The sequence below is a fragment of the Ignavibacteriales bacterium genome (assembly GCA_026390575.1).
Lineage (GTDB): Bacteria > Bacteroidota > Ignavibacteria > UBA10030 > UBA10030 > Fen-1298.
On the sequence record JAPLFR010000010.1, the window covers coordinates 1 to 88,431 of the forward strand.

Annotated in this window: 56 protein-coding genes, 6 tRNA genes and 2 pseudogenes; 53 read left to right on the forward strand and 11 right to left on the reverse strand. The window is 42.4% G+C overall.

Going from position 1 to position 88,431, the window contains the following annotated elements:
* The first annotated feature begins 151 nt into the window (after nucleotides 1-151).
* Genes NTX44_10175 through NTX44_10190 form a run of 4 tightly spaced genes read left to right on the forward strand, consistent with a single transcriptional unit; the run spans nucleotide 152 to nucleotide 10,623 of the window.
* Nucleotides 152-646, forward strand: a complete 495-nt coding sequence (locus tag NTX44_10175; GenBank protein ID MCX6121973.1) for a hypothetical protein — start codon at nucleotides 152-154, stop codon at nucleotides 644-646.
* A 15-nt stretch (nucleotides 647-661) separates the two neighbouring features.
* Nucleotides 662-1,546: a hypothetical protein gene (locus NTX44_10180; protein ID MCX6121974.1), complete on the forward strand. Its 885-nt coding sequence runs from the start codon at nucleotides 662-664 to the stop codon at nucleotides 1,544-1,546.
* Between the two features lie 14 nt (nucleotides 1,547-1,560).
* Nucleotides 1,561-2,847 (forward strand): hypothetical protein, encoded by a 1,287-nt coding sequence (locus tag NTX44_10185; GenBank protein ID MCX6121975.1) that lies wholly within the window; start codon nucleotides 1,561-1,563, stop codon nucleotides 2,845-2,847.
* Nucleotides 2,848-2,886: 39 nt separating this feature from the next.
* Entirely contained in the window at nucleotides 2,887-10,623 is a 7,737-nt protein-coding gene (locus tag NTX44_10190; protein MCX6121976.1) for an Ig-like domain-containing protein, read from the forward strand.
* Between the two features lie 99 nt (nucleotides 10,624-10,722).
* On the opposite strand, the gene hemL is transcribed toward NTX44_10190, so the two are convergent.
* The 8 genes from hemL to NTX44_10230 form a co-directional block, all read right to left on the reverse strand.
* Nucleotides 10,723-12,033, reverse strand: coding sequence for a glutamate-1-semialdehyde 2,1-aminomutase (hemL, locus tag NTX44_10195; GenBank protein ID MCX6121977.1), 1,311 nt, complete (start codon nucleotides 12,031-12,033; stop codon nucleotides 10,723-10,725).
* Between the two features lie 19 nt (nucleotides 12,034-12,052).
* Nucleotides 12,053-13,075: a porphobilinogen synthase gene (hemB, locus tag NTX44_10200; GenBank protein ID MCX6121978.1), complete on the reverse strand. Its 1,023-nt coding sequence runs from the start codon at nucleotides 13,073-13,075 to the stop codon at nucleotides 12,053-12,055.
* A gap of 390 nt (nucleotides 13,076-13,465) precedes the next feature.
* Nucleotides 13,466-14,260, reverse strand: coding sequence for an alpha/beta fold hydrolase (locus NTX44_10205; protein ID MCX6121979.1), 795 nt, complete (start codon nucleotides 14,258-14,260; stop codon nucleotides 13,466-13,468).
* On the reverse strand, nucleotides 14,257-15,450 hold the full coding sequence (locus tag NTX44_10210; protein ID MCX6121980.1) for a glycosyltransferase: 1,194 nt from the start codon (nucleotides 15,448-15,450) through the stop codon (nucleotides 14,257-14,259). The genes NTX44_10205 and NTX44_10210 overlap by 4 nt, the downstream gene beginning before the upstream one ends.
* A 135-nt stretch (nucleotides 15,451-15,585) precedes the next feature.
* On the reverse strand, nucleotides 15,586-16,878 hold the full coding sequence (locus NTX44_10215) for a citrate synthase (GenBank protein MCX6121981.1): 1,293 nt from the start codon (nucleotides 16,876-16,878) through the stop codon (nucleotides 15,586-15,588).
* 600 nt (nucleotides 16,879-17,478) lie between these two features.
* Complete coding sequence (locus tag NTX44_10220; protein ID MCX6121982.1) at nucleotides 17,479-18,183, reverse strand: MjaI family restriction endonuclease; 705 nt, start codon at nucleotides 18,181-18,183, stop codon at nucleotides 17,479-17,481.
* On the reverse strand, nucleotides 18,176-19,474 hold the full coding sequence (locus NTX44_10225; GenBank protein MCX6121983.1) for a DNA methyltransferase: 1,299 nt from the start codon (nucleotides 19,472-19,474) through the stop codon (nucleotides 18,176-18,178). The genes NTX44_10220 and NTX44_10225 overlap by 8 nt, the downstream gene beginning before the upstream one ends.
* A 543-nt stretch (nucleotides 19,475-20,017) precedes the next feature.
* A tRNA-Arg gene (locus NTX44_10230) sits at nucleotides 20,018-20,091 on the reverse strand.
* Between the two features lie 374 nt (nucleotides 20,092-20,465).
* Here NTX44_10230 and NTX44_10235 point away from each other — a divergent pair.
* Together NTX44_10235 and NTX44_10240 are read left to right on the forward strand one after the other, a co-directional pair.
* Nucleotides 20,466-21,434: an ABC transporter ATP-binding protein gene (locus NTX44_10235; protein MCX6121984.1), complete on the forward strand. Its 969-nt coding sequence runs from the start codon at nucleotides 20,466-20,468 to the stop codon at nucleotides 21,432-21,434.
* The gene (locus NTX44_10240) at nucleotides 21,431-22,195 is read left to right on the forward strand and encodes an ABC transporter permease (GenBank protein MCX6121985.1); all 765 of its coding nucleotides are present in this window, start codon (nucleotides 21,431-21,433) and stop codon (nucleotides 22,193-22,195) included. Before NTX44_10235 ends, NTX44_10240 begins: the two co-directional genes overlap by 4 nt.
* Nucleotides 22,196-22,508: 313 nt before the next feature.
* Here NTX44_10240 and NTX44_10245 read toward each other — a convergent pair.
* Nucleotides 22,509-22,583 (reverse strand) — tRNA-Asp (locus NTX44_10245).
* Between the two features lie 645 nt (nucleotides 22,584-23,228).
* Here NTX44_10245 and NTX44_10250 point away from each other — a divergent pair.
* The 14 genes from NTX44_10250 (at nucleotide 23,229) to NTX44_10315 (ending at nucleotide 37,967) form a co-directional block, all read left to right on the forward strand.
* Nucleotides 23,229-23,516: an HU family DNA-binding protein gene (locus NTX44_10250; GenBank protein ID MCX6121986.1), complete on the forward strand. Its 288-nt coding sequence runs from the start codon at nucleotides 23,229-23,231 to the stop codon at nucleotides 23,514-23,516.
* A gap of 174 nt (nucleotides 23,517-23,690) precedes the next feature.
* Complete coding sequence (locus tag NTX44_10255; GenBank protein MCX6121987.1) at nucleotides 23,691-25,922, forward strand: hypothetical protein; 2,232 nt, start codon at nucleotides 23,691-23,693, stop codon at nucleotides 25,920-25,922.
* A 29-nt stretch (nucleotides 25,923-25,951) separates the two neighbouring features.
* Nucleotides 25,952-27,289 (forward strand): alpha-amylase family glycosyl hydrolase, encoded by a 1,338-nt coding sequence (locus tag NTX44_10260; GenBank protein MCX6121988.1) that lies wholly within the window; start codon nucleotides 25,952-25,954, stop codon nucleotides 27,287-27,289.
* An 8-nt stretch (nucleotides 27,290-27,297) separates the two neighbouring features.
* A complete protein-coding gene (locus NTX44_10265) occupies nucleotides 27,298-27,711 on the forward strand; it encodes a secondary thiamine-phosphate synthase enzyme YjbQ (GenBank protein MCX6121989.1) in 414 nt (137 codons plus the stop codon).
* A complete protein-coding gene (locus NTX44_10270; protein MCX6121990.1) occupies nucleotides 27,653-28,666 on the forward strand; it encodes a lysophospholipid acyltransferase family protein in 1,014 nt (337 codons plus the stop codon). The genes NTX44_10265 and NTX44_10270 overlap by 59 nt, the downstream gene beginning before the upstream one ends.
* A complete protein-coding gene (gene waaF / locus NTX44_10275) occupies nucleotides 28,666-29,706 on the forward strand; it encodes a lipopolysaccharide heptosyltransferase II (GenBank protein ID MCX6121991.1) in 1,041 nt (346 codons plus the stop codon). The genes NTX44_10270 and waaF overlap by 1 nt, the downstream gene beginning before the upstream one ends.
* 374 nt (nucleotides 29,707-30,080) lie before the next feature.
* A complete protein-coding gene (locus NTX44_10280) occupies nucleotides 30,081-30,932 on the forward strand; it encodes a retron St85 family effector protein (protein ID MCX6121992.1) in 852 nt (283 codons plus the stop codon).
* Between the two features lie 7 nt (nucleotides 30,933-30,939).
* Nucleotides 30,940-31,884 carry a retron St85 family RNA-directed DNA polymerase gene (locus NTX44_10285; GenBank protein MCX6121993.1) on the forward strand — a complete coding sequence of 315 codons (945 nt, stop codon included), beginning with the start codon at nucleotides 30,940-30,942 and terminating at the stop codon, nucleotides 31,882-31,884.
* A gap of 198 nt (nucleotides 31,885-32,082) precedes the next feature.
* A tRNA-Arg gene (locus NTX44_10290) sits at nucleotides 32,083-32,156 on the forward strand.
* A 38-nt stretch (nucleotides 32,157-32,194) separates the two neighbouring features.
* Entirely contained in the window at nucleotides 32,195-32,884 is a 690-nt protein-coding gene (locus NTX44_10295; GenBank protein ID MCX6121994.1) for a tetratricopeptide repeat protein, read from the forward strand.
* A gap of 325 nt (nucleotides 32,885-33,209) precedes the next feature.
* Nucleotides 33,210-35,306 (forward strand): SpoIIE family protein phosphatase, encoded by a 2,097-nt coding sequence (locus tag NTX44_10300; GenBank protein MCX6121995.1) that lies wholly within the window; start codon nucleotides 33,210-33,212, stop codon nucleotides 35,304-35,306.
* A 60-nt stretch (nucleotides 35,307-35,366) separates the two neighbouring features.
* Nucleotides 35,367-35,723, forward strand: coding sequence for an STAS domain-containing protein (locus tag NTX44_10305; protein MCX6121996.1), 357 nt, complete (start codon nucleotides 35,367-35,369; stop codon nucleotides 35,721-35,723).
* A gap of 40 nt (nucleotides 35,724-35,763) precedes the next feature.
* Nucleotides 35,764-36,216 (forward strand): ATP-binding protein, encoded by a 453-nt coding sequence (locus NTX44_10310; GenBank protein MCX6121997.1) that lies wholly within the window; start codon nucleotides 35,764-35,766, stop codon nucleotides 36,214-36,216.
* A 23-nt stretch (nucleotides 36,217-36,239) separates the two neighbouring features.
* Complete coding sequence (locus NTX44_10315) at nucleotides 36,240-37,967, forward strand: SpoIIE family protein phosphatase (GenBank protein MCX6121998.1); 1,728 nt, start codon at nucleotides 36,240-36,242, stop codon at nucleotides 37,965-37,967.
* A 61-nt stretch (nucleotides 37,968-38,028) separates the two neighbouring features.
* On the opposite strand, the gene NTX44_10320 is transcribed toward NTX44_10315, so the two are convergent.
* Nucleotides 38,029-38,406 (reverse strand): hypothetical protein, encoded by a 378-nt coding sequence (locus NTX44_10320; GenBank protein ID MCX6121999.1) that lies wholly within the window; start codon nucleotides 38,404-38,406, stop codon nucleotides 38,029-38,031.
* Nucleotides 38,407-38,677: 271 nt separating this feature from the next.
* On the opposite strand from NTX44_10320, the pseudogene NTX44_10325 reads away from it, so the two are divergent.
* From NTX44_10325 to NTX44_10345, 5 genes and pseudogenes are all read left to right on the forward strand, one after another.
* A pseudogene (locus tag NTX44_10325) lies at nucleotides 38,678-39,106 on the forward strand (class I tRNA ligase family protein).
* Nucleotides 39,101-41,260, forward strand: a complete 2,160-nt coding sequence (gene leuS / locus NTX44_10330; GenBank protein MCX6122000.1) for a leucine--tRNA ligase — start codon at nucleotides 39,101-39,103, stop codon at nucleotides 41,258-41,260. The pseudogene NTX44_10325 and the gene leuS overlap by 6 nt, the downstream one beginning before the upstream one ends.
* Nucleotides 41,261-41,295: 35 nt before the next feature.
* Nucleotides 41,296-42,027, forward strand: a pseudogene (locus NTX44_10335) (glycosyltransferase family 2 protein).
* A 14-nt stretch (nucleotides 42,028-42,041) separates the two neighbouring features.
* Nucleotides 42,042-42,329: a DUF1844 domain-containing protein gene (locus NTX44_10340; GenBank protein MCX6122001.1), complete on the forward strand. Its 288-nt coding sequence runs from the start codon at nucleotides 42,042-42,044 to the stop codon at nucleotides 42,327-42,329.
* A gap of 8 nt (nucleotides 42,330-42,337) precedes the next feature.
* Nucleotides 42,338-43,219 carry an NAD(+)/NADH kinase gene (locus tag NTX44_10345; protein MCX6122002.1) on the forward strand — a complete coding sequence of 294 codons (882 nt, stop codon included), beginning with the start codon at nucleotides 42,338-42,340 and terminating at the stop codon, nucleotides 43,217-43,219.
* Between the two features lie 11 nt (nucleotides 43,220-43,230).
* On the opposite strand, the gene NTX44_10350 is transcribed toward NTX44_10345, so the two are convergent.
* Nucleotides 43,231-43,677, reverse strand: coding sequence for a hypothetical protein (locus NTX44_10350; GenBank protein ID MCX6122003.1), 447 nt, complete (start codon nucleotides 43,675-43,677; stop codon nucleotides 43,231-43,233).
* Between the two features lie 107 nt (nucleotides 43,678-43,784).
* Between NTX44_10350 and NTX44_10355 the strand changes: the two genes are divergently transcribed.
* The 28 genes from NTX44_10355 to NTX44_10490 form a co-directional block, all read left to right on the forward strand.
* Nucleotides 43,785-43,858, forward strand: a tRNA-Ala gene (locus tag NTX44_10355).
* A gap of 248 nt (nucleotides 43,859-44,106) precedes the next feature.
* Nucleotides 44,107-46,593 carry a M6 family metalloprotease domain-containing protein gene (locus NTX44_10360; protein ID MCX6122004.1) on the forward strand — a complete coding sequence of 829 codons (2,487 nt, stop codon included), beginning with the start codon at nucleotides 44,107-44,109 and terminating at the stop codon, nucleotides 46,591-46,593.
* 42 nt (nucleotides 46,594-46,635) lie between these two features.
* Complete coding sequence (locus NTX44_10365) at nucleotides 46,636-47,073, forward strand: hypothetical protein (GenBank protein MCX6122005.1); 438 nt, start codon at nucleotides 46,636-46,638, stop codon at nucleotides 47,071-47,073.
* A 26-nt stretch (nucleotides 47,074-47,099) separates the two neighbouring features.
* Entirely contained in the window at nucleotides 47,100-47,441 is a 342-nt protein-coding gene (locus NTX44_10370; protein MCX6122006.1) for a DUF971 domain-containing protein, read from the forward strand.
* Nucleotides 47,442-47,572: 131 nt separating this feature from the next.
* The gene (locus tag NTX44_10375) at nucleotides 47,573-47,989 is read left to right on the forward strand and encodes a hypothetical protein (GenBank protein MCX6122007.1); all 417 of its coding nucleotides are present in this window, start codon (nucleotides 47,573-47,575) and stop codon (nucleotides 47,987-47,989) included.
* A gap of 628 nt (nucleotides 47,990-48,617) precedes the next feature.
* Nucleotides 48,618-48,692, forward strand: a tRNA-Val gene (locus NTX44_10380).
* A 194-nt stretch (nucleotides 48,693-48,886) separates the two neighbouring features.
* Entirely contained in the window at nucleotides 48,887-49,444 is a 558-nt protein-coding gene (gene pyrR, locus NTX44_10385) for a bifunctional pyr operon transcriptional regulator/uracil phosphoribosyltransferase PyrR (GenBank protein MCX6122008.1), read from the forward strand.
* A complete protein-coding gene (locus tag NTX44_10390) occupies nucleotides 49,441-50,361 on the forward strand; it encodes an aspartate carbamoyltransferase catalytic subunit (protein MCX6122009.1) in 921 nt (306 codons plus the stop codon). Before pyrR ends, NTX44_10390 begins: the two co-directional genes overlap by 4 nt.
* A gap of 11 nt (nucleotides 50,362-50,372) precedes the next feature.
* Nucleotides 50,373-51,659, forward strand: coding sequence for a dihydroorotase (locus NTX44_10395; protein ID MCX6122010.1), 1,287 nt, complete (start codon nucleotides 50,373-50,375; stop codon nucleotides 51,657-51,659).
* Nucleotides 51,660-51,807: 148 nt separating this feature from the next.
* Nucleotides 51,808-52,608, forward strand: coding sequence for a hypothetical protein (locus NTX44_10400; GenBank protein MCX6122011.1), 801 nt, complete (start codon nucleotides 51,808-51,810; stop codon nucleotides 52,606-52,608).
* Nucleotides 52,609-52,768: 160 nt separating this feature from the next.
* Nucleotides 52,769-53,185, forward strand: a complete 417-nt coding sequence (locus NTX44_10405) for a DUF4783 domain-containing protein (GenBank protein MCX6122012.1) — start codon at nucleotides 52,769-52,771, stop codon at nucleotides 53,183-53,185.
* 13 nt (nucleotides 53,186-53,198) lie between these two features.
* A complete protein-coding gene (locus NTX44_10410) occupies nucleotides 53,199-57,095 on the forward strand; it encodes an ATP-binding protein (GenBank protein ID MCX6122013.1) in 3,897 nt (1,298 codons plus the stop codon).
* Entirely contained in the window at nucleotides 57,073-57,840 is a 768-nt protein-coding gene (gene pgeF, locus NTX44_10415) for a peptidoglycan editing factor PgeF (protein ID MCX6122014.1), read from the forward strand. Before NTX44_10410 ends, pgeF begins: the two co-directional genes overlap by 23 nt.
* 13 nt (nucleotides 57,841-57,853) lie before the next feature.
* Nucleotides 57,854-59,692 (forward strand): glutamine--fructose-6-phosphate transaminase (isomerizing), encoded by a 1,839-nt coding sequence (gene glmS, locus NTX44_10420; protein MCX6122015.1) that lies wholly within the window; start codon nucleotides 57,854-57,856, stop codon nucleotides 59,690-59,692.
* Nucleotides 59,693-59,759: 67 nt separating this feature from the next.
* Nucleotides 59,760-60,605 carry an SDR family oxidoreductase gene (locus NTX44_10425; protein MCX6122016.1) on the forward strand — a complete coding sequence of 282 codons (846 nt, stop codon included), beginning with the start codon at nucleotides 59,760-59,762 and terminating at the stop codon, nucleotides 60,603-60,605.
* A gap of 33 nt (nucleotides 60,606-60,638) precedes the next feature.
* The gene (locus NTX44_10430) at nucleotides 60,639-61,781 is read left to right on the forward strand and encodes an acyl-CoA dehydrogenase family protein (protein MCX6122017.1); all 1,143 of its coding nucleotides are present in this window, start codon (nucleotides 60,639-60,641) and stop codon (nucleotides 61,779-61,781) included.
* Between the two features lie 179 nt (nucleotides 61,782-61,960).
* Nucleotides 61,961-62,033: transfer RNA gene (locus tag NTX44_10435), tRNA-Phe, on the forward strand.
* Nucleotides 62,034-62,837: 804 nt separating this feature from the next.
* Nucleotides 62,838-63,497, forward strand: a complete 660-nt coding sequence (locus tag NTX44_10440; GenBank protein MCX6122018.1) for a hypothetical protein — start codon at nucleotides 62,838-62,840, stop codon at nucleotides 63,495-63,497.
* On the forward strand, nucleotides 63,481-64,263 hold the full coding sequence (locus NTX44_10445) for a hypothetical protein (GenBank protein ID MCX6122019.1): 783 nt from the start codon (nucleotides 63,481-63,483) through the stop codon (nucleotides 64,261-64,263). Before NTX44_10440 ends, NTX44_10445 begins: the two co-directional genes overlap by 17 nt.
* Before the next feature lie 23 nt (nucleotides 64,264-64,286).
* On the forward strand, nucleotides 64,287-64,706 hold the full coding sequence (locus tag NTX44_10450) for a hypothetical protein (protein ID MCX6122020.1): 420 nt from the start codon (nucleotides 64,287-64,289) through the stop codon (nucleotides 64,704-64,706).
* A 162-nt stretch (nucleotides 64,707-64,868) separates the two neighbouring features.
* Nucleotides 64,869-66,164: a SpoIIE family protein phosphatase gene (locus NTX44_10455; GenBank protein MCX6122021.1), complete on the forward strand. Its 1,296-nt coding sequence runs from the start codon at nucleotides 64,869-64,871 to the stop codon at nucleotides 66,162-66,164.
* A 433-nt stretch (nucleotides 66,165-66,597) separates the two neighbouring features.
* Entirely contained in the window at nucleotides 66,598-67,296 is a 699-nt protein-coding gene (locus tag NTX44_10460; protein MCX6122022.1) for a hypothetical protein, read from the forward strand.
* A 120-nt stretch (nucleotides 67,297-67,416) separates the two neighbouring features.
* The gene (locus NTX44_10465; protein ID MCX6122023.1) at nucleotides 67,417-79,713 is read left to right on the forward strand and encodes an FG-GAP-like repeat-containing protein; all 12,297 of its coding nucleotides are present in this window, start codon (nucleotides 67,417-67,419) and stop codon (nucleotides 79,711-79,713) included.
* A 417-nt stretch (nucleotides 79,714-80,130) separates the two neighbouring features.
* Nucleotides 80,131-82,194: a hypothetical protein gene (locus tag NTX44_10470; GenBank protein MCX6122024.1), complete on the forward strand. Its 2,064-nt coding sequence runs from the start codon at nucleotides 80,131-80,133 to the stop codon at nucleotides 82,192-82,194.
* A 292-nt stretch (nucleotides 82,195-82,486) separates the two neighbouring features.
* A complete protein-coding gene (locus NTX44_10475; GenBank protein MCX6122025.1) occupies nucleotides 82,487-83,389 on the forward strand; it encodes a glycosyl hydrolase in 903 nt (300 codons plus the stop codon).
* A gap of 307 nt (nucleotides 83,390-83,696) precedes the next feature.
* Nucleotides 83,697-84,905 carry a glycosyl hydrolase gene (locus NTX44_10480; protein MCX6122026.1) on the forward strand — a complete coding sequence of 403 codons (1,209 nt, stop codon included), beginning with the start codon at nucleotides 83,697-83,699 and terminating at the stop codon, nucleotides 84,903-84,905.
* 773 nt (nucleotides 84,906-85,678) lie between these two features.
* Entirely contained in the window at nucleotides 85,679-86,611 is a 933-nt protein-coding gene (locus NTX44_10485) for a T9SS type A sorting domain-containing protein (protein ID MCX6122027.1), read from the forward strand.
* A 491-nt stretch (nucleotides 86,612-87,102) separates the two neighbouring features.
* On the forward strand, nucleotides 87,103-88,431 hold a 1,329-nt coding region (locus NTX44_10490), incomplete at its 3' end, for a fibronectin type III domain-containing protein (GenBank protein MCX6122028.1).

Genomic DNA, 88,431 nt, shown 5'->3' on the forward strand with positions numbered 1-88,431 from the left:
GCGATACAAGTGGATCAATCCCACTGTGAAGACTAAAGATTCAGTACAAATATTTAAAACTAATTCACTATCTTCATAACCTAAACTATGACATTTTCACTGTCACTAAATACCCTGACATTCTTACTGCCGTAAAACACACGGAATATTGATGGGGATGCTCGTCACTTTCACAATCCCATTTTTTATTCTTTCGTTTTCTGATCGTCAAGCTGAAATCCGCCGTCTCAAAGGGGAACTTGCCCAAAAACAGCAAAAACTCAACGAATTAGATGTTTTTCGGCAGCGTAGGGCAGCGCTATCTTCTGATATCAGCCGTTATAGCAATGCAACGAGTATATATGATTCTGTTGCACCTGGTAGTGATCGTTGGAGCCGCATCCTGCATTATCTTGCAAATAGCGTCGAAGATCTTAATTCGTTATGGATATACAGCTTAAAACCAGCTGGAAATAACATCGTCATCTCGGGACGATCAATTTACCGCACACGCATCCCCCGCATCGCGAGTATTTTCGAAAAAGCAACATTAAAAGAAGTACGCACCATCACAGTACGGAAAAAGATTTTATACGAGTTTGATATTGTGATCGAGCGGGTGGATAAGTTTGATATTCCCGAACCCACCTATACTGGCACCAAATAAGGGGACGAGAGAACCGTGACCTATAAGGTTAGAAATACACTTTGGCTTGCTGCAGTATGGTTTGGCATCACTGTTGTTGGCCTGATTGTGTGGGCGATTTGGCAGCCGAGCCAGATAAAAAAAATCAATAAAGAAACTCAAGCTATCAATAAACAATTAGAAGATCTCCCGGGATTAACGGATGATGTTCAGCGTCTAACTGCCCAATATCAAGATATCAAACGAAGATATGATTCCCGTAGCAAAGAAATCCCTCAATTTGATATCTCATCACAAACGTATGGCTATATGAGCCAAGGCATTGATGAAGCTGGATTTTTAAAATTTGATATGAAATTTGTTGGGACGAACGAGAAAACAAGCTGGGGATACAACTCCTATCAATTGGAGCAAGGAGAAGCGCAATTCGAAAATCTTTTTAAGTTTGTGTATTTTTTGGAAAATGGACGACGTTTATATAAAATTGCTTCGATGCGACTTGAGCAAAAGGAGGCAATTGATCCGGAGACAAAAGATGTTACAAAGTGGATTTCTTTTGATATGGAAATTCATGCGTTTTTTGTCCGTAATGTTCCAGAACTTGGTACGTCGTTAGCCGCCCAATCATTGACTATGATTCCATCTCCCTATGATCCATTCCACAATATGATTACACAAATGCTGGCTTCAGAAGCGCCGCCGGGGGAAATCAACGCAGATCAAGTATTGGTAAAAGCTGTCTTACCAGGAAAAGCATTTGTTCTCTTGAATGGCTCTTTGATTGTCCTGCACCTTGGTGATAAAGTATGGCGTGGATATGTAACACGTGTGAATCCAGCGGAAAGCGCTGTGGAGTTCACATTGGATGAAGGTGGAGTTGTCCGAAAACTGACACAGAAAATATTGTTCGATAAACGATAGAGAACGAGGGAACTATGAGGATACGCTCTTTACTTTTTATTTTCTTGCTTGTTACCAGCGTTGCAGAATGGACGCAGGCACAATCAGAACAAGCGGTGCGCCGCGCCGCACAAGGAAAGACTGGTGTCAATCCGGATGAGTTGGTCTCGTTTAAGGCCGATATTCCATACACGAAGGCAATCCAGTCGCTCGGAGAAATGAGCAAGAAAATAGATGGAAAATTGTTAATAGACCGATCTCCCTTGCAAGGGAAAGATAAAACCATAGGCATCAATATCGAATCGATGTATTGGAAAGATGCACTGGAACTGATTCTGCGGAGCAATCAGTTGTGGTATAATGATTATCCAGAGTATATTGAAATTATTTCGATTGAGGAAATAAGCAAGCAAGCAGGTGAACAAACACAGAAGGATAATCAGTCTAAAAGTGTATCTCAAACGCTTACACCAGCTGCCCCTCCAGCGAAGGTGATTGTTGATTCCAGTGAATATTATTCAAAAGTTCGTGAAGTCTCCATTTCGAGCATTTTCTTTGATGTGAATAAAACAAAATTAGCTGAAAGCGGAGTCAGTTTCTCAATTTTTCGCGGCAGAGACCTCAACCTTCAAATGAATATTGTCGGTGCAAGTAAAGTTACAAAGCAGGCATTTTCAGCATCCGTGGATCCATCGAATCCAAACTTGGCTATTTCCGTTAACGCAGCCATCAGTATGTTCGAGAGCGAACAACTTGCTGATGTTATTGCACGGCCTCAACTCACCGTGCGGTCAGGCACAACCGAGTACATCCAAATTGGACAGAATTTTTCCGTACTGGAAAAGGATTTTTCCGGGAATACTATACAAAAGTTTTATCCCGTAGGGACAATTCTTACTGTACGACCGAAAATTTATAAAGTTGGAGATTTAGAATTTATTGATCTGCTGTATAAAGTTGAAAAGAGTACCTTCACATCCAGTACAGTCACAACAGTTATTAATAAAAATGAGGCGGCCGGCTCTTTAACGCTTCTCAACGGTGAAGAAGGATATATTGGAGGTATGTATTCCAATGATGAAACTCTCGTTCGTGAAGGAGTACCGTTGCTGAAAGATTTGCCATGGTGGGTTTTTGGATTACGCTATATCTTTGGATATGACTCCAAATCAGTGGTGAAACGGGAATTGATTATTCTTATTAAGGCAGAAATCCTCCCGTCATTAGAAGAACGAGCAGCCAAACAACCTGCAGTGAAGAATTTACTTCAGGAATCACAGCAGGAAATGGAACAAGATCTTAAGCGCAGAACGGGAAAATAACTTTTTTTGAAACAGGGATTTTTCCCTGAGGAGCTGTATATGAATTTGCGTAGCTATTTGTTTTTATGTGGATTGACTTTTTTATTGCTCAATGCAGGATGTCAGCAAAATCCAGTAGAATCCACAACGGCAACTAAGGCGTCATCGATAAGTGGTCTTGTCCTCGATGCGGGGAGTAAACCGCTTGCCCTTGCTCGTGTCATTGACCTGGGAACGCTTGCCAAGGAAGATACTACGAAAAGTGACGGTTCCTATAAACTCCAATTACAGCTTGCGTCAAATTATAATACGTCTGTGTTCGCAATTTTGTCAGGATATGTTTCTGATACTCAAAAAGTAAGTTTAAGCCCGGGGGAAGACAAGACACCGATAAATATTCACATGACGGTGCAGGATTCCAGTAAAATAGTTTCCGGGATTTCAGGCCCAGCCGCCAGTATCATTCTTGTGAAGCAGACCGCAAACACAATTGCGCTTTGGGGAACGGGTCCAAATGTTACAAGCACTCTCACTTTTAAGGTTGTAGATTCAACAGGTACACCGGTTGTTGGAATCAATCGGAGCATGGTGAAATTTGTTTTAAGCGGTGGTCCCGGTGCTGGGGAATTTATTCGACCGGCAGCTGCACTCACAGATGCGGTTGGTGAGGTTTCTACCACTGTCACCAGTGGAACGAAACCAGGTGTTTTGCAGGTGATCGCTACGACACGAGGGGATAGCGTTAAAACAAGTCCGGTTTTTCTTGTAACGGGCCGTGGATTACCTGACAGCGCTGGTGTTTCGATCGCTGCGACTAAATTGAATATTGCCGGTCGTGTATTCTCTAACCTCACGACTTCAATCTCATTATTTGTGGGTGATAGATTTGGAAACCCTGTTGCTGATGGAACATCCATTACATTTGTTTCAAATGGAGGCATTATTATGCCTTCAGCAACAACGAAAGATGGAGTAGCAACCGTCGATTTAAAAAGTGGGGGCGCAGATGCACCTCCGGGCGGACTCGTTACAGTCTCTGCATCAACGACCGGTGATAAATCGTACAGGTTATCGGACAGTCTTATCACTCGTAAAATGCAAATCTTATTCTCGGGACCGACTCAGCCGCCAACACTTGATACAAATGCAATAAATCTTACTATTCCAAACGGAGGAATCAAGTATTTTAGTTTTACAGTTGCAGATGATTATGGAAATCCTCTCGTTGAAGGATCAACAGTCACAGTAACTGTCAAAGCGACCGATACGTTGCAAACCGATTTGGAACTTTTCAACAATACAAAGACTTTTAAAGATGGTCAATCTCGGGGCGCAACGCGCATCAGTGTAGGTGTTCATGATAAAGGAAGCGTTAAACTTGCAGGAATTCTTACCTTCGGTATTGAAATTAAAAGCCCGAATGGTGATTATTCGAATAGCAGCTGGTTTCAAGGTTATGTTGCAGGTGAAGGTGCTCCAACCGGTACTTTCAATGTGCCAACGAAAATTGAACTTGTCGATTCAATCAGTACTTTATATTTAGCAGAAACGAATATATCAGCTGAAATAAGTAAAACCTTGACCTTTGTTGTCAAAGACGCGTTAAATAATCCGATCAATGCGGCAAGTAAAACCCTTGTTACATTCTCGTTTTTAAATCAACCAGGTGGAACCACACTTTCTAAAACACAAGATTCTACAAATTCTTCTGGTAGGGTCGCGGTAAAAATTAATTCGGGAAATACATGGGGAACCGCAACAGTTGTCGCTATGACAATTGGCGAAACCGGTCTTATCTCGGCAACCTCATTGCCCATTAAAGTAGCACGAGGATTACCCGATTCAACTCGCATCTTTCTTGATATCGACAAGAAGAATATGTTCAACAAAATAGGCGCCGCACTTGGTACGTTGAGTATTAATTTAATAGATAAAGATGGCTTCCCTGCTGCTCCACAGGATGATCTCAGAGCAAGTACAACAGGTGGTTATGTCAATCCACCTTCAACAACAGAAAATGGAAAATCTTCACTGACATTAAACGGCGGATTACCTGAACCGAACGATCCGTCACCAGGTTTGGGGAATATTTTACTCTATGTACCTGTCCATGGCGGAGTGACTGTCACGAAGAGCCAGCCATTTATGTTCTCTTATGCACCTCAAATCGCTTACACGAAAACAACTATTATAGATTCGGCTGCAAATACTCTGCGAGCTTCTATTGCTGATGGCGGATCTGTCGATGTAGATTACGCAGTATGGGATAAAAATAGGAATCCCATCTCTGGTGGTAACTCTATTAAAGTTACTGTGACCGGGCCTGCAGTGCAAGAACTTGAATTAAGCGGTGATATTGATTTGACAACCACAGATACACAAGCTCCGTTAGATGCAATACATCGTTTCTCTATCAAGAATAAAAGCGGCGGAGGTAAGGGTAGCTTTGTTGTTACAATTACTGTAACGGGTGCATCTGGAACTTCAACAAGAATACTCAATGGTTATGCATTGCCGCCTGTTGCGGCAGAAAAGATCGCACTTGCCAGTGAACCACTGCGCATCTTGAATGTTCGAGGAAGCGGCAGTAATGAAACATCAACATTAACATATCAAGTCACCAACTTAACGAATAATCCCATTGATGCAAATAATGCAGTTTATGTAGATCTAAGCGTTCTTGATGTATTAGGTGGTGTTACGATATCTCCAACACGCATCCTCACAGATGGCTCGGGAAAAGCTGTCGTCACATTGACATCAGGCAACCGTTATGGAACTGTGCGAGTGGTTGCATCCTTCAATGATGGATCAACGACTATTTCTTCTCCACAGGAAGTCTTTAATGTAACCGGTCCGGCAGCTAACAATTTCGCGTTACAAATATCGAAGAATAACTTGCCGGGTGTAGGTACATCGAATCCTGCTGTTGGAATTGTGACCGCCACAGTTGCCGATTCGGTAGGCGGTTCTTTGCCGGTTGGAACGAGAGTCAATTTTAGAACGCTCAATGGAGGTGCTGTAACGAGTACAGCATTAACGGATGCTAATGGAGTAGCGACAGCTAATATTAAAGGTGGTAATATTCCCAATGATCCTGTAAGGGGAATGGGATTTGGTACTATACAGGCGTGGATGATGGGTAATAATGGAGACACTCTGAAGAAATCCATTCCATTCTTACTGTCCGGTCCTCCGGCAACGATTTATTTCACAGATGCCGCTGGATTGCCAATTACTCCGCTAAGCACTCCAATCGCGGATGGCGGATCTGAGTATGTGTACTTTAAGATCCGCGATATTAACTGGCGCCCTGTCTCGAATGACTATGCGATCTCAGTAGCGGTTGAAGGAGATAGCGGTTCCATTGATGTAAAAAATATTAGCACGATTCGTGATATAGCGAATATGAGCGATACTGCTCAAATATGTTCTTTTCAATTGATAGATAAAATTAAAGGTGGCGGGACAAGTGGTCCAATTAAAGTAACGATTACAGTATCGAATAAAGATATTGCTTCGACCAGTATAACTATTCCGGGAACGTTAGCTCCAGCGGCAGGTGCAATCTCCACGCGAGCAGCCGAGATAAACTTCGTCACAAGTTCAACAGCACCGGTGTATGTGCAGAATACAGGATTACCAAGTGCAACTACATTGACATTTGCATTGATTGATTCCAATAATCATCCCGTGACACTCTTGAAGGCGGATAATGTACTCTTTAGCATCCTGAACGGAACAGGACAGGAATGGTTGTCAAGTACTGATACGTTAAGCGATGCAAATGGACAGGTAACAACGACATTCCATACGGGTACAAAGTCCGGAACATTTATCGTAATGGCACAATTGAAGAATACACCAACGATAAAAGCGAGTACAAATGTAACTATTGTTGGAGGATTCCCGGATCCCAATAAATTTACGCTGCAATGGGCAGTAACTCCACCGGATACTTTATTGAATTTGGCAGGATTGGTATTGAACAGTGTTTTGGTCAATGTAAATATTTTAACGCTTGATAAGTATAGCAACCCGGCAAAGCCGTCAGTCATTCAGTTTGACGAAACTTCTGGTGGTTCTGTTGGAGCTGTGACGACAGATGCCAGTGGAAGGGCTAGTGCGTCTCTGTCAGGTGGAAAGCCATATCCCAATGAACCGAGTATTGGTTCTGAATATGGCCTTGTTGGTCCAAATCGTGGATTTGGATTTGGATTTGTAAAAGCGCGAACAATAACTGAGAATGGGACTTTCCTGCGCGATAGTCTGCCATTCCTCTTCACAGGTTCACCGGTCATTACAACGAATGTCGATTCGGTCATTGTCAATGATGGTGGATCAGCAGATATTACTGTTAGAATTGCTGATGTGAATGGCAAAATGTTATCAGCTTTTCCCAAAATCACAATTACGTGGAAAACAGAAGGTGTCGCAGCCGGTAGTTTTTCGACTGAAACTGATTTACCTTCAAGTTTCACGCCGACAGATAATGCCGTGTTTCCAACGACATATCATTTAAAGATTACGGATAATACTCCTAATGGCGGTATTAGCGGTCATTTTACAATTAAAATTGACGTTGATGGACCGAATGGATATAAAGCAAAAACAATTTTTGGAACTCTCTTGCCCGGTGTTTCCGGATACGCATCGAGCATTCAACTTTTAGCGGGTTCACCGAGTGCATCGACTATTTCTGTGAAGGGCACAGGAGTTACAGAGACATCGACGATGAGTTTCGTTGTAAAAGACTCATTAGGGAATCCAGTCAATCCTACACATTCTGCAACGGTTTCATTTAGTATTGTTGGTGGTCCTGGCGGTGGTGAATTTGTTTCGCCGCTATCAGCCGTCACAGATGCAAATGGGAAAGTCACAACCACGGTAAATGCTGGCACAAAAGCTGGTGTTATGCAAGTAGTTGCAACAACAACAATTAATAGTACAACTATCACATCAGCTCCAGTTCCATTAACGATAGCCAGTGGATTGGCGGATCCGGCACACTTTACGCTATGGACAGATAAATTAAATTGGACAGGAATAGGCGTTCAGATTGGAACTGTGTTTGTGCAAATGGGTGATAAATATGGCAATCCAGTTCAACCCAACACGGCTTTGTATTTCACAATTAATGGAGGTATCATTGCTTCCTCTGGCTTTACAGATGCCCTGGGTCATGCTTCAGCGAGTGTTTTTGGAGGAAATCCAAATCCTGGTATCGATACGATTACAGTATCTACTTTAGGTCAGGGTGGGGTAACAATTACACAAAAGGTTACCACAGTATACTCTGGTGTCCCAATCGTGAGGGTGGATAATACAAACCTTGGAACGATCAGTGTTGGGAGTTCTCTGTTAGTAAACTATGCAGTTGCGGATGCAAACAGAAATCCGCTTGCAAGTGGCAATACAATAGGTGTCACTGTAAGTGGTACAGCCGGTGCACTGGCGCAATTAAGTGGTGACATCTCGGTCACAACAACGGATACGAAAGATACGAACACAACGAAGTATCAGTTTACGATTGCCAACAATGTACCGCAAGGCGGGTCAGGTGGAAGCTTCACGGTGACGATTACTGTCAATGGTCCCAATGGAACAACAACCAAGATATTGACAGGAACACTGGCATCACCATTAGGGACAATCACAGCTCCGACACAAATAGTTCTTTCCACTGTGAGTAGCTCTATCATTGCAGCGAGTGGAACGGGTGGTCTCAATACATCTAATTTGACCTTCCAGGCATTGGATGCTGGAGGACGTGCTATCGGTTTAGCACAAAGTGATACAGTATTCTTCTCACTCTCGGATACAGCGGGCGGTGCGCATCTTATCCCAACCTGGGCGATGAGCGATGCAAATGGACAAGCATCAACGAAATTCTATGCAGGCACAAAATATGGCGTTCCTACGGTTTCTGCGAGATTGAAAACAATATCCTCTCAGCCGGTACCTGTAAGAATTTCCGGGCCATCATGGACGAACTTCAATGTTACAATTTCTGCCAATAACCTTCCGGGTTTATCACAGATTGGAACTATCGTGGGCAAATTAAATGCCCAAATTGGTGACACGCTTGGTAATCCAGTGCTTGCTGGTACAATTATCAAGTTTACGACAAGCGGTGGTATGGTGGATGCCTCGGCAACTACAGATGTCAATGGATCTGCGAATATCAATATATCCGGCGGTGCCACTCCGAATGAACCATCGCTTGGTGGAATTGGATGGGGGTATGTAACGGCTCAGACACAAGGAAATAGCGGAACGACATTACAGAAAAGAATTCCATTCTTATTTTCCGGTGCCCCGATCATAACGACCGTGAACGTACCATCAAATGATACTCTTATACTCCTCGATGCAGGTTATACTGATATCGATTATAAGATTGCAGATGGTAATGGGAATCCCCTTGCGGCAGGTAATGCTGTGCAGGTGACTGTTTCTGGAGCCGATGCAAGTGAGATTGGTTTAAGTAATTATGTTGATTTCTCGACGAATGGTACAACAGATATCAATCAAACGACCTACCGTGTAAGAATTGCTGATAATCTTCCATCGTCTGGAACGGGTGGTTATTTTGATATATCAATTAAGGTCAGTGGTCCCAATGGAATTAGCATAAGACAATTCCACGGATATCTCCGCGCTCCCGGGGCAATCACTCCACCATCTCCGTCTGCGAAGATGCCCGCACAAATTGCATTTGTGAGTGTCTCTTCAACGGATATTTATGTTTCCGGAACAGGTTCTACAGAGACTTCTGCTATTACGTATGAAGTGCGCGATTCTCTGGGAACGTTGATCGATACACATCCAAGAGCATTTGCACAATTTACTATACAGTTTTTCCCGAATACATATACGAACACAGGCACACAACCTCGATTAATTCCGAACGCTGACAGCACAGACGATAATGCACGCTTACATGTTTCTATAGCCAGCGGCACGCAGGCAGGGATAATTCAAGTGTATGCGAAGATAGATCTTGGTGGAGGAAAAATAGTTACATCTCAACCTGTGAAGATATCAGTTCATGCAGGATTTGCAGATCAGCGTCATTTCACATTAGCACCCAAATCTTTCAACTTCGGTGGACTTGAGACTGCATTTTGGCCTGATCAAATGACTGTTCAAGTTGTTGATAAATACAGCAATCCAGTTCTTCCTGGTACGGCCGTCTATTTCAATACAATGCATGGCGCGATCGGAACAGGTAAGAGCGGATTAAACAGTATTGGTACTACGGATATTGATGGATTTGTTAATCAAACCTTATGGTCAAGTAATCCATTTCCTGAATTCGCAGATACCATAAATCTCGGTCCCGGTTTTTCATGGGTTTATGCCCGCACGTTAGGAGAATCTGCAACTTGGGTTGTGGATTCAGCGCTGGTAATATGGACAGGTCAACCTATCATTTCAAATCTGACAGGTCCAGCGACATATACTATAGGTAATGGTGGTTCTGCAGGTCCTTGGACATTTACAATTGCCGATAAATACGGGCATCCAATGTCCTCAGGAACAAAAATAACCGTTGCTGGCGCCGGTCTGTCGATCGATGGTGATGCCAACTTGACAATGCCTGATATAGGACCAAGTCAAACAACATTTATTGTCCCTACAGGAGCTGGAATCACTTCATTTACCATCGTTGTTTCTGATGCTGATGCAGGTACAGTTGCTGTACCTCCTATCAAATCGCTGCTTACCATTACCATCGTTCATCCTGTCTATGGTACATTTACGAGAGTAATAGCTTCTGGGACGGTGCAATGATATAAGCATTTAAAAGAGAACAAAATGAAAAGCTCCGATTGGGGAATTCTCAATCGGAGCTTCTTTGTTTACAAGTGCAGGATTGTTCTACTGTTTTTTCTACCGCTGCAATGCTTTGTAGCTTGCCTTGATAGTTTTCTCTATGAGCCGTTCAGAATGAGCCGTGGAGATAAACACTGTTTCAAACTGTGATGGTGGTAAATAAATTCCATGCTCTAGCATCGCGTTAAAATACGACGAGAATTTTGCTGTATCAGATGTTTTTGCAGAGTCATAGTCAGTCACGGGCCTCGAAGTAAAAAAGAGTGTAAACATCGATCCTACTCGATTAAAAGTATAGCCAAGTCCTAACTTTTGTAAATTCTCTCGTACTCCTTCTTCGAGTTGTGCAGATCGCTGTTCAAGCTGTTTGTAGATCATCTTATTAGTATGAAGAATGCGCAGCATGGTAAATCCAGCCGCCATTGCCAGTGGATTTCCAGAAAGCGTTCCGGCTTGGTACATTGGTCCGGCAGGAGCCACCATCTGCATAATTTCTTTTTTCCCGCCGTATGCACCAACAGGAAGTCCGCCCCCAATAATCTTGCCAAGCGTAGTTAAATCCGGTTGAATATCATAGAGTGCTTGTGCTCCGCCAATTGCAACTCGAAACCCTGTCATCACTTCGTCAAAAATAAGCAGGGCATTGAACTCGTTGCACAGCGAACGCAATCCCTGCAGGAATCCTTCAGCAGGCGGCACGCAGCCCATATTGCCCGCCACCGGCTCTACAATAATTGCTGCAATTTGATCTTTATTTTCTTCAAACGCCGTTCGCACTGATGCGAGATCGTTGTACCGAGCTGTCAGTGTATTCACTGCAATCATTGCTGGAACACCGGGACTATCGGGAACGCCAAGTGTCATTGCACCTGAACCAGCTTTGATTAAAAAAGAATCGCCATGTCCATGGTAGCATCCTTCGAACTTAATAATTTTATCCTTTCCGGTGAAGGCACGGGCCAATCGGATGACGCTCATCGTCGCTTCAGTGCCGGAATTTACCATCCGTACTCTCTCAAGGGAAGGAACGATTTTGGTGATGAGCTCTGCCATCTTAACCTCAAGACTTGTCGGCGCACCGAAGCTGGTACCGCGTTTTACAGCTTCCCGTATGGCTTTGAGTATTGCAGGATTTGCATGGCCGAGAAGCATTGGTCCCCACGAACCTACGTAATCGATATATTTGTTTCGATCTTCATCCCAAATATACGCTGCGCTTGCACGCTTTATAAAGAGCGGAGTTCGTCCGACTGATTTAAAAGCACGTACTGGAGAATTCACACCGCCGGGGATACAGTTTTGAGCTTTAGCAAATAATTTGTTGGATTTTGTTGTTTTAAATCGCCGTCTCAGAATTCGTCGTTGCATAGAAAATTCTCTTTCGTTATTACTTTTTTTCGCTTAACACTTTTGCTGCATCTTTTGCAAAGTAGGTGAGAATCATATCCGCGCCGGCTCGCTTGATGCTCGTCAGAACTTCCATCATGACTCGCGGTTCGTCAATCCATCCGTTCCGGCCTGCCGCTTTAATCATCGAATATTCGCCGCTCACGTTATATGCAGCTGTGGGCATTTGAAATCGGTCTTTCACACGACGAATAACATCAAGATATGATAATGCCGGCTTCACCATCACAATATCCGCGCCTTCACGAATATCCTGCTCAACTTCGCGTAATGCTTCATCACTGTTGGCGGGATCCATTTGATGCGACCGGCGGTCGCCAAATTTTGGTGTACTTTCTGCCGCTTCACGGAATGGTCCATAAAACCCGGATGCGTACTTTGCCGCGTATGACATGATTGGAATATTATGGAAATCATTACCATCAAGTATTTGACGGATAACTTTCACCCTCCCATCGAACATATCCGATGGAGCAATGATATCCGCACCGGCTTGGGCATGCGTCAATGCTTCCTTGGCCAGCAATTCGATGGAAGCATCATTTAAAATTTCGTTACCGCACACGATACCACAATGACCGTGCGATGTGTATTCGCAAAGGCACACATCTGTGATGACCACTAAATCTGGAACTTCCTTTTTTAGTGCACGGACAGCAGTTTGAACGATGCCATGTTCGTCATACGCGCTGCTTCCAACGACATCCTTCTGGTCGGGAATACCAAAGAGAATAACGGCAGGAATACCAAGCGCTTTCACTTCTGTGCACTCGCGTACAAGTTCATCCACGGAGAGCTGAAATACTCCCGGCATAGATCCAATTTCTTTCCGGAATTTTACCCCGGGAACAACGAAGAGTGGATAGATGAAATCGTTGACAGAAAGTTCAATCTCACGTATCATGGAACGGAGTGCTTCTGTCATTCGTGTGCGTCGGAACCGGCGAAATGGTTCGGCGGGTGTGCTCTTGGAGTAACCGATAGAAATGTTTTTTTCATTCATAAGGACACCATCCATTAGCTAATTATTCTCTTGTTGTAACTACTCAGCAAAGAAAATATTCGACCACCCCGTCCCGCCACCGTCAAACGGTAGCGGGACACCCCTCCTTATTAAGGAAGGGAAATTTTCTACCCTTTTAAAGGGGAGATGTCCCGATGAATGTCATTCATCGGGACAGAGGAGTTGTATAAAAACACAATAGCTGAATAATTACCTCTTGTTATATTCTCAATATAGGTGAAGGAAGAGAGAAGGTCAATGATGCCCGACCGTTGGTAGTGACTCAATTTTGTGCGGTCAGGACTTACGTCCTGACCGATAATATTGAATGTCAGGAAGAAATTCCTGACATCACAGTCAATTGAATTAAACTGAGTCACTGCCCGACCGTTAGCGCTTCTTCAAGAAGGTCATAATTCGTTCATTGAACTCCTGAGTGTTCTCCAAATTGCTCATATGAGCGGCATAAGGCAGTATGTGCAGTTCTGATCCGTCAATCATAGTATGCATCGTTTGTGCATCGGAGGGCGGCGTTAACTTATCATGCTCTCCGACAATAATGCATGTTGGAATGTGAATAGAAGAAAGAGCCGGTGTTGTGTCGGTGCGGGAACCAAGCGCAAGTAAAGTTCCACAAATACCGCGCGGAGAGTTCGAGCAAATTATTTGTTTGATGAATGCAATAACGTTTGGATTCCTCTCGAAGGTCTTGTCCCAGAAAATGTTTTTCACAAAGTCCTCTGCAAATGCTGGAACGCCTGCCGCCTTAACTGCCTGCATAGTCACCGTGCGGTTTATTTTTGCGGCGTTTGTGTCAGGTTCGCTTTTAGTATCGCACAGAATTAAGCCGCAGACTCTCTCCGGATATTTTTCGAAGGTGCGCAGTGCAATGTACCCCCCCATGGAAAGTCCGCAGAGTATAGCTTTAGTGATGAAAAGATGGTCGAGTAATGCGACTAAATCTTCGACGAAGAGTTCTATTGTAAATTGACCATCGCCGACATCGCTCTCACCGTGACCGCGCACGTCATATGCAATAGTATGGATATTGTTTGGCATGACATTCATTTGCGGTTCCCACATTTCGTGGCTGAATGGAAAACCATGAATGAACACAACCGGTAAACCTTGCGGCATACCGCGTTCTTCGTAGTTGATTGCAATATCGTTGAGGATGACTTTCATCTTGGTAGATTCTTCTCACGTTGTAGGTGTGTGTAGATATCTGTAAGGATTGTTGTTGCCGCGTTCGGTTTGGCTAAATGATGAGCCGCAGTGCGTGCATGTGCGAGCATCGATGGTAATTCGAGAATTCGTCTGAGTTTATAGGATAGGTTGGAAATATTAATCGCCTTCCAGCCGGCACCATGTTCAATGATCATATCACTGTTACGACTCTCCTGGCCGGGAATCGGATCAACAATGAGCATAGGCAACGATTTTGCCATCGCTTCGGATGAAGTAAGTCCGCCTGCCTTTGAGATGAGTATATCAGAGGCATCCATTAATTCGTGGATGTTGGTGATGAAACCGAAAATGCTCGGGTTGATGTGCTCCGGGAAATGCATTGTTTGCAATTCGCCGCGTACTTTGTCGTTCTTTCCACACACAACCAAGAGATTAAATTTTGTTCCTGGAAAAGCCGACAGTGTCTTGACAGTTTGTTCAACAATATCCTTTACACGTCCAATGCCGTAACCGCCCGAAAGCACCATCACGGTGAAACGTTTTGGATCGATACCAAGCTTTTTACGGGCGATGGAAGGTTTCTCTTGTAATTGGAATTCAGGCATCACGGGAATTCCTGCAATCTTGATCTTTTCATGTGGCACTTGTTTTGATTGAAGCTGCCATGCCGATTCCTCATGAAACACGAAGTATCGTTCGACAATGGAATCGACCCAAAGTTGATGGATATCGAAATCCGTTGTTACGGCAAAAACCGGAGCGGTGATACCATTCTTTCGTAATGTGCTTGAAACGGAAATGTAGGGGAGGAAGTGTGTACAGATAATAGCATCGGGATTGAGCTCACGGAGAGCTTGAAGATAACGTTTGTAGTTAAATTGATCGAATGACTTGATAAATCCTTTCTTTTCATAAGGTTTTCTCTCGGATTGCTGGTAGAGATATCCCCATAATTCCGGTGCTCGATTTACCATTTGAAGATATGATTCGGAATAAAGTCGTTTGAATAGCTTTGAAGTGAAATCGAGCACATCATAATGTTCGGTGCGGATAGGGAGTCCAGTCAACGGAGCTGTGCAACGCAGTGCCTCTGCTGCACGCATGTGTCCGGCCCCGCCGGAACAAGAGAGAATGAGAAAGAAGAGTTCTCGACTCAATTGTTTTGGCTGTTGGTGATGGATCTTCATAGAATTGCTAATTGGAGATGTTTCACTTCAAACGTTTTACTATTCGATTAGACAAACTCTATCAAGAAGAAACGAAAACTCCTCCTCTTATGCAACTGAAAAGGAGGAGTTTCTATCGGAGGTAAATCCGGGGAATTATTTTCTTTGATTTATCGGAATATAATTGCGTTCATCGCTGCCAAGGTACACCTGACGCGGGCGTGCGATTTTTTGCTCCGGATCGTTAATCATTTCCAGCCACTGTACAATCCAACCTGCAGCGCGCGGAATAGCAAAAAGGACGGTAAAGAAATCCGGGGAAAAACCCATTGCTTGATAAATGATACCTGAATAGAAATCGACATTCGGATATAATTTGCGTTTCACGAAATATTCATCCTGCAAAGCGATTCGTTCAAGCTCAAGGGCAATATCTAAAAGAGGATTTCGGCCGGTGACTTCAAAGACTTGATCGGCCGTCTGCTTGATAATTTTTGCGCGCGGGTCATAGTTCTTATACACCCGATGTCCGAATCCCATCAATCGCTTTTCGCCTTTCCCTTCTTTTACTTCTTTGATAAAAGCAGGAATGTGATCCTTGGAGCCAATTTCTTTCAACATGATAAGCACTTGTTCGTTGGCACCGCCATGGAGAGTGCCATTAAGCGCGCTCAGTGCTCCGGACATAGAGACGTACGGATCAGCCTGTGAACTTCCAATGGCGCGCATTGCACTCGTGCTGCAATTCTGTTCGTGGTCAGCATGGAGGATGAAGAGAATATCTAATGCGCGTTCAAGCACAGGGTTGGGTGTATATTTTTGACCGTTCGATTTATACAACATGTTTAAAAAATTGCCTGTATAACTTAATCCATTTTCTGGCTCAACAGGAGCAAGTCCTTTTCCATGACGGAAACACCATGCACCGAGTGTTGGCATCTTCCCGATGAGACGATAGATGTGCAGATGCCTGCTCGCAGGATCGGAAATTTTGCGTGATTCGGGATAATAGGTCGAAAGTGCAGCAACAAGACTTCCGAGCATTCCCATCGGGTGTGCATCCTGGCGAAATCCTGATAAAGCTTTTTTCAATTGATCAACCACCGCAGAGTGGCTCATGATCGTGTTTGTCCACTCTATGAGCTGCGATGTTGTTGGCAGTTCTCCATGCATCAAGAGATAAGCAACTTCGAGATGGCTGCTCTTTTCAGCAAGTTGATCTATGGGATATCCACGATACCGAAGAATTCCTTTGTCGCCGTCAATATAAGTTATCTTGCTTATGCACGATGCGGTATTCATGAATGCAGGATCGTACGTCATCATACCAAAATCATCGTCCTTCACTTTGATTTTGCGAAGATCCATTGCACGAATTGTATCGTGTTCGATAGGGAGTTCATATTGTTTCCCGGTACGGTTGTCGGTAATAGTAAGTGTATTTGCCATAGATATCTCCTCCATTTTGCTTGTCTTGGATTAGAAATTATGACTGAAATTAACGAATAATTCTACTCATACGCCAGTTAATTGATGAAAATATACACAATATTTTTCAAAATGGAACCTTTTTAGGGTTTGAACCGTTCACATATATGAACCTACTTGCCATTCCCCATGGTGGGTGGTTCGATAGCCTCCCTAACCCCTGGCGTTTGGTAGTGCGTCAGGGGTTTTATTTTGTCTTGTCCTCGACTATTTGCCTATGCGATCAACTAGTTCAAGGAGAAGACGATGAAAACCAACGATTATCTGGATTGTATATAACTCCAGAAGGTCGAAAATTTGATTCAACCATTTAGGAAACGAGTTCTTTCGTGTTGACCATCTAAGAATACGGCAGCACGTGAAAAATCCGAATATAAATCATCATCAGTCGATTTAGACCTACACTTCGACTCTCTTTTTCGACTTCAGTATTGATGGTTCTTGAGACGGGGGGAAAGGTAGTCTGCCGTCTAAAGAAATATTGCAGGCAGACGAACTGACTGAACACGTTTTTACTTAGAAGTGTTTGCGAACTTTTTAAAATAAGTGTTGTACTGTTTTTTATTTTGAAAGGCGTTTGATTTCGGCCAAGATTTCGTCAATTACTTCCATATTGTGAATTCTTTTCTTTTTGCCTGCACCTTTAACGGAAAAAATGAAAAATACTTTGCCACCATATTTATCTTGGAATTTTGCATGACTTTTTTCATGCATCTCGATCCATTGATAATCATTCAGAGATTTTCCAGAAGAGATTGGTTTCACTTGTAATCCAATGTAATATTTAGACACCTTAATAAAGAAATCGACTCCAAAGGTTCTATCCCATTCATCGGGTGCAGGTTCAATTTTCTGCTGAATTATCGACTCTAATTGACCATAGATAGTATCTATTTCAGTTCGGTAACCTTCATATGTTCTGTTCAGAACAAGGTTGTACGCATAATCAATACATTCTTCCTCTGTTATAGAACCGAGTTCATTCTGGATAACTTCTGACAACTTAATGTAAAGAGTTTGCCCTAATCCTTTAATGAATTGACGTGTGATGCGAATGCCATTTTTCTTTTTTTGTTTTGCAGTGCTAAAATAAAAGGTCTCCCAATCCTGAAAAGTTTTGGGTGCACAAGCTCTGATAAGTTCTGAGGTGGGGCCCACGGAATGAGTCTTGTTTAAACCCCAACGATTCATTCCATAGTTCAATAATGTCTCTCTCTTGAACTTTAAGTTCTTACCATCTGATCCAGCTATCCATTCTTTAGGCATTTGCGTGATTAAATAGGTTTTCGAATTTGTTGCGATACTTATAGTCTCGCCGAACATCAACCGAGACAAGTCCGCTTTTAATTAGGTGAGCATTGATAAATGTTTTGTTCTTCAAGTAAACATAGGAAAGCAGATTACCATTTTCATCATGCTTGTCCTTGTCAAATTTCAAGAATATTCTTTGCCCTTTAGTTTTAGCATCGAGGAAATGAATTGCCGCCTGATGATGAACCGGCTCTTGTGCAACTCCGATGAGTCTAACTGTAAGCCCGTTACTAAGGCTCAGAAGTTCAGGGCTTATGACTTCTTTAACACTGTACAATTCAAATCTTTCTCCATTGTCACCATTTTCAACCTTGGAGCCAAACTTTAATTTACGCGGATCGATTTTCTTGTCCAATTCATGCGGATCTTTGAACTTATATAGTAATAATTCGATGTCCTTGGAATAATCTTCGTCTTGCTTCTTCTGATTGAGAAATTCGTACGTGCAGTCACCAAAGATATCGCGTTCGGAAATTTTCAACTTATTTTTTATGATTGGAGTAAATGTTTGGCCAATTTCGTAGCCCACAGAATTACGACTCAGGTTTTTTGCAGCAAGAGATGTCGTTCCACTGCCAAGAAATGGATCGAGAACTGTGTCGCCTACAAATGAGAACATTCGAATCAATCGACGGGGAAGTTCCTCGGGAAACATTGCAAGATGTTTGTCTTGCTTTTCACCCGCAAAGTTCCAATGTCCGGAAAAGTACGTGTTCCATTCATTTGTAGTAAGCTTTGAAAGTTCCTTAATCTCTTTAGTAACCTTTGGAGGATCGCCTAACTTCTTGAAAATCAGGATAAATTCGTAATCGATTTTTAAGATACCATTCCTTGGATAAGGAAAAGAACCCATTATTGAAGCGCCACCAGTGGTATTGGTCGTAGTAACTTTTTGCCAGATGATTGCACCCATATAGTCCATTCCGATGGTTTCACAGAACTTAGTAATTTCAGTTCTGATGGGAATAACCTTATATCGGCCGTAATAAACAGAGCGTGCAAATTGGTCTCCGATATTGATACAAAGTCTGCAACCATTTTGAAGAACTCGAAAGCATTCTTTCCAAACTAGATTAAGATTGTTAATATAACTTTCATAACTATCGTGGAAACCGATCTGATTTTTATCGCCATAGTCTTTAAGTTGCCAATATGGCGGTGAAGTGATAACAAGGTGAACTGAATCATCGGAAAGGTCCGACATCCTACGAGAGTCACCGATAATAATTTTGTGATGTGTCGCCATTTTTTTACTGAAATATATGAAATTTCGGGTTCAATTGCTAGTCCTATTTAAAATCAAAAAAACGCTACCGCACACTATCCTTGATATTTCAAAACACAACCTAACAAATGGCGGCTAATCTGTCGCACTGATAACTTTCAATTATGCTGAGAACGAAATGATTATTAAGTTAATAGATTCTAACATATATAGAATCCCTCTAGTAGCAGTTGTTTAAACTTAGACAAATGGAAAGCCATTGTCAAAGAGCAAAAATGATAATAATATCCGTCAGGACGTAAGTCCTGACTGTACAAAAATGAGTCACTACCGAATTTTTGTAATCCACTATAAAATGAGAAGGGGCAACCTTTCGATTGCCCTTCTTGAGAATGCCTACAGAATGAAGAGATGGAGAAGAATCTAAAAATAATTCAATAAAATCAGAGTAAATTTAGTGCACCCAGAGGCACGCCTGCATTCCATTTCGGCGTGCAGGGAGTCTTTATCATACTTTCAAGAATATTAACGATATGTTCATTTAATTATGTTAGTAGTATTTAGTGCACCCAGAGGGAGTCGAACCCCCAACCTACAGCTCCGTAGGCTGCCGCTCTATCCAATTGAGCTATGGGTGCATATTAATTTCATCATTACATCCTAATATACAAAACGATGAAAAAGGAAGCAAGAAACTGAATGTACTGGTAGTGACTCAGTTTAATACAATTGACTGTGATGTCAGTCCCGTCGCGTAGTCGTGACGGGATTCCTGACATTCAATAATATCGGTCAGGACGTAAGTCCTGACCGCACGAAATTGAGTTACTACCAACGCACCGGTATCTTTAAATACAGCAAACACATCATGAATCAATTGGAAAAATCTGTTGTTATGCTGGAGTTAGATTATGATAAGTTGTGTTTACTAATTTTTAGTGACTCAATACGTTGAACCCCTCCTTATTGTTCTCTCGACATTTGTTTCGTATTTTTTCATTGAAAAGAATAAATGAAGTATAAAAGAATGAATGGCAGTATCATAGAAGTCCAAAACCTTACTAAGACTTTTACAAAACGCAAGCATGCACCTGTGCAGGCGTTAAAGGGAATTTCTTTTTCTATCGGGAAAGGACAAATCTTCGGATTATTAGGACCCAACGGTGCCGGAAAGTCGACCACGATTAAAATTCTCACAACACTTCTCACGCCAACATCTGGTTATGCCTCCGTGTGCGGGTACAATGTTGTTACGCATGGAACAGATGTACGCAAACATATTTGTGCTGTCGTGCAGGAAAATGCGCTTGAAATCTATCTTTCGGTACGGAATAATTTTCGAACGTTCGGCAAATTCCATGGCATCTCTGTGAAGGAGATCGAGGAGCGTACAGATCGGCTCTGTGAATTGTTCAACCTTCGCGAGTATCTCAATGAATCCGGCATTGACCTGAGCGGCGGAATAAAGCGCCGTGTTCAGGTAGCAAAAATGTTTCTCATTGAAAAACCCGTTGTATTCTTGGATGAAGCAACAACCGGTATGGATACATTCAATAAACGGACAACGATCGAAGCAATTCGTGAGGAATCCCACAAAGGAAGGACGATACTGCTTACGACACACCTTCTCGACGAAGCAGAAACATTGTGCGATGCAGTTATCATCATCAATCATGGCAGCATCCTTGCTCAGGGTAACATTGAAGAAGTGAAATCAATGGGGCTTCAATTATATACCGTAACCATGACCTGCAAATCCGATCCGCTCGTCATGCGTCGATGGATAGATCAATGGAATCCTGTTTCAATCGAACTGACACAGAACACGTTCACCATAACGGTTGCGACAGAAGGGCAGGCGCTCGATATTGTCAATGGTGCTCGAACGAGCCACGCTCTTCAGCGATTTGAAATTTCACGTACAAGCCTTGAAGATACATTCATTGAGCTGGTCGATAAAAAGACGGGGGCAATGGGATGAAACCCGTTCTTGCTGTAATGTACCGCGAATATCTTATCCGCCGGACAAGCCTCACCTGGATGTTTTTTGATGTCATGGTTCCTCTGTTATATTTATTGATGTTTGGAGTCGCATTTGATCGTGCACTTGGCGCAAGTTTTATAATCGATGGAATAGCAATCCATTACAACGCGTTCTTTCTTGCCGGCGTACTTTCCATGACCTGTTTTGGTAATGCCGTCAATCAATCATATGGATTTTTTATAGATAGGGATAACGGAATTTTCTATGAGCACCTTACCTATCCGCTGACGCGGGGAGAATTACTGTTTGGAAAAATTTTATTTCAGGGAATGATGGCGATTGTGCAGACAAGCTTGACATTGATCGCAGGAGTTGTGATCCTGGGTGTGGAAATACGTTTCGCGATGCTTCCGTTTATATTCATAGGAGTAGTGCTTGGCACAGCTGGCTGGTTTTTTTGTTTGTCGAGTGCGACATTTCTTATACGCCGCAATGATACATTCAATATGGTTATCAACGCGTCCTACTTTATTCTCATGTTCATCAGCAGTCTCTTTTATCCGATCGACCAACTTCCTGTCTGGTTGAAAATCCCATCACAGTGTAATCCGCTTACGTGGCACACAGATGTTATGAGATATTTGACAATAGGAATCGGCAATTTGCAGGGAATTGCAGTCCGTTCATTGCTTTTTGTGACATTTCTTATCGTCTCATTTTTTATTGCGCAAAGAATGATCCAGCGCGCAACAGAATGAAAAAAGAGTGACATCTCTCAATTTGCTTGCGTTATGCGACCAAGGGAATGATCAATATCCGCTTATTTGAAATATTCTGTTGAAAATTATTATTTGAGTGATAAATATCGAAAATTGAGAGAGAAATGAGTGATATAACTTAAAAGCTCATGGAATATGAAATTTTTAAATGAGATAGAATCGGCGAATAATTGTAAGACGAGAGTATGAAATAACCCTCGTTTTCTTCCCGCCAGAAGAAGGCGGGATTCTGAAAACGACAAACGACTTAGTTTCGCCCTGATGGGCTCACTAAGTCGTGGCGTTTTCGAAGCGGGGCCGACGAGGATCGAACTCGCGACCTCCTGCGTGACAGGCAGGCGCTCTAACCAAGCTGAGCTACGACCCCGTGATTATTACTTAATTAAGTTAATGGATAATGTCTCGCGAAGCAAGAATATTTTATTATGAAAGAAAAGATTGATAGTAGGATTCTTAAAATAGGCTAAAAATATAAAAGCAGTTTTTTATGTGTTGATCAACCTGGAATGTAATAGAATAAAATACACAACGTTTTCCTCGTTTAAGGTAGGGAAACCATCACGATTTATGGCGCTTTTCAATATTCTGCACCTCGACATTGGAACAAAGGAGTAGTGTACAACTATACAAAATTACTATAATCCTTTAATAAAGATTTTACAGTATGGAACATCAATGATGAGATACAAATAATTTGATGCAAAACTCAATAGGGAAAGAAAAAAGAGTGTCCTTGCGTGTTTGTATCTTATGTAATGGTCAAACTTAAAGTCTAGTTGTCTAACTTTGAAATGATGGAAAAAAGCGGTTTTGAGTTGATAATAACAGCAGGCGATAGAACATGCTGAAAACATTGAAGAAAAATGATTTTTTTGTTGACATTTGATTAAAAAACAACATATATTTCGACAAGATTTATTGAACATTGAAAGAATGAATATCAGTTCTCGCTTGTTCAGGTATTGTTTTACTAAACAATTCACAAACAATTAATCATTAAAAAGGGACTCCTATGGGAAAAGCAATGACCAAAAGTCAGATTGCAGCTCATCTTGCAAGCAAGTTTGAGTTGAAGAAAAAAGATGCTGTGGCGATATTAGAAGAGATTGCAGGCTTGGCATATCGGGAAGCGAAAAATTCTTTTACGTTACCAGGCATTGGTAAATTGGTTCTGGTTGATCGTAAAGCCCGTATCGGACGCAATCCGGCTACTGGAGCACAAATAAATATACCTGCAAAAACGGTTGTAAAGTTCCGTGTTGCGAAGGCTGCAAAAGAAGCTGTCCTTGCTCAGCATTGACATTAGATTTAAGTGTATAAGTAAAGGCGCCGGGAAAATATTCTCGACGCCTTTTTTCTATCCATACACAAAGCTTGTTTTAGTTTGCCATTCCTATTGTCCTATCAATTATAGGAATTAGAGATATTGAAGTCTCACGTGCAGGTAAGTAGTTTTTCAGAAAAGGTATTTGTTATGAATGACATATATCCAAAGACTGGCAAAACACTCTATCTCAATATTATTTGGCATCAACATCAGCCATTATACCTTGATCCAGAATCAGATCAACTTCAAGGACCTTGGGTCCGCACGCACGGGACAAAAGATTACTATGATATGGCGGCGATACTGGAGAAGTATCCGAACATTCATTTTACCGTTAATTTAACTTCATCACTACTTTCACAATTACAGACATATTATGTCGAGCGTTTAGCTCCATTCGTCGATGTAAAGAAGAACCATGTGAACGTGAAGAAATATTTTGCAAAATATGGAGGTAAAACAGATCCGTGGATCGATATTGCACTTAAACCAACCGCCCAGTTCAGTGAGCAGGATTTTAAATACTTGTTTACAAATGTATGGAACGCTTTCGGTGTGAGCGAAATCATCATTTCAAGGTTCCCGGAATATAAATTCTTAAGAGAAAAGTATTCTCAAGTCGGCAAGGATGGATTATCTGAACAAGAAATTCGTGAAATCAAGTTTTGGTTTTTCCTTGCATCGTTCGATCCGGATTTCCTTGATCATCCGCAGAAACTTGCCACAGGTGTATCGATCAATCTAACGGACATTATTCAGAAAAATACTGATGAAACGTATACGTTGAAAGAAAAAATCACTGAAGACAGCTGTAATCGTATCGTTGCAGAGGCATATAAAGTTCTTGCCGCTATTATTCCCATTCATAAAAAGTTGATGTACCATCCTATTACACATAAAGGGCAGATAGAAGTACTGACCACACCTTACTATCATCCGATTTTACCATTGATTTATGATTCAGATCTTGCCAAGCTGTCGCAGCCAAATGATCCTATGCCCTCGAGATTCCATTTTCCAAAAGATGCCGAGGTGCAAGTGGCGAAGGCGGTGACCAAGTTCAAGAAAACGTTTGGGACGAAGCCGACGGGTATGTGGCCTGGTGAAGGTTCGATAGCTCACGATGTTATTTCGGTTTTTGCCCATCAAGGTATCAAATGGATAGCGACCGATCAAAAAATACTTGAGCGCTCAAAAACAGGGGCGAATCCTTGTTTCTATCCCTACGCCGTCTTTCCCGAACATGATTCTAATGTAAAAGATGCCGTGGTCATTGTTTTCAGAGAGACCGAGCTCTCCGATAAAATTGGGTTTGTTTATAAAAATTATCAAGGTGAAGACGCAGCGGACGACTTTATCCGCGGAATCCTGCGATATGTCTCAGGAGATGGTGAACAGGATCGATTATTGACCGTCATTCTTGATGGAGAGAACGCCTGGGAGTGGTACCGATACGATAATGATGGAAAGACTTTTCAAAATGCACTGTATAGAAAACTTTCTAAATTATTTGAAACACGACAAGTTGTAACAACGACCGTTACTGAATATATCGATGGTAATCCGCTAAGAAACATCCCGGCTCATCCAGTCGAAACGTTTCCAAAAATCGAATGGCTCTATCCTGGTTCATGGATTAATGCAAACTACGATACTTGGATTGGTGAAGATGAAGAAAACCGGGCTTGGGAATATCTACTTACTGCCCGAAAAGATATTGAAGTCTCCGGCCTTGTTCAGCCTGACCCCAAGAAATCTGCGCCAAAGAAAAATACAAAAGCCTGGTATGCATATCGAGCATGGGAATCGATGTACGCTGCAGAAGGTTCAGATTGGTTTTGGTGGTATGGTACAGAGCAGAATGCTCCCGCTGGAGACAAACCATTTGATCGCGCTTACATCACTCATCTTCAGAATATCTACAAATTTGCAAAACTTGCCGGTGGAAAAATGCCAGAGCGGGATTTCGAACCAATCACATTTGATTCTTCAAAAAAAACAATTCAGCAAGCACAAGGCACAATGGCACAAAGCCAGCAGGATTTAGTCACTGTGGTTTTTCAGTGCGATGCCCGTGGTATGTATGTCCGTAAGTCTTTGTACATTGCCGGGAACCATGAAGAATTAGGAAATTGGATTCCGAATAAAGTACGCTTATATAATGATGGTACGCACGGAGATGCAGTTGCTGATGATAGTATTTGGGCGGTTGAAATCCAACTGCCAGTAGGTGCGGAGATAGAGTATAAATATACAAACAGCGGAGCTATGGGTAACTGGGATCCCGGTGAGGAGTTTTCTTCGATCAATCGAAAGATTAAAATTGAACAAACAGAATCAGGGAAGATGTTTGTTCAAGATAGGTTTGGAATAATCTGATTACCTAACAAAGGATATAAAGGTTCTCTTTGAATAGACGATTTCTAATTACCGCGACTGTTATTATGTTCGTGTGCAGTTCATTTTCCTATTTTGGTTGTGCAAAAAAGAATATTCATGACATGCACGCACGTCCGAGCGCAGAATGGGTAAAGAATGCAGTCATCTACGAGGTCAATCTTCGCTCGTTTTCAATGAATGGACCATTTAAAGCGCTGGAAGCACAAATTCCAGAACTAAAGAAGTTTGGCGTGACAGTGATCTCCTTAAGGCCGATTCATCCTATTGGTGAATTGAATAGGAGAGGGACGTTGGGAAGTCCATATGCGGTAAGAGATTTCTATACGGTCAATCCGGAATTCGGTACTCTTGAGGATTTTGAATCTCTCGTCAAGACGATTCACCAACAAGGTTTGAAAATTATTATTAACCTTGTTGCCAGTCAGGCTGCCTGGGACAATCAACTTCTCATGGAACATCCGGATTGGTTTGTTCATAATGAAGAGGGAGCGATTGTTTCTCCTAATTACGAAAGTAGCGATGCTGCGCAAATAGACTACCACCAGCACGAGCCGCGCAAGTATATGATTGCGGTGATGAAATTCTGGGTCCAGGAAATCGGTCTCGATGGTTTCCAGTGCAGATCGTCAGAATTGATACCGACAGACTTTTGGGATGTTGCCCGAGATGAGTTGGACAAGATCAAACCAGTGATGATGATTTCAGAAGGCATGCTTCCAGAGCATCACATAAAAGCATTTGATCTGACCTGTTCATGGGAAATGAGGAATGCCTTGGCGAACATCGTCGATGGTAATGTTCCTGCATCGATCATCGATGACTCTTTGAACGCGGAATCCCTACGTTTTCCAACAGGATCGCTTCATCTGCGTTCCAATATCAAACTCGATGAAAACAGAGAAGATGCTCCAAGCATCGAGAAATCCAATCCGCAGGTTGAGAATACAATTGTGATTCTTACATTCACTCTTCCTGGTGTGCCGCTTTTCTACTCTGGCGATGGAACCGGGGAAAAAAGCAAACGAGATTTGTTCAACAAAAATTATGATGACGTATGCACACTTCGCCGGAATCATCTGGCACTGCGGTACGGCTCGTATCGGAATGTACAGAATTCTGCGAATTCTCGTCTGTTCTCGTTCATTCGTATTTCCGAAAAAGATTCTATTCTTATCGTTGTCAACTTTGCCAATGAGAAAAAAGAAGCGGACATTCATATGCCTGCAGGTGCATCCTTATTATGGAAAGAGCAATTCTCAGGTGTCAGCGTTAAGGTAAAAAACTCGAAGTTGAGAGTAGCAGTATCATCATTAGGCTTTCTGGCGCTCATACCGTCTTCTGAATAGGAACTGTTATGAAATCTTTCACGGAATATCTCTGGTTCAACTCGAAAAAGCACCGCGAGTATATAAACATAACCTCTGAAGTGGAGCAGATTCTGGCAAAGAGTGGAATTAAAGAGGGAATGATTCTCGTATCAGCGATGCATATTACAGCTGGTATCTATGTCAATGATGCAGAATCAGGATTGATTCAAGATATCGATGCATGGTTGGAAAAGCTTGCACCGTTTAATCAAGAATACCGCCACCATCATACGGGGGAATCGAACGGCGATGCGCATCTGAAAAGTCTTCTTATTCATCATGAAGTCATTGTACCTGTAACAGACGGCAAATTAGATTTTGGACCATGGCAGCAAATCTATTATGCCGAGTTTGACGGCCAGCGGCGGAAACGCGTCATTGTTAAAGCGATGGGCGAGTGATTCGATAAAAACGAATAACCATTGTTCAAACAACATCAGTCAAAATGTTATGCCAATCAAAAAAACACACGTTATTGAATATGGTATTTTTCGATGTTTCGGTTTCATTGTCAGATTACTGCCATTGCATCTTGTTCACAAAACGGGCTTTGCCCTTGCTCGATTAGCATATCCATTGTTGAAATCGCGTAGAGAAGTAGCGCTCCGAAATCTCCGCAATGCCTTTCCGGAAATGGACGCACAAAGGCGAGAACAAATTGCGCTTCACTCGTTCCAAAATATTGGGGCAACATTCATTGAATTACTCTGGTCTCAGAATTTAACAAAAGAGCTTATCAAGCAGAGAGTATGCATTGATAATTACGATTTGTTAGAACGGCTTCGAGAGAAGAAAAAGGGTATTGTTTTTCTCACAGCGCATTTCGGCAGCTGGGAACTTGCGATCCAAGCAATCTCTGTCTATACGGATATGCCAGTGTGCACCATTGCAAAATCCCAATCGAATGCACTCGTTGACCGCCTTATCAATCGGTGGCGGGAATTGTTTGGACTCAAAATCGTTCCCATGGGTGTGAGCGTTCGTGAAATTCTACGGACGCTTCAGCAGGGAGGAATTGTTGCGCTTGCCGCCGATCAAACAGCTCCGAAGGAAAGTGTTTCGGTAGAATTTTTTGGACGACAAGTGCCGACATTTCAAGGTCCGGCTGTTTTTTGTCTGAAGACAGGCGCTCCTATTGTTTTAGGGTGTACTGTCCGGCAAGAAAATGGAAATTACAAAATGCATTTGGTACATGTGCCGAGTGATGACTTAATGGGTTCTTCAGATGAAAATGTTTTTGAACTGACTCAACGGCAAGTTCGCATGACAGAGGAAATTATACGGCACTATCCGGAACAATGGATGTGGATGCATAAACGGTGGAAGCATGTTCCAGATCGAGTGGGGGGCGTGTAGTGGCGAAGTCATTTAACAAAATCTTAGTTATTCAGACTGCATTCATTGGCGACGCGATTCTCACACTGCCTCTTCTCCAAGCCCTTAAGCTCAATTATCCGCAATCTTCAATTGATGTCATTGTCGTTCCACGGGCAGCGGAAATATTTGCTCATCATCCCGCCATCTCCAAGATTATCCAGTATGATAAACGCGGAAGTGATAAAGGATTAAAAGGTTTGTGGCGGCTCAGAACCAAACTCAGTGCGCATCATTATGATCTGATTATTGTTCCTCATCGATCTTTACGAAGCGCGCTTCTTACTTGGCTCTTGAAACCAACGCTCAGCGTCGGATTTGATAGAAGTGCGGGACCATGGTTATTTAAGAAAAGAGTTCGCTATAATCCTTCAGATCATGAAATTGAACGGAATCTTTCATTGTTGAGTCCGTTGAAACTTCCTCCACATGAGGCCGAATTACCGCGGCTCTATCCTTCAAATCAGGATGCGCAAATTATCGATTCTCTTATGAATGATAATGGTTTGAACCGGTATACAAATATTGTAGCAATAGCCCCTGGCACGATATGGAATACGAAACGCTGGCCGGCAGAAAGATTCGCTTCCCTCTGTAAACAAATCGCTTCAGAAAACGTTGCTCTTGTTCTTGTCGGAGGAAGTGAAGATGAGGTATTGAGCAAAGAAATCATAGAGATTGCACAAGCAGCACATGTATTCAGCGTTGCAGGCAAGCTTTCACTCCTTCAGTCTGCCGAGTTGATTCGTCGCTGCAACGTATTGATTTCGAACGACAGCGCACCGATGCACATTGCCGTTGCTGTGGGAACCCCGGTCGTTGCCATCTTTGGAGCAACAGTTCCCGAATTTGGCTTTGCACCGCGCGGACCTAGGGATGTTGTGATAGAAACAAAGGGACTTCAGTGCCGTCCATGTTCAAGCCATGGCGGAAATATGTGCCCTATAAAAACATTCGAATGCATGCTGTCAATTACTCCAGAAGTTGTTGTGAGTAAAGTGAGGAAATTTCTTCAAAAGTAAGGTATTGGAACATTACTTTTTATGGTAGGAATTGACAGAGAACGAAATGGTCTTAATCCCCACAGATACTGATTCGGATTTATTAATTGGATCAGTTGAAATATTAATAAGAAATTATTATAATTCTGATGAGCCGCATCGCTTTCTAGCTCTAATTGCTCAGTTATGAATTGAGCATGGACGGTGTTTAGCCATCCACTAAAATGTTTCATGACATACTAGGCGAGAGAAAAGCTCCCGCCTTGCGCTGCTTCGGCTTGAGCTTTTCTCTCGCCTCGCAGAAAGTAGAAAGCGGTGTGGCTCTCCTTATTTGAATTCCTATGTCTACCATACCTTTTCCAAATAAATTTCTAGAAAAAATAAAGAAGGTGATCTTGAATAAAGACACTTTCTTGAAATCTGATTCAATAATAGTTTTTGCCTGCGGAGCTAAACCAAACGTTACTAATCCGGGCGGTCGAGATAGAGTTATCGAATATGCTGAAAAAAATCTTACACAGTTTCAATTTTTAATGGCGGAACGTTTTTTTTCATTTTTCCAGAATCATGATAGAATAGATTTGTTATCGTTAGAAAATAAGTTAGCAGAATTTTCTGATTGTATTCTAATTATTCTGGAGAGTGAGAGCACTTTTGCAGAACTCGGTGCTTTTACTAATAGTGATGAATTAGCTAAGATCGCTCTAGTTATTAATGATATTAAGCATGATAAGAGTGATTCTTTTATTAATCTTGGGCCATTAGCTAAAATAAATAAAATATCAAACTTTCGACCAGTTATCCAAGCTAACATGGAAAGCATCTTGACTGTAATTTATGAAGTCCAAAAAAGACTTGAAAAAATTGAAAGAAAAAATAACATCCGGCTTGATATTAGTACATATGAGAAGTTTTTAGCATGTTCACGGAAGGCAAGAACATTTTTACTTTTGGATCTACTGGCATTATTCTCTCCGTTACGCTATTCAGAATTGATTGAAATATTACACTTTATTTATGGAGATCATAGTATTGATATTAATCTTGAAATGGGACTCTTAGCTGCATTTGGGTTTGTAAGCAAACAAGATGATTACTATTTCCGAACATTAGGTGATAGTAAATTATTCTTCTTCTTCCAAGGTTTGAACATTATTCGATTCCGATCAGATATTATTAATTGCTACTTCAAGCTCCGTAAATCTCGTGAACGTCTTGAAATATTAAAGGGACGTACTATCCATTAAGAGAATTATGGCTAAGGAATTATTAGATATAATATCAGAATTTCTAGGATTCGATCGAAATGAAGTTTTAGATATTGTTAATAAGGCACAGACTTCATACAAAAAATATAATATTCGCAAAAAGAGAGGAGGTACACGAATCATCCATCATCCATCAAAGCAGACTAAAGCTATTCAACATGCATTGATGGAGACAGTATTAAGCAAACTACCAATACATGAGTGTGCGTACGCATATCGTCGTGAATTTAGATCTCCTTTGCGTAGAAACGCAGAAAAGCATTCTTTATTTTCTTATTCTATCAGAATCGATTTCAAGGACTTCTTTCCCTCAATTAAGCCTAATGATTTGTTCTCTGTAATCGACAAAAATTCATCAATGGAATTAGATACATCGAATAAGGAGTGTTTAACAAAAGCTTTATTTGTGAAGAGCAAAGACAAAAAACAAGGATTAGCGGTTGGTGCGCCATCATCGCCATTGATTAGCAATATTGTAATGTATGATCTCGATCAAGAAATCCAAAAAATTGCTGGATCAATTTCGAGAAATAACGCTTACACGAGATATGCAGATGATTTGGTTTTCTCGACCAATAATAAAGGAGATTGTCGAAAATTTTACAATAAAGTAAAATCTCTTATTAAGAAAACGCAATCACCACGATTGATAATTAAAGAAGATAAGACAGTGTATTTATCTAGGGGAACAAGAAGAATGGTTACAGGAATTACAATCACGCCTGATCAACATATTTCATTAGGTCGCAGGAGAAAACGTTATATTAAAAAACTTATATTCGATTACAAGAATAATAAGATAGAACCTAAAATTAAATCTTATCTTGAAGGATTCATTGCGCACATACTAGATGTTGAACCTGATTATTACAATAAACTTGTGATTAAATATGGTGGAGAAACACTAGATCGGATTCGGAAACATAAATAAAAATCATTTGCCTTTGGTAATAAGCATAAAACCGTATTTATGAATCATTTGAATCTCTTCGAAAACTTCTCTACATTAAAGTACGAACCAGCATTCTTGCGCCCGTAGTTCGAAAATTGCCCGCGAACGCAGTGAGTGGAGGCAATTTTCAGAATCCCGCAAACGAAGTGAAGCGGGACTCGACGGAAATAAAAAAATGCGCCCGTAGCTCAGCTGGATAGAGCGACAGCCTCCGGAGCTGTAGGCCAGGCGTTCGAATCGCCTCGGGCGCACAGAAATAATGAATTTATGAACTGATTTAGGAATCGACATGCTTAAACCGCAGAAAAAAATTTCCAGAAGAGAAATCAAAGAAGATAAACTCGTAACCAAGTATTTTGAAGCACGCCAATGGATAGATGAAAACACCAAGATCCTTTCCTATGTTGGAATCGGGATTGCAGGCCTGGTGATCATCGGTTTCCTCTGGAGTAAAAGCCGGGCTGATTCAAATCTCAAGGCAACAGCCATGCTCGCGAAGGTAACGCCGTACTATGACGAAGGAAGATATGATCTTGCTATCAACGGTGTTCCGCAGGAAGGTACTCAGGGATTGCAGGCTGTGGTAGATGAACATGGCAGTACGCAGGCAGGTGAAATTGCAAAGCTCTATTTAGCAAATTCCTACTTCGCACTGAAGAGTTATGATAAAGCTCTGAACACGTATGATGATATCAGTGTATCTGATAAGATGATCACGGCCTCTGCGTATGCAGGAATGGCGGCTTGTTATGAAGCGAAAAGCGATTTCAGCCATGCAGCTTCTTATTTTGAAAAAGCGGCATCGAAAAATATGACGGTTATGCAGGGACCGGAAAATTTGCAGAGATCTGCGACAAACTATGCAGCGGCTGGGAAGAAGGAAAAAGCCATCGAACTTCTTCAGACCCTAAAAAAAGAATTTCCTACTTCGCCGTATGCCCGCGATGTTGAACGTCTCATAGCTGAATACAGCGTATAGATCGTTTCTCAGACAAGAAAATCGCCAATGTGTTTCTATCATAGATATACAAGAGGAATCATTGGCGAGATTTCTCTATTATCCTCACGGATGTATGATTACGAGTGACTCCATGTCGCTCATACCGAAGATACTGGACGTACGCAATCTCTGTCAAGGTTCTGTTCTTCCCATCTCTGAATATTTTCATTGTTCCGTAACTTTTCATGAATTATTACGAAATAGAGGTAGTGCTGCAACTCTCGTTCCATTCTGAAAGTGGACAGGAGAACATATGCATTGTTCAGCTTTACAATATATTTACATGGGTTATGGATAACGAGTCATGGTTAATATCTCCTCGATAAAAAGATTAGCAATGCTGGTTATCCCGGCAATTCTTTTACCGCTCGTATTTACATTCGATGTTATACGCGCCACAGTTGAGTTCGATAATGCCAGCATCACCATCTTGCGTGAGTTCTTCGTTCTTGGATCGTTCACACTGATCGGTCTGTTTATCGAAAAACGACGAGCGATGTCGCAGCGCAATGCTCCAAGAGAAATTGGACGTGTTTTTTTTGCAGTCGTTATTTCATTGATAATATCAGCAATTGTTTCATTCATTCAGCCTCATCAACTCTCAGAAGGGGGATCATTCCGCATTCACCAATCGGCGCTGGTATTACTTGCTTCAACTCTTATTGCGTTGGTGCTTGGAGTGCTCTCGTTGTATTTGCTCGTCATCATCCACGATCTCGTACTCTTCAAACGCCGCAAAACGACCTGGCGAAATTATTTTATCTATCTCTTCCTTCTCTTTGCGGCTTGCGCTGCCGATTTCCCTTTTCTTCTGCCGGAAGGCAATATCGTAGCTTCTATATTCTTTTCACTGACCATGATGTTTATCGTCGTGAATTCGTTCAAGCAAAATTGGATTATGTATCTTTCGAGGCGCGAAAAAAAATATTCTATTGTCTATTCAATTTTACTTTTTACCGCTCTTGTCCTATTAGATATCTATCTCGTGAGCGGTTCAGACAACAACAATGCAATTATTTCCTACAGCCGGCCTTTACATACATTCATTCGATTAAATGCCTTCTTCGGAACAGTCTATTTCGGTGTAACGTTCATCAGTACGCTTTTCCATTTACCGACAGCGGAAGTTTTCGAGCGGAAACAGTCGGAGTTGATATCGCTGCATAACTTGAGTCGCTTAGTGACCCAGGTGTTTGATTTCAATGACCTGTTAAACACTGTTACGCAAATGACATCGGAAGTGTGCGGTGCCCGCAGTGTCTGGTTGGAATTATTTTCTCTGAACGATAACACAGGAGAGATGTCTGTGGAAGTAGTTGCGAAGCGTAACATTACTCAGCAGGAAATCGATCTCATAGCAACGGATGATGGAACGCAATTACAGCGATATCTTATGGATTCGCATAAAGCACTGCTCATTGAAGATATCTGGGCGGATCGGCGGACGAAACATCTGAAAGCAAAGGGCTTTGCACGCGGTTCTTTGCTTACTGTTCCGCTTCTTTCCCATGGAAAACTTATAGGTGTTTTGCATGCAACGAAAGATTTTCAGAACGCATTTGATCAAGACGATATAGATGTGATGACAACATTTGCCGATCACGTCAGCATTGCGATTGAAAATTCACGTTTGATCTCCAAATCTATCGAGCGAGAGCGCCTGCATCAAGAAATGATGGTGGCACAGCGGATGCAGAAGCGATTACTTCCTCAATCACTGCCAAACTTGTCATCGGCAGAATTTGCAGCAGTGTCGGAGTCTTCGTTGGAAGTTGGTGGAGATTATTACGATATCATTACTCTTCCCGATAAGCGAATAGGAATTGTCGTTGGCGATGTGTCAGGGAAAGGTGTCTCTGCCGCGTTTTACATGGCAGAAGTAAAGGGAATCGTGATGTCGTTGAGCAAAATCTGCGCGACACCGCGGGAATTACTTTCGTGTGCAAATGACACGCTTATGGAAACTTTGGAAAAGAATATGTTTATTAGTGCAATATACGGCGTGCTCGATGTTCGGAATGCAACACTCACACTTGCGCGTGCCGGGCACTGTCCGGTGATTTATATTTCGCATAATTCGGTTGAATTAATACGATCAACCGGTATCGGTTTGGGATTGACAGGTCGCGAACAGTTTGACCACGCGACAGAAGAACGAACCATGAAACTTCAACCCGGCGATATTTGCATTTTTTACACTGATGGCATTACCGAATCGCGTAATGCAGAGATGGAAGAATACGGCTATGAGCGGTTGATGCAAATAGCAAGTACGTGCACGGATTGTTCAGCAAATGAAATGAAAGAAATGATTTTACAGAGTGTCCGAACTTTTATAGGGCAAGGAACGTATAATGATGACGTAACACTCATTGTGCTGAAGTGGTTAGGAAATTCGTAAGGATAGAGATGATGGAGATGCAATCGATTGCAAGGAGAGAAGGAAAAGAAGGAGACCACCATGATTGATTTTAAAATCCACCAACGGGACAACGCGGACGTCAGCGTGATTGAACTCAAGGGCTACCTTGATGCTCACACTGCGCCTGATCTCGAAACTGCTTTTCAAAAGCTGATGACGGAAAATAAGTTTAATATCGTGGTGAATTGCCGCGATCTTTCGTACATCAGCAGCGCCGGTTTGGGAGTGTTTATGGCGTATGTCGAGGATGTGCGTAAGAATAAAGGAGACATCAAGTTGACGAATATGACGCCAAAGGTGTACAACGTATTTGACTTGCTGGGTTTTCCAATCTTATACGAAATATATAAGGATGAACAAGAAGCAGTCGTACGGTTTCATGAAGCAAAGAAATAAGAACTAGGAATGAAACGGATTCAGTAAAAATTATTCATCCATGGAAACGCAGGCAGCACATAGATCGAAAAGGATTCTCAGCCGGACAGATAATCTCTTAGAAGTAAGGGAATTTGTCGGTGAAGAAGCGCGTGCGTTCGGTTTTTCTGACGAAGATGCTGCTAATATTGTGTTAGCAGTCGATGAAGCGTGCACGAATATCATCAAGCATGCATATCAGTATGCAACAGATAAAGAAATTGAAGTCTCCATTCTTCCTAAAAATCGTTCTTTTGAGATTCGAATATTTGACAACGGCAGATCGTTTGATCCTTCCACTATTCGTCAACCGGATTTAAAAGAGCATATTGGCCATCGCAAGCGGGGCGGACTTGGTGTCTATCTGATGAAAAAACTTATGGATAAGGTGGAATATAATTTCCATCGGGGAAAACGAAACGAAGTGCGACTTATCAAATACCTATCGAATGCATCCACTGTTGCAGAGAGGTAGCAACGAAACGCTCTAGCGTACAATTGACATCAGGAGATCGGAAACAAACATCCGACCTCCTTCCGTTGTTTGAGTTCAGCAATATCATCAATTCCTCACTTGAGCTCGATTTCATTCTCAGTACAGTTCTGCGTACGCTCATGGGCAAGATGCTCGTGACGCGCGGCATCATCCTTCTTAAACGCTCTGGAAAATTATTTCAAGTGATAGCCGCAAAAGGTCTGGATAATTCCATCGTCGGACAGAACATCGAAGTAGAACAAAAATTGCGTTCTATTCAATCGGCAAAAAAACTGATGCACGGAAGTCCGCAGTGGTTGGAATTTCTCAATCATAATCAGCAATCGCTGGTTATTCCGATTCTTTCGCAAAGCCGCATCGTCGGTTATATCACTCTTGGCGAGAGGTTAACGAAATCGCCATTCTCAGCATTAGATAAAAAAATCATACAATCATTAGTTAATCTATCCGGTGCAGCGATTGAGAAGGCGCTCATCATAGGTCAAGTGAAGGAAGCAAATCGAAGTCTCGACAGAAAGATTCAGGAGCTCAATACACTCTTTGATCTCAGCAAAGAATTCAACATCGGGCTGGATGAAAAAAAAGTCGTTCGACTCGTTACATTTGCGCTTCTTGGACAAATCGGAGTGAAGAGTTACGCAATCTGTATTCGGAATGAAGACGAACTCAATATTATCGCTTCGCGGATGGAAGGAAGCGCCATTCTGCAAGAAATCCTTCCCAGTCTATGCGATCTCACAAAGTCTGCTACGACACAGGATTTGTTAAAGTTGAAAGCATATCGTATCGCAGCGGCAAGACTCATTAAAATGGGAATTACCGCGGTGGTGCCGATGCACATTCAGCAGAAAACGAATGGGATGATTTTGCTCGGCGAACGATTACGCGGCGGTGTCTATTCGCAAGCCGACCTGGAATTTCTGTACTCGCTCGGTAATCTTGCTATCATCTCCATCGAAAACGCAAGGCTTTTCAAAACCGCCATAGAAAAACAGCGGATGGAAGATGAATTAAATATTGCACGGGAAATTCAGCAAGGACTTCTGCCGGAAAAACTTCCGTCCATTCCGCAGTTCGATATTGCTGCTCTCACGATTTCATCAAAGGAAGTCGGCGGTGATTATTACGATGTCATCAATCGCAAGCAGGATGAATATGTGCTGGCAATTGGCGATGTCTCAGGCAAAGGGACACCGGCGGCATTATTGATGGCGAATGTACAAGCGGCGTTACGCGCTCTTGCACCGTTGTGTTCGTCCGTCGCAGAAACGACCGGGCAGATTAATGATCTCACCTGTGCAAACACTCGCGGGGGAAGCAGGTTTATCACCTTCTTTTGGGGCATACTCGATGCTCAGACACGTCAATTCCGTTACACGAACGCCGGACATAACCCGCCGTACGTGATGAGAAAAAGCGGAACGATTGAGAAGTTGGAAGAAGGCGGCTTGATTCTTGGCATTTTTAAAACGACAACACCGTATGCGGAAGCCTCTATGACACTCTTGCCAGGAGACGTATTAGTAATGTACACAGATGGTGTCAGTGAGGCAATGAATCAAGACAATGAACAATTTACTGAAGAGCGTCTAGAGGATATTCTCAAAAAATCGACAAATCTCTCTGCTAAAGAAATCATTCGACAAGTTCAAAAAGAATTAGAAATTCATACACAATCCACACCGCAATCCGACGATATTACCTTACTGGTACTCAAAGCGTTGTCATAACAGTTTTCATATCCCGTCTGAATTTTCTTTTACAAGAGCTTTAACAATTATTATCGTTTACTTACCGCCCGCTGCGCGTTGTACCGCTTGTGCGTCTGTCAGAAACTGTGCTCGTCGTTTGTGTGTTTTCTGATTGGCCCGATCGTTGATACCCGGAGTCTCGAGTTTGAGACTGAGATTGCGGTGCAGTCATAGTTGAAGTAGATCCAGCAGTGGGCATTGGATAATAAACAGTAGGAGGTGGTGGATCGTAAGTGGGTACAGGTGTTGGCACATATACTGTCACTATTTCAGGTTGATAAATAATGGTTTGTGATGGCTCGACTGCCGAATAATTTTCGTCCTCCACGAATGCAAGCTGAGTGTAACATCCGCTTAAAGCAATGGAGAATAACATGGTCAACAGTGGCAAGAGGAGAGAAGCCTTGATCGTTTTCATTTTAGTATTCCTTTCTGATGACAACATCAAATAGAGCAAGAGTTGTGCCGCGATATTGAGGTCAAATATCCAGAAAATCTTCGTTGAAGTGTACAAAAAAGTCATCAGTATGGATAATAAAGTAGACGATTCCGCCAGAATGAACCATCTCGAGAATCCATTTAATCTTTTCTCAGCACGTTGATAATAGGGCGCACTTTACGTAAATTCTATCCGAATGCGTTAAGGCAGCGTATGGTGTTTTCTCTATCGATAAAAGGATTTTTCCGGAATGAAATATGACTTCTTAAATATTGAAAATAAGTGGCAGGAACATTGGGAGCGCGAGAATACATTTCGTGTCTTGGATAATGAACAGAAACAAAAATCGTATGTGCTGGATATGTTTCCATATCCATCCGGAGCTGGGCTGCATGTCGGTCATCCGGAAGGATACACAGCTACCGATATTCTTTGCCGCTACCGGCGGATGAAAGGTTTTGCTGTTTTACATCCGATGGGATGGGATGCATTCGGGCTGCCAGCCGAGCGTTATGCAATGCAGACGAACATCCATCCGAAAGTGACAACAGAACGCAACATCGATACCTTCAGGCGCCAAATCAAGATGCTTGGATTGAGTTACGACTGGGAACGGGAAGTCAATACAACTGATCCGAAATATTATAAATGGACTCAATGGATATTTTTAAAGATCTATAATTCATGGTTCGACCCTCGTGAACGCAAAGCACGCCCGATTGAAACACTGGAGCAGGAACTTGTCGCGTACGGAACGAAGAATCTGGATGTCGAACATTCATTCACTGCCGATGAATGGAAGCGGAAGACAAAAAAGGAGAAGCACGATTTCATTGCACAATTCCGTCTTGCCTATGTTGCTGAAATTCCCGTCAACTGGTGCGAAGCACTCGGAACAGTGTTAGCGAATGAAGAAATCGCTGAATGGACAGAGAAAGGTTATTCTGTCGAACGCCGCCCGATGCGTCAATGGATGATGCGTATTACGGCATACTCAGAGCGGTTGTTGGAAGATGCAAAAGAGTTAGATTGGCCTATTTCGACACTGGAACAGCAGCGAAATTGGATCGGCCGTTCTGAGGGTGCAGATGTCATTTTTGCAGTGAAAGGGAAAACCGAAAAAATTCGCGTTTTCACAACTCGCCCAGACACACTGTTCGGTGCAACGTATATGGTTCTTGCACCTGAACATCCCTTGGTAGATGTTGTCGCATCATCAGAACAACGAGAGCAGATTCAGCAATACAGAAAAGAAACAGCATTCAAAAGCGAACTGGAACGTGGAACGGAAAAAGAAAAAACCGGTGTCTTCACCGGCGGTTATGCCGTCAACCCGACTACTGGGAAAGAAATTCCAATCTGGATTGCAGATTATGTACTGATGGGATATGGCACAGGAGCCATCATGGCAGTGCCGGGTCATGATGATCGTGATATGGAGTTTGCGAAGAAATTCGATTTGGAGATCATAAGGGTTGTCGATGGCGGGCCGGATGCTGCTGAGTGTTTCGTAGATGACGGCATTGCAATCAACTCGGCAAATAAAGAAGTCTCGCTGAATGGATTGCCGACACCCGAAGCAAAGAAAACAATCATCGCTTGGTTAGCGAAGAAAGAGCTTGGTAAACTTTCGACCACATATAAATTACGCGATTGGCTCTTCTCGCGCCAGCGGTATTGGGGCGAACCGATTCCCATTATCTATCTTGAAGATGGAACGTTGAAGGCAATTGATGAAAAGGAATTGCCCTTGGAATTGCCAAGTTTGGAAAAATTCCAACCAAGCGGTACAACAGAATCTCCACTCGCGCTTGCGATCGATTGGGTGAATGTTATCGACAAGGAAACAGGACTGAAGGGGCGCCGCGAAACGAACACCATGCCGCAATGGGCAGGGTCGTGCTGGTATTACCTCCGCTTCATCGATCCAAAGAACGACAGCGTTTTTTGCAGCATGGAAAAAGAAAAATATTGGATGCCCATCGATTTATACGTCGGCGGTTCGGAACATGCAGTTTTACATCTGATGTATTCGCGCTTCTGGCACAAAGTGCTTAACGATCTTGGGTATGTCAGTACAAAAGAACCGTTTCTCAAACTGCGGCATCAGGGAATTATTCTTGGTGAAGATTCACGCAAAATGTCTAAATCGCGAGGCAATGTTGTCAATCCGGATGATGTGGTGAAAGAATACGGCGCCGATTCAATGCGGCTATTTGAAATGTTTATGGGACCATTGGAGGAGATGAAACCCTGGAGCACACGCGGTGTGGAAGGTGTGTTCCGATTCCTCAATCGGTTCTGGCGTTTGTTTTTGAACGAAGACGGTGCGTTGGATTTAGCAATCAAAGATGTTGAGCCGACCGCAAACTTCGAACGGCTGTACCATCAAACTGTAAAAAAAGTCGGCGATGACATTGATCATTTACGTTTCAACACCGCCATTTCGCAGATGATGATTTTCCTGAACGAAGCAATGAAGTTAGAAATCCGGCCGCGCAACCTGATGGAAAATTTCGTTCTGCTTCTTGCGCCGTTTGCTCCGCACATTGCTGAAGAAATATGGGAGAAACTCGGCCACATGAAATCAACAGCATATGAACCATGGCCAATGTATGACGAAGCCAAATGTGCGGAGTCGACAGTAGAGGTGGTGTTGCAGATTAATGGAAAGGTTCGCTCGAAAATTTCGGTGGCGAAGGATACTCCTACGACGGAACTAGAACGGTTGGCTTTTGAAGATTCCAACATCAAACGTTATACTGACGGCAAGCGCATTATGAAGAAAATTGTTATTCCGAACAAACTTGTTAATATCGTCATTGGAACCTAAGCAAGGATACATTCGTGATTCAGCTTTCAGTTGTCATCATTACCTATAATGAAGAGCATAACATCGCTCGCTGTCTCGATTCTCTCAAAGAAATTGCGGATGAGATTATCGTTGTGGATTCTTATTCTACCGATAAGACTGTAGAAATCTGCAACTCCTATGGCGCGAAAGTATTCCAGCACAAATTTGAAGGACATATCCAGCAGAAAAATTATGCTTTAGAGAAGACATCATTCTTTTTTGCGCTGTCTCTTGATGCGGATGAGGTTCTCTCAGATGAATTGCGCGAATCCATCGCTTCTGCAAAATCTGACTGGAAATATGATGGATACGAAATGAATCGGTTGACGAATTACTGCGGTGCATGGATCAAACACTGCGGTTGGTATCCCGATCGGAAGATCCGTCTCTTCGATAAACGAAAAGGGAAATGGACGGGAGTCAATCCGCATGACTGTTATGCATTGAATGAAGCGCATGCATCTGTCGGTTATTTGCACGGAGATATTCTGCATTACAGCTATTATTCAATTTCCGATCATATCAAGCAGGTTGATTATTTCACAGAAATATCCGCGCGTGTTCTGTTTGAACAAAGAAGGAGGGCGTCATGGGCGCGACTGATCGTTTCTCCCGGAATTCGGTTCATTCGTGATTATGTTTTGAAACGCGGATTTTTAGATGGCTATTATGGATTTGTTGTCTGTACAATTTCTTCCTATGCAGTATTTTTGAAGTATGCAAAATTACGTGAATGTTGGAAATAAGAAAGGAGATTGTTATGACTTCAGCAGAAAAGAATGTTTCGCTTTTTTTTAGTTTGGTCATGACTTTTCAAGCGGCGGCAATGCAGCAGATGGGAAAACTCAAAAATCCCATTTCAGATAAAATTGAACGAGATCTTCAGCAAGCGCAATTATCTATCGATATTCTCGATATGCTTGAAGAAAAAACACGCGGAAATTTGTCAGAAAATGAAACTAAATTATTGAAAGGCATCCTGCAGGAATTGAAGTTGAATTATGTTGACGAGATGTCAAAAGAACAGCCGTCAGCGAAAAAGAAATAGTGTGTACTATGAGATTTGGAATTGCTGGAAATTTAGATAAAACAGAATTGCCGAAAGTCGTTGAACGACTGATCACACGGTTCAAAAAAGAAGAAGTACCGTACGTTCTTCATACAGCGATGGCAAAGGGATTGCGCGGAAAGATAGACAAACGCCTCCTAAGTCAGTCGCCTGTCGTATCTGAACAGAAGCTGCCGTCAGCGTGCGACATTCTCATTTCGCTCGGCGGTGATGGAACGATCCTCCGAATGGCGCGGCTCGTCAGCAGTAGGGCGACTCCAATCTTAGGTATTAATCTTGGTAAGTTAGGGTTTCTTGCAGAAGTCTCGCTGGAAGAACTTGATGAATGCCTGACTGAAATCATTAGCGGCGATTATATAGTTGAAGATCGCATGATGCTGCAGGCACGGATCGGAAAATCAAAAATAAATGTGCATGCATTAAATGATGTTGTTCTTCATCAGACCGGTTCTTCGCGGATGTTCAGTGTGAAGACATTTGTGAACGGTGAATTTCTTTCTAAATTTATTGGCGATGGTATTATTATTGCGACCCCCACAGGATCGACGGCGTATGCTCTTTCGAATGGCGGCCCAATAGTGACGCCTACGAATCATTTGATTCTTATCAGCCCTATTTGTCCGCATACATTAACAGCAAGAACCGTGGTGGTGCCGGAAGAATCAATCATCACTCTTAAAGTTGAAACAGCAACCGGAAAGATTCATCTTGCCGCTGACGGTCAACAGCAGGCATTATTGCTGCCTCCTGTGGAAATCAGCATCGAACGTTCACCGCTCGCGACAAAACTTGTGAAGCGAAAGAACAGAAGCTATTACGATGTGCTGCGAAGAAAACTTAACTGGGGAAAGGATGCTCGAAATTTGTAAGGCCTCGAACCTTAATTGTTCCTCGCACCTTCATCAATCCATTTTTTCACACCATTGATTTGATTCTTTGTTAATGGCTGGCTTCGAAGCGGCATTTGCGGAGCAAGACTGCCATCAAGGTACTTGGCGAGAGGACTCGTGTTACCGTTTTTTGGAATAACGATTGGCGGCAAATAATCAATGAGAGAATGCCAGCACACATCATATTCAAGGTTGAGATTCGCTGCCGGTTGGCTGCCGCCATGGCATCCAGCTTCAGCGCATGTTTGTTGGAAAAGTGGTTCCACATATTTACTAAAACTCACATTACTATCCGGAAAAATGATGTTGGATGTGTTGCTTTGATTTGTTTGATCTTTACATGAAGGCACTGTAATAGTGCATACAATAAAAAACCCGATGATAAGCAGCGGTAATGTGCAAGAATATTTTTTAGGTGTTTCCGTAAAGAGATCCAATCTTATTTGTTAATATTCCAAGATTAAAATATCAAAAACTCACTCATACTGCAATGACTTTCTAATTGACTTTGCATCGATCCTTGGGTATATTTTATACAATGAATGGGCCGTTAGCTCAGCATGGGAGAGCGCCACAATGGCATTGTGGAGGTCACCGGTTCGAGCCCGGTACGGTCCACGAAAAGGACAATCCAATCGATTGTCCTTTTTTTGTTTTAAAAAGGAAATAACAAAACTTTATTGATTGGCTCGCAAATAATAATATCATCAATAGATCAGCGTACTATGAGATGAAACGATGAACTTACCTGATGGTGGATGCTGTTCTGGCTATTCGCAAAATTTACCTGTACTATTCTTGTGAATGATTGACTGTTGTGCGTATTGCATTTTCATAGAGTATGTTCTTCCATAGATGAGATAATTATGTTCCGATTCCAGATTTTACGGGTTTCTGCCCTTCTATTCATTCTCATTCTCGCCGTTTCAACGTTGTGGTCGGCTCCACTATCATTTGTTCCTATCGAGTTGGTGCAGCCGGATGGAACACGATTGCATGTATTTGCCAGCGGCGACGAATTCTATAATTGGGTGCATGACAAAGACAGTTATACTATCATTCAGGATCCAACCTCACATTACTATGTCTATGCGATTTTGGGAAAGGGGAAACTTCTTCCGTCGTCCTCTATTGTCGGCAGGATTGATCCTAAAGTCACAGGATTGACACCGGCAGTAAATGTTTTTCCAGTATATTCACAACGGCAGACATTTGCAAAAGCAACGTACGCATCGATGGTTTCAAAAACCGGTCAGACCAGCGAATTTTCCAATCTTGTGATCTTCATACGGTTTCAATTGGAACCGGAATTCAGCGACACCTCCGCTAACTTGTATGATTCACAATTTAATTCACCCTCCGGTCCTTCGCTCAAAGAGTATTATCAAGAAGTTTCATATAGCCAGCTCGCGGTTTCGAGTTATATTATTCAGCGCTCGGGGAATGCGATAGTTTCATATCAGGACAGCCACCAGCGCGGGTATTACCTCAAATACGATGCTGTCACGAATCCTTTGGGATATACAACCGATGCGGATGCACGAGAAGCGAATCTTCTACGCAATGCGATAACGGCGGTTACGAAGGATCTTCCTACTTCGCTTAATCTGGACGGTAATGGTGACGGAAACGTAGACAATGTGACCTTCGTTGTTTCTGGTACTGCTGCGGGCTGGGCAGATCTTCTCTGGCCGCATATGTCTACAATGTCGTCATCGCCTGCGATATCTATTAATGGAAAGATAGTCTCGTCGTACAATTTCCAGCTTGATAAAATGCTTGACGTGGGAGTGCTCTGCCATGAAATGGGACACAGCGTGGGTATGCCTGATCTTTACCGTTATACAAATACGGCCATCAGTCCATGCGGCACGTGGGATATTATGTGTGGCGGCAGCGCCCACATGACAAATTATTTGAAATATAAATACGGCAAATGGATTTCTTCGATCCCGGAAATTTCTGCCGATGGTACATACTGGCTTAAAGTGTCGACCTCTCCAACGAACAATGTGTATAAAATCAAATCGCCAAGAAGTGTACGGGAATATTTCGTTCTGGAATTTCGGAAAGAGAACGGACTTTACGAAAGTCTGCTTCCGGGAAGTGGATTAATTGTATACAGGATCAATGAACGAGTGAGCGGCAACGCTTCAGGTCCTCCTGATGAAATATACGTGTATCGACCGAATGGAACGCTCTGGATAAACGGGAATCCTTCTCAGGCATATTTGAGCAGCGAGTCTGGCCGAACCACACTAGGCGATTCCACAAATCCCGCCAGTTTTTTAAGTGATGGATTTCCGGGCGGTTTATCGATTAAAAATATTGGTTCTTCCAGCGGGGATTCTATAAGGTTTGATGTTCATATTGTACCAAGTGTCCCTATCACAAACGACTATTCTGCAAGTATGACAAATTATTCCTGGATAGATATTTCAAACTCAGGTAATGCTATTCAGAACTGGATGAACGGAACGGCAAGCCGCGATTCATCTTTTGATGATGGATATACGGCAAATGCCATTCCGCTGGGATTTAAGTTCACGTACTATGGGAATAAATACGATTCCATATATGTTGGGATTAACGGTCTGGTGAGCTTTACACAAAAGGCGCTCAATATTAACAGCAGCGGATTTTCTTCATTGAACTCATTTGGATATTTCAGCGACGGAATTTATTGGCCGGGCAACACACAATTCCCTGCATCGATTGCTGTGGCGTATAATGATTATGATTTGAATCCGAAGGACACGTACGGAGGCGGAAGAATTTTGTATCAAACATTGGGGAATCGGTTTATTCTCAGTTGGATCAACGTCGGTACATTTGAACAGAAAGGAGATACGTCGAATTCATTCCAACTCGTGCTAGATGCTTCAAACAGTTCGATAACCGTCAACTTTCAGAACTTTGGATTGACTGCGACACGGCAGGCGATCAAGATAGGAATTCAAAAGGATTCGACCAACGGACTAAGCTGGCTTGAAGCGGGGGATTATACTGAACGGATTCCGTCAAATGGAAGCAGTGTGATTATTGCACCTTCGGTAAGCACTGGCATTGCAGAGCCAACTGGCGTGCCGACACCATTTGCGCTTGAGCAGAATTATCCCAATCCATTCAATCCAACGACGCATATGAAATTTGAGATGAAAGCGACGGGATTGGTCTCGCTCAAAATCTATGATATGCTTGGACGCGAAGTGGAGACATTGGAGAGCGGAGAAAAACTGCCTGGAACATATGAGATGGTCTGGGATGCCAGCCGTTTTGCCAGCGGAATATATTTCTATCGTCTGAGCACGGGAAAATTTTCTCAGGTCAGGAAGATGATTTTGATGAAGTAAGGGACATCAAGGAGCACCTGAAAAAGAGTACCGGAAAAGTAAATGGGAAGAAGAGTCGCATACATAGTAGTGATATTTCTCCTGGTGATGGGTTGCCGGAAAGAAGTACAGAAAATATCGTCCGAATCGGTAGAAAGAATATTCACAGGAAGTTATTCAGTGATCGAATACTATGAAGTAGCAGATGGACCGCATGCGGGTTTTAAAGGGAGCAGCTCATATACTATTCAGGTGCAGGGTGACAGCAGGCGTCATATTCTTTTGTTCGAAAACATCGCTCATACATATACTATTGTTGGAAGTCAGAAAGGGGACAGCATTTTTCTAGACACGCAAAAGTTTCCTTATCATAACGAATATGTATCAATTTCCGGATATGGAAAATATTCTGGCGACAGTCTTTTTCTAGAGCTTTTTTCAGGCGGGCCAGCCGGACAGATTAATTATCATTGCAGGGCAAAAAAACTGTATTTGAAATAAGTCTTATTCAATAAGAAATGATCAAAATGATTGCTACACAAATAAAATTATCTTCACCGGTTGAACTTTCTATAAAATGGGATGATGGTCATGCGAGCATCATCTCTCTCCGCACGCTGCGTGATAGTTGTCCCTGTGCAGGATGTCAAGGTGAAACAATTTTACTCAAAACGTACAAGCCGGAACCGCAGCAGCATCTTCCCGGAAGATATAATCTCACTGGTATTCAACAGGTTGGCCATTATGCTCTTCAGCTTTCTTGGGGTGATGGGCATTCCACCGGTATATACACGTGGGAGATTTTGAGAAATCTCTGCGAATGTCAAATCTGCCTTGCGCAAAACATTGATAATGAACAAAAGCTATAAAACACTGCTACTTTCTATCAGCCGAAGTTTCCCGCTTGCATTAAGAACTAAAATTTGTTACAGTTTAAAAGAATCCGGGAACAGGACTATCTGAACAATAACCGGAAACGTTCTCTGTAAAGGAGTATCGTATGATGAAGCCACTCAGCATTTTTCTTGCTTGCTTTTTCTTCTACTTTTTTTACGTGACCAATGTGCAAGCTCAAGTAACGGGCGCCTACTATAACAGCGGTATAGATAAGTCCACCAGGGGCGACTATCAAGGTGCAATAGCTGACTTTACAAAGGTGATTGAATTATATCCAAACGAGCCGAAGCCCTATCATTACCGTGGAATCAACAAATTTAATCTCAAAGATTATTCCGGTGCGATTGTTGATTTCGATAAAGCGATTGGACTGAATCCGAAGAATGGAGATACATTTTATATGCGGGGGATGGCAAAAATCGGTGTGAAAAAACGTAAGGAAGCATGTGCAGATTTTCAAATTGCGAATCAACTTGGAAATCGCTCTGCCCAAACTGCTTTGGATAAATATTGCAATTAGTATCGTGAGATACGGTACGTATTTTCTAAGAAGAGAATAAAAGTACGCTGCTGTTTATTCTTATAATCAACCCTGGTGATTTATTTCTGTGGTAAGTTACCGAAGCCGCCACAGTGGTCACACGTTACATGGGCTTTCATGAAACCAGTTCCTCCGCAATGTTGGCATGCTATTGTTCGAGGAGAGATAAAACCGAATCCCCTGCAGTCCTTGCATCTCACATGCGGTCCGGATAAACCAGTCCCATTGCATTTTGAACACGTTACACTATCTGTATTATTTGCCATGCTCTGCCCCTTTGAAAAGTGAATTGATCGCCATGCACAGGCCGTTTTTTATTTTCCTGGCATTTTTTTGAGACTCATGGTCTGATAACCGTACTCCTTACAACATCTAAGTTAATTGTTGCCGTCGAATAAAGCAATCTTTGATATTCAATTGTAGAAAAATATGAGCGAGACATACATCTCATGCCTGAGCATCTGTGTGTACCTGTGAACAAGATTTCGATCGCACGTACTTAAAATACACGTGTGATTTTTATGTACGCGTAAATACAGGTTGAACCGGAACATATATTTTTCTATCTTAATATAGTGTTATTGAGTAATGTACGGCAATAAATTGCGGGCGCTTAGCTCAGCTGGTTCAGAGCGTACGCCTCACACGCGTAAGGTCGCAGGTTCGATCCCCGCAGCGCCCACAAGGTAAAATGTTCTTTGAAGATGTTCCTTTAATTCCTATCCAGCGAGGTAGGGAAGGGATGACGATCAATGAGCAGTGATCAACGAACAATGACAAGTATGAATTGATCACTCATCATTGCTAATTGAAAATTGAATCCCCCCTTTTCCGCATTCGTTGGAACTGGGGGTTTTTTCATTTTAAGAAAGGTGGATGATGATGAAAACAAAAGTGCTCGACGCCGATGGTCTTCGGCGAACTGTGAACCGTCTCTCCCACGAAGTGGTGGAGAAAAATAGAGGTGTGCAGGATGTTGTGCTCGTTGGGATCAGAACGCGAGGCGAATTCCTTGCTCATCGTGTTGCGAAGAAAATAGCAGAAATTGAAAACATGAACGTACAGGTTGGCGTACTGGATATTACGCTCTACCGCGATGATCTGCGCGGGCGTCTTGACCAACCCGAATTGAAAAGTTCAGAAATACTTTTCGATATTCGCGGCAAAGTTATCGTTTTGATTGATGACGTGCTCTTCACAGGGCGGACAATTCGTTCAGCTCTCAATGCCTTGATGGATCTTGGACGTCCGTCTGAGATCCAGTTACTTGTACTCGTAGATCGCGGGCATCGCGAGTTACCCATCAAAGCAGATTTTGTCGGAAAGAATGTGCCCACTGCACGCGAACAGGAAGTACAAGTAGCGATGATGGAAACAGATGAAGAAGATGCAGTCTATCTGATTGAGAATAAAGGAAAGGAGGATGAACAATGAAACTGCAAAGCCGCCACTTACTCGGATTAGAAGGAATGAGCAAGGAAGACATCACACTCATACTGGATACAGCAGCATCATTCAAAGAGATTTTGGAACGGCCTATTAAGAAGGTTCCTCCTCTGCAAGGAAAGACGATTGTGAATTTGTTTTTCGAAAGTTCTACGCGCACAAGAATTTCATTTGAGCTTGCGGAACGGCGTCTCTCGGCAGATGTTGTGAACTTTGCCGCATCCGGCAGCAGCGTCAGTAAAGGTGAAACGCTGAAGGACACAGCCCGCAATATCGAAGCGATGAAAATAGATATGGTTGTCATCAGGCACTCGTCATCAGGGGCACCGCACTTTCTCACGCGCGTCGTAAAAGCAAACGTAATCAATGCAGGCGATGGAGCACACGAGCACCCTACACAAGCCCTGCTCGATATGATGACACTGCGGGAGAAACATGGCTCACTCGAAGGATTGCGCATCTGTATCGTTGGTGACATTTTACACAGCCGCGTTGCACTTTCAAATATCTACGGATTAAAAACTATGGGTGCTGAAATATCGGTGTGCGGCCCTGCGACACTTATCCCGCGGAACATTGAAGACCTTGGCGTTCGTGTCTATCATAGATTAGAAGATATTATTCCCCACGTCGATGCGCTGAATGTTCTTCGCATTCAACTGGAGCGGCAGAAGAGCGGACTCTTCCCGTCGCTTCGTGAATACCATCGTTATTTCGGTGTGACGAAAGAAAAAGTCGATCGAGCATTGAAGCCAATCACTATTATGCATCCTGGCCCGATAAATCGAGATGTTGAGCTTTCAGCTGATCTTGCCGATGGACCGCATTCTGTCATTCTCGAACAGGTCACAAACGGTGAAGCTATCAGAATGTCGGTACTTTACTTACTTGGAACTTCCAATTGAAGGAACGAAACATGAAACTCCACTTAAAATCTGGTCGTTTGATTGATCCCATGAAAGGGATAGATGTCGTCACGGATATGTTGATTGTTGATGGAAGGATTGAACGCCTCAGCGAATCGCTTTCTAGTGATAAGTCGTATGAAGTAATTGATCTGAAAAATAAAATTATAGCTCCTGGATTTATCGATATGCATGTGCACTTGCGTGAACCGGGATATGAACACAAAGAAACTATAGAAACAGGGTGTGCTTCTGCAGCGGCCGGCGGATTTACTGCTGTATGCTGCATGCCGAACACGAATCCGGCAATTGATGAAGAATCTGTTGCGCGCTATGTGCAGGAAGAAGGAAGACGCGCCACCGGTGGACTTGTGGATGTGTACCCCATTGGGGCGGCCTCGAAAGGACGCAAAGGCGAAGAGTTGTCGCCTATGGCTGAGTTAGCGAAAGCCGGTGTGGTCGCTTTTTCTGATGATGGAGCACCGATTGCGAGCGCGGAGTTGATGCGGCGAATTTTTGAATACTCGTCGATGTATCATTTGCCTATCATCCAGCATGCAGAAGAATCTACCATGACAAAGAATGGATTGATGAATGAAGGATTTGTATCGACGCGGCTTGGTATGCCTGGCATTCCACCGGTTGCCGAGGAGTTGATGATTGTGCGAGATATTGTTCTCTTGCGATATGTCCCAAGAGCAAAATATCACGTTGCGCACATAAGCACAACCGGATCTATCGATTGTGTACGTCGAGCGAAAACAGAAAAGTTAAATATCACCTGCGAAGCTGCGCCGCATCACTTTACTCTTTCAGATGAGGCAGTTGAAAGCTTTGATACGAACTTGAAAATGAGTCCGCCGCTGCGTACGAAGGCAGATGTGCAGGCAATAAAAGAAGCGTTGCACGATGGGATCATCGATGTCATTGCATCTGACCACGCACCGCATACAATTGATGAGAAGGAAGTTGAATTTGCACAAGCGCCGTTCGGTATTGTTGGCTTGGAAACCGCTATCGGATTGTCTCTTACGGAACTTGTTCATCAAAAATATCTCACGTTTACTCAATTGATCGAAAAGTTATCGGTCAATCCGCGCCGTATCCTTTCTTTACCAGCAATTAATATTCAGGAAGGTGAAAGAGCAAACTTAACATTGTTGGATCCAACAAGAGAGTGGACAGTGGACATTCAATCGTTCCGATCAAAATCTAAGAATTCTCCATTCCATGGACGGACATTGAAAGGAAAGGCACTCGGCATCATCAATAATGGAAAAACTTATTTCGTAAAATAGACGAATGTGTTCAGAATACCAGACAGTTGCGTTACCATTCTGGACAATCGGCGTAATACCATCGCGGAGAATCGGTTGATTCGATAAGATTTCATCTGGCACGTACCTTGAGTTCTTTTGTTCAAGAACAATTTTTGAAAGGACTGCCATGAAACTTATATTGATCGCTCTCGCTGCATCAGTTATTCTACTAGGATGTGAAGAACATAAAATTGATACAACACCGCCTCCACCTCCGCAAGGTATTAGAACAATTTCACTCGATAATGCTGTCGAAATCCAATGGCTGCCAAGCAAGGCGGAAGATGTCAAAGGATACAACGTATGGGTAAGTTATCAATATGACGGTCACTATCAATTGATCGCTTCCACTTCTGCCGCTAGTTTAGTCGATTATGACGCCAAGAACGGAACAACATATTATTACGCAGTGAGCGCCTACGATTTTGATGATAATGAAAGTGCTTTGAGTAAGGATGTTGTCTACGACACACCGCGTCCAGAAGGAGTTGGAGTAGTTCTTATTGATACGAGCACATCAAGAAATATTTCAGGTTATGGTTTTGCCCAATATAGTGTTCTGAGTTGTTATGATAAAAATACGGATGTATTCTTCGTGAACGCTCATGGCCGCTTGTACGTACAAGTGTGGTCTGACACGGATATTCAAGATATGGGATTCACGAGTTCACTTGATGAGATTTCTGCGTCGCCGACAGAAGGTTGGGCACCGTCAAAATCTGCGGAAGCTATTGTGGGACATACATATGTTATCTGGACGGTGGATGACAACTATGCTAAAATTCGAGTGCAAAATGTGACGGCAAGCCGCATAGTGTTTGATTGGGCATATCAAACGGCAAAAGGTAATATAGAATTGAAGACAACCCATACATCCAGGACTGGCGGTAGACAATTTGATCGGATTCGCAGCAGTCTTATGAAATGAATACAGTAGTTGTACAAAGAGAAGCGGCCTTTTCTTAGGGAAAGAGAGAAAAGTCCGCTTTTTGTTTGATTGACTTTCTCCACGTTTTCTGATAATTTGGACGCGAACTATGCGATGGCTGTTTATCATATTACTTTTCTCTTATTCTTCCGATGCTCAGGTGAAACAACGATCTGAACCTCGTCTCCCAAAAGAAGTATTTGGCACGCCATCTGTCCGATTAGACCAGCAGCATTCCAGAGTGTCAGCTGTTTTTCAGACGATTGAGAACGGTATACGGAAATGTGCAGTAAAAGAATTTGACAAAGAACTCGGCGCAATGGTTACGATTGCCATAGGTTCTGGTGAACGCGGATATTTTTCTATGAATCAAGCAGCGTCGGTGCTCTCTGAATATTTTTCAGTACGCAGGCCCATCTCTTTCGAGTTCTCCCGTATTCATGAAAAAGGCGGCACTCCATACGCAACAGGCCGTCTTGTCTATTTCCAAAAAGGAAATCAAGAGTCAGTGCAAGTATATGTATCGCTGATGCGTCAGGATTCGCGGTGGGTCATCAATCAATTCAATATCTACTAATGAAGCAGTGGGCATGACAAATCATTACACAAGGTATGCCCGCCCCGCGCTGTGGGGCTTTTTTATTTGTGCTGCCATCGCTGCTATGCTTGTGGTAGTACGGCTTTTCATTCCATCGTATATCCATTATCGTTGGGATGCTGAACGCACAGCACAACGGATACGATCCGGCCAGGTTATTCGTGAAGCATTTCAAACCAGAATTCAACGGTTGACGAAAATCACGGAGCTTGCATCCGGAGATATATCGTTCAGCACGAGTATACACCTCAATGATATTTCTGCTGCAGCCAAAGCATTTCAATCTCTCAATGCATACACATTAAACGATGATCAGACTATTGATCTCATCGATTCGCTGGGAAATAGTATTGCATGGAATGGTCCGAGTATTTCATCATTGGGCAAGCAAGTGCTTGATCAAAAATCTTCCGAATCATTTGTTTTTCTGACACAAAATGGATTGCGCACGTATGTCACTGTTGGTAAAAGATTAGCGCGCGAGAGAATGTCTCTCGTGGTCAGTGAACCGCTTGAAGTAAATTCTCCTATTTCAAATCGCTTTATTCAGAAAGTGAGTTTCTGCGAAGAACTTTCACAGACACTCAAAACACAGATCACATTCAGACTTCCGCAGACGTACACCGTGCATCAAGGAGAATATAGTGTTCCAGTGATCGATCAAGCGAATAAAACGGTTGCTGAATTCATCGTTGCAGAAATAACGCTCGATGGCAAGATTTCATCAGAGAGAGATGTCTGCGATATGTTCATCACTCTTTGCATAGCGTGCGGCTGTTTGTTTTTTTTATGCACTGTCGTATTGTGGATTGCGAAAAAACACCATCCTTGGATGACAACGACAGCGCTGATTCTTTCTTTGTGGTGTGTGCGGTTTGTGTGGAGAGAATTAAATTTTCCTGCAACGCTCATCGGCGGGTGGCTCTTTAATCCGAATTTGTATGCTTCGCCTTTTGTCCTTGGATTAAGTTCCTCAATCGGCGAACTCATTCTTACGGTTATAACCGTAGCGGCTTCAGCGTGGTTCTTTTTTTCACGTCACGCCTTTAACATTGAATCGAAAGGAATAATCGCGAGAATGGGCTTGCGTATTGGCCAAGTCGGGTCACTGGCATTCGTTGGTATTCTTTCAATGCTGGTTCTATGGCTTTTCCGTGGTTTCGGTGAAGCAGTGCGGAGTTTTGTTTTTGATTCAACAATTCAATACAACAATCCATCGGAGATTCTTCCAAATGGAACTGCCGCACTGATGTATTTTAATATCATGATGCTTGGTGTCTCTCTCCTCTGTGTATCGACTGTGCTGCTCTCGAATGGAAGAAAATTACTCGCCGTCCACTTCTTGCAGGATGAAACAAAATCGCGAATTCTGCTCATCGGTATTGTCATAATCTGCATTCCAATTTTTGCATTACTCGATAGTAGCCGATTCATATCATTGCTCAGTTCAATCATCTTTATTGCTCTCTGTATTTATTTTGTGGAGCTGCTTATCTATTGGAAGGGCATAGGATTTGATTCAACATCACAGCAATGGAGATTTGCATTGTGGATGACAATGGGTTCATTTGTAATTGGCGCACCTCTCTTACACCAAGAACTTCCGCAAAGGGAGCGTAAAGAAGTAGAAACCGTTGAGAATGAGTTTTTGCGTCCTTCCGACAGTTGGTTGACGTATGTTGTACAGGATGGCATCCGAACTTCTGTCGAAAGTTTTACAGCTCATGTGAACTCATACTCGCTTTCATCTGCAAAAGAAAACAATCTCGCATTTGTGTTGTGGACAAAATCACTGATTGGCAAAGAAGGATACAACTCTGCTCTTATCCTCTATAATCAGCAAGGAAATGAAGTGGATCGGTTTGTTGTTGGCATGAATAAGCCCGAACAGCAGAATATTCTTTCAAAAGTCTTTGCAGGTGAAGAAGAGGCAGTTCATATTATTGATCGAACAGAATCGAAAGTCTTAGGCAATCTTTATGGAGCGTGGACTACAATTCGAGATTCAAGCGGACAATTGTGTGGCAGTATTGCAGTGCTTTTATCGGAGCATCAAAAAGCAATATTTCGTGAAGAAGAAACAGAACCGCTTCGACAGTTTGGAGATCGGCTGGAAAATGATGTCGTACGCGAAATTGCGGTTCACGAATTTGTACATGATTCGCTGGTCTTTTCAACAGGAAGAAAATTATATCCGGAACGTTTTTTATCCGCAGCGATCGATAGTGAACTTCAGAACACAAAAAATCCCTTTCTGTGGAAAGACATTCTCATGAATGGATATAAGACGCAGACGGTATTTACGAGAGATGCTGCTTCACCGGAGAGAATTGCAGCAATTAGTTTAGAAGAATTAGATTTCCGCTGGGAGATGTTTAGTACCCTCAAAGAATTCTTTATTTGTCTTGCCGTTGTAGCGGTACTTGGAATGTGCCTGTGCATTCGGAAAAGTATGCTGAAGGATATTCCGACACTTGGATTTCGAGGGAAGCTGTTACTCGGATTCGCCTGTATAACACTTGTGCCGCTGGTAGTTCTGAGTTACTACAATAAACAGCTTGTTGCAGAGCGAGTGCAAAAACAAGGGGAAGTGGAACTCTATAGCGATTTGGCAAAATTACAGGATCGAATCAGCGCGTATGTTTCTGACGAAGAAGATTTTGTGAAAGGTGTCGATGACGATTTTTGTGAAGCGCTCGCTGCTGAATATGGAGTTGATTTCTCGGTGTATCGCGGCGCTTCAATCCAGGCAAGCAGCCGATCGGAACTGTATCGCGCATCTCTTTTAGATGGACGGCTGAACGGTGAAGTCTTTGCTTCAACCATACTGAATGGAAGAACTCATGTACTGGCACAAGAAAAGATTGGTTCTGTCGAGTACGTCGTTGGCTATACGCCGCTTTCCATCCATGGAAGTATTGTTGGTGTGCTTGCTATTCCAACGTTAAATAGGCAAAGGAAAATCGAAGCTGAGTTGTCACAGCAAAATGCGTATGTCTTCGGGGTGTACGCGATGATCTTTGGAATTGCATTAGCCGGTGGTGGACTGCTTGCGTTGCGTTTTGCGCGTCCCCTACAAAAGTTAACCCGTGCTGTAAAAAATGTTGCAGGGGGAAATCTCGATATAAATGTGACAGTGAAATCACACGATGAACTTGGTACACTGGCCCAATCATTCAATGATATGATCTCAAAGCTGCGTACAAGCAGAGAAGAGCTTGCCAAGCATGAACGCGAGAACGCCTGGAAGGAAATGGCTAAACAAGTCGCGCATGAAATCAGAAATCCACTTACTCCCATGAAGCTTTCCATTCAGCATTTGCGGCAGGCATTCAAGGATAACGCGCCAGAGCGGGATGAAATTCTTCAACGTGTAACACAAACAGTAATAGATCAAGTTGAAGCTCTCTCGCGCATTGCAACAGAATTCTCCCATTTTGCTAAAATGCCCGAAAGAAAATTCGAAAGAGTCGACATTGATAATGTATTAAAGGAAACAATCAATTTGTTCAAGGAGGTTCAAGGAATCACCTTTATCGATAAGCTTTCGTCACCGACTGACAAAGTGATTGCCGACAGCGACCAGCTCCGCGGAGTTTTTATCAATATTATAAGGAACGCTATTCAAGCTATTGAAAAAGCAGGAACAATTACCATCAGCACTTCCAAGGAAGGGCGGTGGTGCCTCATCATAATTTCAGATACGGGCTTAGGAATTCCAGAAGAGATACGTTCGAAGATATTTGAGCCGAATTTTTCAACAAAATCAGAAGGAATGGGAATTGGGCTGGCAATTGCAAGAAGAGTTATTGAAGACCATGGAGGAATAATAACCTGCCAAAGTGAACAAGGAAAAGGAACGACATTTGAAATCCGACTTCCGGTCTGATATGCAGGAACAAACAGCGATACTGCCGAAAATATTTTCAGTTTATCCAGAAGTTCGCTCGGGAATGAGTACGAAGCGTGGAAGCAGGAATCGAACTAAGTACGGGATGAATCTGAGTACTCATGTTGGAGATGATCCGGCAATCGTTGAGATGAACCGGACAGCATTCTTTTCTCAGCTTGGGATATCCAGGAATGAGCTTGCGATTCCGCTTCAATCTCATTCAGAAATTGTTCGTAAGGTCGTTACGCCGGGTGAATATGAAAAGTGTGATGCGCTCATTACCAATGCATGCGGAGTGGCATTAGGTATTACGGTTGCTGATTGCGTTCCAATCTTGCTCTTCGATCCAATTCAAAACGCAATAGGGGCCGTCCATGCAGGATGGCGAGGTACTGCACGTGGTATCGTCAAGCGAACGATTCATAACATGCAGGAGGAATTTAAAACGGATCCTGAACATGTGCTCGCCTTTATCGGTCCATCAGCTGGAGTATGCTGTTACGAAGTAAGTGAGGAAGTCGCTGTGAAGTTCGAGAAGAAAATCGTACCTTATAACAAGAAGAAGATATTTGTTGATCTCAAGAAAGAGAACGCGGCTCAACTTCATCAGGTGGGAGTAGCGGAGGACAACATGGAGATCAGCAAACATTGCACAATATGTGAATCGCAATTGTTCCATTCCTATAGACGGGATGGAACAAACGCAGGCAGAATGATGGCTGTTATTCGTTTGCAGCCGTAACCGGAGATATAGTATGTGTGGTATTGTGGGATATGTCGGGAAAAAAAGTGCGCTTCCGATTATACTGGAAGGATTGAAGCGCATGGAATACCGAGGATATGATTCAGCGGGAATAGCACTCATTGACAAAGGAATGCTGCTCATTCAAAAACAAAAAGGGAAAGTTGATGACCTTGTACAGAAATTAAATAATGGTGTGCGATTGCCTGAGATGCATATCGGTATGGGACATACGCGTTGGGCTACTCACGGAGAACCCAATGATATCAATGCGCATCCACATACAGATTGCCGGCATGAAATTGCTGTAGTCCATAACGGTATTATAGAGAACTATCTTGCTCTTAAAACGAAACTACTTCAGAAAGGGCACCGTTTTGTAAGTGAAACGGATACTGAGATCGTTGCCCATTTAATTGAAGAGATATACAAATCGACCCCTAATCTCTTTGAGGCGGTTCGTTTAGCAATGAAAGAAGTAACTGGAACATACGGGCTTGTTGTTTTATCGTCTCGTGAACCGGATAGAATAGTCGCTGCGAGAATGGGGAGTCCGCTTATTCTCGGCATTGGAGATGGTGAAAACATCGTTGCTGCTGATGCCGCCGCCATTATAGAGCATACCCGGCAAGTTGTCTATCTCGGAGATGGTGAAGTTGCCGAATTGACAGCTGAAGGTGTGACAACGAAAACACTCAAAGATGTTGAAATCACGAAAGTGGTGGAAGAGCTCACATTTGATCTAGAAGAAATCGAAAAGGGTGGATTCACTCACTTCATGCTGAAAGAAATTCATGAACAGTCTGAGTCAATTCAGAATGCGATGCGCGGCAGATTGCTGGAAGAGGATGGCAATGTAAAACTTGGCGGGCTTGATGGAGTTATTGAAAAAATAGTACGCGCGCCGCGTTTAATTATTGCTGCGTGCGGCACATCGTGGCACGCTGCTCTCATCGGCGAATATATGCTTGAGCAGTATGCGCATATTCCCGTCGAAGTGGAATACGCTTCTGAGTTTCGTTATCGAAATCCGGTTTTGAGAAACAATGATGTTGTGATTCTTATAAGTCAAAGCGGTGAGACAGCGGATACACTCGCGGCGTTGCGAGAAGCCAAAGCACAAGGAGCGACTGCCATTGGAATATGTAATGTGGTTGGGAGTTCTATTGCCCGTGAAAGTGATGGCGGCGTCTATATTCATGCCGGCCCTGAAATTGGTGTGGCATCGACAAAAGCCTTTACATCTCAATTGACCGTTTTGGCTCTTTTGACCATTCTGCTTGCACGGCGTATAGGAATGACGCGGGAGCAAGGCATAAAGCTCGTTCAAGAATTAAAATCACTGCCGGAAAAAGTGAAAACGATTCTTTCCGATACGAAACAGGTTGAATATATCGCAAGTGAATTTATAGAAATGAAGAACTTTCTCTACCTGGGCAGGGGATATAATTTTCCAGTTGCGCTGGAAGGTGCGCTCAAATTAAAAGAAATCTCCTATATTCACGCAGAAGGATACCCGGCCGCAGAAATGAAGCACGGACCTATTGCGCTCATTGATGAGAAAATGCCGGTTGTGTTTATTGCGCCGCAGGACAGAACGTACGAAAAAGTTATGAGCAACATCCAGGAAGTAAAAGCACGGCGCGGGCGTGTCATTGCTATTGTGAATGAAGAAGAAAAAAACATTAAGCAGCTCGCTGATTATTTGATCTGCGTTCCGCAAACACTTGATTTGTTCTCGCCGATTCTCTCCGTTATTCCGCTGCAATTACTGGCATATTATATTGCAGTGTCACGAGGCTGCAATGTGGATCAGCCGCGGAACCTTGCGAAAAGCGTTACGGTAGAATGAAAAATTGTTTTTCCGGGAATTCTTTCTATCTTAAATGATGTTGTATCAAAGGAAAGTGTAAAACACTATGAAGCAAGAGTCGAAATTCAAACCGAATGAATGGGCGCTTATCCTGGGTGCCTCCAGTGGATTTGGCGCAGCTACTGCACGTGAACTGGCAGAGAATGGGATGAATATTTTTGGCGTGCATCTTGATCGTCAAGCAACGATGCCAAATGTTCAGAACCTCATCAAAGAAATCAAGCACACTGGTGTGAAAACGGTGTTTTATAATATCAATGCAGCAGACCAGATCAAGCAGGATGAAACGCTCGATGATATTCAGGAACAGTTTGCCCTCGGTTCGTCCGACACGATAAAAGTGCTCCTGCATTCACTTGCATTCGGAACATTAAAACCATTCATAGCGAAGAAACCGGAAGACGCTTTAACTCCGGCACAAATGGAAATGACGGTCAATGTGATGGCGCATAGTCTTGTGTATTGGGTACAGGGATTGATCTCGCGAAATCTCATGAAAAGCGGAGGACGTATTTTTGGAATGACAAGTTCAGGAGGACACATAGCGATGCCGTACTACGGTGCTGTATCGGCTGCAAAAGCGAGTTTGGAAGCACATCTCCGCCAGCTTGCGATGGAACTAGGGCCTATGGGTATTACAGCGAATGCTATCATGGCTGGAGTCACGGATACACCGGCCTTGCGTAAAATCCCGGGAAATGTAGGCATGCTTGAGGCGGCACGCGGGAAAAATCCGGGAGGACGTCTCACAACACCGGAAGATATTGCAAAAGCGATTGTTCTGCTTTCCACTGACGAAGCACATTGGATATCCGGCAATGTCTTGGGCGTTGATGGAGGGGAAGATATTGCCGCTTTCGCCAGCATTCGAAATCATCACGATAATAAATAATCGTCTCTGCAATCAGAATAAAAGGAAATTGATATGTTTCAATTTGAATTTACGGAAGAACAAAAGATGCTTCGCGATATGGCGCGAGATTTTGTGAACACAGAGGTTAAGCCTCTCGCTCAGAAGATGGATGAAGAAGAAAAATTGTCTCCTGAATTAATCCGAAAAATAGCGGACATAGGTTTCCTTGGCGCGGCATTCCCTCAGGAATATGGCGGCGGCGGGTTCGGAGAAGTTGGTTATTGCGTTATGCAAGAAGAGATGGGTCGAGGTGATCTTGCAACCTCCACCTTTATTGGAGCCCATCAGTCCATTGGTGCGAATGCAATCTTTATTGGGGGCTCTGAGGAGTTAAAGAAGAAGTATCTCGTTCCGCTAGCTGAAGGGAAATATATTGGAGGATTTGCATTAACAGAAGCTTCAGCCGGTTCCGATTCATTTAATTTACGCACGAAAGCCCATCTTGATGGAAATGAATGGGTGATTAATGGTGAGAAGCTGTGGATCACGAATGGCGGGTTCGCGGATATCCTATCGGTTTTTGCTCGGACAGAACGCGGCATCAGCGCTTTTGTTGTTGAAACAAAAACTCCGGGATTTACTGCAGGTCCTAAAGAAAAGAAAATGGGTATTCGCGCCAGCATGACAAATGCGTTGACGTTTAATAATGTCCGAATCCCAAAAGATAACATCATTGGTGATGACGGACGTGGATTCCTCATTGCAATGAAAACATTAGATGCCGGTCGTCTTGGTTTAGGGGCTGCATGTCTTGGTGCTATGAAAGAATTATTGGAAATGAGCACAAAATATGCAAAAGAGCGGAAGCAATTCGATGCACCACTATCACAATTCCAGGCGATTCAATTTATGCTTGCAGATATAGCATTGACAATCTATGCTTTAGAATCAATGGTCTATCGTACAGCGCAAGAATATGATGAAAAAAAATCGGTTTCTCGGCAGGCTGCGTATGTAAAGCTGTATGCATCAGAAAATCTCGTTAAGGTAGCCGATATGGCAGTGCAGATTCATGGCGGAATGGGGTACTCAAGAGAACTTCCCATCGAGCGTTACTACCGAGACGCTCGAATCAATCCGATATTTGAAGGTACAAGTGAAGTGCAAAGACTTGTGATAGCGCGAGATGTTCTCAAAAAGAACGGAAAGGTCTAAGAATCAATTCTTGACTTTCTGCAAAAAGTCTGGTAGTTTTAAATAAGATTTTGGTCCCGCTGAGGTCCGGCGGGATTTTTATTGAATCGATTGATAAAATTCGGACCCCGCACAAAGCGCGGGGTCCTGAAAATTTCAGAGACTTAACTTCGCATTGCTCGTTAAGTCACGAAATTTTCGGACAGGTAGCTCAGTTGGTAGAGCAATGGACTGAAAATCCATGTGTCGGGGGTTCAATTCCCTCCCTGTCCACTTCCCAAATTACTAAACTTAGCGATCCCGCGAAGCGGAAGAAGCTAAGATTACTGTAATTTTGAGAATCCCGCAAAGGCGAAGTCGATGCGGGATAGCCAAAATCCTTCCTTGTGAATCAAGACAAAAACTAAGTTTACTGTAATTTTGAGAATCCCGCAAAGACGAAGTCGATGCCACTGTGGCTTTTTGTTTCATTGTTCGAAGTAGAGAGAGGATCAGAAAGTGGCGATAAGTACACCTTTTTTTTACTGCTTGAAATTCAAATAAATAAAGTGTAGGGTTCTGGTGGTCAAATTGAGAGGTGCTCGACCGATGCACCATCGTTTACCGGGGAACACTTCGAAATTATTTCATATTACTGCAAACGAAAAAGAGGTAACCGCACTTCTTTACGTCAATTCCATTTCTTCGTAGAGCAGAACATAATTTGCATTTGCAGTAATTGTGTGATACTGGCAGCTGAACAGTCTTGTTTTCGAGTTCATTTCTTGAATTCCTCATACGGGGGTTATGACTATGAAGTGTCCTCACTATTCAATTGAACTTCTAAACTCTGTAAAGTCCTGCAAAAAAATCTTTGTTCCGCCGTCAAGTATATCCTCATCCGAGACTGACCAGGCCAGCTTTCTGCAGAAATCTATTCCTCCTGAGTTCACAAAGAATATCATTTTTTACTCGCTTGTTGTTGCATCAACATTCTTAGTAATGAATAAAGATAATGATAGCATGGGACCAATATTCCAATGATAAAGCGCTTCATGAATTAAATACTATCCTCCACACATCAAGGAGATTGCCATTATGAATGCATCACTCAAGTTGATTCTCTGTCTCCTCGCCGGTATTTTGTTGCCGCTTGCTGCTTTTTATTTGCTCGGCAGTGCAAATGATCACTGGGCATCCCTCAATATTGCGGGAGTTGTCTCATTGATATTCCTTGTTGTTCTTCTTGTCTATTTAATGCGGCCCCCTTTTTCCATCAAGACCCGCGTTGTAACCTGGATTGTATTTGTCCTTGTCGTTGCTGTCAGTGCGATTGGGTGGAGAGGAATGGAAGATTTATCGAAGTACCAACGGAGAACCTTAATGGAAATACGTGGAGTCATTACGCATGGTATCCTTCAAGTAGAACTCTACACTCCATTGCAAAAAACACTCGCTGTTTACTATGGACAACATGGGAAGAAAAAGGAGACGCTCGGGCAGGTATTTCAGCGATTGTATCCTAACGGCAAGTTTGGCGAGAATATTCACGATGTTCACCAAGCAGATCCGAAGGGTGACGATAGTCTTCGCGTTGTCGTCACCACTGTTTCCGATAATGAAGTTGGACTTGTTGGGTACCACTATTTTTCAAAAGGCAGAACTGAAGAATTTAAAAATTACAATGGACGCTTTGGTTTTGTGCAGGCCAAAGCAGTGTTGACGGAGAAAGGGGTGCGTTATGAATCAGAAAATTGATCCGAACAATGCATCTCTCTCGGAGTTCTCTCCGGAATATTTACGATGGTTTTCTCTTACCACACTTGGTACATTATTAGTTGTTCTTGTGTCTAACTATGGTTATTACCCCTTTCCAGACACCCTCTTCCACACCATATTCCACCCGCCGGCAGTTCAGGCAAGTGGAGTAACAATCTCGATGGGGATGAGCGAGTTTTCAGGTCATACTCCATACACCAGCCCAAAAGAACTCTTTTCAATTATCATCGCCCTTGTACTCTTGTATCTAATCGGACCAGTGCTTTGGTTGTACAGCTGGCGTGTGCTGAAACAGAAGGAGGTGGCGGGTACAACCATTACAAAAATCTTCCACGTCTGGTCGCTTCTGTTCATCCTCGGTGGAGCTTTAACTTTTAGAACGGTAATTGGTGATCTGATATTGACCACGAGCAACCGAATAATCTCTGCATATTTGTATAAAGCTCAAGACGTGCAGAGAACCAAAGACCAACTCATAAGCAATCTTATTCAAGTTGCATTTGAAGCATCCGAATACCGGATCCTTCCGAAATCAATGAACGGCGGCAGTGGGTCATATGAAGGATTTTGCCTCTCTCCACAGCGCACAAAAAATGACCTTGGAGAATTCACCATTATTAATGTGCGGCCCCCAATGATCACATTTCTTGCTGTTTCCTCAAAGAATAATGTTAATACAGTTATGGTTACCGTCGATTCCATTGGACAAATGTGCCATTGGACTTTTTCGGGTGATTACAAATAATTATTTGAACTATGGAGAATTCTATGAACGAAGAACGAACATCAATTAAAATAAGCCGCATTGTAAATTGGCAATGGGTTTGGGTTGGATTTTGTTTACTTGTGACATTCCATCTCATTCCGACAGCTATTATCTTACGTTTATTTGATTATTGGAAAGGATTCAATATTCTACTGCCGCTCTGGATCTTTTTTGGATTGGTGCAAACGAGTATGTATATCGGTTACCGGTCGAGAGGTGTCACTATTCTTGAACCGCTGATCTCCTCTATAGCCTATCTATTTATTCTCGGTCTGGCTATGAATGCTCATTTTCAAATCTTTAGTTATAAAAAAGATATTTTCATAATGTTGACTTGGATGGTGGCGGGATTATTCTGCTCGGTCCTCGGTGCCTGGATTGGCGAAATGATACAATTGAAGAAGGAACAACATATTGGATAATTTTCGATATCGATAAGAGCGATAAGAAAATCATACAACAAAGTAATTGAAGCGGGCATAATCAAGAATACAATTTATCCGGTTTTTTATTCGCTGTTATTTAGGTTTTATGGTCGTCCTATGTAGCTATAAACACGAGGGGAACAAAGAGGAGAATAGAACATGGCTCCGCCAAAGAAAAAAGCTGACGCAAAGCGATTGTATATCCGGAAGCTGGAATCGCTCATCGATGCAGCGAAACAACTCAACACCACATTTGATCTGGATAAACTTCTCTCCATTATTCTCGACCATGCCACGAAGAATCTTAATGCGGCACGAGGAACGATCTATCTCATCGACGAACGATCCCAGGAACTCTGGTCAAAAGTGGTAAAAGGGACTGGACTGGTCGAAATCAGATTGCCGATCGGGACCGGCATTTCTGGAACGGTTGCTGAGACAGGGAAAACAATCAACCTGAAAGCTGTAAGCAAAGATAAACGATTCTATTCGGCTATTGATAAAAAATCTGGTTTTCATACAAGAACGATGCTGTGCAGGCCAATGAGAGATAGAAACGGAGTCATTATTGGGGTCTTCCAGATCATCAACAAAAAACGCGGCGTGTTTAACCGGAACGATGAATTATTCCTGGATGCATTTTCTGAGCATGCTTCACTCGCAATAGAAAATGCGAGACTCTATCAGGCGGATCTTGAACATGCACGAGTGGATAAAGAAATTCAGATCGCCGCTGAAATGCAGCAGCAGCTTTTTCCAAAAGAAAAAATTCAAATTCCATCATATGAACTCTCCGCAATGGTCCAACCGTGTGCGGCAATCGGTGGTGATTCGTACGACATCATTCCACTTAAGGATGGAAAATATGCTATCACCATGGCTGACGTCTGCGGAAAAGGAATTCCAGCAGCTCTTTTAGTATCGACGTTGCATGCCTTATTGCGAGTGTTCCTTCAGTATCCAATAGAATTGCTCGAGCTTGTGAGGAAATTGAATACTCTTGTTTACAATAATAGTCCAGCAGAACGCTTCATCACTTTTTTTATCATGATTTTTGATCCGGTTCATCATACGTTCACCTATGTGAATGCCGGCCATAACCCGCCATTTCTTTTCCGAAAAAACAGAAACGAGATCAACGAACTTATGGCAAGCGGGTTACCTCTGGGAATGGTGGAAGAACAGCAGTTTGAGACACATCTAATAGAACTGCACCAAGGCGATACGTTGGTTGTGTATACTGATGGAGTGACAGAGGCGGCAAATAGAACGCTTCAACAATATAGTGAAGAGAAATTGCGAGAATGTGTTCTCAAAAACATAGACACAACTGCTGAAACGATAAAAGAATGTATCGTAAGAGATGTCCGAGGATTTGTAGGAAATAATCCGATGTCCGATGATTTGACGTTATTGGTACTGAAGAGAGACCTCGAGACATCCGCCACAAGATAACGCAAAGCGTGCAAGCCGGTGTAGATTTATCACCTCGTTCCCAACATCTTGTTGGGAACGGAAGATGGCGAAGCTCAGCTTCGAATTATAGAATATGTTGAGAGAGAATGCTAAAGTATAATGGAAGCAGAGCTTCCACCATCAACGCTTCCAAGCAGAGCTTGGAAGCGAGAATATCCTCCCAAAAATCCTTATAGTACACAATCGAGAGATAAACTTGTGTTGCGTATCACTTGATAGTCTTGTGCTTTCTCACTACAATTACCACTAGAAAAGAAGGCAAATCCGAACTCGGGATTCCATTTACTACACACAGACTGCTTTTTCTTTTCTTGACTTTACCATCATAAACCTTGATTCATCTCGCTCACCGAAGTAGAGGTGTGTTGTACGGTACTGATGTGGGTGAGAGTGTAAAGACTTGGAGGTTGTCATGCATCTCTATCACAATGGGCGCAATGGGAATACCACATTAATTCTTCTGGCATTATTTCTTAATGCTGTCATATCATTTAGTTTAATCGGTCAGCAGAAAAAAGCTGCGCCTCAAAAGCTCAATATCGCTGTCATGGACTTTGATGCCCGCGAAGGACTTTCACGCGGTGAAGCGGCATCATTATCTGACTTGTTCAGCTCGCAGATGGTAGAAACAGGAGAATTTACTGTTATTGATCGGAACCGGATCAAGACGATTCTTCAGGAACAGGGATTCCAGCAGAGCGAAGCGTGTTCACAAGTAGAGTGTATTGTAGAGGCAGGAAAAATACTGAAAGTACAGAAGATGTTTGCCGGCACGATCGGTAAGATCGGAAAGATCTTTAGTGTCAATATCCAGATGCTGGATATTGCTACATCGCAGATCGAGATTAACAAAAGCCAGCAATATAGCGGTGACATCGAAGGACTGGCTGAAGAAGTGATACCGGAGATTGCCCAACAGATGGCGGAAGAAGTCTCGGGAAAACAGATAGTAAAAGCTGGTGTGGGAAAAACAAGTTCATCAAAATGGTTGTGGTATATTGGTGGAGCAGTGGTGGTAGCAGGAGGGGCAGCGGCTTATTATTTCTTAAAACCACAGGAGACGACGCCGACAGTTGAGGAGAAATTACCAGGGCCGCCGACATTGCCATGATTGGATAGATTCCCGATATCTTCCCTACGTTTGGCTAAGTGAGATATCGGGAATCTGACTGTCTTACAGATAATATAATTAGTTATCATCAGGTCTTGCAGAAATATGGATGGGGCGATTATGGAGACTTCACTACAAAATTCCACCACACTGAAAATGAAAACTGGCAACCTTGTCAAAAGAAATCTCTCCGATCGCTTAAAGCGGTCGGAGAGTTTAAAGGGAACCTTGACAAGGTTTTCTTTACTCCTTCTTCTCTTTACCTTCTTTTCCCAGGTTGCACTCAGCCAAATAAATTGGCAACAAACGAATGGGCCATATGGAGGAATTGTTAGAGCTCTAGCTGTCAGCGGTTCAAATCTATTTGCCGGAACTGAGGGAGGTGGTGTATTTCTTTCTACTGATAACGGAACAAGCTGGAGTGCCGTAAATACGGGATTGACATCTATGTATATTTATGATCTTGCTATCAGTGGGATGAATCTTTTTGCTGCGACTGACGGCGGTGTTTTTCTTTCTACCAACAATGGTACAAACTGGAATTATTACAATACAGGATTGCCGAATACTTTAGTTTTTTCTTTTGCTATTAGCGGGACGAATATCTTTGCTGGAACTTTGAATGGGGTGTTTCTTTCTACAAATAACGGATTAATCTGGAGCGAAGTTAATAACGGATTAACAGATAAGTATGTTAATGATATTGTCATCACCGGTACAAATATTTTTGCTGGGACTAATAATGGTGGCATTTTTCTTTCAACAAATAATGGGGCAAGCTGGACTGCAGTGAATTCAGGATTATCAATCTTACCAGGTACAGGGGTTTATGCTCTTGTTGCAAGTGGTTCAAATATTTTTGCAGGAACCTGGTCTGGTGTATTTCTATCTACTAACAATGGTGCAAGCTGGAGTGCGGTTAATACCGGATTAACTTCTACAATAATCAAAGCTCTTGCCATGAGTGGTACTAATCTATTTGCAGGAACTACTGAAGGCGGAGTATTTCTTTCCACAAACAACGGTGCAACATGGAGTACTGCTAGTAGTGGAATGTCGAATACTACTGTCATTTGTCTTGCTGTCAATCCTGCTTCCGGTGGGAGTTTATTTGCCGGAACATTAGGAAGTGGAGTGTTCCTTTCGACTAATAATGGTGGAACCTGGAATGCCATAAATGGTGGTTTGAATGCCTATAAGGTTACTGCTCTTTTAGTTAAACCTGCCGAAAACGGCGTAGGGAATCCTTATCTCTTTGCAGGAACTGAATATGGTGGTGTATTTTTATCTACCGATAAAGGATCAAATTGGACTGAGGTTAATTCTGGATTATCTGGTCTAGCAAATAGTCAGATTTTATCTCTTGCAATTAGCGGCGAGTATATTTTAGCTGGGACAAGTGGTGGCCTGTTTTTATCAACAAACAATGGCTCAAATTGGATAGCTATAAAATCAGGAATACCTGGCATACCCATTAATACTCTTTATGCGAATGGTGCAAATGTCTTTGCCGGAACAGGTGCCAATGGTGCATTTCGTTCAACCAATAACGGTTTGAGCTGGAGTGCGATTAATATAGGAACTTCAAATTTGCTGGTTTACGATTTTATTGTTAGTGGGACGAATCTATTTGCTGGAACTTGGGAAGGGATATTTATTTCTACGGATAATGGTACAAGTTGGAGTGGGGCCAATTCTGGACTAACAAATACTCAAGTTAGATGTTTTGCTACTATCGGTACAAATCTATTTGCTGGTACTAATGCAGGCGGTGTATTTCTTTCAACCAACAACGGTTTAAACTGGAATGCTACCGGTTCTGCATTAAACGCAATTCCCATTGAATCTCTTTTTGCTGATGGAACGAATCTCTTTGCAGGAACTGTAAGTTCAGGGATTTATCTATCTTCAAACAATGGTTCAAGCTGGGCTGCGGTTAATACTGGAATGGCAAGTAAATTAATTCTTGCTTTTGCAACTATTGAACATGGTCTTTATGCTGGAACTGTTAATGGTTTATTTGTTTCTGCCTTGCCTGGGCCATATCCTCTCACCATCACATCCTTCACTCCAACCTCCGGTCCCATTGGTACAACAGTAACTATCACAGGCACAAACTTTAATACAACAGCCTCGAATAATATTGTTTATTTTGGTGCGGTGAAAGCGACGGTGACAGCAGCCACTTCGACTTCGCTCAGTGTAATAGTACCAACAGGTGCAACGTACGCACCAATCACCGTAACAGATACGACAACACATTTGCTGGTAGTGTCACGCATACCGTTCACGCCGACATTTACAGGGTCTCCAACGATCGATGCGAACTCATTTGCCGCAAAGGTGGATTTTGCCACAGGGGCAAATCCGCACCATGTCTCTGTTAGTGATGTGGATGGAGATGGGAAACCCGATATCATCCTTACCAATTATGATGGTAACACGATATCGGTGCTGCGCAATACGAGCACATCCGGCACGGTCTCCTTTGCAGCAAAAGTGGATTACGCGACAGGGATAAGTCCGTATGAAGTATCTATCGGGGATGTGGATGGAGACGGAAAACCCGATATTATCGTCACAAATTGGGCCAGCAATACCGTATCGGTACTGCGTAATACGTGCACAAGCGGCACTATCTCCTTTGCAGCAAAAGTGGATTTTGCCACGGGCTCCGCACCCCGGGGAGTATCTATCGGGGATGTGGATAAAGACGGAAAACTCGATATCATCGCGACAAATTGGTCCGGGAATACCGTATCGGTTCTGCGCAATACATGCACCAGCGGTACCGTCTCTTTTGCGACCAAAGTGGACTTTGCCACAGGGGCAGCTCCTCTGGGTGTATCCATGGGGGATGTGGATGGAGACGGGAATCCGGACATCGTGATCGCAAATGGTAGCAGTAATACAGTATCCGTACTGCGCAATTCAAGCACAAACGGCGCGGTTTCCTTTGCCGCAAAAGTGGATTTTGCCACAGTAACAAATCCGTATGGAATTTCCATCGGGGATGTGGATGGAGATGGAAACCCGGATATCGTGGTTGCAAATTGGACCGTTGCTTCAGTATCGGTCTTGCGCAATACAAGCACAACCGGTTCTATATCCTTTGCGACAAAAGTGGATTTTGCTATAGGGGCAGGTTCGTATGGAGTATCCATCGGTGATATGAATGGAGACGGAAACCCTGATATCGTGGTGACCAATAATACCAGTGCTACCGTATCGGTGCTGCGAAATACAAGCACCACCGGTGCAGTTTCCTTTGCCGCAAAATCGGATTATACCACAGGGTCAGGTGTGTTAGGCGTATCTACCTGCGATATGGATGGAGACGGAAAACCTGATATTGTGGCTGCCAATGGCATCAACAATACCGTATCAGTCCTCCGTAATACTGTCGGCCGTTCGGATGGTCTTGTTGCTTGGTATCCATTTAATGGTAATGCAAACGATGAGAGTGGAAACGGAAACAATGGGACAGTGAATGGAGCGACACTCACAACGGATAGATTGGGAAATTTAAACAATGCTTACTCCTTAAATGGTTCAGGAGATTGGATAGACATAGGGAATACTACTCTCTGTGGAAATTCACATCAACTTACTTTGTCATGTTGGGCAAAATCTCCAAGTCTCGCCTCTGTTGGTGCTGCGCTCATTCAAAGGGCTGATGATCGATATTTAGGTGGCACTGCGACACGTGTATTCAGATTAGAGGTTACACCAACAGGACAGATTGGATTTGGTGTAAATAATATTCCACCTTCAAATGGCGTTGGAGTTCTTTCACAAGCTGGTTCATTTCAGTATGACAATTATTGGCGACATATTGTTGCTACATATGATGATGTTCAAGGTTGCAAAATTTATCTAAATGGGATCAAGATTGTTGACACAATTCTTACGTTCGGAACTGTATCAAATCTGTCTATTCGCACAGCAATTGGGATAAAATATAATAGCATTCCCTCTCAATGGTTCAAAGGTGTGCTAGATGACATCCGCATTTACAACCGCGCGTTGAGTGAAACGGAAATTAATTCGCTTTATCATGAAGGTGGATGGACAAGCAACACCGCTCCCGCTATTCCTCAAAACCTCACCGCTATCGCCGGCAACGGCCAGGTTACACTCAAATGGAGCAAGAACACAGAGAGCGACTTCCTGAGATATCGCATTTATCGAGGTACCTCGTCTGGTCCGACAATTGTGTCGGACTCTACAACAGCGGGCATCTCAGATACCTCAAAGGTCATAACCGGATTGACGAATGGAACGATGTATTATTTCCGCATCACGGCTGTGGATAGTGCAAGGTTGGAGAGTGCGTACAGCAACGAAGTAAATACAACGCCATCAGTGCTCAACGCACAACGAGAATATAATCCCGATGCTAACACAGTTCTCTTAATGCACATGGATGAAGCTGCAGGGAGTAGTGTGTCCGATGCAAGCAGTTTTGGTAACAACGGAACAGCAAGTGCAGGTGCAAAGATCACTGAATCCGGCCGCTTCGGAGGAGCACGCTCTTTCGATGGTTCTCAAAATGCCCAGATAGAAATCATGAATTTTAAAAACCTGACATTCGGTACACAGGATTTTACAGCTGAAGTGTGGATTAATACCACATCAACCAATTTTTCACAACCTTATATTGAACATGGATGGGGTCCAGTAAAATATTGGCGGCTTGGAATTGCAGATGGATTTCCTATTTTCACTATGAGCAATAGCGGGAATGGTATTTCATTAAGCAGTTTCGTAAAACTTAATGATGGCCGCTGGCATCATCTGGCGGTGGTGAAAAAAGAAGGTGTCGCATACCTGTATGCAGATGGAATGCTGCAAGCTCAAAATGATATTTCTTCATTTGGTAATATAGATTCTCTTGGCGGATCATTCTTAATAGGCGAAAGTGCATTCTCGGTAAACACTATCCTGGATGAAGTAAGAATCTCGAAAATTGCCCGCTCACCGAAGGAGTTTGATATTCAGCTCCCGCCGGTCAATCTCGCTATAACAGTTAATGGAACAACTGCCAGCCTGAATTGGCAAAATGGCGGCGGTGCGCTACCACTCATGCGGTACAAAATTTATCGCGGGGCTGACTCTACAAATGTAGCACTTGTCGATTCGACGACTTCTACATCTCGTACTCAGTCCGGTCTGGTGACCGGACTCTACTATTATCGCGTGAGCGCAGTGGACTCGACAGGATTTGAAGGAGCGAAGAGTTTTGCCGTGAAGGCGACAATAAGTGGAGCATCATCGCCACCAATCATTATCGGATACTCTCCGGGGTGTAATAGGATTGATGTTTTAAAGAATGCAACCATCGCTGTCACATTTGATAAAGATATTGATCAGGCTACGATTTCCTCATCCTCAATTTGTATCAATGGAACACAAAGTGGTAAGCATATATTTACTCAGAATTATAATAGCTCGACAAAAACCCTTACCCTTTATCCGGACGTACAATTCAGAGTGGGCGAAATCATTACGGTAACGGCGACACGTAGAATTAAAAATCTATCAGGTGATTCATTTGCTCATGCATTGACATGGAGCTTTACGATAAAAACAAATACAGCCAGTGGAATATTTACCCAGACTTCTACACCAGGAGTAGGGAATGATCCACAATCGGTCGTTGCAGGAGATTTTGATAGGGATGGAGATATCGATCTTGCGGTTGCGAATAATACTTCTAACACAGTTTCTATCCTCTTGAACAATGGTAGCGGAACGTTCATACAGAGTTCCACACCGGCAGTCGGATACACTCCGAACTCAATCACAGCGGGAGATTTTGATGGAGATGGAGATCTCGATCTTGCGGTTGTGAATAATGTTTCCGGTACAATTTCAATTCTGTTAAATAATGGCAGTGGAATCTTTACAAAAAGTTCTACGGTGAGTGTGGGAAGTGATCCGAAATCAGTCACCGCAGGAGATTTTGATGGAGATGGAGATATCGATCTTGCAGTGGCGAATTACTCTTCCAATTCAGTCTCGATCCTTTTGAACAATGGCAGTGGAATATTCACACAAACATCTACACCGGCAGTAGGTAATAATCCACAATCAGTCACTGCAGGAGATTTTGATGGAGATGGAGATATCGATCTTGCGGTGGCGAATAGTAACTCCAATACAGTTTCAATCCTATTGAACAATGGCAGCGGAACATTCACACAAAGTTCCACGACGGGTGTGGGACCCGTTCCCTGGTCAATCACTTCAGGAGATTTTAACGGAGATGGATATCTCGATCTGGCAGTAACGAATGATGGTAACCCTAATACTGTTTCGATCCTCTTGAATAATGGCAGCGGAACCTTTATACTGAGTTCCTCGCTGAGTGTGGGCGGAACTCCGCGTTCAATTACTGCAAGTGATCTTGACGGAGATGGAGATATCGATCTTGCAGTAGCTTGTAATTATGGTTCGAATATAGCTGCAATATTTATTAACAATGGCAGCGGAACATTCACACAGAGCTTCAGGCCGGGAGTGGGGGGAAGTACACCCTGTTCAATTACTGCAGTAGATTTTGATGGAAATGGAACTATCGATCTTGCATCGGTGAATAGTATTTCAAATACAGTAATAATTTTGTCAAATGGCTCTATAACACCGACGACATTGCTTGGTGAGTACGCTACCGATGCCAACACAGTTCTCCTCATGCACATGGATGAAGCGGCAGGGAGCACTGTTTACGATGCGAGCACCAATGCAAACAACGGGATGGCAACGGGAACATCGGTAGTCGAGGGAAGATTTGGGAAGGCACGGTATTTTGACGGCGGAGCAAATTATATTGATGTGCCCAATAGTGCGACCATTGATTTTCCATCGGGCGCCTTCACTTGCGAGATGTGGCTAAATGTTGCGACTGCGACAAGTCGTACATTTTTAAGAAAACACGGAGGCGAAGGATACATGTTTTATATGGATTACTCCGGTAGAGTTTATGCCCAGATAAACGCTACGACAGGCATGGTACAATTGGTTTCAAGCTCTTCAGTCGCGGACGGAAAATGGCATCACATATCAGCGGTTAAAACACTTACAGGAGGGAAGTTATATGTTGACGGTATCCTCGTATCAATCCTGGCGGCAAATCTGAGTAATGCATCCAACACACAATCATTAACTTTCGGCTCTGTACCTGATAATCAGGGATTCTTGGGAGCTATTGATGAAATACGGATTTCAAATAAGGAGCGGATGCCGCAGGAATTCAACCTTCAACTTCCACCAAAAAACCTTGTTGCAAATGCAAGCGGTGCAACGGTTAATCTCTCCTGGCAAAACGGCGGTGGAGCTGTGCCGTTAATGAGGTACAAAATTTATCGTGGCGCTGACTCTACGAACTTATCAGTCATAGACTCAACTGCTCAACTGCTTTATACAAATTCATCACTCGTCGTTGGTAACTCATATTACTATCGTGTATCCGCCGTTGACTCGACCGGATTTGAAGGAGCAAAGAGCTTTGCAGTGAAGGCGACAATAAGCGGAGTGGTATTACCTCCCACCATCACCTCCTTCACTCCAACCTCTGGTCCCATTGGCACAACGGTAACAATTACCGGCACAAACTTTAACACAACAGCCGCTAATAACATAGTCTATTTTGGCGCAGTGAAAGCGACGGTGACAGCAGTAACGAGTACCGAGTTACGAGTAACGGTCCCTACTGGCGCAACTTATGAACCGATTACGGTGACAGATTTAACAAATGGATTGATTGCATGCTCGACCAATCCATTCATTGTTACTTTCTCCAGCGGTGGTAACATTACAAGTTCGTCATTTGCTGCAAAAGTGGATTTTGCAACAGGCAGCGGTCCTCATGATGTAAAAATATATGATTTGGATGGTGACGGTAAGCCTGATATATCAGTAGTGAATTGGAACGACAATACATTTTCCTTGTATAGGAATACAAGTGTTAGTGGCAGCGTAACGACCAGCTCATTTGCCAACAGAGTAGATTTTTTAATGGGTAATACAGTAGGTGATGGTGTCTCTTGTGACGCTGGGATAGGTGATTTAGATGGAGACGGCAAGCCTGATCTATCGGTAACGAATGTCCAAGGCAATGTAGTTTCAGTGTTTCGAAATATAAGCACTATCGGTAGCATAGGAAACAATTCTTTCGCAAACAAGGTGGATTTCGCAACAGACATTAATCCCGGAACAGTTACTATAGGAGATTTGGATGGAGATGGCAAGCCGGATCTGGTAGTAACAAATTGGTCCAGCAATACGATTTCTATACTTAAGAATACGAGTACAAAAGGCGGTGTTTCGTTTGCACCAAAAGTGAGTTTAAGTACTGGTATTAATCCATGGAGTGTTAAAATATGCGACTTGGATGGAGACGGAAGACCAGATTTAATTGTAACGAATAACGGCAGCAATACAATTTCAGTATTTCGAAACATAAGTGTTAACGGTAGCATTACAAATAGTTCATTTGCCGCCAAAGTAGATTTTTTAACTGGTAATATGCCTGGTGGATTTTCGATAGGTGATTTAGATGGAGACGGTAAACCTGATCTAGCTTTGGTGAATAAGAATGACAGTACTGTTTCAGTGTTTCGCAATACAAGTTCAAACGGTAACATCTCATTTGCACCAAGAATTGATTATGCAGCAAGTAATAGTCCTAGAATCGTTGTTATCGGTGATTTGGATGGAGATGGCAAACTTGATCTAGCAGTGGCGAATAGTGGAAGCAATACAATTTCCATATATCGGAATATGAGCACAAACGGTAACATTTCGTTTGCACCTAAAGTAGATTTTGCAGCTGGTGGAAATCCTGAGCGAGTTGTGATAGGTGATGTGGATGGAGATGGCAAACCTGATCTTGTTGTATCAAATCCTGGTGACAACACGCTTTCTATATTGCGGAATACGATTGGTATTGGAACTCCACCGCCAATACCAACGGGATTATGGGTAGATGATGATCAGCCAACAAGTTTCATGGTACATTGGAATTCAGCCAGCGGAGCTACAGGATATAGATTAGATGTTGCAACTAACATTGGATTCACAACATTTGTTACCGGTTTTAATAATAGAGATATAGGAAATGATACAAGTTATTCAATTACAGGATTAAGTGCTAATACACTGTATTACTATCGGGTCAGAGCATATAATACAGGAGGCACAAGCGCGAGCTCAAATATTTCAAGTGTATTAACAGCGTTATATGCACCAACAGCAACAGCAGCAACAAATGTGTTGCAGACAAGCTTTACAGCAAATTGGATATCAGTTGCTGGAGCTACCTGGTATGGCTTATATGTAGCGACTGATAATAATTATTCAATTTTTTTCAGTGATTATAATGAAAAAAATATTGGAAACGTGGTGACATATGTAGTAACCGGATTAAATGCAGGTACAACATATTATTATCGGGTTGTGGCTCATTTTAATGGTGGATCAAGCCCTGTCTCGAACAGTATTACTGTAACTACCTCATCAGGAGGAACAGCACCAAATGCACCAACGGCGACTTTAGCAACTACTATCCAGCAAACAAGTTTTGCTGCAAATTGGAATTCTGTAACCAGTGCAACAGGGTATCGATTGGATGTAGCAACAAACAGTGAATTCACAGCTTTTGTTACTGGTTTTAATGATAGAGATGTAGCAAATGTAACAGCTTGCAGTGTGACAGGATTGATTGAGGGTACAACATATTACTATCGGGTTCGGGCATATAATACTGGAGGAACAAGCGTAAGTTCGAATGTCATCACGGTAACAACATCTCCAGCTCCACCTGCAGCCCCAACTGCAATGAGCGCAACGAATGTGGTGCAGACAAGCATCACAGCAAATTGGAATGCGATCACCGGAGCGACAGGATACCGATTTGATGTAGCAACAGATAATTTGTTTACAGCATTCGTTGCCGGATTTAATGATAAAGATGCAGCAAACGTGACGAGTTATAGTATTACGGGATTGAATGCAAATACAACATATTACTATCGAGTGCGTGCGTATAATGCTAGTGGAACAAGTGCAAGCTCGAATATCATCACAGTAACAACATTACAAAATGCACCTTCAGCACCATCGAACCTGACAGCGAGTGCAACTTCCGGTTCACAAATCGACTTGTCATGGACGGATGCTTCGAACAACGAGGATGGATTTAAAGTTGAAAGAAAATTAGGTGCAGGCGGATCATACGCGCTCATCGCCACGCTCGGTGCGAACGTGCAAAGTTATTCCAGCACTGGATTAGCGGAAATGACGACCTACTATTATAGAGTATATGCATATAACACAGGCGGCAATTCTGGATATTCAAACGAGGCAAATGCGGTAACAAAAGATGTAACTCCGCCTTCTGCACCTACAGCAGTGCAAATTGCGCCTTCTGGTTGGACGAATCAAAATACATTCAATATCACTTGGACTAATCCGAGCGATCCGTCTGGAATTGCTAAACTCTGGTATATCATTGATACGATTCCCACAACCAGTTCCCCTGGCAAAGCAGTCGTTACATCAACACAGACGCTTCAAATAAATATCTCATCGGCGGGAACACATCAAATCTATTTATATCTGGAAGATGGTACTGGAAATAAAGATCCAAATAATCGTGCTAAGATAGCTGCGAAGTATGATGATGTTGCTCCGGTAATTCAACACGATAGCACAGCAGTAGCAAATTTTGAAACAGCCTCGCCGCAAGCAATAATTATCCAGGCAACAGCAGCAGATGGCGTGTCAGGTCAGAAATCATTGCAGCTATTGTACCGCAGAGCTGGTGTAAGCTGGAGTACTGCGCAGTCTGCAAATTATCCAAGTGTGAGTGGCGGTACGTTAAATATTCCAGCCTCGTTTATTTCATCAAACTCTCTCTTTGGGGTTGACTATAGAATCGTTGCGACAGACAGTGCCGACAATGTTGCTTATACACCTACACATTCGTTAGTCATTCATTACAGCACAACCGTAACGCGCTCAGATCAAAGTGGAAATCCAGTAGCTCAAGCCAGTGCTGGTAGTCTGCCAAGCGGAGCACCAACAGAGTATGCTTACCGTATGTTTTCTGTCCCATTGATATTGGACAACAAGACACCGCAGGATCTGCTGGAAAATCGAAGCGGATTAGGATCGTATGATGAAAAGAAATGGCGCTTTTTCAGGCTTAATGCCAATGACCAGTTCGAGGAGTACTCGACATTTGCAACCCAGCAAACTATAGATCCTGGCAAAGCATTCTTCTTGATTTTGAAGGATGCAATTACCATAAAGAGCGGCCCTGGCACAGTGCCTAAGTCGGAGGATATCAATAAGAATGGTATTGCGCTCAAAGCTGGTTACAATGCAATTGGTAATCCCTTTAACTTTGATGTACCGATTGACAGTTTGATTCTGGCAACTGGAGAACTGCTGAAAAATAAGACTGTTTGGGCATACGTCGGAGTAGGAGGTACTAATGGCGGATGGAAGCTGAGTCCGACGACTCTGAAAGCCTGGGAAGGAATAGTTGCAAATATCGGGAACAGTGGACCGACAATACTGCGATTCAATGTTGCTGACCGTCCTCACACGGTTGTGCGCCCGCCAAATGCTTCGATATTTAAGAAAGAATTGGCAGGAACAACAACAAAAGAAAATAGTTGGAGTTTGCGCATCCGGGCTGAACGTGAAGATAATAAGATCGACGACATTGAAAATATTATCGGTGTCGATCCCAATGCGGATGACGATATCGATACACTTGATGTCTTTGAACCGCCTCTCTTAGGCGATAAATCTATCAGCCTATCGTTCAATTCAAAAGAAGGTGCACTGACACATGATTATCGATCACCTGGTGCTGAGGGATATGTATGGGACTTCAAGTTACTAACTCCAGATGAGAATGCTAAAACTGTACTCACATTCGATGGAATCGAATCATTGCACATGGATCGATATCTGATTGATGTGGAGTCGAAGATGGTGCACCGTCTCATCGAGAAGCAACAACTGATGATGAATACGGGAAAAGGGACGAAGAACTTCCGGTTGATCATAGGCTCGAAGTCGTTTGCTGAGGCGAACAGTATGGGGATTGATCTGTTCCCGAAGGAATATGTATTATATCAAAACTATCCCAATCCATTCAATCCGAGCACGATGATCCGATTCAGCTTGCCCGCGAGGTCACATGTGAAACTGATGATCTATGATCTCCTCGGCCGTGGAGTCGTAACGGTGGTTGATCGAGAGATGAGCGAAGGATATCAGGAGGTTGAGTGGAGGGCGAGCGTGAGCACAGGTATATATTTCTATCGTCTTGAGACCTTCTCAGTCGATGATCCTGGAAGACGATTTGCAGATGTGAAGAAGATGGTACTCATGAAATAAAATGATCAGATGAGTGATCAAAGCGTCAAGGGTAACTTAAACGTTTTTCTGATCATCTTCGCTTAAAATTTGGCACAGGGTCGATCTGAAAATCCATGTGCCCGGGGGGTTCCCCGCCTGACCGCCTGCATTCAGGCCGGCAGGAATTCCCTCCCTATCCACTTCCAAAATTACTAAACTTAGCGATCCCGCGAAGCGGGAGAAGCTAAGTTTACTGTAATTTTGAGAATCCCGCAAAGACGAAGTCGATGCGGGATTTTAATACATGTCTCATTCTGAAGAAAGTTGATCATAAAATCAACTAAGTTAATTTGACGCTGCACATCGAATCTCAAGAGGTGTTTCATTCCAATAATTTTATTATTATCTATATCAATGGGTTCAATGACTATTTCACTCTAGCTGGACATACCATTTATGAAAAATAAACTATCTGTATTCTTTTTACTATTTTCTTTTCTGAATACCATATCAGTAAACGCGCAACTCAGAAAAGTAATAGACATCAACCAAGATTGGAAATTCAAAAAAGAAAATGTCGACGGAGCTCAGGATATCTCTTATGACGATAGTGAGTGGGAAACTGTGAGGTTGCCTCACACATGGAACAATTTGGATGGTCAGGACGGAGGCAATAATTATTACCGTGGTATAGGATGGTACCGGAAATCTATGAGCATTGCTTCGGACTTTTCTGGAAAAAAGGTGTACCTGAAATTTAATTCAGCAAACTGCAAAACTGATGTACACATAAATGGTGTACTCGTTGGTTCACACATCGGCAGTTATGCGGCATTTATTTTTGATATTACAAAGTACATTTCGTTTGGTAAGCTCAATACAATTGCTGTAAAAGTAGATAATTCGGCCACGGTTTTAGTGCCCCCGCTTTCGGCTGATTTTACCTTTTTTGGCGGGATTACACGCACCGTTGAGTTACTGGTTCTTAACCCTGTTAATATTTCTCCTTTACTTTCAGCTTCGTCTGGAGTGTTTTTAACTCAAAGTAAAATAAGCAATGCCAGCGCAAATATTAAAATATCTACTATGGTCGATAATAATTTATCGAAAACGTCAAATGTTAAAGTTACTGCGAAAATAATTACGCGCGAGGGAAGTGTTCTCGATTCCACATATACTATCGTGAAGATTGCAGGGAATAGGTCTCAAAATATTGAACAATTATTTTCCATTAAGAATCCACATCTGTGGAATGGCAAAAGTGATCCATATCTTTACACTGTCATCGTTGAGGTCTATAAAAATAAAATAAAAACAGATTCAATGACCCAACCCCTTGGATTGAGATTCTATTCTATTGATGCAAATTCAGGTTTCTATTTGAATGGCAAGAAGTACCCTTTGCACGGTGTTGCGTTTCACGAAGAACGACGTGACAAAGGAAGAGCTATTTCGATGGAAGATCGAAAACAAGACATGGACATACTGAATGAATTAGGATGCACATATTTACGATTGGCACACTATCAACATGACCAATTCATTTATAATTATTGCGATGAAAATGGGATAATAGTATGGACTGAAATCCCGGTTGTTAACAACATTGATACATCAACAACTTTGTACGCTGAAAATGCTAAACAACAATTGACAGAACTTATTAGACAAAATTACAATCATCCTTCGGTATGTTTCTGGGGCCTATTTAATGAAGTTGACTTCAGGCCCGGACCTGATCCGACGCCGTTGATTCGTGAATTGAATAATCTTGCACATACGTTGGATTCGACGCGCTTAACAACTGCAGCGGCGATGTTCGATGACCGGCAAGAACATTGGATTCCTGATGTAATATCTTGGAATAAGTATTTTGGCTGGTATTTCGGAAATTACAAAGATTTTAGTGTTTGGCTTGACTCCATACATGCAAAGCATCCTAACTCAAAGATCGGAGTTAGTGAATACGGTGTTGGAGCAAACACACAAGATCATTCACAAAATCCAAGTCAGCCAAATCCGGGTGGCCCGTTTCATCCAGAAGAATATCAAAACATTTATCATGAAATACATTGGAATGGGATTGAAAAACATCCATTTCTATTTTCCACTTCACTGTGGGTGGGCTTTGATTTTAGTTCAGATGGCAGAAACGAAGGTAAAAATCCCGGCGTCAACGACAAAGGCTTGGTAACGCAAGATAGAAAAATTAAAAAAGATGCTTACTATTTTTATAAAGCAAATTGGAACGATGAACCTATGGTATATATTTCAAGCCGAAGGTTCACACAAAGGCAAGACTCGCTGGTTGAAGTAAAAATATATTCCAATTGTGACTCCGTACAATTACAGGTGAACGACAAGACATATTCTATCCTTATATCTTCTGATCATATTTATAAATGGAATAATGTTACTCTTGATTCTGGAGCCAATAAGATTCTAGCTTTGGGATATAGAAAAGGCCAGATAGTATCTGATACATGCACATGGTACTTTGTTAGAGTTGTATCTAAATAATAATCGTACATGTCCGCTACAATTATTTTTGACAAAAATTAAATTATATTTTAACAGGTGAATTTCTATCCACTTGCGGGCTACCTTTGAAGGAATCGACGCTGGAGATGAAGTAAAATAAAAAACGTATCACAAATCTGTTCTTGATGCAAAGAAAAAAATAATTTATATATTTTCCTGTTAAAAATGCGGTATTGTTCCTTTTGACAACTCCCACAATAATATTATTAAACAATAAAACTTTAATTTGTAGATGGAAAAGTTTATTTTGAAATATTAATAAAGAGAATGCATGATTCATTATAAAAGCGCGTTAGCCTTAATCATTTTATTATTCGTTACTTTGGGATGCAAGAAGGATTCTTCTTCTCCGGTAGATACCGGAAACCCGCCCACCACATACCTTACTAAGAGTCCAAAGCGTGGAATTTGTTTCGGAAATCCATCGCCTCTCACGGCGGATCTAGCCGCCATTTCCGGCAGCGTAAGCTGGTGGTATAACTGGGGAACAATTCCCAATATGACTATGACTGGTATTGACTTTATCCCTATGCTTCGGGGAGGCAACACTAGCCCTGCTAATATAGCGTATGTAGAGAGTTACATTCTTGCTCACCCTGAAGTACATTACCTTCTCGTTGTGAATGAACCCAATTTGATGGATCAGGATAATCTGACTCCTGCACAGGCTGCAACAATCTGGCCAAAGTATGAGCAGGTTATTTCTGATCTTGCCAGCCAAGGGGATACAGTCTATCTGGTCGGACCTCAGATGAATTGGGGCACTATGACTGGTTACTCAAATCCTGTTGTATGGTTAGACTCATTCTACGTTGCTTACAGGGCATCTAATGGAAATAGAGATCCAAAAATTGATTTCCTTGGTTTCCACTGGTATGATTACGGCCTATCCGCACAACTGGATAAACTGCAAAAATACGGCAAGAAAATATGGATCACAGAAATGGCAAATTGGAATTCCCAGATTAATAGCTATGCGAAACAAGCAGTGCAGATGCAGAGTATGGTAAATATCTGCGAAACACGTTCGGATGTTTTCCGGTATGCATGGTTCATTGCAAGAGGAACCGGTACAGATAATCATTATTCGTGGCTGTTTAATAGTTCAGGAAAGTTATCTGATCTTGGTCAACTTTATAACAGCCTCCCATTTGATACATTAAATAGTAACTGATGTTACGCAAAGTCAGTTGATTTATAGCCACGACGTTTACGTCGTGGACGAGTAAAAGGAAGTAGCATCGGCTTTAGCCACATTTCGAACCGTTTTCGGCTGAAGCCCAGATTTTTTAAAAATATTAAAACCACGACCTGAAGGTCGTGGCAATATTTTGTTGCATTCTGCGTAACATCAGATAGTAATTAATATGATGATTTAATTCAAATTATTATCAAGAAGAAATCTGGAAAATGTCAACGGTGCATGTTGGTATAAATGAGCAAAACTAATTAATCATATTTTCATATTGATTGGCATTAGCATGAAATTAATACAAACATTTGGCACAATAATAATTCTTTTTTGTGTGACTATGATGTCGTTAACAGATTTAGCGCAAGCCCAGAATAAACCTACTAAGAGCCCGAAGCGTGGAATATGTTTTGGGAATCCACCTCCTGCCAGTGCGGATTTTACTGCAATTTCCAGCAGCGTGAGCTGGTGGTATAATTGGGGGTCAACTCCTGGCGCTCAAGGAAGCGTTCCTTCTGATTTCTATTCAACCTACGACATAGCATTCATTCCTATGCTTTGGAACCAAAATTTCGATGCTACAGCAATTAAGAATTTCATACTTGCTCACCCTGAGATTCAATATCTCCTTGTTATGAATGAACCAAATTTGACGACTCAGGCAAATCGGACGCCTGCACAAGCTGCGTTAGATTGGCCGAAGTATGAGCAGGCCATTTCTGATCTTGCCGATCAAGGACGCACGGTCTATCTGGTCGGACCTCAGATAACCTATGGCACTATGTCCGGTTATACAACCCCGGTTGCCTGGCTGGACGCATTTTATACCGCTTACCAATCAGCGAACGGAGGGAAGAGTCCGAAAATCGATTACCTCGGTTATCACTGGTATGATTACGGCTTATCCGGGAAATTAGACGAACTGAAAAAGTATGGCAAGAAAATATGGATCACAGAAATGGCTAATTGGCACTCCCAGAAAGACGGTGCTCAGATTGATTCTTATGCAAAACAAAAAGTGCAGATGCAGTCTATGGTAAATACATGTGAAACACGATCGGATGTCTTCCGATATGCATGGTTCATTGGAAGAGGAACCGGTACAGATAATCACTATTCATGGTTGTTTACTAGTACCGGACAATTGTCTGAACTTGGTCAACTTTATTTAAATCTTCCGTTTGATACTTTAAATGGCATGTCTGGTGTGGAGAATGAACCTGTAGCTATTGTAAAGACATTTTGCTTAGAGCAGAATTATCCCAATCCATTTAATCCCGGCACAAACTTTACGTATCGAATGAGTAAAACAGGTTTTGTATCGATCAAGGTTTTCGACCTCCTTGGCCGGGAAGTGGCAACGTTAGTAAATGAAGTCAAGCAGGCTGGCGGTTATTCTATCAAATGGAACGCTTCAGCAATAAATAGCGGCGTCTACTTCTGCAAGATGCAAACAGGACCGTTTGTTGAAACGAAGAAAATAATTCTGATGAAGTAAGTGAAGAAAAATTACAAGAGAAGTATGCTGTAAATAAGATTGGGACTGGTATAATTGAGCTAACTCCAATTTGTATTTTCCCAAAAATTCTAGAATAAGATAATTATAGAGTGTTTTTTAGATGTATATTTATTATTTAAATAATAGTAAATTCATTGTGTTATCTCTATTTTTTAAACTATAAAATTTATCAACGGTTTTACGACTTGATATTGTCGATGTAACATCATAGATTTCAGCTACACAAAAAGATATGAATAGTTATAATGCTTTAAAGAAATAGTTTTTCATAAAATATATCCCTTTCTTCGATAAGGAACTAACATATTGCATCAAGGTCGTCTTATTGAATATAATGATTCAAGATATTATCCATGATAAGGTGCCAAGCTTAAAAGCTCTAAAACGAGTCAATTATCGAACATTTTTAGAGGCATATTTTTTGATAGCTTAATCTAAATACTATCACTTCATTAATAGTGGTTTGATCAAATATAAAAGTGATGTTCCTAAGGAAATAAGAAGCTGAAAAAGTAAATATATAATATCTCAAAAAGGTTGTTTTTCGCGACATTTTTTATATCCACTATTAACAGATCATACGGAGAGACGGAATATAGTAACATCGTAGATATTGAGATGTGCCTATCAGTTTATTTTCTGTAATGTATAACTCCAGTAAATATTGCGGCGGACAAATAGCATATAACAAATATATTTGTTAATAAATTTATTTCACTAATTATCAAACCTATATAAGGAAGGAAAAAGATATGAAAACAGTTTTACAATCGTCCTTCGTAATCGCTTTGTGCGTGATGGCGATGGTAACATTCACCAATGCGCAAACGAACCTGATTACAAACGGTACTTTCGGAACCTCAGATGGTTGGTTAGGACCAATGATTATGTCAGGTTATACAGTTGCTGGTGACTACGATTTTAATTGCACGGCTGATACGCCTAAAACGGGAATACCACCTTGTTTGAGAATATCTTATTCTGACGTTAATGTGCAATCTAACAGTGTAATTTATCAGCCTGTTACTCTTGAAGCTGGAACTGTATACACTTTTGATGCAGATGTCAAAGATCCTGTAACTACATCACTTAATTTTTGGTGTGAATTTTATTTAACACAAACAGAGCCTACAGATGGCGGCGCCGATGTTACTGTAGCAAATGGTGCAACAGCTTTGGGGTATATAAAATTTCACGGCTGGCAGTCTGCTTATCCTGCTAATTATAATGGTCTTTTATCTGCACTTCCTGCACCTTGCAGCGCTGCACCAGATTCAATAAAGGGAACTGGAAGTCAAACTTGGTATTTTGTTGTTAAATCGGGTTGTAATGGCGGAGGAACTTATAACGTCCTTCTTGATAATTTAGTATTGAAGGCAAGAAGTGCTGTTGGTGTGAAGAATGAAGCTGCGTCTGTTGCAAAGACATTTAATTTACAGCAGAATTATCCAAATCCATTTAACCCTAGCACAAAATTTACATACCAAATGAGTAAAGAAGGTTTTGTATCAATCAAGGTCTACGACTTACTTGGCCGCGAAGTGGCAACCTTAGTAAATGAAGTCAAGCAGGCTGGTAGTTATCCTGTCGAATGGAATGCAGCAGCATTAAATAGCGGAGTTTATTTCTGCAAGATGCAAACAGGATCGTTCGCTGCGACAAAGAAAATGATTCTGATGAAGTAAGTGAAATAATTTTCATAGAGAAGATTGTTGTAATAAAGATTGGGGCTGGCTCAATTGAGCTAGCCCCATTTTTTTTTAGCGGCACTAAGATTTCATCTGAACTTGATGAAAACGTACGGTTTTATAAAAGATAGCAATATCTAAGTCATTACTCATGATCTAAAATGTCGCAAACGGGTCTGTCTTATTAAAAATAATAAGATTCATGATATTACGCTTAATAAGCATTCAAGTCTAAAAGTTCTAAAATGAATTAATTTTCAATTATTTATTTTGGCATATTTATTGTTCATTCATAAATTCTTATGACAATTCCGTTTCAATTTATAAAATTCCTCATCAATTATTCGACTTGCCATGATAGTGTAGTGGTAGTAGCATAGATTCCACATTCGCTGGAAGTTGTAAATGTGCTTTAAAGAAATAATACAATAATTCACTACAAACTAATTAACCATATTCTAACATTGGAGGGTAGTAAGATGAGATCAATGAAAACATTTGTCACACTGATGGCCTTGTTTTTTGCGACCATAATGCTGTTTACAGGTTTAGCACAAGCCCAGCAGGTGATTGGTACATTCCCAAAAATGGACGGCGGTTTTGAAGGCCAGAAAGCAGATACTATATGGCGATATACTGGTTTTAAAGATGTGCAAACAACTATTTGGACGGTAAACACTGGCCCGGCGACTGTTTATGCTACTGGTGGCAGATCAGGTCCAAAATATGTGAATTATACTTATACCGCAGCCTCTGGTGGAAGGCCGTTACAGTCACCCACTTGTGACAGCGGGGCGATTATTGCTAACACACTATATACAATACAATATTACTATCGTACCACTAGTGATACTGCCACGGCAGCAGTCATGACAGCTTGTATAGCCTTAAACGGAACAGTAGATGGATTTACAAGAATTCCTGCTTCTGGCGGCTTTTCATTAGCTGGAACTAGTAATGCATGGGTAAAGCACACAGATTCAATAAAAATTATAAGTTCATTACTCCCCAAGTGGGGTTTAGCAGGCGTGCGTGCTGGCGGAGCTATGGGAATCACACTCGACATCGATGACTTTGTCGTATATGCAGGAGGAGTTGATTCAGTTGCACCGGATGCGCCAATATCTCCTACAACACCGTTGATCTCGGGGACACGAATTCAATTGAGTTGGACAGCCCCCTCAACAGGTGTTGATAGTGGCGGTTACATGGTAGTGCGTGGGTTGGCAGATCCATCAACGGTACCGACTGTCAACGGTATATACGCAGTGGGCAACACTATAGCGCCAGGCGAACAAGTGGTTTATCTCGGAACTAGCACATCATTTACAGATGTAGGCTTAAACTGGAACACTCAGTATTATTATCGAATTTATACTGTTGACAAGGCATTTAATTATTCATCGTCTGTGAGTGTAAATGCGACGACTAAAACACTGCCATCAGATGCACTTACAAACGGTAGTTTCGGATCATCTACTGGCTGGACAGCGCTCTTAGATCTGGGCGGCGGTATGCAAGCAACTTTTGATTATAACTATGGTACTGTTCCTACCGATGGAACAGCTCCCGGATTGCGAGTTGTTGGTCCAGTTACTCCTGGCGATTGGTCTGCTCAAGTTAACTCAACGATTTATCAAGCTTTATCACTTAGTGCAGCAAATTCATACCTGCTATCAGGAGTAATTGAAGCAGTTAAAGATAGTAACAGTAATTTCTGGCTTGAGGTTTGGTTGGTTGATGTTGAACCAGCAGCAGGAAAAGATATTACGTTAGCGAATTATCCAAACGCAGTAAATTTGGCAGCATTAAAACAA

Excerpts from the sequence above, each read along its gene's own strand:
- NTX44_10175 (MCX6121973.1), top strand. The coding sequence starts at position 152 with ATGGGGATGCTCGTCACTTTCACAATCCCATTTTTTATTCTTTCGTTT.
- NTX44_10185 (MCX6121975.1), top strand. The coding sequence starts at position 1,561 with ATGAGGATACGCTCTTTACTTTTTATTTTCTTGCTTGTTACCAGCGTT.
- NTX44_10190 (MCX6121976.1), top strand. The coding sequence starts at position 2,887 with ATGAATTTGCGTAGCTATTTGTTTTTATGTGGATTGACTTTTTTATTG.
- hemL (MCX6121977.1), bottom strand. The coding sequence starts at position 12,033 with ATGCAACGACGAATTCTGAGACGGCGATTTAAAACAACAAAATCCAAC.
- hemB (MCX6121978.1), bottom strand. The coding sequence starts at position 13,075 with ATGAATGAAAAAAACATTTCTATCGGTTACTCCAAGAGCACACCCGCC.
- NTX44_10205 (MCX6121979.1), bottom strand. The coding sequence starts at position 14,260 with ATGAAAGTCATCCTCAACGATATTGCAATCAACTACGAAGAACGCGGT.
- NTX44_10210 (MCX6121980.1), bottom strand. The coding sequence starts at position 15,450 with ATGAAGATCCATCACCAACAGCCAAAACAATTGAGTCGAGAACTCTTC.
- NTX44_10215 (MCX6121981.1), bottom strand. The coding sequence starts at position 16,878 with ATGGCAAATACACTTACTATTACCGACAACCGTACCGGGAAACAATAT.
- NTX44_10220 (MCX6121982.1), bottom strand. The coding sequence starts at position 18,183 with ATGCCTAAAGAATGGATAGCTGGATCAGATGGTAAGAACTTAAAGTTC.
- NTX44_10225 (MCX6121983.1), bottom strand. The coding sequence starts at position 19,474 with ATGGCGACACATCACAAAATTATTATCGGTGACTCTCGTAGGATGTCG.
- NTX44_10235 (MCX6121984.1), top strand. The coding sequence starts at position 20,466 with ATGAAGTATAAAAGAATGAATGGCAGTATCATAGAAGTCCAAAACCTT.
- NTX44_10240 (MCX6121985.1), top strand. The coding sequence starts at position 21,431 with ATGAAACCCGTTCTTGCTGTAATGTACCGCGAATATCTTATCCGCCGG.
- NTX44_10250 (MCX6121986.1), top strand. The coding sequence starts at position 23,229 with ATGGGAAAAGCAATGACCAAAAGTCAGATTGCAGCTCATCTTGCAAGC.
- NTX44_10255 (MCX6121987.1), top strand. The coding sequence starts at position 23,691 with ATGAATGACATATATCCAAAGACTGGCAAAACACTCTATCTCAATATT.
- NTX44_10265 (MCX6121989.1), top strand. The coding sequence starts at position 27,298 with ATGAAATCTTTCACGGAATATCTCTGGTTCAACTCGAAAAAGCACCGC.
- NTX44_10270 (MCX6121990.1), top strand. The coding sequence starts at position 27,653 with ATGCCGAGTTTGACGGCCAGCGGCGGAAACGCGTCATTGTTAAAGCGA.
- NTX44_10285 (MCX6121993.1), top strand. The coding sequence starts at position 30,940 with ATGGCTAAGGAATTATTAGATATAATATCAGAATTTCTAGGATTCGAT.
- NTX44_10295 (MCX6121994.1), top strand. The coding sequence starts at position 32,195 with ATGCTTAAACCGCAGAAAAAAATTTCCAGAAGAGAAATCAAAGAAGAT.
- NTX44_10300 (MCX6121995.1), top strand. The coding sequence starts at position 33,210 with ATGGTTAATATCTCCTCGATAAAAAGATTAGCAATGCTGGTTATCCCG.
- NTX44_10305 (MCX6121996.1), top strand. The coding sequence starts at position 35,367 with ATGATTGATTTTAAAATCCACCAACGGGACAACGCGGACGTCAGCGTG.
- NTX44_10310 (MCX6121997.1), top strand. The coding sequence starts at position 35,764 with ATGGAAACGCAGGCAGCACATAGATCGAAAAGGATTCTCAGCCGGACA.
- NTX44_10320 (MCX6121999.1), bottom strand. The coding sequence starts at position 38,406 with ATGAAAACGATCAAGGCTTCTCTCCTCTTGCCACTGTTGACCATGTTA.
- NTX44_10340 (MCX6122001.1), top strand. The coding sequence starts at position 42,042 with ATGACTTCAGCAGAAAAGAATGTTTCGCTTTTTTTTAGTTTGGTCATG.
- NTX44_10345 (MCX6122002.1), top strand. The coding sequence starts at position 42,338 with ATGAGATTTGGAATTGCTGGAAATTTAGATAAAACAGAATTGCCGAAA.
- NTX44_10360 (MCX6122004.1), top strand. The coding sequence starts at position 44,107 with ATGTTCCGATTCCAGATTTTACGGGTTTCTGCCCTTCTATTCATTCTC.
- NTX44_10365 (MCX6122005.1), top strand. The coding sequence starts at position 46,636 with ATGGGAAGAAGAGTCGCATACATAGTAGTGATATTTCTCCTGGTGATG.
- NTX44_10370 (MCX6122006.1), top strand. The coding sequence starts at position 47,100 with ATGATTGCTACACAAATAAAATTATCTTCACCGGTTGAACTTTCTATA.
- NTX44_10375 (MCX6122007.1), top strand. The coding sequence starts at position 47,573 with ATGATGAAGCCACTCAGCATTTTTCTTGCTTGCTTTTTCTTCTACTTT.
- pyrR (MCX6122008.1), top strand. The coding sequence starts at position 48,887 with ATGATGATGAAAACAAAAGTGCTCGACGCCGATGGTCTTCGGCGAACT.
- NTX44_10390 (MCX6122009.1), top strand. The coding sequence starts at position 49,441 with ATGAAACTGCAAAGCCGCCACTTACTCGGATTAGAAGGAATGAGCAAG.
- NTX44_10395 (MCX6122010.1), top strand. The coding sequence starts at position 50,373 with ATGAAACTCCACTTAAAATCTGGTCGTTTGATTGATCCCATGAAAGGG.
- NTX44_10400 (MCX6122011.1), top strand. The coding sequence starts at position 51,808 with ATGAAACTTATATTGATCGCTCTCGCTGCATCAGTTATTCTACTAGGA.
- NTX44_10410 (MCX6122013.1), top strand. The coding sequence starts at position 53,199 with ATGACAAATCATTACACAAGGTATGCCCGCCCCGCGCTGTGGGGCTTT.
- glmS (MCX6122015.1), top strand. The coding sequence starts at position 57,854 with ATGTGTGGTATTGTGGGATATGTCGGGAAAAAAAGTGCGCTTCCGATT.
- NTX44_10425 (MCX6122016.1), top strand. The coding sequence starts at position 59,760 with ATGAAGCAAGAGTCGAAATTCAAACCGAATGAATGGGCGCTTATCCTG.
- NTX44_10430 (MCX6122017.1), top strand. The coding sequence starts at position 60,639 with ATGTTTCAATTTGAATTTACGGAAGAACAAAAGATGCTTCGCGATATG.
- NTX44_10440 (MCX6122018.1), top strand. The coding sequence starts at position 62,838 with ATGAATGCATCACTCAAGTTGATTCTCTGTCTCCTCGCCGGTATTTTG.
- NTX44_10445 (MCX6122019.1), top strand. The coding sequence starts at position 63,481 with ATGAATCAGAAAATTGATCCGAACAATGCATCTCTCTCGGAGTTCTCT.
- NTX44_10450 (MCX6122020.1), top strand. The coding sequence starts at position 64,287 with ATGAACGAAGAACGAACATCAATTAAAATAAGCCGCATTGTAAATTGG.
- NTX44_10455 (MCX6122021.1), top strand. The coding sequence starts at position 64,869 with ATGGCTCCGCCAAAGAAAAAAGCTGACGCAAAGCGATTGTATATCCGG.
- NTX44_10460 (MCX6122022.1), top strand. The coding sequence starts at position 66,598 with ATGCATCTCTATCACAATGGGCGCAATGGGAATACCACATTAATTCTT.
- NTX44_10465 (MCX6122023.1), top strand. The coding sequence starts at position 67,417 with ATGGAGACTTCACTACAAAATTCCACCACACTGAAAATGAAAACTGGC.
- NTX44_10470 (MCX6122024.1), top strand. The coding sequence starts at position 80,131 with ATGAAAAATAAACTATCTGTATTCTTTTTACTATTTTCTTTTCTGAAT.
- NTX44_10475 (MCX6122025.1), top strand. The coding sequence starts at position 82,487 with ATGATTCATTATAAAAGCGCGTTAGCCTTAATCATTTTATTATTCGTT.
- NTX44_10480 (MCX6122026.1), top strand. The coding sequence starts at position 83,697 with ATGAAATTAATACAAACATTTGGCACAATAATAATTCTTTTTTGTGTG.
- NTX44_10485 (MCX6122027.1), top strand. The coding sequence starts at position 85,679 with ATGAAAACAGTTTTACAATCGTCCTTCGTAATCGCTTTGTGCGTGATG.